We start from the raw sequence: 115,343 nt of genomic DNA on the forward strand, positions 1-115,343 counted from the left end.
GTCATCCTCCAGCAGCTCCGGGTTGTTGGTGCCCACATCCACGCACAGCGGCAGGGTGCGCGCCGGGTTGATGCCGCCGGCGGCGGAGTAGAGCGCCAGCTTGCCGATGCAGATCCCCATGCCGCCGATGCCGAGATCGCCGAGCCCCAGCACCCGTTCACCGTCGGAGATGACGATGACATCCACCTCCTGCTCCACCGCGGCGAAGATGTCGTCGAGATCGTCCCGGTCGTGCCAGGAGAGGTAGAGACCGTGGCTGCGCAGGTAGAGATCGCTGTGCCGCTGGCAGGCCTCACCCACCACAGGGGTGTAGATGATGGGCAGCAGCTCCGGCAGGTGGTGGCGCACCAGATCGTAGAACAGCACCGGGTTGTCCTCCTGCAGCTGGCGCAGCAGCAGGTGCTGATCGAAGGGGCTCTGCATGGCCGAGACCAGGCGGTAGATGCGGCGGCGCTGCTGGGAGAGTGACTCCTCCTTGTGGGGCATACGCCCCATCAGGCCTTGTCGCTTGCGTTCGGCATAGGGCAAGCTGGTGCCCATCATGATGTCGTTCATTGTCGATTCCTTTTATGCCAGCAGCGAGATGAGCAGGGTGGCCAGGATCAACATCACGGCCCCCCCGAGACGGGAAGAGATCTGGGCAAACGGCATCAGCTTCATGCGCTGGGCCGCCGACAGCACGGCCACGTCGCCGGTGCCTCCCATGTTGGCCATGCACAGGCCGCCGGTGATGGCCGCCTCTATGGGATAGAAGCCAATCATCCGCCCCACGATGGCCGCCCCCAGGGCCCCGCCGACGACGGTGACCAGCACCATGATGAAGTAGTTGACCGAGAAGGCACCGATAAGCTCGGGGATGCTGGTGTAGGCGACGCCTATGCCCACCAGCAGGGAGGGGGTGAGGTTGCTCACCACGAATTGGTACCAGTCGGCAGCCGCCTGCTCGTAGCGGCGCGGCAGCACGCCGCTCACCTTGATGATGGCCACCGCCAGTATCATCAGGGCGAAGGGGTGCATGGGGATGAAGTTGCCGAGCAGGGAGCCCAGCACGAACATGCTGGAGCTGATGAAGAGCCCGAGGCCGAGGCTCTCCAGGGTCGGAGCCTGGACCTTCTCGTCGGCCACGCTCTCGCCGCTCTCCTTGATCATCAGCTTGCCGTTGCCGGTCAGGGAGGGGTAACGACGGCCGAGGCGGGCCAGCATGGTGCCCACCAGGATGGCCAGGGTGTTGGCGATCACCACCGCCGGCACCATGCGTGACAGCAGATCGGCGCTGGACATCTGCAGCGGGCCAGAGAGGATCTCCACCAGCGGCACGGCGCCGGCACCCATGCCGCCACCCATGATGGGCAGGCCGATGAGCAACACCGCGTTCTTGAAGCCGTAGCCCAGCAGGGAGCCAACCAGGCCGACGCTGAGCAGCGCCAGGGCCACGCCCCCCAGGATCACCGGCAGGTAACGCATGGCGGCGTTTTTCAGCAGGGCGCCGCTCATGCCGAACACAGATCCGGTCACCAGGCTGGCGATGAAGAAGTTGAGGAAGCCCCCCTCCTTCATGAAGCCGATGATCACCTGACCCGCCTCGATTGGCAGGACCCGGTACTCAAACAGCGCGGCGCCGCCGAAGATGGCGAGTATGGTGCCGCCCCCCAGGTATTCGCGGATGGGGGTGATGCGCTCGCCGAGCTCGGTCAGCAGGGTGCCGAGCACGAACATCAGCGCCAGGGCGCCGACCATGCCGAGCGGCAGGGAGCCGTTCCAGCCGGAGAAGAGGACGCAGGTGGCCAGCCCGAGGAAGATCATCATGGGCATGCCGGCGATCTGCTGGTCGCTCCAGGCGACCTTGGCTTGTGCTTGGGGGGTAGAGAGGTTTTTCATTGTTATGCTCCAGCGTGTGGTGTGGCGCTACTCTAGTGATCCCCCCCGGCGCTGTCGGTTAGCAGGCTTGCAAAGCCATATAAAAACATTGAAACCTTAAGCACCATTCAGCACCGGACGCCGGCCCCGCCAAATGCCCTCGCCACCGCCTCTTTTTTTGTGCCTCTCGCCGCCGCAACCTTAATGTGAGCTGAATCACGCTTTACTTAGCCTGCTAAATAAATATAATGCTTAGCAGGCTAAGTATATGAGGTGTCTGCCATGAAAAAGGATCTGGAGATGTTGCGCGAGTTGTCCCTCGCCGAGCAACTGGGGCGGCTGCACCGCTTGTGGCGCACCGTGGCCGACATCGAGCTGGCCCCACTTGGGCTCACCCATCCGCGCTGGACAGCGCTGTGGAAGCTGAGCCGCCTCGGCGGCCACCTCAGCCAGAAGACCCTGGCCGAGGCGCTGGAGATAGAGCTGCCCTCCCTGATGCGCACCCTGGGTCAGCTGGAAGAGCAGGCCCTGATCGAGCGCCACTGCTGCAGCCAGGACAAGCGCGCCCGCATCGTCACCCTGACCCCGGCGGGCAAGGCGCTGCTCGATCAGATCGAGGATCGCATCATGGGGATACGCCATGAGCTGCTCAGCGGCATCAGCCAGCAGGAGCTGGCGCAGTTTGAAGAGATAGTGCACCGCATTTCCGCCAATGCCCTCGGTAAGATTGGCGCCCCGCAGGAAGAGAGAGAATAAGATGACCCCGGATCAACAATTCAAACGCTGGATCAAGTGGTCCATCCTGTGCTTCATCCTGGTGTTCGGCTACTTCCTGCTGGCTGACATCAAGATGCCGCTCACCCCGCAGGCCATGGCCACCCGGGTCGTCACCAGGATGGCGCCCCAGGTCAGCGGCAAGGTGGTCGAAGTCGCGGTGGCGAACAACCAGCACGTCAAACAGGGAGATCTGCTGTTCGTGCTGGATCCCGCACCGTTCGAACTCGCGGTCGAGCAGGCCCGGCTCGCCCTGGCTCAGGCCGAGCAACAGAATCGCCAGCTGGATGCGACCCTGAACGCCACCGCCGCCGACTACAGCTCGCTACAGACCCAGACCGCCCAGAAACAGCGGGAGGCCGAGCGCATCGATGCCCTCTATCGTCGCCACATGGTGTCCGAGCAGCAGAAAGATGACGCGGACAGCGCCGCCCGCACCGCCCGGGCCAACCTGCTGGCCAGCCAGGCCCGCATGGAGCAGGCCAGGGTCAATCGTGGCCTGGCCGGTGACGACAACCTGCTGCTGCGCCAGGCGCGCAACCGCCTCGCCCAGGCCGAGCTCAACCTCACCTACAGCCAGGTCCATGCGAGCCAGGATGGCATCATCACCAACCTGCAGCTCAAGCCGGGCAGCGTGGCCAGCGCGGGGGCTCCCCTGCTGGCCCTGGTCTCGGAGCAGGTGGACGTGATCGCCGATTTTCGCGAGAAGAGCCTGCGCCATGTCAGCCCCGGCAGCCAGGCCCTGATCGCCTTCGACGGCGAGCCCGGTCGCCTCTATGCCGCCCGGGTCTCCAGCCTGGATGCCGGGGTCAGCGCCGGCCAGTTCGATGCCAACGGCCTCTTGGCCAACCCCATCGAATCGGATCGCTGGGTGCGGGATGCCCAGCGCCTGCGCCTGCATCTGGCCCTCGAGCAGCTGCCCGCCCATCTGCCGGCCGGGGCTCGCGCCACCGTCCAGCTGCTGCCGGACAACGCCCTCACCGCCCTGCTGGCACGCGGCCAGATCCGCCTGCTCAGCCTGCTGCACTACATCTACTGAGATGACGGCCATGAACCTGTGGCACAGGCCCCTCACCGCCAACGAGCTGCGCCAGTGCCTGCGCATCGCCTTTGGCTGCACCCTGGGTTTCGTGCTCTGCAAGATCTTCGGCTGGAGCAACGGGGTCTTCTTCACCGTCACCCCGGTGCTGCTGCTGGGGATGATACCGGTGATGAACGGTCACGCCGCCCGCCAGCTTATCGCGTCCGCCGCCATGTGCGGGCTGGAGGTCGGCCTGCTCGGCGGCCTGTTCGGCGGCCATCCCGGCCTGATGACCCCCATCGTCTTCCTGCTGTTCCTCTACCGTTTCGCCGCCATGTCCCGCGGCAGCCTGTTCCTGTTTGGCGCCAACGGCGTGCTGAGCCTCAGCATCATGCTGCACTTTGCCAGCTACCCCCAGACCGATCTGAACGATCTGATCTTCAGCAACCTGTGGGCCAGCGTCCTGTCGGTGCTCATCGCCTACCTGATGACGGCCCTGATCCCGGATGTGGAGGAGCGGCCCAAACCCGCCGCCTCTCCCAAGGCCCCGCACCGGATGCGGCACGAGGCGCTGCTCGGTGCCAGCATCGCCACCCTGTCATTTCTGGTATTCCAGCTGTTCGATCTGCGCGACTCCATGTCCGCCCAGGCGACCACCCTGCTGGTCCTGTTCCCCATGCACTGGGACGGTGCCCTCAGCTATGCCCGCAAGCGCGCCATGGGCACCCTGCTCGGGGTGAGTTTCGGCATCCTCGGTCAGCTGGTGCTGTACGACTGGTCCGGTTTGCTGCTGCTGGTCGCCCCCCTGCTCTGGCTCGGCGCCATGCTGTTCAGCCATGCCCATGTGAAGGAGGCCAGCGGCTCCGGGGTCGGCTTCGGCGCCCTCACCACCCTCGGCATCCTGTTTGGCCAGTACCTGACCCCGGGCAACGATCTGGTGTTCAGCGCCCTGTACCGGGTGAGCAGCATCCTGTTTGCCATCGTCGTCACCCTGCTGGCCTGCTACCTCATTCACCGCCTGCTCAACCGCTTCGAGGCGACCCGCTTCGGCTATTGACCCCTTTTCTGCAGCCAAAGGATGGCTCCCTTTCGCCCCGCTATGCCTACCGGGGCGTTTTTTTGCGTCCTGTGCGCTGGCCGGGCATAGCGGCAACGGCTTGTGATATAGCCCGAGGAAGAGAGACTGCACTCCGTCTGCGAGGTGCCGGACGGGATGTCGAGGCCAAATGTGGACTCCATTGAATGGTATTTCTGCGGCACCGGCGATATATGACGAACCTGGCCCGAACCGTGCTACTGTGGCGCCTCACTCACCGGCCGATTGCGCTCTGCACCTGATGACAGGCTTGTCATGCAAAAGAGTCGCCAGCCAGGGCAGCCCTTGCCCACCTCTCACCCTCAACCCGACGTCGCCGGACCCGCTGTATTGACCCGATGCCATAAGGCGCATCCCTCCCTGCCGCAGCCTGTTCTCACTGTTGTTATCTGCTATCCACTCTTTTTTACTGCGACAGCGGCCATCCCGACGGGAACCAGCTTCAAGCCATCCGCCTGAGGCACTTTCTGTTTGGCGCAGCCCTGCCGCCAACACAGGACACCTGCCATGATTGCCTACCTCATTCTGGTTCATCGCTATCCCGGCCAGTTCAAGCGCCTGTTCAAGGCGATTTACCACGACAGCAACCACTACCTGATCCACGTGGACAAGCGCTCGGGTCCCGAGTTGCAACAGGAGATCGCCGACTTCCTTGCCGATTACCCCAACGCCGCCATGCTACCCAGCAAGAATGCACTCTGGGGCGGCTACAGCCTGGTGGATGCGGAGCTGCGCGGCATAGCGGCGCTGCTGGAGCAGAACAAGGAGTGGGAGTTCTTCATCAATCTGAGCGCCCAGGACTTCCCGCTGCGCTCCCAGCACGACATTCACGACTTCCTGCGCGATCACAAGGGCAAGGATTTTCTCAAGGTCGCGGATCAGCGCCAGCACCGACCGGACACCCTGCACCGCATCGATCACTATGTGACCGAGACCGCCCGGGAATTGGTGTGCGAGCCGGTGAAGACTCGCCCCTACCTGGAGGGGGTGACCCCCTACATTGGCAATCAGTGGATGATCCTGAGCCGGGCCTTCTGCGAGTTCGTCAGCCACAGCCCCGAGGTCGATCGCTTCAAGGCCTTCTACCGCCACACCCTGATCGCCGACGAGGGCTTCTTCCAGACGGTGATCATGAACACCAGCTATCAGGGCCAGATAGTCAACGATGACAAGCGAGCCATCGACTGGATCCCCATGGGCGACATCAAGCTGCGCCCGCGCGACTACACGGTGCATGACGCCGATGCCCTGCAGCAAAGCGATCACCTGTTCGCCCGCAAGTTTGATGAGACCATCGACAGCGACATCCTGGATATTCTGGAGCGCGCCATGATGTGTCCCCTCGCCACACCGGATATCCGCCAGCCAGTGCCGGCCTGACTATCCATCCGGACACATACCGACGCGGTCAGCACTCTTCGAGATTGCGACGCTGGCTCAAGCTGTTAGGCTCAAGTCCATATGACACCAAGGGGAGCTACAACATGAAACAGATCAACCTATTCCTGCTGAGCCTGGGTGCCCTGACCCTGCTCGGCGGCTGCGAGCGCGGTGCCGGCGGCCTGGGGGTGACTGGCGGCGATCCGGTCAGCTATCTGTGTGAACAGAACCAGAAGGTGCAGGTGCGCTACTTCTCGCTCTCGGACGAGAGCCTGAATTTCATCAAGCTGTCCCTGCCCAACGGCAAGGACTACACCCTGCCCCAGGCGGTCTCCGCCTCCGGTGCCCGCTATACAGATGATCATGAGGTGGTCTGGTGGAACAAGGGGAAGGAGGGCTTCGTGGAGATGCGCGACAAGGATGGCGAGTGGCAGAGCCTCTACAACGACTGTAAACAACAATAAAGTGACCCCGGCCTGGCCGGGGTCTGTTTTATCACCCAGAGATCAGTTGATCTCGATTTCGAAGCGGTTGATCACCTGTACCGGGTGAGCATCCGGATTGCCCTCTGCCGGGCTGTAGCGGATCCGGGACAGGGTCGCCAGCGCACTCTGCTCCAGTTCACCGGGTGGCTCTGCCGCCACCACTTCCGGCTTGGTCGGCATGCCATTGGAGTCGATCAGATAGCGCACCTCCACATAGCCCTTGACCGGCTTGGCAGGCCGCCGTACCGGTTCATCATCACCGAAGAATGAACGCTGGTTCTCCTGGATCCAGTAATGGGACAACTGCTCGAGCGGGATCACTATAGGTGCGCGATCGAGTGCCGCCTCAGGTCGGGATGAGCACCCCTGCGACAACGCCAACACCAGTCCTGACCAGACTGCGACTTTCCATTTCATGCAAGACTCCTTGTTCTCTCTGCTGGGCTCAGAGGCCGTCATGAACCACCCCTGTCGGTCAGTCGCCCATCCTAACGAAAAAGTATCCGTTTGAACACCTACAACCAGACCAATCCCGAGTGGTTGACTCCGTTATCACCCAGCTTGCTCATCCGTGAGCCGTGGTGTCAGGCACGCTTGTCGCTGACCACCAGCCAGAGTGCGTGCACCATGCCGGGCAGGCCGCCGAGCAGGGTCAACACTATGTTGAGAAAGAAATGCAGGCTGAAACCCACCTGGATAAAGGCACAGACCGGGGGCAGGAAGATGGCCAGCAGGATCTTGAGCAGATTGTTCATCTCATGGTTCCTCATGAAAGATGTCGCGTGATTCGGATGGGCTAACCATAAACAGCCTTGCCTGCAACTGCAAACCCGACGGGGATCCTTTCCCTCGTTTCTTCCCTGGCGTTGAGCCAGGGTTCAGCTGGCTGCGGTCAGCGTCACGCAGGGGATCCGTTCTTCCATACTCTCCCGCCAGGCGTTGAGATCGTGGATCTGCTGGTTGCTGCTGCCACGCCAGAGCAGGCCGGGATCCGCCAACTCCCGCACGAACTTGCCGTCGACCAGCACATCCAGCAGGGCCACCAGCTCACGCTGGGCTGCCGACAGCTCGCCGAGCAGATAGCCGGTCCAGCACCAGATGTCCTTGCCCGGGCACTCGGCCCGCACCCGCCTTACCAGCGCCAGTACCTGCGGTACGTTGGCCGGATGCAGCGGATCGCCGCCGGAGAGCGACAGGCCACGGCGCTTGATGCGGCTGTCGTTGAGATCATTGATGATGCGATCGCTCATGGCCTGGTCGAACGGCTTGCCCCCATCGAGCCGCCAGGTGGCCTGGTTGTAGCAACCGGGGCACTGGTGCTCGCAGCCCGCCACGAACAGGGTGGCGCGGGTGCCGGGGCCGTTGATCACATCGACCGGGTAGTACTGGTGGTAATGCATCCTCTCTCCTCGGCCCCTGCACGGGCGCCAGATCCGCCAATAAAAATGGCTCCCTCATCAGGAGCCATCTCGTCGCTCAGCCGTTCGTCTTACATGTGCTTGACGCGGCGCTTGACCTCTTCCTGCTTGCCCGCGTTGAAGGGGCGCGCATCCGGGCTGCCGAGGTAGCCGCACACCCGGCGGGTCACCGACACCTTGGCGGGATCGTGGTTGCCGCAGCGCGGGCAGGTGAAGCCCTTGGAGGTACACTCGAACTCGCCGGTGAAGCCGCAGTCGTAGCACTCGTCGATGGGGGTGTTGGTGCCGTAATAGGGCACTCTGTCATAGCTGTAGTCCCAGACGTTCTCCAGCGCCTCCAGGTTGTGCTGGATATTGGGGTACTCGCCGTAGCAGATGAAGCCGCCGCTGGCGATGGGCGGATAGGCCGCCTCGAAGTCCAGCTTGTCGTAGGGGTTGACCTGCTTCTCCACGTCGAGGTGGAAGCTGTTGGTGTAGTAACCCTTGTCGGTCACCCCGGCCACCACGCCAAACTCCTTGGCGTCGATGCGGCAGAAGCGGGTGCAGAGGTTCTCGCTCGGGGTGGAGTAGAGGCTGAAGCCGTAGCCGGTCTCCTCTTTCCACTCGTCGGTCGCCGCCTTGAGCCGCGCTATGATGGCGATGGCCTTCTCCCGCAGTACCTCGCTGTCAAACAGATGGGTATCGGTGCCGAACAGGGCGTTGATGGTCTCGTGCACCCCTATGTAGCCCAGGGAGATGGAGGCGCGGCCATTTTTAAAGATCTCGCTGACGTTGTCGTCGGCCTTGAGCCGCACGCCGCAGGCGCCCTCCATGTAGAGGATGGGGGCGACCCGCGCCTTGACGCCATCGAGTCGCTCGATGCGATACATCAGCGCCTGCTTGGCGACCCGCAGCGCCGCATCCAGCTTGTCCCAAAAGTCCGCCTCATCGCGAGACTTCAGGGCGATGCGCGGCAGGTTGAGGCTCACCACCCCTATGTTGTTGCGCCCCTCGTGGACAAGCTCGCCATTCTCCTCGTAGGCGCCGAGGAAGGAGCGGCAGCCCATGGGGGTCTTGAAGGAGCCGGTCACCTTGACCACCTGATCATGGTTGAGGATGTCCGGGTACATGCGCTTGGAGGCGCACTCCAGCGCCAGCCGCTTGATGTCGTAGTTGGGATCCCCCGGCTTGTGGTTGAGGCCATCCTTGATGGCGAACACCAGCTTCGGAAACACCGCCGTCTTCCTGTTCTTGCCAAGGCCAGCGATGCGGTTGCCGAGGATGGCGCGCTGGATGAGGCGGGATTCCCAGCTGTCGCCGAGGCCGAAGCCGAAGGTGACGAAGGGGGTCTGGCCGTTGGCGGTGTGCAGGGTGTTGACCTCGTACTCCAGCGACTGGAAGGCGTCGTGACACTCCTTCTCGGTGCGAGCCATGGCGTAGGCGTCCACATCGCTGATGCCCCACTCCTCGGCCACCTCCCGGTGTTTCTGCCAGCTGATGGTCACATAGGGCGCCAGCACCTCGTCGATGCGGTTGATGGTGGTACCGCCATAGATGTGGCTCGCCACCTGAGCGATGATCTGGGCGGTCACGGCGGTGGCGGTGCTGATGGACTTGGGGGTGTCGATCTCAGCGTTGCCCATCTTGAAGCCGTGGGTCAGCATGCCCTGCAGGTCAATCAGCATGCAGTTGAACATGGGGAAGAAGGGGGAGTAGTCGAGATCGTGGAAGTGCAGATCGCCGCGCTCATGGGCCTGCACCACCTCGCGGGGCAGCATGTGGCTGGTGGCGTAGTGCTTGGCGACGATGCCGGCCAGCAGATCCCGCTGGGTCGGTATCACCTTGGAATCCTTGTTGGCGTTCTCGTTGAGCAGGGCCGCGTTGGTCTGCTCCACCAGGCCGCGGATCTCCTGGGCCAGACGACCGCGCGCCTCGCGGGCCAGATCCCTGTCGTGGCGATACTCGATGTAGGCACGGGCGATCGCCTTGTCGTCGGAGGCCATCAGATGGTTCTCGACCCGGTTCTGGATCTCGTGAATGTCGACCTCGCCCCGCCCTTCCAGCTCCAGGCTGACGGCGCTGGCAACCCGCTCGCCCAGCGCCGGATTGGCCTGGCTGACCGCGGCCGCCGCTCGGCTCACCGCCTCGGCAATCAGCTTGGCATCGAATGGTGCGCGACATCCATCACGTTTGATCACAACCGGTTTCATGCGTTTTCCCCGTTTTAAAGGCCAGGCTATCGCCTTCGGCTTACCTTGTTTGGTACCCTTCCCCGCGCCTCGTCCTGGGCGCAAATAAATGCAGCCGAGGCTTGACAAGCCAGGGCTGACGATGAGAAGAGAACAGCTTGTACACAGCTTAACAACACAACATATAGGTGTTTTTAATGAATGCGTCCCTATATGTGGTGTCTATTAGGCACCAAAGCGCGGCCTCATTTCTTGATCCACATCAGGTTTTGAGAGGAGTGGGGCAGTTCACAACCAGCACCAAAGGAGCCTCATTAAAGCCACCCCAGACGGGGGGCGGGCTGGCGTCCGATCACCCCCCTATGGGGATGGCGTAGCCATCCGACAACAATTGACGAAGGCATACCAGTGGCAAAGCGCACATACTGGGTGCAGTGTCCTGCCAACGGGAAATGAACGTGACCAAGGTGTTGCTACTGCTAGCCCTTCTCCCTCTCCCCCTCCGGGCCGCCGAGATATTGGTGATCAGCAGCTATCACCCCGCCAACCTGTGGGATCAGAGCTACAACACCAGCCTGCAGGAGCACCTCAAGGGCGCCCATCACCTCAGTCACTTCTATCTGGACAGCAAACGCCAACCCCGCCAGGAGGTGGAGCAGAGCACCGCCAGGGCGATGAGTGCCTACCGGCAACTCAAGCCGGATCTGGTGGTGCTCGGCGACGACAATGCCATCAACGCCCTCGCCCGGCCGATCGCGGCCCAGGGCACCCCTGTGGTGTTCCTCGGCATGAACGAGAATCCCCGCCACAAGGGGCTGGTCGGCCACCCCCAGATCACCGGGGTGCTGGAACGCCCCCTGCTCAAGCGCAACATCAGCGAGATGAGCCAGCTGATGGGGGGCCTGGGCAAGGCGCTGGTGCTGTTCGATGCGAGCGAGGTATCGCGCACCGCCATCGAGGATGAGTTCACGACCCCAAACGAGCAGCGGGTCGGCCAGACCAGGGTCAACAGCCAGCAGATCGACGACTACCGGCGCTGGCAGGAGGTGGTGCTCGCCAGCCGGCAGAACGGCTATGAGGCGCTCTTCATCGGCCTCTACCACACCCTGACCGATGAGCGGGGAGTCCATGTGAGCGAGAAACAGGTGCTGACATGGACCAGCCAGCATAGCCCGGTGCCGCTGTTCTCCTTCTGGGAGTTCTCGGTCGGCAAGGGCGGGGCCATCGGCGGCCTGGTACTCAACGGCCATGCCCAGGGCGAGAAGGCCGCCGAGCTGGTCAACGCCATCCTGGCGGGCACCACCCCCGAGTCCCTCTCCCCGCGGGCGGCCCTGCGCGGTGAATACGTGTTCAGCCGGGAGGAGCTGGCGCGCTGGCAACTCAGGGTGCCACCCAAGTGGCAGGAGAAGGCCCAATGGCTGGAGTGAGCCCAGAAACGACAAACCCGGCCTGATGGCCGGGTTTGTCGTTCGGTGATTCACCTCGACTCAAGGCTGGATCGCCGCCTGCAACTCCTCTTCGGTCCAGACGGTGATGCCGAGCTCCTGCGCCTTGGCGAGCTTGGAGCCTGCGGCTTCGCCGGCCACCAGCACGTCGGTCTTGGCGGAGACCGAGCCCGCCACCTTGGCCCCCAGCGCCTGCAAGGCCGCCTTGGCATCGTTGCGTGACAGGGTGGTCAGGGTGCCGGTCAGCACGAAGGTCTTGCCGGCGAAGGGCTGCTCGGCGGCGGCCTTCTTCTCGATAGCCGGCCAGTGGATACCGGCCGCCAGCAGGGCCTCCAGCACCTCGATGTTGTGGGGCTGGCGCAGGAAGTAGTAGACATGCTTGGCCACTATGTCGCCCACGTCGGCCACCTCGAGCAACTGCTCCACCGAGGCGGCGCGCAGGGCATCCAGGGTGAGGAAGTGGTTGGCGAGGTTGAGGGCGGTCGCCTCCCCCACCTCGCGGATGCCGAGGGCAAACAGGAAGCGCGGCAGTGTGGTGCTGCGCGCCGCATCGATGGCCGCCACCAGGTTGAGCGCGGATTTCGGCCCCATCCGCTCCAGCCCGGCGAGCTGGATGGCGGTCAGGCTGAACAGATCGGCCGGGGTCTTCACCAGCCCCTTGTCCACCAGCTGCTCCACTATCTTGTCCCCCAGGCCATCCACGTCCATGGCACGACGGGCGGCGAAGTGCTTGATCGCCTCCTTGCGCTGCGCCTCGCAGAACAGGCCGCCGGAGCAGCGGGTCACCACCTCCCCCTCCAGCCGCTCCACCGCCGAGCCACAGACAGGGCACTGGGTGGGGAACAGGATGGCGCGGGCATCCGCAGGGCGCTGGGCCGCCACCACCGCCACTATCTGCGGGATCACGTCCCCCGCCCGGCGCACGATCACGGTGTCGCCGATCATGACGCCGAGGCGTTCAATCTCGTCGGCATTGTGCAGGGTGGCGTTGGAGACGGTGACGCCGCCGACAAACACGGGTTTGAGCTTGGCGACCGGGGTCACGGCACCGGTGCGGCCGACCTGGAACTCGACGTTCTCCAGCAGGGTCATCTCCTCCTCTGCCGGGAACTTGTGCGCTGTGGCCCAGCGTGGGGCGCGCGCCACGAAGCCGAGCTCCTCCTGCAGGGGGATGGCGTCGACCTTGTAGACCACGCCGTCGATCTCGTAGGGCAGCTCGCCACGGCGAGCCAGGATGTCGTCATGGAACGCCTGACAGCCGGCGGCACCCTCCTTGAGCTTCACCTCGGCGCTCATGGGCAGGCCCCACTCCTTGAGCTGGCACAGCCGCCCGAAGTGGGAATCCCCCAGCAGCTCGCCGCCCACCCCGACCCCGTAGGCATAGAAGCTCAGGGGGCGGCTGGCGGTGATGCGGGAATCGAGCTGGCGCAGGCTGCCTGCCGCGGCGTTGCGCGGGTTGACGAACACCTTCTCGCCGGCGGCCAGCGCCTTCTCGTTCATCGCCGCGAAACCGGCCTTGGGCATGAATACCTCGCCGCGCACCTCCAGCCGGGCGGGCCAGCCCGTGCCCCGCAGGGTGAGCGGGATGGCCTTGATGGTGCGCACGTTGTCGGTGATCTCCTCACCGGTGGCGCCATCGCCCCGGGTCGCCGCCTGCACCAGCTGGCCCTCCACGTAGAGCAGGCTGACCGCCAGGCCATCCAGCTTGGGCTCGCAGCAAAACTGAAAGATCACCTCGCGCTTGAGCCTATCCCTCATGCGCTGCTCGAAGGCCTGCAGCTCCTCGCTGCTGAACACGTTGTCCAGACTCAGCATGGGGATCTCGTGGCGCACCTGCCGGAAGGCAGACAACGGCTGGCCGCCGACCCGCACGCTGGGTGAGGCCGGGGTTTTCAACTCGGGATGCTCGGCCTCCAGCGCAATCAATTCGCGCATCAGCCGATCGTATTCGGCGTCCGGCACGGTGGGATTGTCCAGCACATAGTACTGATGACCATATTCGATCAGCAGCTCACACAGTTGACGGTGGCGGGAGAGGATTTCGCTCATGGAGAAGTCTCGGACTGTGGTTGGAATAGTAAGTTAATCGCACAAACAAAAATGCGGCACCCAGGTACCGCATTTTTGATGTCATTGACCCGCAGGCGCCTTAGTCGCGACTGGCCTCGTAGGCCGCCAGCTCGTGACGGTAACGGGCGATGTCGTCGTCGCTCAGGGGGCTGCGCGAGGCGTCGGTCAGCATGGCGTCGAGGTCGCTGGCCAGTTGATCCGCCGCCTGCAGCATGTGCTCGAAGGCGAAGGCCGCGTTGCTGCGCAGGGGCAACTGCATGAACAGGGAGACACCCGGGGTGCTGAACTGCTCCATGCGGTAGGGGTTGAAGGTGCCCGGCTTGACCATGTTGATCATGGAGAACAGCACTTCACCCTTGCCACCCAGATCCTCGTGACGGTGGAAGATATCCATCTCGCCAAACTTGAAGCCCAGCGTCAGCAGGGAAGAGAGCAGCGTCGCCCCCTGCAGATCGTGACCGGGGCGGGCCATCAGGTTGATGACATAGACATCCTGCCAGATCTTCTCGACCGGCGGCAGCTCCTGCACAGGGTCGGCCATGAGGGGCTCGTCGTCATAGACCGGCTCTTCGTAGGCTGGCTCAGGCGCAACATAACGGGGTTTGTGTTCGGGGGCTGGCTCGCGGGCACCGAAGGTCGGCGCAGTGGCGTAGGCCGGCTCCACCAGCGGCTCTTCGTCCAGCGGCTGCAGCATGGGCTCGCGCTGGGGACGGGAGCGGTGCACCGGGGTACGACGGATTACCTGAGCAGGCTTGCGCACCGGGGCGGCAGGGGCTTCCTCCATGGTCTCGGCGAGCGGCTCTTCATACTCGTCCTCGTCATCTTCATAGACGGGCGCGGGGGCCACCGGGCGAGCGACAGGCTTGCGCACGGGCGGTGGCAGCTCGTCATCCTCGTCTTCGTCATCGAAGGCGGGGACGGCAGCACGGCGGCTCGCTTCAGGCTGGCGCGCCTCATCGTTGTGCAGCTTGGGCTCGGCACGACGCCCGCCACTGACCACACGCACCTGGCCGATGCCATCGCTGTCGAACGTATCATTGTCACGTTCCCGTGACTTGGAATCCATCCGGCCCAGAGGTTTCTCTTTGATCGGTGCCTGACGGTTTTTTCTGTTGCTCCACAACCCGTGAATGAGCAATGCCGCAATGGCAATACCGCCCAGGGCAACCAAGATGTAACGCAATTCCTGCATTAGCTGCTTCTCTTTCTAGTTTTGCTCAGCCAAAGCGACGGCTTCACCGATATCGACCGACACAATGCGAGAAACCCCGGGCTCTTGCATAGTGACGCCTATCAGTTGCTCAGCCATCTCCATGGAGACCTTATTATGACTGATGTAAACGAACTGTACTGTGCTCGACATCTCTTTGACAAGAGAACAGAAGCGACCGACGTTCACTTCATCGAGCGGCGCATCCACCTCATCCAGCAAACAAAAGGGTGCTGGGTTGAGTCTGAAGATGGCAAAAACCAACGCAAGGGCGGTTAGCGCCTTCTCCCCCCCGGAAAGCAGGGCAATGGTAGCATTCTTCTTGCCCGGAGGTCTTGCCATGATGCTCACTCCGGCCTCCAAAAGATCATCCGAGGTCAACTCAAGCCAGGCACTGCCCCCCCCGAACACCTTCGGAAACAGGGATTTTAAATCTTCGTTGACCTTATCGAAAGTGTCACGGAAGCGTATTTGTGTTTCTTTATCAATTCTTTTAATGGCTTGGCTCAGGGTTTCCAGCGCTTGCTCCAGATCCTGGCACTGGTTTTCCAGGTAGGTTGAGCGGGTTTTCGCCGCCTCATACTCCTCCAGCGCCGCCAGGTTGATGGCCCCCAGCGCCTCCACCTGGGTCTCCAGGGTCTGGATCTCCTGGCGCAGCTTGCCGCGATCGGCGGCGATCAGCACCGCCTGATCGAGATCCACCAGCCGCACCCCCAGCTCCTCGAACTGCTCATGCAGCCCCTGGCGCCGGGTCAGGTTGCGCTCCCGCTCCAATCTGAGCTGGGCGAGCTTCTCCTGCAGGGTCACCAACTGTTTGTGATCGGCGCTGCGCGCCTGCTCCAGCTCGGTCAGCTGTCGCTCCAGCTCCGCCAGGCGCTGATGACAGGCCAGCTGCTGCGCCTCGAGGTTGCGCTGCTCGGTCAGCAGGGGCGACAGATCCTGACCCGGCGTGTCCCCCGGCGCCTTGAGTTCCGCCAGCTCCAGTCCGAGCCGTGCCAGCTCCTGCTCACGCAGGGCGATGAGCTGGCTCAGGTTTTGCTGCTCCAGCTGCCAGCGCTGACAGTGGGCCTGCTGCTGCTCGCGGCGCGCGCGCGCCTCCTCCAGCGCCCGCTCGGCCTGGCTGACCCGCTCCTGGGCAAGCAGCAGGGCCTCTGCCAAGGGCTCGCCCTGCTCCTGCAACTCCATCAGCCGCGCCTCATCCAGCTCGAGCTGCTGTATGGCCCTCTCCAGCCGCTGCGCCTCATCGGCCTGCTCCCTGTCCAGCCGCAGCAGCTCTTCACCGAGCAGGCCGAGCCGCTGCAACCGCTCCTGACGCTGACCCTGTTGCAGGCTCCAGGCTTCCCGCAGTTGCTGCCACTGCAGCTCCCGCTCGCGCAGGGTGCGCTTAGCCAGCTCGAAGGCAGCATGCAGCTGGGCCCGCTTCGCATCGGCCGCACCCAGCTGGGCATCCAGCTGGACCAACGCCTGCTGGCTCGCCGCCAGCTCGGTGTGTAACCGCTCACGTTCACCGAGCAGGGCCAGGGTACCGAGCGCCCCCCCCTGGCCGAGATCGGCCCAGTTCGGACCGAACCAGTCCCCCGCCGGGGTCAGCAACGACTCACCTGCCGCGAGCCCGGCCTGACGGGCCAGGACCGCCTCCCGGCTCTCCACCAGCCAGATGGCGTTGAGGAAGGCGGGGATATGCTCCCCTCCCAGCTGGGCCGCCAGGGTGCCGGGCACCGCGGGATGGGCCGGGCCTATCCAGAGTCCACTTTGTTCGAGATTGCACTCATCCGCCGGCTGGGCTGTGAGCCAGCGACCGAGCACCTTGTCCAGTGCCTGGGCCCATTCGGGCGCCACCTGCAGCCGATCGGCCAGGGTAGCCCCCTGCATCTGCTCCCCCAAAATTTGGTCAAGCGTGGTGAGGCGGGCCTCCAGTTCGCGCACCAGGCCACCCTGCTGGCCCCGTTGCGCCTTGAGTGCCTCGTGGCCGGCCACCGCGGCCTGCCACTGTTCATCCAGCTCGGCGTGCCGCGCCCGGGCGAGCTCCAGCTCGGCCGCCAGGGCATCCAGCCTGGGCTGCAGATCGTCACTCTCCCCTCCTAGCGGTCCGGCCTGTTCGTCTTCCAGCTTGAGCCGCGCCAGCCGGGTCTTGGCCTGCAGCTCCTGCAGGCCATTGACCTGGGCCCGAGTCTGATTGAGCCTGCCCTGTGCCTGGCCGAGCTGCTGCTGCCACTCTTGCTGGCGCAGCCGGGCCTGCTCCAGCTGCTCGCTGGCAGTCAGGCGCTGCGTCTGCTGGTCGGTGAGCAACTGCTCACACTGCTCCAGCCGCGCCGACTCCAGCTCCCCCCTGAGCGTGCCGTCGGTCAGTTGCTCCTGCTGACTCGCCAGCTGCGTCTTGATGCCGTCTATCCGCTCGCCGAGGGCCTGGCGCCTGACCTGCCAGTCACGGCCGAGTTCGGTCTGGTGAAGCTGCTGCTGCTCGAGGCGGGCGATGGCCTGCCCACCGAGGAAGATCTGTTGTTGTCGGTTGGCCTGCTCGGCCTGGGCCTCCTGGCGGGCCACCGACAGGCTGACGTGACGCCCCTCGTCCTGGGTTCGCTTGGCGTCCAGCGCCGCCAGCGCCTGCTCGGCCTGGCTCAGTTCGGCCTTGGCCTCGCCGAGGCGGGTCTCCAGCGCCCACAGCTCGGAGCCGATGAGTTCGGCCCGGGCGGCGCGCGAACGGCCCTTGAGTTGCTTGTAGCGTTCGGCGGTCTCGGCCTGGGCCTTGAGGTGATCGAGGCGGGAACCCAGCTCGCCGCGAATGTCGCCGAGCCGCTCCAGGTTCTCCTGGGTGTGGCGGATGCGTTGCTCCGTCTCCCGGCGCCGCTCCTTGTAGCGGGAGACCCCTGCCGCCTCCTCCATGAACAGCTTGAGATCCGCCGGACGCGACTCCACCAGCCGGCTGACGGTGCCCTGCTCTATGATGGCGTAACTGCGGGGGCCGAGGCCGGTGCCGAGGAAGAGATCCGTCACATCCTTGCGGCGACACCTCTGGCCATTGATCTGGTAGTGATTGGTGCCGTCACGCAGCACCTCCCGGCGCACCGAGATCTCGCTGAAGCGGCCGAATTCGCCGGGCACCCGATTGTGGGGGTTGTCGAACACCAGCTCCACCGAGGCGCGGCCATGGGGGCTGCGGTTGAGGGAGCCGTTGAAGATGACGTCCGTCATGTTCTCGCCGCGCAGATGGCGGGCCGAGCTCTCCCCCAGCACCCAGCGCACCGCGTCGATCACGTTGGACTTGCCGCAGCCGTTGGGCCCGACCACGGCCGTCATGTCGGCCGACAGTTCGATGCGGGTCGGCTCGACAAACGACTTGAAACCGGCGAGTTTGATCAATTTCAGACGCATGAGGGCCTATCTGGGTAACGAAATAACGAAAAGGCGGGCGGTTTCCATCAATATCCGGCGCTCAGCTGAACTGCGACGGAAAAGGAATGGTCAGCGACTTTACCAAATCAAGGGCTTGTTTGTAATATGCTGGCAGTTTCCCGTTAACAGATGGAGCTCAGATGAGCCAATCCCCCCTGGTCAAAGATTCAGTCAGCGGTGCAGACTACTTCCTGCGCGGCTTTTCGCTCATCCGCCAACCCGGCATCCGCACCTACGTGCTGATCCCCCTGCTGGTCAACGTGGTGCTGTTTGCCGGCGCCTTCTATGCCCTGCTACTGCAGCTCGATGGCCTGTTCGGCTGGCTGCATCAGCAGATCCCGGCCTGGCTCGGCTGGCTCGACTACCTGCTGTGGCCCATCGCCCTGGTCACCATACTGGTGGTGTTCTCCTTCATCTTCAGCTCGGTGACCAACTGGATCGCCGCTCCCTTCAACGGCCTGCTGGCGGAGAAGGTGGAGCAGATCCTGACCGGTGAGGCGGTGAGCGACACCGGCATGCTGGATGTGGTCAAGGATGTGCCGCGCACCTTCGGCCGCGAGTGGACCAAGCTGAAGTACTACCTGCCCAAGGCCATCGGCTGCCTCATCCTGTTCCTCATCCCCGTGGTGGGGCAGACCCTGGCGCCCGTGCTCTGGTTCCTGTTCAGCGCCTGGATGATGGCGATCCAGTACGTGGATTATCCGTTCGACAACCACAAGATCGACTTCATCACCATGCGCGATGCCCTCAAGCAGCGCCGCGGCAAGTGCCTGAGCTTCGGCGCCCTGGTCACCCTCTTCTCCGCCATTCCGGTGGTCAACCTGTTCGTGATGCCGGTCGCCATCTGCGGCGCCACCGCCATGTGGGTGGATCAATACCGCAACGAACAGCTCCGCCGCTAAGCAGCGGTCTGCCATAACTAAAAACGGGGGCATAGGCCCCCTTTTCATTACTTATTCTAATGCAAATGTGAGAGTGCTTGTCGTGCCAGAGCAGGCTTGTTAGGATGCGGGCCTTTCTCGCACCCTGGGATAACTCATGTTACATGCTCTCTTCTTGCTCGGCCTGGTGGCCGAAGGGATGACTGGCGCGCTGGCGGCGGGTCGGCGGCGGATGGATCTGTTTGGTGTGGTGATCATAGCGTCGGCGACGGCCATCGGCGGTGGCACCATCCGGGATGTGCTGCTGGGGCACTATCCCCTGCTCTGGGTGGAGCATCCCGAATACGTGCTGCTGGTGGCGGGGGCAGCCATGGCGGGGGTCATCTCGGCCCCGCTGATGCGCTATCTCGGCAAGCTGTTCCTGGCGCTCGACGCGCTGGGGCTGGTGGTGTTCTCCATCTTTGGCGCGGCCCGGGCGCTGGAGATGGGCCACGGGGCCGGTATCGCCTGCATCATGGCCGTGGTGACCGGCGTCTTCGGCGGCGTGCTGCGTGATCTCCTGTGCCAGCGCATCCCGCTGGTGTTCAAGCGCGAGCTCTACGCCGCCGTCTCCCTGGTGACGGCCGCCCTCTACTGCTTCGCGCTGGCCCAGGGGCTGCCCAATGACTGGGCCGCCTTCGGGGCGATCGGCATCGGCTTCGTGCTGCGGCTGCTGGCGGTGCGCTTCAAGTGGGGGCTGCCCACCTTCAATTATCAATATGCCACTCACTGAGTGCGCCAGCTTCTGACTGTATTGAGTTTATTATCACCAACAAAAAAGCGCCTTCCGGCGCTTCTTTGTTGGTGACGACGATGCAAGACTGACTCAGTTGATCCCTTCCGAACTGAAGAACGTCGCCTTGTCGGCGATGAAGCGGATCTTGATATTCTTGCCCTCCCCTCCCCAGACGCAGCTGGTAGTCCCCAGCTTGTCGTCACAACTCTCAGCCTTGCCCAGGATGCTGCTCGCCTCCGTATAGCTGATCCCCATCTTCAACTTGTCATAGTTCTCCCGGTTCAGCTTGCTGCACCCGGTCAACAGCAGGGCGATCAGCCCCCCGATCAGAATCTGCTTCATTTATTTCTCCTCTGGATAGTGTCCAGAGCCTAGCAGCTCAGGGGCCCCCTGTGCCAACCCTGCGCCGCGGCACACCAACCCGGAATCCCCTGTTGGCGAGCAGCGAACGGCAGAGCCGAACCGCCGGTTACCAGCTGCGTACCGGGCCTGTGTCGAGGTGCACGAAGTTGTCAGACGGGTAGTAACCCACACCGCCGACCTTGAGATTCAGGGCCGCCTTGCGCAGGTGTGCCAGCTGCACGCCGGGGATGCGCACATCCACCGCCTGACCCAGGGTGTGGTAGCTGTGTTTGGCGACGCCACGGCTGCGCTGCCGCTTCTGGCGATTGGTGGCCGGTGAGCGGTAGCCCGAGATGAGCTGGATCTCGCCCTGGCGACCCAGTCTGTGCTGCAACAGAAACAGCTGATCGAACAGCTTCTTGTCGATGTTGAACACTTCGTTGCGACGGTAGTCGCGGAAAATATGATTGAGTTCGGCCAGGCCATCGCTCAGATAACGGCCGTTCTCCCAATAGCTGGTGCGCACCCGCTCGCCGGTATTGAGGTTGAAGAAGCTGAGTTCACGGCCCGAGGTACTGCGGCTCGCCATGGCCGGGAACGACAGCAGGCTGGCCCCCATCAGGCAACCGGCGCCCAGCAGCAGACGGCGTCGGCTTATCTCTTGTTCCAGCATCCGTTGTCCGTCCATCGCATCGTTAAGTGAAACTGGTGAATGAATGTGGTACCGAGGCCTGAAACTACCCGCCGAGAAAAGCCCTGTCAAACCGCAAACGCCCATAGAAAAGCCCGGCATGAGCCGGGCTTTTCACTCTGTGGCAGGGATCACAACAAGCGACTCTGGAAGCTCACTCGATCGAATCCGTAGATGTCGTTGCGCAGTTGCTGGCGACCCTCTTCGTCGATCCAGCTGCTCCAGTAGACGGTGAACACCGGGATCGGCGTGGTCAGGGGCAGCCACTTGGTCTGGCTCTCTTTCAAGATGTTGGCGACCTTGTCCGGCTGATAACGGGAGTCCGCCAGCAGCAGCTCGGCGAGATCGTCCGCATGTTCGACCCGGATGCAGCCGGAGCTGAAGGCGCGCGCCCCCTGCTCGAACAGCGCCTTGCCCGGCGTCGAGTGCAGATAGATGGCATCGTTGTTGGGCAGATAGAACTTGTAGCGCCCCAGGGCGTTGTGATCGCCGGGCTTTTGCCGCAACCGGTAAGGGAAGCCAGACGCCAGCGCCTGATGCCAGCCATCTTCGCTGAACTGCACCGGGTTGCCCTCGCCGTCGATCACCTCGAACTGCTCCCGATTGAGGTAGGCCGGATCCCGTCCCAGCTTGGGCAGAATGTCCTTGCTCAGGATGGAGCGCGGCACGTGCCAAGCGGGGTTGAGCACGATGGAGCGGATCTCGCTGGCGAGGATGGGGGTGGCCCGCTGCTCCTTGCCGACGATGACGCGACTGGTGAAGACCTCGCTACCGGACTCCACCACGCTCAGGCGGTAATCCGGGATGTTGACCAGCACATAGCGGCCGGCGAGATGATCCACCAGATCCCGGCGCCACAGGTTGCGCAGCAGCAGGCTGGCACGCACCTCTGGGCCGGTGTTGAGCCAGGAGCGGGTCTGGCGACCTATGATGCCGTCGGCGGTCAGGCCGTGGCGACGCTGGAACTGCTTGATGGCCTGTTCGGTGTCCGCATCATAGGTGGCGTCCTGATGGGTGGGGGCGCCATCCCCCAGCTCGTTGAGGATGGAGCGGATCTGTCCGAGCTCGGTCGAGCTCTCCCCGGCACGCAGGGTCGGCATGTCCAGATTGGGCCAGTGCTTGGCCATGGGCATCGCCAGCAGCTTGCCCACCTCCTCGCGCACGGCCTCATATTCGGCGACCTGGGGCCTGAGTTGCTTGACCTGATCCAGCAGGTTGTCGCCAACCGGTTCGTGGGCCAGCGGCTTGGTCAGATCGAGCTTGAGGGTCTGCATCTGCTCGCGGGCGACCAGATCCATGGCACGCCAGGCCTGCTGGAAACGAGCCAGCTTGCCAAAGGCCTCGTCGTAGAGGGCGCCGCGCCGATCGGCAGGGGCCTTCTGCAACTGCTGCCAGAGTCGGTAGAAGTCCGGGTGCAGCTGGGCGAGCACCGCCTCCTGCAGCTGACGCTCCAGCTCCAGGCGCGCCTGCTGGGCCGTGCTGTTCTGATACCAGTCGTGCTGGATGCTGGGACTGGCCACCACCATCTGTTCCGTGCTGGCCTGGGCCATGCCCGCCGGCCAGCAGCCCAACCAGATAAGGTTTGCCAATGCCCACCAATACTTCTTACCCATGCTTACCTCAAATCGGTTCACTTCGGCCTGTCAGGCGCCACGGTCAGGTGCCCATGATGCGTGAATGCCAGCGACTTTGCTAGCGGGCGGGCGCGTAACGACGCCAGATAAGCGCGTGCTCATCACTCTTGCCAACCGCCTCGATCGCCTGGTTGAAGCGCTGCACAAAGTCGCTCGGCAGGGTCTTCTTGCTCAACATGAAATAGGTTGGCGTCTCATAGACCCGCATGACATGAGGGACTATGCCTTCCGCCAGCCCCTCTCTCTTCAGACCCCAGGGAGTGGCAAGAATATCCCCGAGAAAGCCATCGACCCGCCCCAGCAACAGCTTGCGATAGTTTTGCGCATCGTTGACCTCGCTCACCTGCCCTCGATGGCGCTGCAGCAGCCCGGCAATCTCGGCGCCGTAGTAATAGTCCTTGGTCACCCCCAGCTTGTATCCCCTGGCCAGCCAGCTGGCCAGGTCCTGCTCGGCATAGCTGTCGGACTTGCGCACCCAGAGCGCGCTGCGGCCCGGGTTGTAGGCAGTGGAGAACCAGGCGTAACGCGCCCTGTCATCGTAGAAATAGGCTTCCATGGCGATGTCCAGCCGGCCCTGTGCCAAGTCCTGCAGCACCCGTTTCCAGGGGCGCTCGACATAGACCAGGCGACACCCCAACCGGGTCGCCACCGCGTTGAGATAATCGACCGAGAAGCCGTGCAGGCGCCGATGCTCACCGTCCTGCTGGTAATAGTGATAGGGTGGCCAGTTGTCGAACCCGACGCGCAAGGGCGTGGCACAACCCGAGCGGGCCCACGCCAGCTGGGCAGGCAACAGGCAGAGCAGGCAGAGAAAGAGCAGCCTCATGGATCATCCTTGACGATGGGACGCGCCATCTTAGATCTGCGCAGGACAAATGGCGACAGATCCTGCCACAGCAATGAGCAATATCAGTCATTTGCCTGATGAGGCCCCCTTTTGACGTGGGGGCGACCATGAGCCAGATGCGGGGGCACAGGCCCCGATGGCGAGGATAAAGGGAGGCCGTCGGCGACATTTGGAGCGTGGGGGAAAAGGGGTTAATATCTGAGCGAATATATTTTTGTGATCCACTATGCTTTTTTTGCAATTGGATTAGCATATGCGCGAAATCAGCCTACCCATCCGTCAGGCATCGAGTGAGTGATATGACCTATAAAAAGTTCGGTTTTCTGGCTGCCATCATGGCATTGAGTGGTTTTTACCTCTACACCCTCTACCTGGCCGCTCACCCCAACGTGAGCCTGGCTTACAAGCTCTATTACCTGGAAGGCAAGACCCGCTTCTGGGAGCACAACTCCAGCATGACCTACCAGCCGGGTAACGAACTCAACCTCACCAAGCCGAGCCGCTTCCTCTCCAGCGAAGGCTGGGCCAAGAAGCCGAACGCCGAAGGCACCGAACTCAGCGGCCAGGGTGGCCTCTATTTCGTGCTGCCCAAGCACCAGGCACAACCCGGGCAGGTGACCATCCAGGCCAGGATCAACAGCCCGGAGGCGGGCACCCTGCTCAAGGTCGCACTGGGTCACGACATCACCACCACAGTCAAGCTGGCCAAGGCGGGCATCAACGAGATCCGGCTCAACCTGCCCGGCGAATCGCTGACCGCCGATCCCAAGCACCCCAACTTCCTGGCCCTGTCCGCACCGACACCACTCAACGTCCAGTCGGTACGTCTGACCGTCGCCCAGTGAATCTAAAAATATAAAATATTGTTTTATAACATCATTTTCCAATAAGGAAGTTCCCATGTCGCATGCCGATTTTCGACTCTCTCTGGTCGTTCCCGTTTATAACGAGGAAGAGAGCATAGACGCCTTCATCAGCGCGATAGACAACGAGCTGGCCCCGCTCAAGGATCAGCTTGAGATAGTGTTCGTCAACGACGGCAGCCGCGACCGCACCCGTGAGGTGGTCGAGCAGGCCATCGCCCGCGACCCCCGCGTCACCCTGGTCAACCTGGCCCGCAACTTCGGCAAAGAGGCCGCCATGACCGCCGGCCTGCATCAGGCCAAGGGCGATGCCATAGTGCCGATGGACGTGGATCTGCAGGATCCCCCCGCCCTCATCCTGGAATTCGTCAAGCTGTGGCAGACCGGCGACTACGACACCGTCTTCGGCATCCGGGTCGATCGCAGCGCAGACACCCCGATGAAACGCCTCACCGCCGGCGGTTTCTACCGTTTCTTCAACGCCCTCTCCACCAGCACCAAGCTGCCGGAGAACGCCGGTGACTTCCGCCTGATCGATCGCAAGGTGGTCGAGGCGCTCAAGCAACTGCCCGAGCGCAACCGCTTCATGAAGGGGCTCTTTGCCTGGGCCGGTTTCCGCGCCGTCGGCGTCCCCTACGAGCGTCCCGCCCGCCACGCCGGTGAGACCAAGTTCAACTACTGGAAGCTGTGGAACTTCGCCCTCGACGGCCTGCTCAGCTTCTCCAGCTGGCCGCTGCGGGTGTGGAGCTACGTCGGGGTCGGCGTCTCCCTGATCGCCTTCCTCTACATCCTCAAGATCATCACCCAGGTGCTGTTCTTTGGCATCGATGTGCCCGGTTACGCCTCGCTGATGTCGGTGATGCTGTTCCTCGGCGGCATCCAGCTGCTCTCCCTCGGCATCATCGGCGAGTACATCGGCCGCATGTTCGTCGAGGTGAAGCAGCGCCCTGTCTACCTCATCGAAGGTGTGTACGGCCAGTATGCCAAGCAGGATGAAGCACAACCACAGGACGGCGCGGCCACCGGCAGCAAGAAGAGCGCCGGCAAGAAGGCGGCCACAGTGAAGGCCGCTGACGACCAGCAGGAGCAAGCGCCTCAATGATCTCCCGCGAGGAATTCTGGCGTCTGGTTCGTTTCGGTTTCGTCGGCGGGGGGGCTACCCTCGTCGATCTTGGCACCTCGATCGCGCTGTTTCGCACCTGGCCCACCATCTCGGAGCACCTGGTCACCACGCTCGCATTTGCGGTGGCCTTCTGGTTCTCTTTCTTCGGCCATCGCTACATCACCTTCCAGAAACAGGGGGCGGCCGGCAAGTTCCTGCTGGTGGCACTCTTCTCGCTGGTGGTGCGTAACCTGCTGCTCTCCGGCCTGCTGCTGGCGGGCCTCTCCGGCCTGCTCCCCGTGGTAATCGCCACCCTGGCGGTCACAGTTCTCACCTACCTCCTCTCCAGGATCTGGGTATTTGCCTGATGAATGACATGACAATTCCGACCCCCGACACCGCGGGCCCCTACCGCCCCTCCCTGCGGATCAGCAACCGCGACTGGCTGATGATCATCGCCGCCTTCGTGCTGAGCCGGGCCGCCCTCTACGGCATGGGTTACTTCGGCGTCCAGCTCTACGGCACGGCCCCAATAGGCCCGCTGCAGGCTTACTGCCAGTTCGACTGCGTCTGGTTCCAGCGCATCATAGAGAACGGCTATGACCTCTATCCGCGCTGGCTCAGCAAGGGCAACGCGGCGAACTGGGCCTTCATGCCGCTCTACCCCATGCTCGCCGGCGGCCTCGCCAGCCTGCTCAACATCGAGAGCCTGATCGGCCTGATGCTGGTGGCCAACATCGCCTTCTTCATCAGCCTGCCGCTGATGCTGCTGGTGCTGCGCCAGCTCAAGCTCGGTGACGAGACCGCCCGCTTCGGGGTCTGGCTGCTGGCCTTCTCCCCCTTCTCCGCCTACTTCGTCTCCGGCTATACCGAGCCCATGTTCATGGCGCTGATGCTGGGCATGTTCCTGTTTGCCTACCGCGAGCAGTGGCTGATGGTGGCCTTCCTCGGCGTCCTCATCTCCGGCACCCGCAACCTGGGGGTGATGATGGTGTTCCCGGTGTTGATCCTGGCGCTGCAGGCCTATGGCTGGCGCGAGTTCTTCCGCTTCACCGAGCGAGCCTTCAAGGTGGTGTTCACCCTCTGGCTCATTCCGTTCGGCCTGTTCGCCTACATGGTCTATCTCTACCACCTCACCGGGGACGCGCTCGCCTTCAAGCACATCCAGGTGGCCTGGGGCCGCTACATGGACAGTCCCCTCGACTGGTGGCTCAGTGGCTTCGAGCTGGGCGGCCGCAAGGCCTACCTCTCCATCATGGTGATCTTCGGCTGGTGCCTGAACGGCTATCTGTTCAGCCAGAAGCGCTGGGCCGAAGCGACCCTGATGTTCATCTGCTGCACCATACCGCTGATGACCGGGCTCAATGCCATGCCGCGCTACATGTTCGGCCTCTACCCGACCCTGCTGGCCATCGTACTGCTGACCCATCGCTGGCCGGCCATCCGCCCGGCGGTGCTCTGCGTCAGCGGCATGGTCGCCTCCTTCATCGCGGTGGCCTTCGTCAACTTCAAGTTCTTTACCGTCTGACGCGGGCTCGCCCGCTGGCGAGCAGCCCCACCTGAACATGCCGGTCGACTGACCGGCATTTTTTTGGCCCCCGTCCGGGGGCCTGCACGGCAGCCATCACACTTTGCTCTGCTTGAAAACGTAACCATTTGAACTGACCTCACAAATCGGGATTTTACCGATCCAGACCCGCCACCTTGCCCCCTAGAATGAGCTCCTCAACGGAATCCGCTCACCCAGCTCAAGGAATGGCTTATGCGTCCCTCTCTTCGCCTCGATCGCAGCCTCTCGCCCCTGTGGCTCGCCGTGCTGGCCACGCCACTGTTCGCCAGCCAGGCGCTGGCCGCACCGGCGCTGCACCTCTATGTGGATGGCGAGCCGGTGGCCGAGACGCTGGCACTGGACGAGGGCACCGTCAGCCTGACTCACACCTTAAGCAAGGGCAGTCACCAGATCCGCATCAGCGACGCGAACAACAGCTGCGGCACCAGCTTCGGCCCGAGCGAGAACCAGCCACTCCCCTTCGGCACCGCCCAACCCATGGACAAGTGCGCCAAGGATCAAAGCTTTAGCCTGCGGGTGATGCTGGCGGGGGACTACGAGTTCACCTTCAACCCGGCGACCCCCAGCCTCAAGGTGCTGCGGGCGACCAAGAAGAGCGAGTTCAAGCGCCAGCCCCCCGAGGAGCCCTGCATCGCCTGGGATGGCGGCCCTGTCACCGTGTCGCTCAAGGGCGTCTGGCCGGATGGCACCCGGCTGCGGGATGCCTACTCAAAACAGGAGGCTGTGGTCAAGGGCGGCAAGCTGACGCTAACGCCATCGAAAGAGAGCGGCGGCTTGCTGCTGCTCGAGCCCATAGCGGCGCCCAAGCCCGAGCCCTTCAGCTGGGATCAGGCCAGCGTCTACTTCCTGCTGACCGACCGCTTCCACAACGGCGATCCCGCCAACGATCACAGCTTCGGTCGCCAGAAAGACGGTCAGGACGAGGTCGCCACCTGGCACGGCGGCGACTTCAAGGGCTTGACCGAGAAGCTCGATTACATCAAGTCCCTCGGCATGAACGCCATCTGGATCACCCCCATGGTGGAGCAGGTGCACGGCTTCATCGGCGGCGGCGAACAGGGCAACTTTCCCTTCTACGCCTACCACGGCTACTGGGCGCTGGATTTCACCAAGATAGACCCCAACTACGGCGACGAGGAGAGCCTGAAGACCCTGGTGGACGAGGCCCACAAGCGCGGCATGCGCATCATCCTCGATGTGGTGATGAACCACGCCGGCTACGCCACCCTGGCGGATCTGCAGGATCTGGGGCTCGACAGCCTGACCCAGAACACGGGGAAATTGCCGGCCCGCTGGAACGAGTGGCGCCCGAGCGGTGGCCTCGACTGGCATGGCTACAACCAGTTCATCGATTACCAGTCCCCGAACTGGAACCAGTGGTGGGGGCCTGACTGGGTGCGCGCCGGCCTGCCAGGTTACCCGCAACCCGGCACCGACGATGTGACCGGCTCGGTGGCGGGGCTGCCGGACTTCCTGACCGAATCGACCAAGTCGGTGGGGTTGCCCCCCCTGCTCGCGGCGAAGAAGGACAGCCTGGCCAGGGCGCTGCCCGATGCCACGGTCAGCGATTACCTGATCGCCTGGCACACCGACTGGGTGCGGCGTTTTGGCATCGACGGCTTCAGGGCCGACACCGTCAAGCACCTGGAGCCGGCAGTGTGGGCCAGGCTCAAGCAGGCGGGCACGGCGGCGCTCAAGGAGTGGAAGGCCGCCAACCCGGCCAAGGCCCTCGACAACCTGCCGTTCTACATGGTGGGCGAGGTGTGGGATCACGGGGTGGCCAAGGACTTCTGGTACCGACACGGTTTCGACTCCCTGATCAACTTCGACTACCAGCGCGAGTTCGCCCTGCCCCAGGCCCAGTGCATGGCGGCGGCCGAGCCGACCTATGCCGGCTACGCCAGCCGCATCAATCAGGATCCGGAGTTCAACGTGCTGAGTTACATCAGCTCCCACGATACCAAGCTGTTCTTCGGCGACTATAGGGACGTGCCGCTGCAGCGCCGGGTGGCCAACAGCTTTATGCTGCTGCCGGGCGGCATCCAGCTCTACTACGGCGACGAGTCCGGCCGCGATCTCGCCAAGGATGGTGGCGTCTTTGACCAGAGCGTGCGCTCTGACATGAACTGGCAGGAGCTGGGGAGCGGCGACAAGGCCGAGCTGGTCAAGCACTGGCAGCACCTCGGCCAGTTCCGCGCCGCCCACCCGGCGGTGGCGGCGGGCAGCCACCAGAAGCTGTCCGATGCACCCTACAGCTTCGTGCGAGAAAAAGGCGCCGACAAGGTGGTGGTGGTGTTTGCCGGCCGGCAGCCATAACCCGGCCCGCACCAGACAAACGAGAGGGGAGCCAGTGGCTCCCCTCTCTCATTGCGCAGGCCCCTTCACCTCATGCCAGCTGCCGGGCGATGGCCGGCCACTGCAGCCTCGCCTTGACCAGGGTCTCCTGCCACAGGGGCCAGGCCAGCAAGGCTTGCTGATAGGCCCCCGCCTGGCCGGGCAGCTGGATGCCATAGCTCGCCAGCCGGTAGGCCATCACCGCGTAGAAGGCGTCGATGATCCCCGCCTCCTCGAAATAGAAGGTGCCCCTCGCCTGGGACCAGAGCGTCTGCAACCTGGCCAGCTCGCCTATGGTCTCCACCGGCGGCTCGCACTGGGTCGGCGCCCCCAGGAAGAAGGGCAGGCGGCTGCGGATCTGGCCAAAGCCCGAGTGCAGCTCGGCGCACAGGCTGCGGGCCAGGGCGCGCTCGGCCCTATCCTGCGGGTAGAGCCGCCGTTCCGGGCACAGTTCATGCAGGTATTCGGCGATGGCCAGCGAATCGTGTATCCGCAGTTCGCCATCATCCAGCCAGGGCACCAACCCGGTCGGCGAGACCCGCTTCAACCGCTGCAGCGCCTTGGCATCCTCCAGATCGAACACCTGCTCCTGCCACTCCAGCCCGCTCATGGTGAGCACCAGCGCCGCCCGCATCGCCCAGGTGGAGCCCGTGCCCACCGTCAGTACCAAGGATCCCATTTATTGCCTCCGGCTTGGGTTGTTGATGCCATGGATCGGCCCCGTTGGCACGACATCCCATGGTCGCCTCACATTTGCACCGCTGCGGGTTTGACCCCCCACAGGAGCAGTGCTAGTTTGATTTTTCAAAACAATCAGTTAGCAATAATGTGAGCAATGGACAGCCAATTTACCATCGTCATCGCAGATGACCACCCCCTGTTTCGGGGCGCCCTCTATCAGGCGGTGCACATGGCCATCGACGAGGCCCGACTGCTGGAGGCCGACTCCATCGACAGCCTGACTCAGCTGCTGGGAGAACACCCCGAGGTGGATCTGCTGCTGCTCGATCTCAAGATGCCGGGAGCAAATGGATTCGAAGGGCTCGCCTACCTGCGTGGCCAATACCCGGATCTGCCGATCGTCGTGGTGTCCGCCTCGGAGGATCCCGCCATCATCCAGCAGGTGCTGCGCCTCGGTGCCCTCGGCTTCATCCCCAAGTCCGTCCCCATGAAGGAGCTGGTCAGCGCCCTCAATACGGTGATCGGGGGCGATAACTGGGTGCCGGAGGGGATCTCCCTGCGGCCCGAGTCCGAGGATGGCCCCGACTTCGCCAGCAAGCTGGCCAGCCTCACCCCCCAGCAGTACAAGGTGCTGATCATGCTGCGCGACGGCAGCCTCAACAAGCAGATCGCCTGGGAGCTCAAGGTCTCCGAGGCCACCATCAAGGCCCACATCACCGCCATCTTCCGCAAGCTCGGTGTCAAGAACCGCACCCAGGCGGTCATCGCCCTGCAGCAGATGGGCATCAAGGACGACTGAGCCCGGGCGGTCTAGCGCCTTCCGCCGGTTTGTGACTCGACAAATAGTACGATCGTACTTTATGCTGCAGGCAACAGTGAGGAGCCGCCGATGAGCAAGGGCCGTTTGACCCGCGACAACATTTTGCAGACCGCCTTCGAGCAGGCGAGCCAGCAAGGGCTGGAGAGCCTGACCATCGGCTCCCTCGCCAGCCTGTGCGAGATGTCCAAGAGTGGCCTGTTCGCCCATTTTCAGTCCCGCGACAACCTGCAGATCGCCGTGCTGGGCTATTCCGCTGAGGTGTTTAGGGAGCGGGTGATCCAGCCGGTGCGCCGGCAGCAACATCAGACCCAGCAGCAGAAACTGACCGCCCTGCTCCACGCCTGGCTCGCCTGGAACCAGAGTTTTGCCGGCCGCTGCATGTTCCTCGACGCCTGGACCTCGGCCCAGGAGGGGGAGGTGCAGCAGGCGGCCCGCCAGCTGGTGCGCTTCTGGCTCGACTACCTGGCTCGCCAGGTGGTGCAGGGCCAGGCCCAGGGCGAGTGGCGCAGGGATCTGGATCCCTGGCGCGCCGTCTACCGGCTCTATGGCCTCTATCTCGGGGATCAGGTGTTCAATGCGCTGGATTTGTGTCAGGATCCGGCCCGCCACTTCTGGCCCGAGGTGGAGAGTCTGCTGCTGAGCTGGCGCTGATTTTCAGTTTTCCTTTTAAAAACCGATAAAAAAGCACGACCGTTCGCACATAAAAACGACAGGATGACCATGAGCAGCAAGATCTATTTCAACACCCGCCGTTTCAGCCCGAGCAAGTTGTTGCTGGGGCTCGGCACCCGATTGCACCACGTGCTGGCCCCCGCCCACGCCAGGCGCACCGCCAGCAAGCTGTTGCTGACCCCGCAACGACCCAGCCGTGAAACCGACGCTCCGGCCGGGCTGGTGCAGCAGGCGGTGCACACCCGCGAAGGGGCGCTGATGAGCTATCGACTCGGCCAGGGGCCCGTCTGGCTGCTGATGCACGGCTGGTCCGGCAGCGCCAGCCAGTTCTACCCGCTGATGGCCCATATAGCCGCCCAGGGCTTCACGGCGCTGGCCTACGATCACCCGGCCCACGGCCAGAGCGACGGCCACACCGGTCACCTGCCCAGGTTCGTGCGCGCCTTCGACGAGCTGCTCGAGCGCTGCGGCCCCATCGAGGGGGTCATCACCCACAGCATGGGCGGCGCCGTCACCCTCGCCAGCCAGCATCCCGCCCTCGACAGGCTGCCGCTGCTGCTGATCTCCCCCGTGCTCGACTACGTGCCCCAGCTCTATGGCATGGTGGCGCGCTCCGGCTACTCCATCCGGCTGTTCGATGCGGTGGTGAAAGAGATAGAGCAGGAATACCAGCATCCCCTCAGCACGGTGGATCCCCTCGGCCGGCTCGCCAGTCGCGCCGGCCATGCCCTCATCGTCCACGACGAGGAGGACAGGTTCGCCCCCCATAAGGACTCGCTGCGCGCGGCGCAGGATGGCCGCACCCGGCTGGTGAGCACCCGTGGCCTCGGCCATGGCCGCATCCTCTCCAGCCCCCCGGTATTCGCCGCCTTCGATCGATTGACCCAGCCCCAGGGCGCCGCCTGATACCACTTGGAACTGGCCGCCTCAAAAAATGATGAGGCGGCCATTTTTATATTTGATACAGCGGCTTATAGTTGAATTGCTCGGTGGTAAAACGCGCAGATGGCAACAACAAGGCGCAACATCATGCTCAGACCCGCCCATGGTGGCTGCTTGCCGGCAACAACATAAGGGGTAGCGTCATGGCCAGACCCAATACAGCGCTTCTGTTGACCGGTGGCGGTGCCCGCGCCGCCTATCAGGTCGGTGTCCTCAAGGCCGTGGCCGAGCTCTACCCCCGCAACCTCGGCATCCCGTTTCCCATCCTGTGCGGCACCTCGGCCGGGGCGCTGAACGTCACGGCGCTGGCCTGCTACGCCTCCTGCTTCCATCTTGGGGTGCGCAAGCTGGAGTGGATCTGGCGCCGCTTCGAGACCCACCACATCTTCGACTTCCACCCCTGCCAGCTGCTGTGGCGCACCCTGTATCAGGGCTCGGCCGGCCTCATCAGCCCGAGCAGCAACCGCGCCTTTCACCTGTTCGACAATGCGCCGCTGCGCCGCCTGCTGGAGCAGGTCATCGACTATCACCGCATCGATGACAACATCCTCTACGGCAGCCTGGAGGCCATCGCCATCACCGCCTCTGACTATGATGGCGGCCTCTCCACCACCTTCTTCCAGGGGCGGGCCGAGCATCAGCCCTGGGAGCGGGCCAGACGGCGCGGCCTGCGCACCCTGCTCACCTCGGATCACCTGCTGGCCTCCTCGGCGCTGCCCTTCGTCTTCCCGGCTACCCGCATCGGCGACAGCTTCTACGGGGATGGCTCCATCCACCAGCTGAGTCCATTGAGCCCCGCCATCCACCTGGGGGCGGAGCGGATCCTGCTGGTGACCCTGGACTCGCCACACCCGGCGGCGATAGCGCCGCATCAGGGCCATCTGACCAGCTCCAACATCGCCGGCCATCTGCTCAACACCGTCTTCTCCGACACCCTCAATTCGGATCTGGAGCGGCTGGGACGCATCAACCAGACCCTGGCACTCATTCCGGAGCGGGAGCGCAATCGACTGAAGCTGCGCCAGGTGGAGACCTGCGTGGTAAGGCCGAGCCAGGATCTGGATCTCATCGCCCTCGACTACCTGCCCAGGCTGCCGACCCATGTGCGCCGCCTGCTGCGGGTGATGGGGGTCACCGGCAGCGAGAGCAGCAGCCTGGCCAGCTTCCTGATGTTCGATCCGGGTTACTGCCAGCAGCTGATAAAGCTCGGCTATCAGGATGCGCTGGGGGAACGCCAGCGCATCGAGGCCTTCCTGGGCATAGAGGAGCGGATCCGCGAGGAGGCGTGAGGGGAACAACTCGCCTAGTGCCCCTCCAGCAGGCGCTGCTCGGCCCGCTCCATCGCCACCGCATTGCCAAACAGCACCAGCCGATCGCCGGCGGCCAGCCGCAGCTCGGGTCTCGGTTCCAGGCTCTGCTCGCCGCGGTGGATCGCCTTGATCCGCACCTCGCCGAGGGCCAACTCCCGCACCCGACGCCCCACCGCCCAGGCCTGATCGTGCAGCAGCACGGGGTGCAGCCGCTCCAGCAGCTGATCCGTCTCCAGGTTGTTGGCGCTCTGATCCCCCCAGTAGAAGCCGTGCAGGAAGCGGTACTGGCTGCTGCGCTCGTGCTCCATGCGCCGGATCACCCGGCCGATGGGGATGTCGCAGTTGACCAGCAGGTGGGACACCAGCATCAGGGCCCCCTCCTGGGATTCGGGGATCACCTCGAAGGCCCCGGCCTGCTTGTAATGTTCGAGAAAGCTGTCGTCCCGGGTGCGCACCAGCACCTTGACCCCGCTCGCCAGCTCCCGGATGAGGGTCAGCATGGCATCGATCCGCTTGCGATCATCGAAGGTGATGATCACCAGCCGCGCCCGGGTGAGGCCGGCGGCCAGCAGGATATCCCGGCGGCTGGCGTCACCGAATGCCACCTGCTCCCCCGCCAGCTTGGCCTCGTTCACCCGCTCCGGATCCAGATCCAGCGCGAGGAAGGGCAGTTCCTCGAGCTTGAGAAAGCGGGCACAGGTCTGCCCGGTGCGGCCGAAGCCGGCGATGATGACGTGCTGATGCTTGCTCAGTCCCGACTGAGCCACCTCGGAGCGGGAGAGCAGCGCCGCATCGGTGAGGGAGTGGGCCAGCCCCTGCGCCTTCTGCACCAGCCAGGGGGTCAGGGCGATGGAAGTGACCCCGATGCCGATGAGCAGGGAGACCTGCTGCTGGCTGAGCAAGCCATGGTGGCTCGCCAGCGCCAGCAGCACGAAGCCGAACTCCCCCACCTGGCTCAGCATGATGCCGGCCGCCATGGCATCGCGCTTGCGCTCCCCCATCAACCGGCCCGCCAACAGCACCAGCAACGACTTGAACAGGATCAGCCCCAGCACGCTGGCGAGCACCAGCCACCAGACCCGCGCCACCAGCTGCCACTCCATGGCCATGCCGATGGTGATGAAGAAGAGCCCCATCAGCACGTCCCGAAACGGCTTGATGTCGACCTCGAGCTGATGGCGATAGTGGGACTCCCCCAGCATCATGCCGGCCAGGAAGGCACCGAGCGCCATGGAGAGCCCCATCCACTGGGTCAGCGACGCCGCCAGCAAGGCCACCAGCAGGGCGCTGAGCACGAACAGCTCGTCGGAGCGCGCCCGTGCCACCTCGTGAAACAGGGTGGGCAGCAGCCATTTTCCCACCGCGAGCAGGGCGATCAGGGCGAATAACCCCTTGAGGGAGGCCCAGGCGATCTCCGCCAGCAGGGCGCTGCCCTGCACCTCGGGCCTGGCGAGTATGGGGATCATCACCAGCAGCGGCACCACCGCCAGGTCCTGGAACAGCAAGATGCTCACCCCGAGCTGGGCGCGGCGGGTGTGCAATTGTTTTAGCTCCCCCAGCTGCTTGATCACCACGGCGGTGGAGGAGAGCGCCAGGGTGCCCGAGACCACCAGCGCCTGGGGCAGGGTCAGCCCCCACCACCACCCTAGCCAGAAGAACAGCGAGGTGGTGAGCAGCACCTGCAGGCCGCCGACCCCCAGCACCAGCTTGCGCATGGAGAGCAGGCGCGGCAGTGAGAACTCGAGCCCGAGGGAGAACATCAGGAAGACGATGCCGAGCTCCCCTATGGTCTGCATGATCGCCTGCCCGGTGACGATGGCGGCGCCATGGGGGCCGAGCAGCATGCCGACGAACAGGTAAGCGAGGATCACCGGCTGGCCGAGGCGCCGGAAGATCGCCACCAGCAGGACGGCGGCGAGCAGCAGGATCAATACGTCTGCATACAATGGCTTCTCCCATTCATCTCCCGGCGCGGCGGCCGCTAGGCCAACCCCTTCACCGGCGTTGAGGAAACGCCTCAGGCTCCCGGCGTCCATTTCACCCGCGCTTGCCTCTGGCGGTTCTACACTGGGCCCAAGCCCGTCGGTTCTGCACTGGGCCACCCATCCACGACGGGGCCGACGAGGCGTTAGCCACACCGCCGGCACCCCGCCAACCACCTCTTTTTTCCTCCCTTTTTGTTTCGTTAAGCCTAGCCAGCGCCCTTGTTCACTATCGAACATATTTAGGGCACAAGTATTGCAGGGAAGGGTCAGGCAAGGACAAGCAAGCTGGATGGTTAGGGGCTGTCGCGTGGAAAACACATCATCATTGAATGGCTTCGGGCATGGCATCGAGCAGTGGGTGCAGCAGATGGAGCGGCTCAGGCCGCTGGCCGGCCAGGAGCGCCAGCAGTTGCTCGAACGGCTGCTGGCACAACGGGATCTTGACGCCCTGCTGGCAATCTTTGCCGAGCGGGTGGCAAAGGTTGTCCGTATCCATAGCCTCCATCTCGACTGCGGCCAGCCCCATAGCCTCATCTGCCGGCCGCCCCAGACCCATCAGGTGCTGCATAGCTATCGATTCGAGTTGCGCGGCCAGCATGATCAGCGCCTCGGTCTGCTGCAATACGAGCTGGAGCAGCCCCTGAGCGACGATCAGCAGCGGCTGCTGCGCCAGTATCATCAGCTGCTTTGCCTGCCACTGCCGCTCTATCTGCGGCTGGATGGGCTGGAGCGGCAGGTACGGCTCGATCACCTGACCGGGCTCGGCAACCGCTCCTACTTCGATGAGGCCATAGGTCGTGCGGTGGAGCAGCACTGCCGGGAATCCCACGGCCTGGTGCTGGTGTTGCTGGATCTGGACAGGTTCAAGCAGGTCAACGACACCTGGGGTCACCCGGTGGGGGATCTGGTGCTGAGCCGCTTCGCGCAACTGCTCAACGGCTGCATCCGCGGCACGGATCAGGCCTTTCGCCTCGGTGGTGACGAGTTCGCGCTCTTGCTGCAACCCGCCGACCCCGAGGCCTGGCGCCCGGTCTGGCTACGCCTGCAACACGTGATGCACAGCCACGAGGAGCTCAGCGCCTTCGCGGTCAGCTGCAGCCTGGGTGCCGCCAGCTGGCAGGCCGGAGTGGATGTGCAGAGCCTGTATGAGGCGGCGGATGCCCACCTCTACGCCCGCAAACGGGCCGGAGTCACCGACCCATCGGAGTAACGGGTAAGGCTCACCCCTTGGCCGGATTCCGTATCTGCAGTGCCAGCCGATGCCCTCATCCATACGCCCGCAAGCGGGCCGCAGTCACCGGCCCATCGGAGTGATGGGCAGGGTTCAAATCTCGACTGGCTCAGGTTTCTGCCAATGCCAGCCGATGCCGCCCGCCGGCACCTGAAAGCCATCACAGACGAAGAGGCCGGCAACCGCCGCCACCTGCTCGCCGTAATAGAGGATGGGGATGCGGCCCCGCTGCCAGGAAGGGACTCCATACTCCTGCAGCAGCTTCTTCAGCCGCCGGCTGCCCACCCGCCCCACCGGTTTGAGCATGCTGCCCGCCGCCACCTGAAAACGCACCGACAGCGGCTCGTCCGCCCGGGGCAAGCGTAGCCCCTCCCCCTCGGGTTGCAGGCACAGGCTGAGCCGGCCCAGCCCGTCCGGCAGCTCAACCGACTCTCCCACCCGGATGGGCAACTCCTCGTGCCGGGGCAGCAGATTGGGCTGCACCAGATACAGCCGTCCCTGAAAGCGGCGGCACTCCAGATCCTTCAAGCCCAACTGCGGATTAGCATCCTCCCGCGCCAGCGCCACCTCCTGCCAGAGCAGGCCAAGCAGCTCCCGCGAAGGCATCTCCCCGCCCTGGCGGCGGATCCAGTGGCGCAGCAGGTTGTTGCGCCGGGCCGGCGACAGGGCCTGCAACGGAGCTATATGCAAGGCATCCCCCTCCCCGGCTCTATGCCAATCCTCTTCCGCCAGCTCGGTGATCAAGGCCTCCTGTTCGGCGCAGATCGCCATGCTGCGCGCTGCCGTCTGGGCCATGGCGGGCCAGCGCGCCTTGAGCTGCGGGATCAGCGTCTGGCGCAGGAAGTTGCGATCATAGCTCTCGTCCAGATTGCTCTCATCCTCCACCCAGCCATGGGGCAGGCTCGCCGCCGCCTCCGCCAGCTCGGCCCGGCTGACCTCGAGCAGCGGCCGCAGCAGGCGGCCACCGGCGAAGGGCTGGCTCGGCACTGTGCCCGCCAGCCCCCGCAAGCCGGCACCGCGCTTGAGCGCCAGCAGCAGGGTCTCCAGCTGATCGTCCTGGTGATGGGCGCTGAGCAGCCACTCTCCCTGCCCGAGGTGGGCGGCCAGGCACAGATAGCGCGCCTCACGGGCCTGGGCCTCCAGACTCTCACCGTTGCCACGCGCCAGCTGCACCCGCTCGACCAGGAGCGGCACCGCCAGCTGCCGGCACAGGCCTTCGCAGTGTGCCACCCAGGCGTCGGCATGGGGGCTCAGGCCGTGATGCACGTGCAGGGCGCGCAGCCCGAGCCGGTGTTCGCGGGCAAATTGCACCGCCAGCACCAGCAAGACGGTGGAATCGAGCCCGCCACTGAAGGCCACCAGCAGGCCTTTGGAACCTTCCGGCGCTGGCAGAGTCTGACAAAAACAAGAATAAATACGAGAAATCATAGGCTTCCCCAAAACGGCTGGGAGGATCTTAGCAGAGTCAGGCTTATCAAGCTGTAACCGGACTGCTAGAGTGAGATCCCTCCCGAGCTGGGCTGGGAAGCTGAATAACCCGAATTGGAATCAAGCGAATGAACAATAAGAAAAGCATACTGGCCGGCCTCATCGGGTTGGCGTTGTTAGCCGGTTGTAGTCAGGCGCCGGACACAGCAAGCAAGCACTCCGGCCTCGCGCTGGCCAACATGGACACCCGGGTCAAGCCCGGTGATGACTTCTTCCGCTACGTGAACGGCCACTGGCTCGCGACGGCCAAGATCCCGGACGACAGGCCGGCCGACGGCGCCTTCTACCTGCTGCGGGACAAGTCCCTCGCCGATGTGCGGGTGCTGGTGGAAGGGCTGGACGGCAAGGCGGCCGCGGCGGGAACGCCGGCCCAGCAGATCCACGATCTCTATCGCAGCTACCTGGATCAGGCCACGCGAGACGCCAAGGGCACGGCCCCGCTGCTGCCCCAGCTCAGCGAGATAGACCGGATCAGCGACCAGAGCACCCTGGCCAAGTCCTTCGCCCAGGCCGGCCGCATCGGCGGCAATGCCCCCTTCGGCTTCTGGATCGATGCCGACGCCAAGGCGCCGGACAGCTATGCGGTCTACCTCTATCAGTCCGGGCTCGGCCTGCCGGACCGGGATTACTACCTCAAGAGCGATGCGGCCAGCCAGGCGCTGAGACAGAAGTACGAGCAGCACATCGCCGGCATGTTGAGCCGCTTCGGCGAGACGGATGCGGGACCCAAGGCGAAACGCATCCTGGCCCTGGAGACCCGGATCGCCCAGATCCAGTGGGACAACGTGGCCCTGCGGGATCGGGAGAAGAACTACAACAAGGGCTCCCTCGGCGAGCTCAAGCGCCTAGCCCCGAGCATTGACTGGGACGCCTATCTCGGCCAGGCCGGCCTCGCCGGCCAGAGCAGCCTGGTGATCGGCCAGCCCAGCTATCTGTCGGCCCTCAACGGCCTGATGCAGCAGACCCCGATCGGCGACTGGCAAGCCTACCTCAAGTGGCACCTCATCACCGATTACGCCCCCTATCTCGACGGCCAGACCGACCGCCAGAACTTCGCCTTCTTCGGCACCACCCTGAGCGGTACCCCCAAGCAGCGTGCCCCCTGGGAGCGTGCGCTCGGGGTGCTTGACGATCTGCTGGGTGAGGCGGTCGGCCAGCTCTATGTGGAGCGCTACTTCCCGCCCCAGGCCAAGGCCCGCATGGAGCTGCTGGTGGAGAACCTGCGCACCGCCTACGGCCAGAGCATCGAGGGGCTGGACTGGATGTCGCCGACCACCAAGACCCAGGCCCTGGCCAAACTCGCCAAGTTCAGGCCCAAGATCGGCTACCCGGACAAGTGGAAGGATTACAGCGCCATCGAGATCCGCCAGGACGATCTGGTGGGCAACCTGCAGCGGGCCCGCGCCTTCGAATACGCCGACAACCTGGCCCGCCTCGGCAAGCCGGTGGACAGGGACGAGTGGCACATGTCACCGCAGACGGTGAACGCCTACTACAACCCGAGCAACAACGAGATAGTATTCCCGGCCGCCATACTGCAGCCCCCCTTCTTCGACATGACAGCGGATGACGCGGTCAACTACGGTGCCATCGGCGGCGTGATCGGCCACGAGATGGGCCACGGCTTCGACGATCAGGGTGCCAAGTCCGACGGCGACGGCGTGATGCGCGACTGGTGGACCCCAAGCGATCTCAAGGAGTTCCGCTTCCGCACCAGCCGGCTGGTGGCCCAGTACAACCGCTTCGAGCCCATCAAGGGCCAGTACGTCAACGGCCAGTTCACCCTGGGGGAGAACATCGGCGATCTCGGCGGCCTCACCATAGCCCACAAGGCCTACCTGCTGTCGCTCAAGGGCGAAGAAGCGCCTGTGCTGGACGGTTTCACCGGCGAGCAGCGCTTCTTCCTCGGCTGGGCCCAGGTGTGGAAGGGCATGTACAGACCCGAGCTGATGCAGATGCTGCTCTCCTCGGATCCCCACTCCCCGCCCGAGTATCGGGTCAACGGGGTGGTGCCGAACATCCCCGCCTTCTACGAGGCGTTCAACATCCAGCCGGGCGACAAGCTCTATCTGGACCCTGCCAAACGGGTCAAGATATGGTAATAGAGAGGGCAGAGAAATCCTCCCTGTCTGGACCCGGCCAAGCGCACCGGATAGGGTAGTAAAAGAGAAGGCGCCGGACCAACACGGAGTCCGGCGCCGAACACAGACATGACGGCAGGGGCAAGCCCCTGCCATCCCAGCAGCAACAAGGGTCACATCCATGAAAGCCTTATTGATTACTCTCGGACTGCTCACTCTGCCACTGACCAGCCAGGCGGCAGAGGGCTTCTTCAAGCAGCTGACGCTCCCCACCGGTCAGGTGCTCACCGTCGCCGAGGGACGCGGTGAACCTGCCTCCATCGGCAGCTATGACGTGCGCCTCTACTCCGGCGCCAACCCCCAGTTCCCCCTCGATCAGTTCATCGATGGCAAGGTGCAGGCGCGGGACGGCGGCATCAAGGAGCTGAAGCTGCAGGATCTCAACGGTGACAAGCAGCCGGAGCTCATCGTCATAGTGGAGAGCGCCGGCAGCGGCGGCTACCTCAGCGCCGATGCGTTCACCATCAACCCGCAGGCCGGGCTCGACAGCTTCAACCACGTCAGCGAGCTGGCCCCCGGCGACGACGTGATCCAGGCGCTCAAGACTCCCCGCGACTGACTGGCTCGCTTACATCCACCACCTTTGTAACACAGCCCCGCATCGCGGGGCTGTTGCGTTATCGCAGGCTGAGGCCGCTCTCATTCCCCTTCCCCCGTGCCTCTCCCCCCACCTGTCTTGACACCTCATGGCCCCGATAGACGACCCTTTTCTTCTGTGCCTATAATCGCCGCACGGTGCCATCACGAAAATAAGGAGGTAAAAAATGGTTATCCAAGCGTGTCCGATGTTCTCGGCCCGCCTGTTCGGCACATTCGAGTGCTCTTGCCTGCATACCATCGCGCTGCGATAGCGGGTTCGAGCAAAGCCGACTCCCTTCTTGACCGAGACCTTTCTCGACCGTTGTCGCCAGCGCTCCTGATGACAGGGATTTTCGATCCCGCATTTTAGAGAGCAAGAGCATGACAACTTTGATGAGCACCCACTCCCTGCAGATGAACGCGGGAGAGCTTCCCCTGTTCGACAGCATCGATCTCAGCATCCACAGCGGTGACCGCATCGGCCTCATCGGCGCCAACGGTAGCGGCAAGAGCACCCTGCTCAGCCTGCTGGCCGGCCAGGTCGAGCCCCATGACGGGCGCATCCACAGAGCCGCCCCCTGTCGCTGCGAGTTCGTGACGCAGCACCTTCCCAGCCGTTTGCACGGACTCAGCACCCGCGCCGCGCTCGGCGATGCCGTGGCGGACGATCCCGCCCTCGGCTGGCAGCTGGACAAGATGCTCGAGGATCTGCAGCTGGCGCCGCACGCCACCCAGGTCGTCACCAGCCTGAGCGGCGGCCAGCACAGCCGATTGCAACTGGGCCGGGCCCTGCTGCGCCAACCCAATCTGCTGCTGCTCGACGAGCCAAGCAACCACCTGGATCTTCCCTCCCTGCTCTGGCTTGAGCAGTTCCTGCAGGGCTGGCGCGGGGCCTTGGTGCTGGTCTCCCACGATGGCCGCCTGCTCGACCGGGTCACCCAGGACACCCTGATCCTGCGGGACAGACGCCTCTATCGCTTCGCCCTGCCCTGCAGCCAGGCCAGGGCGGCGCTGGTACAGGAGGATGAGAGCGCCCGCCAGCGCCGGGCCGATGAGCAGAAGGAGATCGACCGCCTGAGTGCCAGCAGCAAGCGGCTCGCCATCTGGGGACGGGAGCATGACAACGCCAAGCTGGTGCGCCAGGCCAAGTCCATGGATAAGCGGATCGTCAGGCTGCGGGAGGAGCAGAGCCTGGTCGGCGCCGGCGCCCCCTGGCGGCTCGAGCTGCACGGGCTGGGGCTGCCCGCCGACGCCCTGCTGCGGCTGGAGGCGCTCGACGTGCGCCCGGCTCCCGCCTTGCCGCCCCTGCTGCGGGCCGAGGGACTCTGGCTGCGCTCCGGCGACAGGGTCGCCCTGCTCGGTGCCAACGGGGTGGGCAAGTCCTCCCTGCTGCGCCAGTGTTGGCGTGAGCTGTGCGAGCAGCGCCAGGGTGAGGGCTGGTACCGTCACCCCGCGGCCAGCATCGCCTACTACGATCAGTCCCTGCAGCAACTCGACGGCCAGGCCACCCTGACCGATGCGCTCTATGCCCTGGCCCCGCTGCCGGCGATAAGCCTGCGCCAGGCCCTGATCCGCGCGGGCTTCCCCTACGCCCGTCACGGCCAGCGGGTGCATGCCTTAAGCGGCGGCGAGCGGGCCAGGCTGCTGTTTCTCGCCCTGTCGCTGGCGAGCCATCACCTGCTCTGGCTCGATGAGCCCAGCAACCATCTGGATCTGGAGGGCAAGGAGGAGCTGGCCGAGGCGCTGGCGCAGTTTGCCGGCGGGGTGCTGTTGATCTCCCACGACCGGGATCTGATCGAGCGCAGCTGCAACCGCTTCTGGGTGATCAGGGAGGGCAGGATCCTGGAGGCCTACGGCGCCGAGCAAGCCTATGCCGAGCTGCGCGGCGACAGCCTGCCCCCCGGCAGCATCGCCCCCCATGAGGCGCCGACGGAGGAGACTACCCGGGCGGAGAGCGACGAGGCGCTGCTGGCACGCTGGTACGAGCTGGATGGCCTGCTGGCCGCCGATCTCGCCCGCAAGCCCAGGCATCAGACCCCGCGGCTGCAGCAGGGCTGGCGCGACGAGTTGCAACGGCTCGCCGAGCGGCTCGGCCTCGATGACGACTGACGGTTAACGTCGAGCACTATGAAAAAGCCCTGCATTGGCGGGGCTTTTTTTATCCGTGACACGGTGTTACTCGATGGTCGAGAGGCGGCTGGCATGGCCCCGACGACGATGGCGCCGCCACAGGGAGAAGAGGCCATAGCCCGCGCTCAGCAGCAGGGCGTAGAGCACCTCGGAGGCGAGCGCCACCAGCACCGCCAGGCAGAGCAGCACGCTCAGGCCCGCCAGCCCCTTGCCCACCCCGCCGAGCAGGCGCCAGCCCGCCGCCATGCAGAGCAGGTAGACCAGCACGAAGTTGCCGTTGGCATAGCGAATGAGCGCATCGAGCGGCAGCCGCCACCAGAGGATCAGGGTGATGGAGAGCAGGCAGATGGCGAGCACCCAGCACAGGGCCGCCAGCGGGGCACCGCGGGCGCTGAGCCGGGAGAGGGAGACCGGCAGCTTGCCTTCCCGCGCCATGCTCCAGATCAGGCGGGCAAAACCCTGCAGATAGATGTTGATGCTGGCAAAGCAGGAGAGGTAGCCGAGCACCGCCACCAGCCACTTGGCGGTCGGCCCGAACAGCAGCGAGAGCAGGGCCGGGATGGCGGTGGCATTGGTCGCCTCATCGCCATAGAGCCCATATTTGAGCACCACCAGCGAGTGGACCCAGTAGATCAGCCCCGCCAGCAGCACGCCGCCGAGCAGAGCCAGCGGGTAGTCCCGCTCCGGCCGCTTGAACTCCTCCCCCATGTGGGCGAAGGCCTCCAGCCCGACGAAACACCAGAACATCACCGCCAGCGCCGTGCCCATGGCGGGCCACTCGGCTGCCGTCGGCAGCGGCTGGGCCGCGTCGCGCCAGCTGAGATCTCCCTTGATCCAGATGAGCAGGGTCAGCCCCAGGATCGCCAGCGCGATGAGCAGTTGCAGGTTGCCGGAGGAGCGGGCGCCGCGCAGGCCGAGCAGGAAGACCCCGAGCAGGGTCAACAGCTGGATGGCCCACAGGGTCAGCTCGCCCACATCGAACAGGGCGTGCCAGAAGCCGGCGGCTATGGTGAGCGCGGCGGGCAGCCCCACCGGCAGCACCGCCAGAAACAGGAAGGCGGAGAAACGCTCGGCGCCGTTGCCAAACGCCAGCCCGATCAGATGGGGTGCCCCGCCTGCGTGGGGATAACGGCGGCCGAGGCGGGCGAAGGTGAAGGCGATGGGCAGCACCAGCACGATGAGCAACAGCCAGGCCCAGAGCGAGGCGCCCCCCGCCAGCGACGCCGCGGTCGCCGGTACCACGAAGATCCCGGTGCCGAGCAGGGAGGTGGCGAGCAGCCCCATCCCCTGCCAGAGCCCGAGCTCTTTCTTCAACGCAGACATATCCTTTTGTCCTGACTGGAAAAACACCCCGCCATGTTAGGCCGCAGCCCCTTGCTTGTTAAGGGCTATCCGTTGCTCAAACAAAAAAAGCCGCCTCTGTCGAGGCGACTTCTTCTTTCAACAGCGTAACCGGAGTTATCAGGCAATCAGCTTGTAGATGATACCGGACATGGCGATCAGGCCAATCAGGGTCACGAAGCCGTTGCTGATGTTGCCAGCGTATTTGCGCATGGCCGGAACCTTGGTGATGGCGTACATCGGCATCAGGAACAGCAGCATGGCGATGATGGGGCCGCCCAGGTCTTCGATCATGCCGAGGATGCTCGGGTTGATGGTGGCGATGGCCCAGGTGGTCAGGATCATGAAGACCGCAGTCACCTTGTTCAGCTGCTTGATGTCAACGTTCTTGCCCTTCTCGCGCAGCGCCTTGGCCATCAGGCCGTTCATGCCTTCTTGCGCACCCAGGTAGTGACCCAGGAAGGATTTGCTGATGGCAACCATGGCGATCAACGGAGCCACAGTGGCGATAACCGGGTTGTCGAAGTGGTTGGCCAGGTAGGACAGGATGGAGATGTTCTGTTCTTTGGCAGCAGCCAGGTCAGCCGGGGAGAGGCTCAGTACGCAGCTGAATACGAAGAACATGACGGTCATCACCATCATGACGTGAGCACCCAGCAGTATGTTGCTGCACTTCTTCTCGGCACCTTCACCGTAACGACCCTTGTTGTCCACCGCGAAGGAGGAGATGATCGGGGAGTGGTTGAAGGAGAACACCATGACCGGGATAGCCAGCCACAGGGTCTTGAGGAAGTCACCGTTGAAGGCGTCAGCCAGCGCTGGCGCTTCGGTGATGATGGTACCGTTCCAGTGCGGGATCAGGTAGAACGCCAGGCCCATCAGGGTGATCACGAACGGGAATACCAGCACGCTCATCGCCTTGACGATGAACTGGCCGCCGAGGCGAACGATCGCCATCAGACCGAGGATCAGCGCCAGCGACAAGATGGCACGGGGAGGTGCAGTCATACCCAGCTGGTGAACAATCACGCTCTCAACGGTGTTGGTGATGGCGACCGAATACATCAGTACGATCGGGTAGATGGCAAAGAAGTAGAGCAGGGTGATGAATTTGCCTGCAGTCTTGCCGAAGTGCTCTTCTACGACTTCGGTGATGTCGCCATCACGGGTGGAGCCGGACAGCACGAAGCGGGCCAGACCGCGGTGAGCGAAGAAGGTCAGCGGCAGAGCCAGGATCAGCATGGCAACCAGCGGCCAGAGGCCACCTACACCGGCGTTGATCGGCAGGAAGAGCACACCGGCACCGATAGCGGTACCGTACAGACCCAGCATCCAGACCAGGTCGGCCTTATTGATGCCACGGGAAGCCTGACTGGCTAAACGACCATCAACTGCAATATTCATGTCGGACATAAGTTGTTCCTGTCATCAAGGAAAGTGAAATCTTGTTGTCTATTGGCCACCTGGCCCGGTTCCGTTTCCCTGGAACGCCTGCTGTTCGTCCTTGTCACTACCCCCTCACGCCCCGGCAATCAGGCTACCGCTCCTTGTGATAACCGAATTGCAACAAACGACGGCATGAGATCCTGAACCTGGTTGAGGCACTCGCCTGCATTAACAATTCAGCAACAAGCACCTCATCCGATGAGCTGACTCTAATTAAATGCCCCTATTAATCACAGCGTTTTTTTGAATTAATCAACCAAAGTTTGACTGTGGTCGACTTTCGGTCGTTCGAGATCACATTACAGACGCCGATTTGTTAGCTTTTTTTAACAAATCAAATTTGTTTCAATAGATTCCAATACTTACCGCGACCAACAAATGCGTAACATGTCTGGTTCCGAACGCAGATTGTGTGTGTCAGCCCCTTGGCGTACCCTTGTTTTTCGCCCTCAGCCTGTCGAATCAAGATGACCATCACCCGCACCGATCTCGCCGAACTGGCGGTGTTTGCCGCCGTCGCCCGCCACCAGAGCTTCAGCAAGGCCGCCCTTGAACTCGGGGTCTCGGCCTCCGCCCTGAGCCATAGCCTGAAGGGATTGGAGAGTCGGCTCGGGGTCAGGCTGCTCAATCGCAGCACCAGAGCTGTGGTGCCGACCGACGCCGGTCAGCGGCTGCTGCAACAGCTGGTGCCGACTCTGACCCAGCTGGAGGGGGCCCTCGACGAGTTGACCCGTCACAGTGATGAGCCAGTCGGCAGGTTGAAGATCTGTGCGCCGCGCGGGGCCATCGATGAGGTGCTGGCCCCGGTGCTGATCGACTATCTGGTGCGCTATCCGCGGGTGCAGGTGGAGGTGGTGGAGCAGGAGTTGATGCCGCGCCTCATCGAGGACGGCTATGATGCCGCCATCTTCTATGGGGATCTGCTGCCCAAGGAGATGATCGCCATCCCGCTCGGGCCGCTGCAGCGCTATCTGGTGGTGGGATCACCGGCCTATCTGGCCAGGCGCGGCACGCCCCAGCACCCGGCCGAGCTGGTCCAACATGACTGCATCGGCTATCGCCTCACCCCCCATCACCACTACCGCTGGGCCTTTGCCGCCGACGGCAAGCTGCTGGAGATCGAGGTGAGCGGGCCGCTGACCACCAGCACCCCGGCCCTCTACCTGGGGGCCGCCGAGGCGGGGCTGGGGCTGGCCTACTGCCTAGAGGAGGAGGTTCGCCAGCAGCTGGCGAGCGGCAGCCTGGTGAGCGTGCTGACCTCATGGAGCCCGACCTTTGCCGGTTTCTGTCTCTTCTACCCCAGCCGCCATCAGCTGGGACACGGCCTGCGCGCCCTGATCGACATGCTCAAGGCGCACCACCAGCCGCCGCAATTACTGAGCGGAATTCATCAACTCATCAAATAAACACCGGATTATCAATCAAAACGTAAAAATCTACACTGGTGCTTCGATCCCAACACAGCAAGAAGCATCGCCATGTCCGCTTATTTCACCCGACGCCAACGGGCCATGACCCGTCGCTTCTGGGGCTATGCCCTCCCCTCCATCCTCGCCATGCTGGTGTCCGGCGCCTATTACCTGGTCGACGGCATCTTCGTCGGTCACTACGTGGGGGCCGCCGGCCTCGCCGGCATCAACCTGGTCTACCCAGTCATCATGGTGCTGATCGGTCTCGCCGCCATGATCGCCATGGGGGCGGCGACCGCCATCTCCTTCCAGCAGGGGGCGAAGAACCTCCACCAGGCCCGCCAGGCCCTGGTCAACGCGCTCTGGCTGCTGGTGCTGCTGGGCACCACGGCGCCGCTGCTGCTGTACCATTGGCACATCGACATCCTGCTGGGGCTGGGGATCGAGCAAGGCACCGAGACCTGGCAGCAGGCCAGCGACTACCTCCTGTGGATCGGCGGCGGCACCCTGCTGCTGGCCAGCAACCTGGCGGTGCCCTACCTGCTGCGCAACGACGGCCGGCCCAGACTGGCCATGATCCTGGTCAGTGCCGGCGCCGTGCTCAACATCCTGCTCAACTATGTGATGGTCGGCCGGCTGGGACTGGGGCTGGTGGGCACGGCCCAGGCCACCCTCATCTCAGAGGGCATCGTCAGCCTGCTGGGCCTCGGCTATTTCTTTAGCTCCCATGCCAGGCTGCGCCTCTCGTGGCGCCAGCTCGCGCCCGATCTGCCGGCCATGCCCGGCCTGCTGTTCACCGGGCTGCCGAGCCTGATCGCCCAGTTCAACCTGGGGCTGCTGCTGCTGCTGCACAACAGCCAGCTGATGGTCCATGGCTCGGTCAAGGATCTGGCCGGCTTCACCGTGGCCGGTTACACCGAGGCGGTGTTCATCGTGATATTGCAAGGCCTGGCGTTCGGCATCCAGCCGCTCATCAGCCAGGCGGCAGGGGCCAGGCGCCACCGGGATCTGAAGTTCCTGATGGAGATGGGGCTCAAGATCACGCTGATCTACGGCATGCTGGTCTGGCTGTTGATCCAGCTGCTGCCACGCCAGGTGGCCATGCTCTACACCGGCGATCAGGATGAGGAGCTGCTCTCCGCTGCCGTCAGCAGCCTGACTCTCAACCTCGGCGCCATCCCGCTGGAGGGGATCATCATGTTCGGCATAGTGCTGCTGCAATCCATGGCGCGCACCCGCCAGGCGCTGATCATCTCGGCGGCCAAGACCCTGCTGCTGCTGCCGCTGATCTTCTTGCTGCCGCTGCAGTGGGGCCGCGATGGGGTGCTGATGGCCCAGCCCACCACGGTGCTGCTGCTGACCCTGCCGCTGTGCTGGCTGCTGTGGCGGGAGTGGCGCCGCCTCGCCCTGGCCTGCGCCCCCCGTCCGCTGCGCCGCACCCAGCCGCTCGGCCCCCGCCAGGAGGCACAACTGACACGCCGCGCCGGCTAGCCCTGGCCGCAAGAACGGCAGGCTAGAGCCGGATGGCGCGGGTGTGGACCTCGGGCTCGGCCATCGCCTGCTGCGCCGTCACCAGCTGCAACTCATAGGCCCCCGCCAGCCAGGTGTGGGCCATGACCGCATCCACGCTGGCGTTGGTGCGCTCGAACGCCTGCACGGGATCCTGTCCGGCCAGCAGATTGGCCAGCATGATGGCGCTGAGCAGATCCCCCACCCCGATGGGATGGCGCTTGAACGGATAGAGGGGCCGGGAGATATGAAAGGCCCCGGCGTCGCACACCAGCAGCATCTCGAACCTGTCCAGGGCAAACCCGGCCCGCCCCAGATGCTTGACCATCACCAGCTTGACCCCCTGCTCGCGCAACTGCTGGCAGGCCGCCAGCGCCTCGGGCAGATTCTGGATCTCGCGGTCGGTCAGCTGCTCCAGCTCCAGCAGATTGGGGGCCAGCATGTCGGCGCAGGCCAGCGCCCGCGTCTTGAAGAAATCGGCGACACCGGGGGCCACTATGCACCCCTTGTCGGGGTGACCCATGACGGGGTCACAAAAATAGAGGGCCTCTGGATTGAGCGCCTTGAGATGGGCCACCGCGGCCAGGATCTCCTCCCCCTGCTCGGCAGAACCGAGGTAGCCGCTCAGCAACGCATCGCACTGCCCCAGCACGCCTATGTCGGCGAGGCCCGTCATCAGCTGGCGGATGTGGCCATCCGGCATCCCCATCCCCTGCCAGCCCGCGCTGTACTGGGTGTGGTTGGAGAACTGCACGGTATTGACCGGCCAGACTTCCAGCCCCATGCGGCGCATGGGAAACACGGCGGCACCATTGCCGGCACAGCCGAACACCACGTGGGATTGAATGGAGAGAACTCGTTTCATGATGGCGACTCACACAAAAAGGGTTAAACCCCGCAGGGAAAAACGGGCCTCACGGCCCGTTGTTGTCACTCTCGATTAACGCAGCACCTTGACGGTGTAGCTGCCATCGGCCTGGCGATAGAGGCCGTGGATGTCGGTCTCGAAGCCAGGGTAATGGGCCCCGATCTCACACAGCATCTCGAGGAACTCCAGCACCGGCAGGGAATCCGCGGTCACCATCTCCCCCGGCAGCACCAGCGGCACTCCCGGCGGGTAGGGCAAAATCATGTTGGCGCTGATGCGATCCACCATGTCACGCAGCGGCACCTCTTCCAGGTTGCCGGCCAGCTCCTGCTGCCAGGCGACGTGCGGGGTCATCTTCATCTCCGGCAGCACGTCGAACGCCTTGAACATCAGCTCCGGCAGACGGTACTTGCTGGTCAGGGCGTGGATGCTCTGGGCCAGCTCCTGGATGCGCATGCCTTCGTAGAAGCTCGGGTCTTCACGGTAGAGGCTCGGCAAGATGCTCTTGATGGTCAGGTTCAGGTCATAGCCGCGCTTGAACTCGGTCAGGGCGCGCAACAGCTGCATCGCCTTGGACTGATCGATGCCGATGGAGAACAGGAACAGCAGGTTGTAGGGGCCGGTCTTCTCCACCACTATGCCGCGCTCGTCGAGGAACTTGGAGACCAGAGAGGCGGGCAGGCCACGCGCCATCAGCTCGCCCTGACGGTTCATCCCCGGGGTCAGCAGGGTGACCTTGATGGGATCCAGATACATGTGGTCATCGTCGATGCCGTTGAAGCCGTGCCAGTCATCCTTGGGATCCAGCTTCCAGCACTCGAGGGTGTCGATGTCGTCCGGCTGCCAGACGTCGAAGAACCAGCCTTCACTCTGCTCCCGCAACCGCTTGATCTCTTTACGGAAGGAGACGGCGCGATCGATGGAGTCCTTGATCAGCCGCTTGCCGGTGTTGCCCCGCATCATGGCGGCGGAGATCTCGGTGGACGCCACTATGCCGTACTGGGGCGAGGTGGAGGTGTGCATCATGAAGGCTTCGTTGAAGGTCTCCTCCTCCACGTCGCCCTTGATGTGGATCATCGAGGCCTGGGAGAAGGCCGCCAGCAGCTTGTGGGTGGACTGGGTCTCGTAGAACACCTTGCCCGGCATGGCCTCGCCGCTCATGCCGCACTTGCCCTCATAGATGGGGCTGAAGTTGGTGTAGGGCACCCAGGCGCTGTCGAAGTGGATGTAGGGGGTATCCAGACTCTCCTTGATAAAGCCGGTGTTGTAGAGCAGACCGTCATAGGTGGAGTTGGTGATCACCGCGTAGCGCGGCGCCTGGGCGCCCGGGGTGGCGGCCACCTTGGCGGCGATGGTCTCGCGGCTGAACTCGCTCTGGGGAATGCCACCCAGGATGCCGTAGGCGTTGCGGGTCGGCCGGAAGTAGATCGGGGTCACGTCGTTCATCATCATCAGATGAGTCAGGGACTTGTGACAGTTGCGATCCACCAGCACAGTGCTACCCGCCGGGGCGGAGAACATGCCGACTATCTTGTTGGCGGTGGAGGTGCCGTTGGTGACTATGTAGGAGCGATCGGCGTTGAAGGTGCGGGCTATGTACTCCTCGGCCTCCTTGTGCGGACCCGAGTGATCCAGCAGGGAGCCCAGCTCCGGCATGGAGATGGAGACATCCGCCTTGAACGCGTTGGGGCCGTAGAAGTCATAGAAGATGCTGCCGGCCGGGCTCATCTGGAAGGCGGTGCCGCCCATGTGACCCGGGGTGCAGAAGGTGTATTTGCCCTCTTCCACGTACTTGAACAGCGCCTTGGTGAAGGGCGGCAGTATGGCGTCCTGATACTCCTGGGTGGCCTGGCCAATCTTGAGGGCGATGTCGTCGGCCATGCCGAGACGGTACTCGAAGAAGTGCACGTTCAGGCGCAGATCGGTCAGATGAATGTCCAGGGTGGACTGGTCGTTGGCGAAGGCGAAGATCGGCAGCTTCTCGTTGCGATCGTGGATCTCCTTGCACAGACCGAGGGAGTACTTGTCCCAGTCGAAGATGGCGCCGCAGACGCGGGGGTTCTTCTCGATCAGTTTGAGCAGATCGGCCACGTCGACCGGATAGACCACCTGAAAGCCTTTGCGCTCGAGGGAGGCCTGCAGCTGACGGATGGGCTCTTCCTTGAAGAACACGCCCAGGTGGTTGAGGATGGCAATGATATTCATCTTGATGCTCCACACGTGAAGAGGCGCTCTCCATCAGGGATGGTGAGTGAAGAGCGCAGGAAAAAGGGAAACGGAGTTAGTGGCTGGGCTGCTCGTTGAGCAAGGCGTCGTGCTGACGCAACCCCTGTTTCTTGGCGTAGAACATCAGGATGATGAGCGACACCACGAAGGTAGCGGTGAGGTTGGACCCCTTGGCGCCCATCAGGGCCACCAGGCAGAACACGCTGGCGACGCCGGAGAACAGCATGGCGCCTATGCTGCGGGAGGTCATGCCCTCGAAGCGGATGAGGTTAATGCTGGAGTAGAAGTAGGGCAGCATGGTCAGCAGCACCGCATCCGTGGTCAGCACGTTGAACAGGTCGGCGGCGTGGGCGGACTGGGAGGTGAAAGCGGTCAGCACCACCATCAGGGCCGTCATCTTGAGGGAGCCGAGGATCAGCCCCTTCTTGGCGACGCCGTTCTTGTCCAGTTCGCCGTAGATCTTCGGGAAGTTGCCGTCGTGGGCGGCACGCTTGCCCGCCTCCCCCACCAGCATCATCCAGGAGCCGAGCGAGGTGAAGCAGGCCAGGGCGGTGAAGGCGGAGACGAAGGGGGCAGACCAGTCGCCGAAGATGGCGGAAGAGGCCATGGCGAAGGGGGCGCCGGAGGCGGCCACCTCACCGGCCGGGAACATGCCGCCGATCACCTGGGTGGAGAGTATGTAGATGACGCCGGCGATGCCGGTGCCCAGCATGGTGGCGAGCGGCACTGTGCGCTTGGGATCCTTGACCATGCCGGAGGAGACGGCGGCCGACTCCACCCCGACGAAGGACCAGAGGCAGATCAGCACGGCGCTGATGACGGCGTGCAGGTCGCTGCCGCCTGTGGTGTTCCAGTTCTGGCTGTAGAGGGTGGTATCGAAATGCGCCCAGCCCATCAGGGCGGTGCCCACCACCGGCAGCAGGATCAGCACCAGCCCCAGGGTACAGAGTCGGCTCACCCAGCTGCCGCCAAGCAGGTTGACGAAGGTGAAGATCCAGACCGCCGCTATGGTGGCCACGGCCGCCGGGATGGGGTTGTTGAGGATGGGGAAGAACACCGACAGATAAGAGACGCCGGTGATGGCGATGGCCAGGTTGCCGATCCAGTTGGCGTGGTAGTAGAGCACCCCGGTCTGGAAGCCGAACACCGGGGAGATTTCGCCGGCATAGGCGATGGGGCCCCCTTCTTGCGGGTTCTTGGTGGCGAGGCGGGCGAACACGAATGCCAGGCCCATAGCGCCCACCAGGCAGATAGCCCAGCTGAATACCGAGATGGAACCGACAGTGGCCAGGGCCGAAGGCAGCAGCGCGATGCCGCTCCCCATCATGTTGCCGGCCACCACACCTGTACAGGCGATGAGGCCGATCTTCTTGCTCGTATCGAGGGACATAGGATCTCCGGGTCTATAAAAGGTCGGGTCGTCAAACACTACTGGCGGAAGCTCCCGCCAGAGAATGGGCACAGACTAGACCGCCGGCCCGCGGAAAACATAAGGGCCCCCTCAGGGATAAAAACATGAGCACACTTTTTTAAAGCCGCTCAGAACAACTCATATAAACCCATCAAATACAGACAGTTAAACCACTCATCATGAGCCACCTTGATAAAATCCTGATGTGCCGCCGCCGCCTTGATGAAGTTGATGACCCCTGCCGGCCCACCTTGATATTTTTCGGTGTGCCCCCGACGGGATGAGTGGGCGCCGTTCAGCCCCATCGGCTTGCGGGTCTGGTGCCAGGCTGCCCTTGGTCAGCCGCCGCCGGCGCAATCCTGGGCCCCCCTACCCCATGGCGGGCAGGCGTCAGGGCTCGCCAGCACCATGAAAATCAGCAAGGGCCGGGGCGCCAGCGACTGTGGCCAAAGGTGCATAAGGAGAGGGAGAGAGGGGGATGGGGGGATAAGAGATTGGGGCGCGACGCCCCTTCGGCTGGGCGAGCGGCGGATCCCGCCTCCCGGCCACGGAGAAGCAACAGGCCACCCCGGGGTGGCCTGTTGCTGTAGAAAAAATGGGATCAGGGGGGAGAGATATGGCTTAGAACAGCTTCACCTTGCTGTTGCCAAAGGTGTTGTAGAGAACGGGCGTCAGGGTTTCCATGTTGCTGTAGAAGCCCAGCTGCTGGCAGAGCAGGTAGGTCTGCTCGGTCGCCTCCATCAGGAATGCCTGGCTATAGGCGTCTCCCGCCGCGTCGGGATGCCCGTCCAGCTCGGCCAGCTTGCCTAGCAGAATGTAGTAGAGCACGGTGCGGCCCCGGCTGGCGGCCAGCGCCAGCAGCCGGTTTGCCTCTCGCTGCTGGCCGCTCAGGACGGCCTGCAGGCTCAGCGCCTCCCACACCCGCGCCGGCATCATGCCACCACTCTGTACCACGCTGGCCAGGTGGGCGCCTATCCCCTGCAGCCGTTCGCTCTCCGAGTGGCCCGTCAGGGTGGCCAACGCCTCCCCTGCCAGGTAACGCTCCGCCAGCAGCAGGGGCTGATCGGGCTGGGTCACGAGGGAGCCGTCGAGCAGCGCTATGCCGCGCTTGAGCGCCACCGCATCCTGGCTGTTGGTGTAATAGTGCGCCTCCATCATCGCCATCAGCGAGGCATCGTCGGCGGGCCAGCCCATGCCGGGTGATGCCTCGGGTCGCTCGAGGGCGCGCAGCAGATCCTGGCTGCTCTCCTGCAGCACCGCATGCACGTTGTGACGGCTGAGCTGGTACTGGTGGCTGCACAGCACCCGGTTGGTGTTGAGGTTGCGATACTCCAGATCCATGTAGGTGCCACCCGGGTGATGGGAGACGCGCACGCTCAGCTCCTTGCCGGGCAGAATGCCGCTCGTGCGGCTATGGGTATCGTATTGCACCCGCAGCGGGGTGGCCGCCGCGACCTCCCCCATCAGGGTGCGGGTGATGCCATCGGCAAGGCGCACGCTCTCGCTCTCGCCATCCATGCCGGAGTGGAAACGAAACACCAGCAGATTGGGATCCAGCAAGCTGTGGATCTGGGGGCTGGCGTGCTGGTAGCCGAGCAGGCTGACGATGGAGACCAGCACCACGACCACGAAGATGTCGAAGCTGACCATCTTCCAGCGACTGTGGCCGGTATGGGTCGAGATGGCCCGGGTCAGGGGCCCAGCCGGGAAAGGGGCCAGGCTCTGGCCCTGCACCACCTCGCCATCGGCCAGGGGCTCGTCCGGCTCATCGCGGGGTGACGGCTTGGGCATGGCCCCGGGGGAGGACTCCGGCATGGCCAGGGAGACGACCCGTAGCGGCCGCACCGGCGCCACCAGCTTGTAGCCGCGCTTGGGCACTGTGACTATGTAATCCGCCGCATCGTTGCGACCATCCTTGAGGATCTTGCGCAGCTCGAAGATGGATTGGGTGACCACCTGATCGGTCACCTCGGCGCCATCCCACACCTCGTTGATCAGGGAGTCACGGCCAAATACGGTGCCGGCATTGCTCGCCAGGAACCGCAGCAAGTTGACCAGCCTGGGCTCAAGGTAGACCTCGCGATCGGGACGACACAGCATGTTGTCGTTGACGCTCAGGGTCCAGTCATGGATCTCAAAAACCGATTCGCTCATGATTCGCTCACTGCAGGGTGGACGGCGTCAGGGCCAGGGCAGGCGGCACTCCGCCGCCGGCAGGCTAAAGGCACCTGTGGGCCTGTCTGCGCTCGTCTCGTTGGTGTCTGGGGGCAATCCTTGCAGGGATTCCGATCCGGCAGATCGGAATCGGTCACTCTAAGTAAAATGGGAGATGGATCCCACTTTTTTTGATCGCTAATGGCCGCCGAGTTGATCAGACAGGGGGTTTTCGGCAGGCGCCGGGCCGGGGAAAAGGAATCTGGGCGATCTTCATACAGGACACAAATAACAAGACCCCTGCACATGGCAGGGGTCTTTGGGAGTCACTCGGAAAGGCTTTGGCTTAGCAGTAGCCGTATCCCAGCAGACGCTGGTAGCGCTGCTCCAGCAACTGGTCGCTGTCGAGCGGGCGCAAGGCCGCCAGGTCTTGTTTAATACGGGCCTTGAGGCGCTCGGCCATCAGCTCCACGTTGCGGTGGGCGCCGCCGAGGGGCTCTTCGACTATGTTGTCGATGAGCTTGAGCTCCTTCAGGCGCTGGGCCGTGATGCCCATGGCATCGGCGGCGACCGGCGCCTTGTCGGCGCTCTTCCACAGGATGGAGGCGCAACCTTCCGGCGAGATGACGGAGTAGGTGGAGTACTGCAGCATGTTGACCCGATCGCCGACGCCGATGGCCAGTGCGCCGCCGGAGCCGCCTTCACCGATCACGGTGCAGACCACAGGCACGGTCAGGCCGGCCATGACTTTCAGGTTGCGGGCGATGGCCTCGGACTGGCCACGCTCCTCGGCACCCACGCCGGGGTAGGCACCCGGGGTGTCGATGAAGGTGATGATCGGCATCTTGAAGCGCTCGGCCATCTCCATCAGACGCAGGGCCTTGCGGTACCCTTCCGGGCGCGGCATGCCGAAGTTGCGTCGGATCTTCTCCTTGGTCTCGCGACCCTTCTGCTGACCAATCACCATCACCGGCTCGCCGTCGAGACGGGCGATGCCACCGACGATGGCCTTGTCATCGGCGTAGGCGCGATCGCCGGCCAGCTCGTCGAAGTCGGTGAAGATCTGCTCGATGTAGTCGAGGGTGTAAGGGCGCTGGGGATGACGCGCCATCTGGGATACCTGCCAGGCCCCCAGATCGCCGAAGATCTTCTTGGTCAGCTCTTCGTTTTTCTTCTCCAGCCGACGGATATCTTCGCTCAGGTCCACGGCACTGTTGTGCTCACTCACATGGCGAAGTTCATCGATCTGAGCCTGCAATTCGGCGATCGGCTGTTCAAAATCCAGAAAAAGACTCATAGGGACTATAGATCCTCTAATCAAAAACCAATTCAACCCGCTCTCGTCCAAGCAGGACTCGCAAGTCATCTATCAGTTGATCGGTGGGCGTCACCCGCCACTCGGTACCGAGCGTCAATCGCACCCGGGAGCCGGGGCGACGATAGTTTACCTGAACCGGACAGACTCCGGCACGGGCGGGCTCCAAAATCTCGCACAAACGCGGGAAAAAGCGCTCATCAATGCGTTGTTCATCGAGGGAAATGCGGATCGCCCTGGCGAAACGCTCCCTCGCATCGTTAATATCCAGCAATTCGCGGGCCGACATTTTAAGGCCACCGGAGAAGTCATCAAAGCTGACCTGTCCAGAAACCACTAAAATACGGTCTTTTTGCATCAATTCTTCGTATTTTTCCAGCGCTTCACTGAACAGGGTCACATCCAGACGGCCGGATCTGTCGTCCAGGGTGAAGATCCCCATCTTGTTGCCACGCTTGGTCACCATGCTGCGGGCGGCGATCACCAGCCCCGCCGCCGTGGTGATGGTGTCGCGGGAGGTGGGGTGCAGATCGCACAACCGCCCCGACGTATAACGACGCAGCTCGCTGCTGTACTGGTTGATGGGATGGCCGGTCAGATATAGACCGAGCGTCTCCCGCTCCCCTTCCAGCCAGACCTTGTCGGGCCAGTGCGGCACGTTGGCGAACGCCTTCTTGACGTCGTCGATCTCCTCGGTGAGCACCCCGAACATGTCGACCTGGCCCACCGCCTGCGCCTTGGCGTGCTGCTCGGCGGCGCGCATCGCCTCCTCCAGCGTGGCCATCAGCGCCGCCCGGTGCGGACCCAGTCGGTCCATGGCGCCGGAGAAGATCAGCTTCTCCATCACCCGCTTGTTGATCTTCTTGATGTCGACCCGGTTGCAGAAGTCGAACAGATCGCGGAAGGGACCCTCACTGTCTCGCGCCGCCAAGATGGCGTCGATGGGGCCCTCGCCGACCCCCTTCACCGCGCCTATGCCGTAGACGATATGGCCGTCCTCATTGACGCTGAACCGGTAGCGACCGGTGTTCACGTCCGGCGGTATCACGGTGAGCCCCATCCGCTGGCACTCGTCCACCAGCGTCACTATCTTGTCGGTGTTGTCCATGTCGGCGGTCATCACCGCCGCCATGAACTCGGCCGGGAAGTGGGTCTTGAGCCACAGCGTCTGGTAGGAAACCAGCGCATAGGCGGCGGAGTGCGACTTGTTGAAGCCGTAGCCCGCAAACTTCTCCACCAGATCGAAGATCTTGATCGCCAGCTCGCCGTCGACCCCGTTCTTGACCGCCCCTTCCTCGAAGCCGGAACGCTGCTTGGCCATCTCGGCAGGGTTTTTCTTGCCCATGGCCCGGCGCAGCATGTCAGCCCCACCCAGCGTATAGCCCGCCAGCACCTGGGCTATCTGCATCACCTGCTCCTGATAGAGGATGATGCCGTAGGTGGGTTCGAGTATGGGTTTGAGGCTCTCGTGCTGCCACTTCTCGTCCGGGTAGGAGATGGCTTCCTTACCGTGCTTGCGCTCGATGAAGTTGTCCACCATGCCGGACTGCAGCGGACCAGGGCGGAACAGCGCCACCAGGGCGATCATGTCTTCGAAGCAGTCGGGCTGCAGCCGCTTGATGAGATCCTTCATGCCGCGGGATTCCAGCTGGAACACCGCCGTGGTCTCGAAGCGCTGCAGCAGCGCGAACGACTTCTTGTCATCGATGGGGATGGCGGCGATGTCGATCGGCGGCTTGCCCTCCTTGGCGAGGCGCGGGTTGATCATGCCGAGCGCCCAGTCGATGATGGTCAGGGTGCGCAGCCCCAGGAAGTCGAACTTCACCAGGCCCGCGTACTCCACGTCGTTCTTGTCGAACTGGGTGACCGGGTGATGGCCGGAGTCATCGCAATAGAGCGGCGCGAAGTCGGTGATCTTGGTGGGGGCTATCACCACACCACCTGCGTGTTTGCCGGCGTTGCGCACCACCCCTTCCAGCCGGCGCGCCATGTCGATGAGATCCTTGACCTCCTCGTCCTGCTCGTACAGCTCAGGCAGCTTGGGCTCGACCTCGAACGCCTTGGCCAGCGTCATGCCCGGATCCGGTGGGATCAGCTTGGAGATGCGATCCACGAAGCCATAGGCGTGGCCCAGCACCCGGCCCACGTCCCGCACCACCGCCTTGGCCGCCATGCTGCCGAAGGTGATGATCTGGGAGACCGCCTCCCGGCCATACATCTCCGAGACGTGCTCGATCACCTCGTCCCGCCGGTCCATGCAGAAGTCGACGTCGAAGTCGGGCATGGAGACCCGCTCCGGGTTCAGGAATCGTTCGAACAGCAGATCAAATTCGAGGGGATCCAGATCGGTGATCTTGAGCGCATAGGCCACCAGCGACCCGGCCCCCGAGCCCCGGCCCGGGCCGACGGGGATGCCGTTGTCCTTGGACCACTGGATAAACTCCATCACGATGAGGAAGTAACCAGGGAAGCCCATCTGGTTGATCACCTTGAGCTCGATCTCCAGCCGCTCGTCGTACTCGACGCGCTTGGCGGCGCGCACCTCGGGATCCGGGAACAGGAAGGCCAGTCGGTCCTCCAGCCCCTCCCTGGACTTCATCACCAGGAAGTCTTCGGTGCTCATGTCACCGGTCGGGAAGTTCGGCAGGAAGTATTCACCGAGGCGAACCGTCACGTTGCAGCGCTTGGCGATCTCCACCGTGTTCTCCAGCGCCTCGGGGATGTCGGCGAACAGCTCGCACATCTCCTCCTGGCTGCGCAGGTATTGCTGCGGGCTGTAGCGGCGCGGGCGACGCTTGTCCATCAGGGTGTAGCCATCGTGGATGGCGACCCGGATCTCGTGGGCGTCGAAGTCCTCGGCGGAGAGGAACACCACCTCGTTGGTGGCCACCACCGGCAGCTCGAACTCGGTGGCGATGGCCACCGCCATGTGCAGGTAGACCTCTTCATCGGGTCGGCCGGTGCGCAGCAGCTCGAGGTAATAGGCGTCGGGGAAGTGGCGCTGGTAGAAGGCGAGGCTCTGCTCCACCATCTGCCGGTTGCCCTTGAGCATGAACTTGCCGAGATCCCCCTCCCGCCCGCCGGACAGCACTATCACGCCCTTGGCGTGTTCCGCGAGCCAGCTCTTGTCGATGACGGGGCGACCCTGCACATGACCGCGCTGATAGCCACGGGAGATGAGCAGGGTGATGTTCTGGTAACCGTCGTTGTCCATGGCGAGCAGGGTGAGGCGGAACTGCTCGTCGCCGAGCTCCTCGCTCTGCACCCAGAAATCCGCCCCGACGATGGGCTTGATGCCCTTGCCATGGGCCGAGCCATAGAAGCGCACCAGGCCGCACATGTTCATCTGGTCGGTCAGCGCCAGCGCCGGCATATCGTTGGCCGCCGCCGCCGAGGCGATGGGGCCTATCTTCTGCAGGCCATCGACCATGGAGAAGTCGGAGTGGACCCGCAGGTGGATGAAACGAGGTTCGGCCATGGTTATTCGATCCCCAGCGCCCGGCGCACCGGTTTGAAGCTCTTGCGATACTCGGGCAAGGGGCCGCGCTCGGCCAGGATGGCGAGGTGCTCCGCGGTCGGATAGCCCTTGTGGCGGGCGAAGCCGTAAGCGGGATGACGGCCGTCCAGCTCGGTCATCTCGGCGTCACGGGTCACCTTGGCGAGGATGGAGGCGGCGCTGATGGCGGCCACCAGGCTGTCGCCCTTGACCACGGCACGCGCCTCCATGGGCAGCGCCGGGCAGCGATTGCCATCGATGAAGACCAGCTCGGGCGTCATGGCCAGGCCCGCCACCGCGCGCTGCATCGCCAGCATGGTGGCGTGCAGTATGTTCAGCTCATCGATCTCATCCGGACTGGCCCGACCGATGGACCAGGCCAGCGCCTTGGCCTTGATCTCGTCAAACAGGGCGAGGCGCTTCTTCTCGGAGAGCTTCTTGGAGTCGGCCAGCCCCTGGATGGGGTTGGCCGGATCCAGGATCACGGCGGCGGTGACCACGTCACCCACCAGCGGGCCGCGGCCCACCTCGTCAACCCCTGCTACCAGCTTGTCTTGCGGAATCTCGATCGTCATATCAATGCCTTGAATCAAAACAGGCCCCGCAGGGCCAGTGTCAGCACAGCATCGCCCGGGGGCGCGCTATCTGCCGAGCAGTTCGGCGACCGCCTCGGCGGCCTGCACATCGGCGTTGCAGCGAATTTTCTTGTGCAGCCGGGTGAAGGTGGCGATGAGTTCGCTGTTGTCGTGTTCCAGCAACTTGCTGACCTCGTCCACCAGATTGCACGGGGTGCACTCATGCTGGAGGAGCTCGGGCACCAGCATCTGGTCCGCCAGCAGGTTGGGCAGGGAGACATAGTCCGTCTTCACCAGCCACTGGGCCAGCCAATAGCTGAAAGGCTTGAGCTTGTAGCCCACCACCATGGGTTTCTTCACCAGCATGGCTTCCAGCGCGGCGGTACCGGAGGCGAGCATCACCACGTCGGCGGCGATCATGGCCTCACGGCCCTGCCCTTCCAGCAGCACCATGTCGAGATCCGACGCCACCTCGGCCTTGATGGCCATGAACTGCTCACGCAGTTTCTGGTTGACCAGCGGCACTATGAAGCCGAGATCAGGGCAGTGCACCGTCAGGTGCTTGCACGCCTCGAGAAACACCGGTGACATGAAGCCGACCTCGGCACTGCGGCTGCCCGGCAGCACCGCCAGCCAGCGCCGGCTCGGGTCGATGCCGAGCGCCTGGCGCACGGCGGCCTGATCCGGCACCAGCGGAATGGCATCGGCCATGGTGTGCCCCACGAAACGGCAGGGGGCATCAAAACGGTCGTAGAAGGCTTTCTCGAACGGCAGGAAGGCGAGCACCAGATCGGTGGCGGCCTTGATCTTGTGAATGCGGCTCTGACGCCAGGCCCAGACGGAGGGGCTGACGTAGTGAACCGTCTTGATACCGGTGCGGCGTAGCTTCAGCTCCACCCCGATATTGAAATCCGGTGCATCCACCCCGATGAAGATATCAGGGGGATTGGCAATAAAATGGCGCAACAGCTCGCGGCGCACCTGCAGGATGCGGGGCAGACGACCCAGCACCTCGGTGATGCCCATGACGGAAAGCTCTTCCATCTCGAACAGCGCCTTGACACCGAGCGCCTGCATGCGCGGTCCGGCGATGCCTTCGAAGCGGGCATCGGGATAGCGGACCAGCAGCTCCCGCACCAGACCGGCAGCCAGGATGTCGCCGGAGGTCTCTCCGGCGACGATGCCGATGCGGATCGGGTCAGGCACGGATGATCCCGCGCTCGTTGTCTTTGAGGAAGTCGACATAGAGCTGGACGGCCGGTTCGGCTTGAGCCATCTCGATCAGCACGGGCAGCACCTCCTCGATGGTCTTGCCGGAGCGGAAGATCTCCTTGTAGGCGCGCTTGACGGCGGAGATGGCCTCAGGGCTATAGCCACGGCGACGCAGGCCTTCGGAGTTGACCCCGAACGGCTTGGCGTAGTTGCCGGCCGCCATCACATAGGGCGGTACGTCCTTGTTCAGGGCGGCGCAGCCACCGACGAAGGCGTGGGAGCCGACCCGACCAAACTGGTGAATGGCAGAGAGGCCGCCGAAGATCACGAAATCGCCGATCACCACGTGGCCCGCCAGAGTCGCGTTATTGGCGAAGATGCAGTTGTCACCGATGATGCAGTCGTGGGCCACGTGCACGTTGACCATGAACAGGTTGCCGCTGCCCACCTTGGTCAGGGCCTGATCCTGGGTGGTGCCGCGGTGCACTGTGCAGTTCTCGCGAAAGACGTTGTTGTCACCGATCTCGAGGAAGGTGCGCTCACCGGCGTACTTCTTGTCCTGGCAATCCTCACCGATGGAGGAGTGCTGGAAGATCTTGTTGCCACGGCCGATCCTGGTCGGGCCCTTGATCAGCACATGGGAACCGACCCAGGTGTTGTCACCGATTTCCACCTCGGCTCCAATGACGGAGAAGGGGCCGATTTCCACCCCTTTGCCGATCACCGCAGACTCATGGACGATGGCAGTATCGTGAATGATGGCAGTCTGGTCGATCACGGTTACACCTCGCGCTTTGCACACATCAGTTCGGCGGTACAGACCACTTCACCATCAACGGTAGCAACACCGGTGAACTTGGCAATGCCGCGGCGCTCTTTTAAGAACACCACGTCGAGCACCAGCTGATCGCCAGGGCCAACCGGGCGCTTGAAACGAGCGTTATCGATTGAAGCAAAATAATAGAGTTCGTTGGGGGACGGCTTGCCCACCATGGTAAAGGCCAGGATGCCGGTCGCTTGGGCCATGGCCTCCAGGATCAGCACGCCAGGGAACACCGGCTTGGCCGGGAAGTGGCCTTGAAAGATCGGCTCGTTGAACGAGACGTTCTTGATGGCACGCAAAGTCTTGCGCTCATCGCTGATCTCGTAGCTCTCGACCTTGTCCACCATCAGGAACGGATAACGGTGGGGCAGCAGATCCATGATTTCCTGGATGCCCAGGCTCTTCTTTTCAGTAGTCAAAACAGTACCCTATACCAATCGTGATTATTCTTGACCCAGCTTTTTCTCAAGTCGGTTCAACCGCTTGTGCATCTCTTCGATACGCATCACCCGGGCGGCGGTTTTGCGCCACTCTTTATTGGATTGCAGGGGGATGCCGGAAGAGTAGATACCGGGCTCGGTAATGGGTCGCATCACCATGGCCATACCTGTGATGGTGGCCTGGTCGCAGATCTCCATGTGCCCGTTAAAGACGGAGGCGCCGCCAATGATACAATATTTGCCGACCTTGAGACTACCGGCCATCGTGGTCGCACCCGCGATGGCTGTGCCATAACCGATCTCGACGTTGTGGGCGATCTGGCACTGGTTGTCGATGATGACGTTATCCGCGATGCGGGTATCTTCCAGCGCACCCCGGTCTATGGTGGTACAGGCTCCGATCTCGACCCGGTTGCCAATGGTCACGCCACCGAGCTGGGGGATCTTGATCCACTCGCCGCGTTCGTTGGCATAACCGAAGCCATCGGCCCCGATCACAGTGCCGGCTTGCACCAGACAGTCTGTGCCCAGGGTCACGTTGTGATAGAGGGTGACGTTGGCCCACAACCGGGAGCGCGCTCCCAGTCGGGTATGCTTGCCAACGAAACAACCCGGGCCAATGCGCACGTCATCCCCCAGCACGACGCCGGATTCGATGACCGCATTGGCGCCGATGGCCACTCTCTCGCCCAGTTGCACGTCCGCCGCGATGACGGCGCTCGGATGGATATCCGTGGCCGGCTGCGGGGTGGTGTCCAGCAGTTGGGCTACCCGGGCAAAACCCACATAGGGGTCTTTGAGCACCAGGGCATTGGTGGGACAAAATGGCAAATCCGCCTCTGTAATGAGCACGGCCGTGGCCTTGCTCTGCTCCAGATAATGCCGGTATTTTTGATTGGACAGGAAGGCAATGTCACCCTCCCCGGCCTTTTCCAGTGTCGCTACCTTGCGGATTTCCTGGGTCCCATCGCCATGGACCTGGGCCCCCAGTTGCTGGGCCAGCTGTGCGAGAGTGAATGCCATCAATTAGTTGCTCTTGCTTACCTGAGAAATAACCTGGGAAGAGATGTCCAGCTTGCTGGCGGCATAAGGCGCGGCATTGCGCTCCAGCACCAGATCATAACCATTGCTCTTGGCGATGGAATCGATGGCAGCCTGGACCTTGGTCAGGATCTTGTTGCGCTCTTCCGCCTGGCGACGGCCGTTGTCTTTCTCAAACGCCTGACGCTTCTGGTTGAACTCCATCTGCAGCTTGGCCAGCTTCTCCTGGTTCTGCTTCTTCTGCTCGTTGCTCATGAAGGCTTCGTCCTTCTTGAACTTCTCGACCAGTGCCTGACCGTCGGATTCCAGCTTCTGCAGCTCGCGCATGCGCGGCTCGAACTCGCCCTTCAGCTTCTTGGCCACGGCTTCACGCTGGGGCAGCTTTTGGAAGACTTCGCCCATGTCAACCACGGCAATCTTGGTCTCAGCCCAGGCGGAGCCCATACCGGCAGCCATCAGTGCAAAACTCAAACCAGCTACTTTCAACGCTTTATTCACACTTACTCCTTGGTCCCTCGGTCGAGGGCTACCTGATTTAACTGATTGTGCAAGCAGTCCTTGGGACCGGCTTGTTACCTGGTGAGGCACGCAAGCTGCGCGTCCCATCATTGAATACCCCCACCGAGGTGGGGGAGCGTCCGCCCTCTTTAGAAGGTACGGCCGATGTTGAAGGAGAATACTTCAGTATCATCCCCTTCGTATTTCTTGAGTGGCTGAGCCAGCACGAATACCAGCGGACCCATGGGAGAGAGCCACTGCAGCGACAGACCGGCCGACACCCGGATATTGCTGGGGTCGGAGTAATCCATCAGGTAGTTACAACCGCTGAAGCAGCGGTTCTGGTACTGGTCATAGTTGAAGGTGGTATCCCACACGCTGCCGGCATCGATGAAGAAGCTGGTCCGCAGCTGGGGCTGATAGCTTTCGGAGGCGAAGGGCGTCGGCACTATCATCTCGAGGGAGGCGACCGCCAGGGCGTTGCCACCCACCGAGCTGTCGGTGCCCTGGATCACGTCGTTACCACCCAGGTTGTAGTAATAGAGCGCCTTCGGACCCACGGTGTTGCTCTTGAAGCCACGCAGGGTATCGAAACCACCGGCATAGTAGTTCTCGAAGAAGGGCAGCACGTGGTCATAGTCACCGTTGCTGCCGTAACCGTTACCGTAGGAGGCGCGGGCCTTGGCCAGCATGACCCATTGGTGGTCCGCATCGAACGGGAAGTAGTGGGCATCTTCGGCATTCAGCTTGAAGTACTGCAGATCCATGCCAGGCAAAGTCACCTTGGCGTTGACCCGCTGACGGTCACCGGCGGTCGGGAACTGGCCCTTGTTGAGGGTAGAGCGGGTCCAGCCGGCGGTGACGTCGACGGTGTTGAACACCATGCGGTTGTCGCCATCCAGGTTGCCGCTGTACACCTTCCAGAACTCATCCACCTGCACATAGGGGTTGGGCTGGGACAGCTTGTTGTTCTCGTAGCCGAGGCTGAAATCGAGGCGGTTGTTCTCGTTGACCGGGAAGCCACTGGAGAGGCGGAAGCCGATGGTGGTGTTCTCGTAGTCAACGATGTTGGCATCGGCCGCGCTGAATTCGTTGTAGTAGAGTCGGCCACCCAGGCTGACACCGTCGACGGTGAAGTAGGGATCGTTGTAGCTGAGATCGATGTTCTTCGAGTAGTCGTTGGTGCTGGCGTTGATACCGATCTTCTTGCCGGTACCCATGAAGTTGTCCTGCTGCAGGCCAGCCTGCAGACTCAGACCCGATTCGGTACCGTAGCCGATGCCCGCGTTGATGGAGCCGGCTGGCTGCTCCTTGACCTTGAAGTCGAGATCGACCTGATCATCGCTGCCCGGCACCCGCTTGGTGTCCACTTCCGCGCTCTCGAAGAAGCCGAGGCGGTTGAGACGGGTCTTGGACTGTTCGACGTTGTCGGAGGAGAGCCAGGTGCCTTCCATCTGGCGCATCTCGCGCCGCAGCACTTCGTCCTGGGTGGTGACGTTGCCGCTGAAGTTGATGTTGCGCACGTAAACTCGGGGGCCCGGCTCGATGTTGACGATCAGCTCCACTTCCTTCGTCTCGTCGTTGACCTGCGGGAAGGTGGTCACCTTGGGATAGGCGTAGCCGTAACGACCGAGGAACTTGGAGAGCACCTCTTCGGTGTGGGTCACCTGGCTGGCGGAGTAGACGCTGCCTGCCTCGATGGGGATGAGCCCCTTCATCTCGCTGCCGCGATCGATGAGGTCGCCCTTGACCTGGATGCCGGAGACCTTGTACTGATCCCCTTCCTTGATGTTCAGGGTGACGTAGACCCCCTTCTTGTCCGGGGTCATGGAGACCTGGGTGGACTCCTGCTGGAAGCGGATGTAGCCACGGTCCATGTAGTAGGAGCGCAGCACTTCGATGTCGCCGGCCAGCTTCTGCTTCTGATAGCGCTGATCGCCGGTGAAGTTCCACCAGGGCACATCATCCTTGAGGGAGAGCTGGGCCAGCAGTTTCTCTTCCGGGAACACCTGGTTGCCGACGATGTTGATCTGCTGGATCTTGGCCGCTTCCCCTTCCACGAAGGTGAACTTGAGATCGACCCGGTTACGGGGCAAGGGGGTGACGATGGCCTTGACCTTGGCGGAGTATTTGCCCACGCCATAGTAGAAGTCTTCCAGCCCCTTCTCGAGGGAGCTCAGCACGGTACGATCCAGCGGATCGCCCACCCGGATGCCGGAGGACTCCAGGCTCTGGGTCAGCTGCTCTTCCTTGATGTCCTTGTTACCGGAGAACTCGATGCTGGAGATGGTCGGGCGCTCCTTCACCACGACTTGCAGCACCTGGCCGTCACGATAGACTTTGACGTCCTCGAAGTTACCCGAGGCATACAGCTTCTTGATGGCGTTGGCCAGGGCCACCGAGTCCACGGAGTCACCGACCCGGACCGGCAGATTCAACAGGGCGGCGCCCAGGGTCACCCGCTGCAGACCCTCGACCTGAATGTCTTGCACCACAAAAGAGGCAGGGGCCGCCTGAGCCAGGAAGCTGGCTCCCAGCAGGCAACTCAACACCAATGCTTTTTTAACAGCCATTTTGTTCTTATGTGTCCTTGTTGATGCTCTAGCCTCAGAGGCGAGCGAAATCATTAAACAGCGCAATGCCCATCAGTAACATCAGAATGGCGGCGCCTATCCTGAACCCAACTTCCTGAATTTTTTCTGGTACCGGCTTGCCGGTGACTGCCTCGATGAGGAAGTAGACCAAGTGGCCTCCATCCAGCACCGGCAGGGGAAACAGGTTGATGATCCCCAGGTTGACGCTGATCAACGCCAGGAAACCGAGGAAATAGACCAACCCGTAATCGGCGCTGCTGCCGGCCCCCTTGGCGATGGAGATGGGGCCGCTCAGATTGTCCAACGAGACGATGCCGCCGATCAGCTTGCCGATCATGTCAAAGGTCAGCGTGATCAGGCTCCAGGTCTTCTGGACCCCATGCCACAGGGCTTGCAAAGGCCCATACTGTAACAGAACTCGATACTCATCCGGTAATGGAACCAGTTGCGGCGACAGGCCGACGAAACCGACCAGCTGGCCCCGTACTTTTTTCACGTCCGGCAGCAGGGTCAGGGTCAACTCATTCCCCCCGCGCTCCACCATCACCTGCAGTGGCTGCTCCGGCGATTGCTGTACCCGCTCGACGAACTGGGTCCATTCGGTGATCTCCTGCTCGCCGACCCGCTTGATGCGATCCCCCACCTGCATGCCGGCTTTCTCACTGGCGCTCTTGGGCACGATGGCCTCGACCACCGGGAGCACCTTGCCACCGAGCGGCACTATCCCCAGGCTGCCGATGGGAGACTCTTTGTCCGGATCGAAGGTCCAGCTCTCCAGCATCAGCGTCTTGTCGATCCCATAGCTGGTGTCCGCCGCCTTCAACTTGAGCTGTACCGACTTGTCCCCCAGATGGCTGATGAGGGCGTAGGTCACGCTCTCCCAGTCCCCGGTGGCCTCATCGCCGACCCCGACGATCTCCATGCCCGGCGTGATGCCAGCCTGGGCCACGATGGAGGCGGGGCGCACCTCGCCGATCACCGGCTTGACACTGGGCACACCTATCATGAACATCAGCCAGAAGGCGAACAGGGCGAACACGAAGTTCGCCATGGGGCCGGCCGCGACGATCGCCATCCGCGCCCAGACGCTCTTGTGATTGAAGGCCTGCGCCTCTTCCCCCGGCTTGAGTTCATCGACCCGACCGTCCAGCATCTTGACGTAGCCACCCAGCGGGATCAGGGCCAGCACGTACTCGGTGCCGTCCTTGCCGACACGGCGCCAGATCGCCTTGCCAAAGCCGATGGAGAAGCGCTCCACCTTGACGCCACAGCGGCGGGCCACCCAGAAGTGGCCAAACTCATGCACCGCCACCAGCAGCCCGAGGGCGACGATGAAGGCACCGATATTCCACAGTACGCCGCCCATCAGCCGATCACCTCGTGCTCATCGCCAACGGGGCGCCCGAGGGCGTTGTCATTCCACAGTACAACACCCATCAGTGGTTGACCCCGAGGTCATACCCGAGGGCGTAGAGAGGGGCCTCTGGCCAGCACAGTCCGTTCATCGAGCAAGCTCCTCTATCAGTTGGTGGGCACGGACACGCGCCGTGCCATCCAGTGCAATCAAATCGTCAAGCGATGTTACGGCAGAACTGCCCAGCGCCGCCATGATGGACTCATTGACTCTGGCAATATCCATAAATCCAATCCGCTCTGCAAGAAAAGCCGCTACGGCCTCTTCATTGGCGGCATTGAGCGAGGTGGTCGCCGCCTGTCCTTGCTGGCAGGCCGCCATGGCCAGCGCCAGACAGGGATAGCGTTCGTAGTCGGGACGGATAAAGCTGAACTCTCCGACACTGAAGAAATCCAAAGGTTCCACCCCAGACTCTACCCTGCCCGGATAGGCCAGGGCGTGGGCGATGGGGGTACACATGTCGGGGTTGCCGAGCTGGGCCAGCACTGAGCCGTCCTTGTACTGCACCATGGAGTGGATGACCGACTGGGGATGGATCACCACCTGGATCTGCTCAGGGAGGGCATTGAACAGCCAGCGCGCCTCTATGTACTCCAGCCCCTTGTTGATCATGGTGGCGGAGTCCACCGAGATCTTGGCCCCCATGGACCAGTTGGGGTGCGCGATCGCCTGGGCCGGCGTGACCTTGTCCAGCGCGTTGATATCGGTATAGCGGAAGGGGCCGCCCGAGCCGGTCAGCAGGATCTTGCTGATGCCCGCCCCCGCCAGATCGCAGAAGCCGGGTTGACGCTGAATGGCCTCTGGCAGGCACTGGAAGATGGCGTTGTGTTCGCTGTCGATGGGCAGCAACTCGGCCCCATGGTGGCGAACCGCCTCCATGAAGAAAGCTCCGGACATCACCAGCGCCTCCTTGTTGGCCAGCAGGATCCGCTTGCCGGCACGCACGGCCGCCATGGTGGGGGCCAGCCCCGCGGCCCCGACGATGGCCGCCATCACGCTGTGGGCATCCGGGTGAGCGGCGACCTCGCACAGGGCCGCCTGACCGGCCAGCACCCGGGTGGCGCTGCCGTGGGTCCTGAGCCGCTCGGCCAGTTCGCGGGCCGCGCCCTCATCCACCATGACGGCGAAACGGGGGGAGAATTCGAGACAATCGCGCAGCATGGCGTCCACGCTGCGGGCAGCCGTCAGCGCCAACACCTGCCAGCGGCCCGGATTCTGCCGCAGTACCCTGAGGGTGCTCTGACCGATGGAGCCGGACGCTCCCAGGATCACCAGTGAGTTGTGCATCAAGACTCCTGAACGAGTAACAGACCGATGGAGCCAGCGGCCCTCGATATCATCAGAGAGTTATGCATCAAAACCCCTGACCGAGTAACAGATAGCTGAGCAGGAAGACCGGCAGGGCCGCCGTCAGGCTGTCGATGCGATCGAGAATGCCACCGTGGCCCGGCAGCAGGGTGCCGGAATCCTTGATGCCCGCCTCCCGTTTGAACATGCTCTCGGTGAGATCGCCGAGCACGGAGGCCAGCACCGCCAGCAGGGAGCACAGCAGTACGACACCCATCTTGGCGGGCACGAGGCCCATGAACCAGGTTACACCAATCGCCAGCAGGCTGGCGGTAAACAGGCCGCCCAGCATGCCCTCAATGGTTTTGCCCGGACTGACGGCCGGTGCCAGCTTGTGTTTACCAAACGCCTTGCCGAAGAAATACGCGCCAGAATCTGCCGCCCAGACCAGGCCCATGACGAACAGCAGGATCCAGGCCCCCATCATGGGGTCGTGATAGAAGTTGTAGCCACGGATGGCCACCAGTGACCAGAAGAAGGGCACCAGGGTGACCAGACCAAACAGGGATTTCAGCCAGACGGACTTTTTCCACAGGCTGGCGCTCTGGGGATAGCGCAGCACCAGCAGCAGGCCCAGCAGCCACCAACTGACCGCCGTCCAGAGCACCCCCATCAACAGAGGATGCAGGTGAGGGATCCAGAGCTGCTCCACCGGCACCCAGAACAGACTGGCCCCGAGCAGCAGACAGAACACCAGCGGCAGCCATTGCTGCGGCTGGGCAGAGACGAAGGCGCTCCACTCGCGGCTAGCCAGCAAGAAGACCAGGGCAGCCAGCAGGGCAAAGAATTTCAACGGCAGGAAAAACAGTGCCCCCAAAACCAGGGGTACTAACAGTAATGCGGTAATAATTCGTTGTTTTAGCAAAAGAAACCTCTCTCTTGGGAGCGGGGTTTAGCCGGTCTGGTGCTCGGCGATCAATTCCCGTATCTGTTCACCCGTGCACCCGAAGCGGCGCTCGCGGGTCACGAAGGAGGCAACCGCCTCGCTGAACTCGGCCTCGTTGAAATCGGGCCACAATACCGGGGTAAAATAAAGCTCGGCATAGGCGAGCTGCCATAGCACAAAATTGCTGATGCGATGATCGCCTCCGGTGCGGATCAGCAGATCCACCGGCGGCAGGTCGGCCATGCAGACCTGCTGCGCCAGCGCAGTCTCATCGACCGCCTCGGCATCCAGCTCACCAGCCGCCACGGCGCGGGCCAGCTTGCGGGCCGCCTGGGCGATGTCCCACTGGCCACCATAGTTGGCGGCGATGTTGAGGGTCAGCCCCTGGTTGTCGGCGGTCAGCGCCTCGGCCTTGGCGATCTTGGCCTGCAGCCGATCGCTGAAACGGGCTGTGTCGCCTATCACCTTGAGCCGAATGCCGTTGCTGTGCAACTTCTTCACCTCGCGGCCCAGCACCGTCAGGAACAGCTCCATCAGGGCATTCACCTCCCCTTCCGGGCGCCGCCAGTTCTCGCTGGAGAACGCAAACAGGGTCAGCGCCTCCAGCTTGGCACGGGCGGCAAAGGTCACGGCCTCGCGCACGGACTTCACGCCCGCCTTGTGGCCAAAGACCCGCATCTTGCCACGGTTCTGAGCCCAGCGACCGTTGCCATCCATGATGATGGCGACGTGACGAGGCAAGGACGAGCTGGCGCTATCGCCTAGCGCTGCCAAAAGCGACATTCATTTCTCCCACAAAGACAAAAGCGCCGTGCAGGGGCACTACACGGCGCTCGTAATATACCTGTCGGAGGCTTAGATTTCCATTAGCTCCTTTTCCTTCGCAGCCAGGGCTTCGTCTATCAGCTTGATGAAGGCGTCGGTGAGCTTCTGGATCTCTTCCTGAGCGCGACGATCGTCGTCTTCGGAGATCTCTTTGTCCTTGAGCAAGGATTTCAGGTCGGCGTTGGCATCGCGACGGATGTTGCGCACGGCAACCCGGGCGCCTTCGGCTTCGGCGCGAACGATCTTGGTCAGATCGCGGCGACGCTCTTCGGTCAGCGGCGGCAACGGCACGCGCAGAGTCTGACCGTTGCTGGACGGGTTCAGGCCCAGATCCGAGGTCAGGATGGCTTTTTCCACCGCCTGGATCATGGAGCGATCGAAGATGGAGATGGACAGGGTGCGGGCATCTTCTGCCACTACGTTAGCCAACTGTTTCAGAGGAGTGGCTGCACCGTAATACTCCACCTGGATACCGTCGAGCAGGCTCGGGTGAGCGCGGCCGGTACGGATCTTGGACATCTGGGTCTTGAGCGATTCTACGCTCTTGGCCATGCGGTCCTTGGCGTCGTTTTTAATCTCGTTGATCACAGTGGTTTTCCTTTTGACGAGCGAACCCTGAGCAGGTCCGCTTCTGACTTATTTACTGACGTAATGGATAAGAGCGCCTTCCGGCTTGCTGCTACCTTATTTGCTGATGTGATGGATCAGTGTGCCTTCCGGCTCACCCATGACAACGCGGCGCAGGGCACCCGGTTTGTTCATGTTGAACACCCGGATCGGCAAGTCGTGATCACGGGCCAGGGTAAAGGCTGCAAGATCCATCACTTTGAGCTCTTTATCAAGCACTTCGTTGTAGCTGAGCTCATGATACAGCACGGCGTCCGGATTCTTAACCGGATCCTCGTTGAATACACCATCGACCTTGGTGGCCTTGAGCACCACGTCGGCTTCGATCTCGATGCCACGCAGGCAGGCTGCGGAGTCGGTGGTAAAGAAGGGGTTGCCGGTACCGGCAGAGAAGATCACCACCTTGCCGGCGCGCAGCTGGCTGATGGCCTCGGCCCAGCTATAGGAGTCGCAGACGCCTTGCAGCGAGATGGCAGACATCAGACGAGCATTCACATAAGCACGATGCAGGGCATCACGCATGGCCAGGCCGTTCATGACGGTCGCCAGCATGCCCATGTGGTCACCCACCACGCGGTTCATGCCCGCCTTGGCAAGACCGGCACCGCGGAACAGGTTGCCGCCGCCGATGACCAGACCGACCTGAACACCCAGCTCAACCAGCTCTTTGATCTCTTGGGCCATCCGTTCCAGCACCGCTGGATCAATGCCAAAACCCTCGGATCCTTGCAGGGCTTCACCACTCAACTTCAGAAGAACACGTCTGTATGCAGGCTTGGGATTGGTACTCATGTCACTGATTCCTGGTCATATAAAGACCGCGACATAAGTCGCGGTCTGGGGAAACGGAAAAACCGGTTCGATTAAGCCTTCTGAGCGGCCGCGATTTGGGCTGCAACTTCAGCCGCGAAATCGGTCTCTTGCTTCTCGATGCCTTCGCCCACTTCGAAACGGGTGAAGGAAACAACGTCAGCGCCTTCTTTCTTCAGCAGCTCGGCAACGGTCATGGAAGGATCTTTCACGAACGGCTGACCAGTCAGGGAAACCTCACCGGTAAACTTCTTCATGCGGCCTTCAACCATCTTCTCGGCGATGTCTTTCGGCTTGCCGGAGTTGATGGCGATGTCGATCTGGATTTCGCGCTCTTTGGCAACGACTTCGGCGGACACGTCTTCCGGCTTGACGAACTGCGGGCTGTTGGCAGCAACGTGCATGGCCAGATCTTTGGCCAGCTCGGCAGTACCACCGATCAGCTTGGTGATAACACCGATACGGGAACCGTGTACGTAGGTGCCCAGGTTGTCACCTTCAACCAGCATCACGCGACGCAGGTTCATGTTCTCACCGATCTTGGCGATCAGGTTGGTGATGGTCAGCTCGATGGACTCACCGTTACCGAAATCGGCGGCCTTCAGGGCGTCAACGTCAGCAATCTTCTGGGTCGCGGCGATGTCGGCGATCTTCTGGCCCATGGCCATGAAGCTGGCATCTTTGGCGACGAAGTCGGTTTCGCTGTTCAGCTCGATCATGGCGGCAATGTTGCCTTCGGTACGGGCAAAGATCACGCCTTCAGCGGCGATACGGCCGGCTTTCTTGGCGGCTTTGGCCTGACCGGATTTGCGCATGTTCTCGATAGCCAGCTCGATGTCACCAGCGGCTTCTTCCAGTGCTTTTTTGCAATCCATCATGCCAGCGGCGGTGCGCTCGCGCAGTTCTTTTACCAGGGCGGCAGTAACGTTAGCCATGTTCAGTATCCTCGGTCTTGATTTGACAAGAAACAGGGGCCACAAGGGCCCCTGCTAACCAATTACATCAGCTTGGTTAATAAGGGCTTTTCAGTCCTTATCAATTACTCAGCTTCAACGAAGCCATCTTGTTCGGCTTGAACAACGATGTCCTGAGCGCGAGCTTCCAGTACGGTGTCAGCAGCAGCATTCAGGTACAGGTTGACGGCACGGATGGCATCGTCGTTACCCGGGATGACGTAATCAACGCCGTCCGGGTTGGAGTTGGTATCAACGATGGAAACGACCGGGATACCCAGGTTGTTGGCTTCTTTGATAGCGATGTGCTCGTGGTCGGCATCGACAACGAACAGAACGTCAGGCAGGCCGCCCATGTTCTTGATACCACCCAGGCTCTTCTCCAGCTTGTCCATTTCGCGAGTACGCATCAGCGCCTCTTTCTTGGTCAGCTTTTCGAAGGTACCGTCTTGGCTCTGGGTTTCCAGATCTTTCAGGCGCTTGATGGACTGACGAACGGTTTTCCAGTTGGTCAGCATGCCGCCCAGCCAGCGGTGGTTAACATAGAACTGGTCGCAACGAATGGCGGCATCTTTTACGGCTTCAGACGCGGCACGCTTGGTACCAACGAACAGTACCTTGCCTTTCTTGGCAGCTACGGAGCTGATGAAGTTCATGGCATCGTCAAACATCGGAACGGTTTTTTCCAAGTTGATGATGTGAACCTTGCTGCGGGCACCGAAGATGTAGGACTTCATTTTCGGGTTCCAGTAACGAGTCTGGTGACCGAAGTGAACGCCGGCTTGCAGCATGTCGCGCATAGAAACTTTAGCCATTTTATACCTCTGTATTGGGGTTAGGCCTCCACACATCCCATGTAACCGACCCCAAAGGGGCACCCCGGTACAGGTGTCGATGTGTGTGTGTTATTGAGTAAGGGTGATGAAATGCGGACGCAAGTTCCCCATTCCGGCGCGCTTTATACCATAACTTTGGTCAGGACACCACCAGCAGCCATGCTAAAAATGGATCCCCAGGAGCGGGAATGCGACCGCTGGCTGACGCTGTGATGACAATCACACTGGAAGTAAACGGAGGTTGGGGATAAAATTTCGCCCTGATTGCAAACGCATCTATTTTTCATTACCTGATTTTAGGTCATCCCAGGATGAGAAGTCAGGCCCCAAGAGAGATCCCATGTCCATCAAAATCAAGACACCGGAAGAGATTGAAAAGATGCGCATTGCCGGCCAGCTGGCTGCCGATGTGCTGGTCATGATCGCCCCCCATGTCAACGCCGGCGTGACCACCGACGAGCTGAACACCCTGTGCCACGACTACATCGTCAACGTGCAGCAGGCGATCCCCGCCCCCCTCAACTACCACGGTTTCCCCAAGTCCATCTGCACCTCGGTGAACGACGTGATCTGTCACGGCATCCCCAACCACAAGAAATTGCGGGAAGGGGACATCATCAACCTGGACATCACCGTCATCAAGGATGGTTACCACGGCGACACCTCCGCCATGTTCATCGTCGGTCAGACTACCCCGCTGCGCCGCCAGCTGTGCAAGGTGGCCCAGGACAGCCTGTACGCCGCCATCAAGCGGGTACGCCCCGGCATGTGCATCACCGAGATCGGTGCCGTGATCCAGCCCATCGTCGAGCAGGCCGGTTTCTCCGTGGTGCGCGACTACTGTGGCCACGGCATCGGCAGCGAGTTCCATGAAGAGCCGCAGATCCTGCACTACCGCAACGGCGGCAAGCTGGAGCTCAAGGCCGGCATGTGCTTCACCATAGAGCCCATGGTCAACAGCAAGAAATACCACTGCCGCGTCAACCCGAAGGATGGCTGGACCGTGACCACCAAGGATGGCGGCGACTCCGCCCAGTGGGAGCACACCCTGCTGGTCACCGATGACGGCTGCGAGGTGCTGACCCTGCGCCCAGACGACACTATCGACCGGTTCTACAAACACGGTTAACATCAAACCCCGGCCCTGCACCGGGGTTTTGTTTTTAGCCGCCCGACCAGAGTGTGAGATGCCATGGATGCCAGCCTGCTTTCCCCCCATCTGTTGCCCGATGATCAGCTCACCCGCGAGAACTGCAAGGAGTACTTGAGCCGCTTCCTTGTCTGGTTGCATGCCCGCTTCGATGCCGGTGACAACATCATCGAACTGGTGGCCACCCGCTCCGAGTACATGGATCAGTTGCTGATCCGGCTGTGGCAGAAATTCGGCTTCGACAAGACGCCGCTCACCCTGATCGCGGTGGGCGGCTATGGCCGCGGCGAGTTGCATCCCCACTCCGACATCGACCTGCTCATCCTCTATGAAGGGGAGGAGCTGGATGAAGTGCTGGGGCTGCGCATCGGCGAGTTCATCACCCTGCTGTGGGATCTCAAGCTGGAGGTGGGGCAATCGGTGCGCAACGTGGCCGAGTGCATCGAGCAGGGCCAGGCCGACATCACGGTCGCCACCAACCTCATCGAGGCGCGCTACATCACCGGTCGTCTGGCCGGGTTCGAGCAGTTGCAAGCCGCGACCCATCCCCTGCACTTCTGGCCGAGTGAGGAGTTCTTTCGCGCCAAACGCGAGGAGCAGAGCCTGCGCCATCAGCAGTTCCTCGGCACCGCCTACAAGCTCGAACCCGATCTCAAGAGCAACCCGGGGGGGCTGCGCGACATCCAGACCCTGGCCTGGGTCGCCCGCCGCCACTTCGGCGCCACCACCCTCTATGAGATGACCAGCCACGGCTTCCTGAACCGGGCCGAGTATCGCGAGCTGCTCGACTGCCAGAACTTTCTGTGGAAGGTGCGCTTCGCGCTGCACATGGCCATCAACAAGGGCGACAACCGCCTGCTGTTCGACCGCCAGCGCACCGTGGCCCAGATGCTGGGCTTCGAGGGCGAAGGCAACGGCCCGGTCGAGCAGATGATGAAGCGCTTCTACCAGACGGTACGGCGGGTCGCCGAGCTCAACGAGATGCTGCTGCAGCTGTTTGACGAGGCCATTCTCGGCAACACCGCCATGGATGTCCGCCGCCTCTGCCCCGAGTTCCAGCTGCGGGGCCGGCTCATCGATGCGGTGGATCCCGAGCTGTTTGGCCGCGATCCCGCCGCCATACTGCGGCTCTTCTACCAGATTGCCCAGCATCCCGACATCGCCGGCATTCACTCCGCCACCCTGCGCCAGCTGCGCGAGGCGCGGCGCACCCTCATCTGCTGGTTGCAGGACCTGCCCGAGTGTCGCCGCCTGTTCATGGCGCTGCTGCGCCACCCCAATGGCATAGGTCAAGCGCTCACCCTGATGCACAAGTACGGGATCCTCGCGGCCTATCTGCCCCAATGGAACCTCATCGTCGGCCAGATGCAGTTCGACATGTTCCACGCCTACACGGTGGATGAGCACACCCACCGGCTGCTCAAGAACATCCATCGCTTCGCCAATCCGGCCAGCCGTCAGACCCACCCGCTCTGCCACGAGGTGTTCACCCAGCTGCGCAAGCCAGAGCTGCTCAGCATCGCCGCCCTGTTCCACGACATCGCCAAGGGCCGCCGTGGGGATCACTCCGAGCTCGGCGCCGTCGATGCGCTGGAGTTTTGCCAGCTGCACGGCCTGGATCGCTACGAGAGCCGCCTGGTGGCCTGGCTGGTGCGCCACCATCTGCTGATGTCGGTCACCGCCCAGCGGCGCGACATCTACGATCCTGAGGTGGTGGCCGATTTTGCCCAGAAGGTGCGCGACGAGCTGCACCTCGACTTGCTCTACTGCCTGACCGTGGCCGATATCTGCGCCACCAACGATACCCTCTGGAACGACTGGAAGGGCACCCTGCTGCGCGAGCTCTACTTCGCCACCCAGAAGGCCCTGCGCCAGGGGCTGGAGAACCCGCCCGACATGCGGCTCAAGATCCGCGAGAACCAGCGTCAGGCGAAGCAGATCCTGGCACAACGTGAGGTGCCGGAGGAGGCGATCAACGCCTTGTGGAGCGACTTCAAGGCCGACTACTTCCTGCGCCACAACCCGGAGCAGATCGCCTGGCACTGCCGCAAGATCATCGCTCATGGCGACAATCCCGCCCCGCTGGTGATCATCGGCAAGCACCCCACCCGGGGCGGCAGCGAGGTGTTCATCTATTGCCGCGACACCCCGAATCTGTTCGCCACCGTGGCCTCGGCGCTGGATCAGAAGAACCTCAACATCCACGACGCCCAGATCATGAATTCGCGCAGCGATTACGTGCTGGATACCTTCATAGTGCTGGAGCCGACCGGCGATCCCATCAGCCCGAACCGCACCGCCACCATCAGGAAGGCGCTGGAGAAGGCGCTGCAGGAGCCGGGCAAGCTGGTGCTGCGCAACAAGCCACTGTCGCGCCGCCACCGCCAGTTCAGTGTGCCGACCCGGGTGGTGTTCTTGCCCCGCTCCCCACTCCATAAAGGGGAGACCCGCCACACCCTGCTGGAGCTGACGGCGCTGGATACCCCGGGGCTGTTGGCCCGCATCGGCGCCGTGTTCCAGCAGTGCGGCCTCTCCCTGCATGCGGCCAAGATCACCACCATAGGCGAGCGGGTGGAGGATTTCTTCAGCCTCACTACGCTCGAGGGGGAACCTCTGAACCAGGCCGAGCAGCAGGCGCTGGAGGAGCGCTTGGTCAATCAGCTCAATCCGCAGGAAGAGGGCGCGGATCAATCTGGAGGCGGCTCCACTGGACACCGCTTTTCATGCTAATTTATCAATCAGAACAAGCGCTTGAGCAACCAACGCACAATAAGTCGCCATTCTCCCGAAGAAATCGGCCCGGGCCCTTAAAAACAATTGGAAAAGTGTGATACAACAAACGGAATTATTTAAAGGAAACCTGTCATGACCGAGTTGCAACAGATCATCGAAGCGGCCTTCGAACGCCGTGATTCCATCACTCCCGGCTCCGTCGATGCCGCCACCAAGACCGCCATCCTGCAAGTCATCGAACTGCTGGATTCCGGCAAGGCCCGTGTCGCCGAGAAGATTGCCGGCGAGTGGGTGGTACACCAGTGGTTGAAGAAGGCGGTACTGCTCTACTTCCGCATCAATGACAACGGCATCATCAAGGGTGACGACGCCCAGTATTACGACAAGGTTCCCCTCAAGTTTTCCGACTATACCGCCGAGCAGTTCAAGGCTGCCGGGGTACGCGTGGTGCCGCCGGCGACCGCCCGCAAAGGCTCCTTCATCGCCCCCAATACCGTGCTGATGCCCTCCTACGTCAACATCGGCGCCTTCGTCGATGAAGGCACCATGGTCGACACTTGGGCCACCGTCGGCTCCTGCGCCCAGATCGGCAAGAACGTGCACCTGTCCGGCGGCGTCGGCATCGGTGGCGTACTGGAGCCGCTGCAGGCCAACCCGACCATCATCGAAGACAACTGCTTCATCGGTGCCCGCTCCGAGGTAGTTGAGGGTGTGATCGTGGAGGAAGGCTCCGTCATCTCCATGGGCGTCTTCATCGGCCAGTCCACCCGCATCTATGATCGCGAAACCGGCGAGATCCACTACGGCCGCGTGCCGGCTGGCTCGGTGGTCGTCTCCGGCTCCCTGCCTTCCAAGTGCGGCAAGTACAGCCTGTACGCCGCCGTGATCGTCAAGAAGGTGGATGCCAAGACCCGTGCCAAGGTCGGCATCAACGCCCTGTTGCGCTCCATCGACGAGTAAGATGTCGCCGTGCAAAAAAAAGGGCGCCTTATGGCGCCTTTTTTAATTGTGCTGTGCATCATGAATATAGATACCATCAGGATGCCTGGCATCAACACCCTGCTGCTAGCCATCGATGACTATCCCACCGGCAAACCCCACAGAAAGAGCCCTTTAGGGCCCATTTTGATTTTGGCGCCCCTGTCACAGGCAAGCCACGGTGACTCGGTTAAGATAGATGGGTCAGGATCGTTTCAAATCGAGGAAGCCCGATGTACGAGAATCTAAAGAGCCTGGGGATCCAGGAACCCACCTCAGTGGACAGCTACACCCTGCGCCAGGAGGCCAATCACGACATCCTCAAGATCTACTTCAAGAAGCAGAAGGGCGAGTTCTTCGCCAAGAGTGTCAAGTTCAAGTATCCGCGTCAGCGCAAGACCATATTGATCGATTCGGGCACCCATGAGTACAAGGATGTCACCGAGATCAACGCCAACCTCAAGTACGTGGTGGATGAGCTGGACAACCTGACTCAGGGGGTGCACGTCCAGGCTGACCCTGACATCAAGCAGAAGATATTGCGCGACCTGCGCCACCTGGAAAAAGTGGTGCAGAACAAGATAAGCGAGATAGAGCGGGATCTGGAGAAGCTGTAACCCAGACCCGGCAACGGCAAAGGGCGCCCCTCAGGCGCCCTTTTTCTTTGTGCTAAGCGTTGGCGGTGCTCATATCCACCCATGGTATACAGCCATCCTGGCAGCCCCTACCCTGTCGATGTCACCGGCTGAGGGGCTCACACACCACCAGCCTCCGATACGCCGCCGAGCGCCCAGCAAAAAGGGAGGCTTGCGCCTCCCTTTTTCAGACTCTGAGTTTCAGGCAACTGTATTAGTTGCTCTTCATCCAGATGTCCATCTCGGTTTTCAGGTTGTCGGACTTGGTACCGAAGATGGCCTGAACACCAGAACCAGCCACGACCACACCGGCAGCGCCCAGTTTCTTCAGACCAGCCTGGTCAACCTTGGACACATCCTTCACACCGACACGCAGACGGGTGATACAGGCATCCAGAGAGGCGATGTTGTCTTTACCACCGAAGGCACCGACCAGGGCGGCAGACATCTCGTCTTTGCTCTGGGCGACGGTTTCTTCAGCCGCTTCGTCTTCACGACCCGGAGTCTTCAGGTTCATGGCACGGATCACCACGGTGAAGACCACGTAGTAGAGGACGGCGTAGACCAGACCCAGGCCCACCAGCAACAGCATGTTATCGGCACGGGGTGACTGCACCACGAAGTCGATGAAGCCGTTGGAGAAGGTGTGACCGTGTACGATCCCCAGGGAGTTGGTCAGCACATAGGCCAGACCAGCCAGCAGGGCGTGAATCGCATACAGTACCGGGGCAACGAACAGGAAGGAGAACTCGATAGGCTCGGTGATACCGGTCAGGAAGGAGGTCAGGGCGGCAGAGGCCATGATACCAACGATCTTGGCGCGGTTTTCCGGCTTGGCACAATGCGCAATGGCAAAGGCAGCAGCAGGCAGACCGAACATCTTGAACAGATAGCCACCGGCCAGCTGACCGAAGCCGTTACCGGCGGCGCGGGTAGCATCGTTGGCGGTCAGGAAGCAGGTCATGATGCCGTGTACGGTTTCACCGGCACCGTTGACACAGGTACCAGCCTGATAGAAGAAGGGGACGTTCCAGATGTGGTGCAGACCGAACGGGATCAGGGAGCGTTCAACCACGCCGTAGATACCGAAGGCCAGTACCGGGTTCTGGTTGGCAGCCCAGTCGGAGAAGGCGGCGATAGCGCCACCCACTGGCGGCCAGATCACGGACAGGATCACACCCAGACCGATGGAAACGAAGCCAGTGATGATGGGCACGGCGCGTTTGCCGGCGAAGAAGCCCAGATACTCTGGCAGCTGGATCTTGTAGAAGCGGTTGAACGCCCAGGCGGCGACACCACCGGCGAGGATACCGCCGAGTACACCGGTATCGATCTTCTCCACACCCATCACAGGTGCCATCACGCTCAAGGTAGCGGTCATGATGCCGTAGCCTACGATGGCAGACAGACCGGATACACCGTCGTTATTGGTAAAGCCAAGTGCCACGCCCACGGCGAACAGCAGGGCCATCTGACCGAATACGGAACCACCGGCTTGCTCCATCAACTGGGAGACAATTTCCGGCAACCAGCTGAAGTGGGCAGCACCCACCCCCAGCAGAATACCTGCAACGGGCAAGACCGATACTGGCAGCATCAGCGCCTTACCGACCTTTTGCAGATTAGAGAAAGCATTTTTTAACATGTGTGCGCTCCTGAATGGATTTTTTTCCGTCAGCGACTCAGTGCAATTTATAGATGACAGCGTTCGTCATCCGCGCTTGTACTGAATACGACTCGGGTTTACTTATTTTGACCAACAGAATATAACCCAGCGCCGCGGGAAATGCCTCCGTCGCGCCGAAGGGAATAATAAATTTGGAGGAGAGATCACAAGATAAATAAAGGGGATTTACTGGGTACAATCGGAATATTACTTTGCACACTCATATTATTACAGCGAGATGAAAAGTGCTGTTTCATATTGTATTTTTATACGTCTTAACAATTCTTAAAGAAACATACTGTAACTCAATGTAACTTATTGCTGTTTTCTATTATCTAGTCTACCGATTAAAGAGGCCTCCAACAAGGGAGGCCTCAAATAAATATTAGCCGATTTAAACGCGGCTATTTAATTCTTCTGTGAGCGTTTGACCGCATCAATAAAGACCGACTTGGCCTTGGTCGAGCCAGCACGTTCTGCCTCGTTCACCAACTGCATCGCCTTGTCGATGTCACCGGCCTTGACCGCCTTCTCGATCTGGCTGTTATAGAAGGCTTCAGTCTCTGCCATCATGGATGCCGTTGCCACGCTGGCGCCCGTCGCCGCCACAGGAGTAACTACCAGTTTGTTCGGCGTGGCTTCTACGGCAGGGGTTGGAGGGGCGATCGGTGCATCATAGCTTGGCTTGTAATAGTTGCTGTTAGTCTGCTTACCACTCAAATCTTCTACCGAGAGTCGTACCACTCCCCATGGGGAATGAGGGACCACAGGATCCTTGGCACCATAGTCCACCACCGACAAGGACTTGGCCATCAGCTTGGTCTGACTCATGACCGTTGTGGCCTCTCCCAGCTTGGATTCGTCGGTGTAAATCAGCATGTAACTTTCGTTATTGGGATTGCCGACCTGGGATCTATCCACGGTAAACACCGCCTCCATCCGATCCCCACTCATAAATCTGGCCGGTTCATACTTGAAGGTCTCGGGTCCCAGCTTACGGGTCACCTTGAAGCGCGAGTCCAGCATCAGTGCTACGGGGTTGAACAACGTGTGATCGACGATCCCCTCCACCGTGATCCGCAGATCGCCACTGTTTACCGGCAAACGATAGGCTGCAAAATAGCTTCTGCCTTCTTCAAACCGGTAAACCGGGGAAGAGGCATCGATAGGAACCACTTGTCCCGAACCTACGGGTAGCTCTTTATAGGGCAATGAGGACAGATCACGGCAGCATACGGAAGCATTCGACAAGGCTGAAACTGCGGCGTCCCGGTTGCTGACCACAGACTTATATTGTTGCGTCGGCGCGACCTGGGCTTCGAAGGAAGAGCAACCGCCTAACACGATTCCACCGATCACGGTCAAGAAAAAAAGATTCTGTTTCATAGTGATGCAAGTCCATTTAGAAAAAAATGCCCCCGACAAGCGGGGGCACAGTGTATCAAGTAAGACTCAGATTACCACCAAGCTTCTGCCTGAACACCCACGGTCCAGGTGTCATCCTGCCTAACACCATTACTGTCAGCACGGAAGGCTCCATCCTGTTGCAGGTAGCTGGCGAACACGCGAAGCTCCGGACGGGACCACCAGCCAGGACCGGCAGACCAAGCCTGCGCCAAGGTGTATTTGGAACCATCAGTGCTGGTCTCAGAGCCTCCCTTCAAGGTCTGCTGATCCTTGAAGTAGCCCGCTTCCAGGTAGGTCTTCATGTAGTCGTTCCACTTATAAGCAGGACGAATAACCACCGAGAAGGTATCACGATCATCGTACTCTCTCATTACCCCCTTCTCGATCTGAGCGAAGTCACTGGACTTGCCATAGACCAACTGGTGACCCAGTTCGACCTTCTCACCGAGTGAAATCACCCCGTGGTTGATCAGACGGATACCATCACCGCTACCTGAGTTTGCTGTCAGGCCGCTGCCTGAGCCGCTACCGTAGTTGGAGGCTTGGCCGGCCAAACCGTCGATAAAGTACTGGACTACGGTCTTGTTGAAACCACCCATCACGGCCCAAGTCAACTCTCCAGTGAGCATGTGACCATCGTCGATATTCGGGTACTGTGCGTCCTGTTGATCGGTCGGGTTGGCATTGGCGAAGTCATAGCCCAGCTCAAGGGAAGCATCTTTCCACAGGGGGATGCCCGCGTAACGAATGTCAAAAACATTGGTGTCGAGAGTGCTACTGTCACCATCGATAGTATCGTAAGAATCCCACGGATCGTTGCGGACAACGGCCACAGAGAGTTTACCTGGGCCCGCCTGGATGTTTTCTACACCGGCACCAGCACCGGAGACGTCCCAGTAGTAGAAGTCGGACAGGTGGATATCATGACGTTGGTAGTAACGCTTACCGGCCCAGAGGGTTTCGCCACCACCAAACAGGTTCTTGGCCTGCACGTTGAACTGACGCAGAGCAAAATCGGCGTCATTTTCTTCACCTTCCCAGTCACGCTTCTGGCCTGAGGTCATAGCAAACATGGAATCTACATAGAAGGTTTTATTATCCTTGCTGAAGACTTCCTGACCCAGTTGAACTTCACCGTAGGTTTCATTCTCGTTGCCCAGACGACCGACACGCTGCTTGTTCAGAGTCTGCATTTCACCGTTGTCGGAAACACCAACACCTGAACGGAAGTAGCCGTGGAAATCAACGGCGAAGGCGGCTTGGGAAGCCAGGGCAGCGGTTACTGCTGCTGCAATCGGGAGCCACTTTGCTTTCATTTTCATTTTTCCTTATTCCCGCTGGGAGTGTGATCCTGATATTCAAGTTCTTATCACCAGAAATCATTTCGGTGATAACCGGGGTCGATTATAAGTAGCGAATTTCGCGACAAACATGAGCTGATTCACAAAACGGCGACAAATCGCGCACCACACCCCTGACGAGTGAGTGAGGGATGGAAAACTGACAATAACAACAACCAATGCATCACTAGACCCAACAAATAAGCAATAAATCACCAATGAAATCGCTTTCAACTATTAATTTGCGATGAGGAATAAGATGAAAACCCTCAATTCCATGACGAAAACATGACTGAAATCGCTTTCAATGCGGAACTTTTAATTTTGTAACTTGTCGCAGTTCTGATGAATAACGGCTTTTTTAGCGGAGTGCGGGTACAGAAAATAACCTGACAAAGTACAGGATATATTTAAGAGAAAGCTTGGCTGCCCCCCAAAATAACTATCCCCCAGCGGCAAGCCGATGGGGGATAAAATAAGAATATTGGGCCAAGAGGATTACAGTTTATTTTCCCAGGTTTTCAACCAGGCCATGGCTGCAACTTCAGGCTCATCTTCCACAGTCGCGTCTATCTCCAGACGCGGTACCAGGGCCTCGGCGGCCAGATCCTGCAACAACCCATCCAACTGGCGACCGGCCCCGCAGAAGTGTTCGTAACTGCTGTCCCCCATGGCGATGAGGGCATAACGCCACCCTTTCATGTAGGGCGCCCGATCGGCCAGGGCGCTGGCAAAGGGCAGCAGGTTGGGGGGAATGTCGCCCTGCCCGGTGGTAGCACTGATCAGCAGCAAGAAGCGGGACGCGTCTATGTCCTCCAGCTCGGCTTCGTCGAAGATCCGGCAGACATGGCCCTCGGCTTGCAGATGATCGCTCAGGGTCTCGGCCACCAGCATGGCCGAGCCATAGACGGTGCCGACCAGGATATCTATCTCGGCCATCAGCGGCTCCTCTGGCGAAGAAGAGGGCCTGGATCTCGCAGGATGTTCTGGGTCTTGGCCCCCGGCAGGCGCGGGGCACGCGGGGTGGCTAGCGGGGTATCTCTCTGAACCATAACCTGTTCCTCTGACTGACGTGGCCTATAGCATGCCACAGCCCGGTCAGAGGCAACAGACCGTGGGGATGGCTAGACCGCGTAGTCGCTCTCGCTGGCAGGCCAGCCCAGCCTGGCAAACAGACCCAGCACCTCTGGTCCGAGCGGAGCCTGGATCCGCATCGGCACCTTGAGCACCGGGTGCTCGAAGCTCAACTTGTGGGCGACCAGCAGCAGCCGCTCACAGCCATAATGCTCGCGGAAGAAGCGATTATGACGACCATCACCGTGGGTGGTATCACCGACGATGGGGTGGAACAGGTGATCCAGGTGGCGACGCAGCTGATGCTTGCGGCCCGTCTTGGGGAAGAGCCGGACCAGGCTGTAACGGCTGGTGGGATGCTTCTTGGAGACCGCATGGGGCAACTCGACCCGGTGCAGGCTGCGAAACGTGGTCACCGCCTCCTGGGCGGGACGATCGGGGTTGCTCATGGCATCGGCGATCTTGTCCAGCTGCTCTTTGAGCGGATGGTCAATCAGCCCCTGCTCGGGCGCCCAGCCCCGCACCAGCGCCAGGTACTCCTTGTGCACCTTGCGGGCGGCAAACGCCTCGGTCAGGGTGCGCGCCACCGCCGAGTCCAGTGCAAACAGCAGCACCCCCGAGGTGGGGCGATCGAGCCGGTGCACGGGGTAGACGTGGCGACCGCCGATGAGATCCCGGGTCATCTGCATGGCGAAACGGGTCTCGGCCTTGTCGAGCCAGCTGCGGTGCACCAGCAGGCCGGACGGCTTGTTGACCGCCACCAGCCAGTCATCCTGATAGAGCAGGGTCAGTTTCATTGCTCCACCGCCTTGCCACCTGACAGCAGGTCGTAACAACTTCCGATGAGACGCAGAGGCCCCATGACCCCAGCCAGCGCTTCCTTCTGATAGAGCCGAGTCAGCTTCATTATTGCTCTACCACCTTGCCACTCAGCAGCAGATCGAAGCGGCCGATCAGCCGCAGCAGATCGGCGACCTCGGCCAGCTCTTCCTTGTAGACTTCGCTCGCCATGGGATAGAGGGAGACGCTGGTTGGCAGCGGCGCCTGCAACATCACCAGCTGCTCCATGCGCGGGATCAACACGAACTGCAGCCATTGATCGAAGCTCAGGGTATCGACGCAGAATGGTAGCTCGCTCGCCAGCGCCTCGGCCCCCGGATGCTCGGCTTGCCAGCGATCGAGGCGTTGCAACTCGGCGGTGAGTTCACCCAGCAGGTTGGCTACCAGCAAATATTGATTCATCTCGCTCTCTTCCTCATCACCACATTAACGGCCCACCCACTGCATGACAGAGGGAGATGGCCGAGCTCATCAAAAAGGGGCGCTACTATACACCGCCCCCCCGGCGGCTGCCATGTTGCCATCACGGCCGCGCCCTCGCACGCCACCACTGGCTATCTGATGCAGCCTCCTTATAATCGCCGGCATCCTCTTTAAGCCGGACCATCACATGTCTGACATCAATACCCTGACCGAATTCCTGACCCAGGCCGATACCGAGTTCCAGCTGTTCGACATGGGCCGCCAGGTGCGCCCGCTGGCGCGCGATCTCTTCGTGCGCATCGAACAGCAGCAGGAGCCCTACCCCTGGCCGCTGCAGCAGCACGCCTGGCTCGGCGTGCACTTCTTCCAGCCGGCCGAATCCAGACACTACCTCTGGTTCCTCAAGTTCGCGCTCGATGAGCGCGGTCTGCTCATCGGCAGCGGCCCCAAGCACTTCATGGATCAGGTGATCGAGACGCTGGGTTACAAGCTGACCGGCGAGCTGGATGAGGATAAGGCCCAGCGACTGGCCGACAATCCCTACACCTTCCGCCCGGCCGAGGCCAAGATGGCCAGCCTGCACGCCAAGCTGGCCCGCCAGCTGGAGCAGGCCCCTTCCGCCTACTACGACGCTCTCTGTCACTATCTGGCGGCACCGGGTGAAGAGGGCTGGCAGAGCCTGGGGCTGCAAGGCTTCGCCGATCTGGCCGAGCGGCTGCAGGACGAGCGCAATCTGGCGCTGGTGTGCAAGGCGCTGCCGCGACTGCCCCAGGCCCCGCTCTATGCCCTGTGCCAGAGCCTGGAGAACGCCCCGCTGCCGCCAGCGCTGCAAGGCGCGCTGCTCGAGCGCATCGGCAAGGAGCAGGAGTGCGCGGCCCCCAATGCCGAGACCCTGGCCTATCTGTGCCGGGCGCTGGCCTCCTGCCCCGGCAACAAGCTGCGCAGCAACAAGCTGCTGACCCTGCTGCAAACCCAGCCGAGCCCGGCCCTGCTGCTCGCCATCGCCGGCCGCCTCTGGCCCGATCTGCAGTCCCCCGCGCTGCTCAGCCTGTTTCTGGAGCAGCTGGCGCTGCAACCGGCCCAGTTCTTCAATCAGCTGTTTGCCGAGCTGGTGACCCTGCCGGCCCTGCGCAATGATATGCTGGCGAGATTGCGTGACCCCGAGCGCAGCGATGCCCTCGGCCAGGCCATAGGCCGGTTGTTCGCCTCGGCATAGCCATATTCGGCGCGACGGCCCTGGCCCCCATCGTTCAGGGCGGGCCAGGGCCCTCATTCATACCTCACAGAAGGAACCCGCTGATGGGAGAAATGCTTGGAATCTTGCTGCTGATTTTCGTCGGTGGGGCCTTCTGGCAACAGCGCCGCCAGGCGGAACTGGCCTGGCAATACATGCGGCGTTACTGCCAGCATCACGATCTGCAACTGCTGTCGCTGGCCCGCACCCACCGCGCCCTGGGGCACAAGCCTCTGCGCCTGCTGACCTATTACCAGTTCGAGTTCTCCAGCGATGGGGAGAGCCATTACCAGGGCCAACTCTGCATGCAGGGCCTGCACGTCGCCGGGATCGAGCTGCCCCCTCATCGCCTGCCTTCGTAGCGGCGGTTGGGGGCAATGGTGACGAGGCTGGCTATAATTCTCGACAATCGCCCTCAAGGAGATACGAGATGGAATTGCTGACCCACGACATGTCCGCCCTGTTTGCCCAATTGGGCCTGGCCAATGACGAAATAAGCCTGCACCGCTTCATCCGCGAACACCACCTGGACAACCAGACCCTGCTGCCCGAGGCCACTTTCTGGAATCCTTCCCAGGCGGTGTTTCTGCGCGACGCGCTCTGGAATGACTCCGACTGGTCGGAAGCCATCGACCAGCTGGACGTGATGCTGCGCCAGGCAAACTGAGCGGGCCAGCGTCGGCCCGCTTGCCTGACGGGCGGGGTTTGAGCTCTGTGCCCCAATCACCTCTCAATCGCCCTGGCTTCCCCCCGCCCCAACAAACTGAGCCGGCGCCCTTCGCTCTGCTTTCCTGAAGGGCAGGCTTTGATTAAGATCTGTGCCTCCATCCGCAAGCAGCAAGACGGCCGCCAGTCAGGTCGCAGTGAGAAGCCCAGATGTCAGCCCAAGAGATCATCAAGATCGCCAACGAACTGAGTGCCAGGGGGATCACCCCCTCGACCGCCATGGTCAAGGCCCGCCTCAGTCACCCCGTGCCCATGGCCGAGCTGCTCAAGGTGTTGAGCCAATGGAAGCAGCAACCCCAGCCGGCCGAGCCGATTGCGGCCACGCCCCCGGTGGTCGCAGCGCCCCCGGCTGAGGTGGTCAGCCTGCAACAGCTGAGCGAGCAACTCGATCGGCTCGAGCAGAAGGTCGATCGCCTGACCGCCCTGCTGCTCAAGCAGCCGGACTGAGCGCCGCCATGTACATCCTCGAACTCAGCTTTGTATGCTACCGCGACACCTCCCTCGGCGAGGCCGAGCAGGCCATAGTCAACTACCTGGACATGCTGCGCTATCAGGGTCAGATCCTGGGGCGGGAGTTTCCCACCAGCATGCAGGATGGTTGCTTCGTCAGCCGGGTCGTCTGCCCCGAGCAAGACAGCCTGCACCCGGATAATCAGAGCGAGCAGGTCGCGCTGGCCGAACAGGGCCTGCACCAGGCCGGTCTGCTGGCCCCCAAGCTGCATCTGCAAGGGATGGATCTGCTCTCCGACAGCACGGATCCCTGCGGCCAGGGCCATCTGCTCGCCTCAAAGACGCATCAGCAAGGCATGGATCTGCTCTCCGACAGCACGGATCCCTGCGGCCAGGGCCATCTGCTCGCCTCAAAGACGCATCTGCAAGGGATGGATCTGCTGTCCGACAGCACGGACCCCTGTGGCCATGGCGATGAGCGACCTAGCTGGATGCTGCTCTACACCAGCTTCCTGCACAGCTGCTCGCCGCTGCGCTGCGGCGATCATTTCGCCCCCATCCCGCTCTACCGCCTGCCCGCCATCGCCAACGGCGACCACAAGCAGATCATCAAGTGGCAGGAGGACTGGGAGGCCTGCGATCAGCTGCAGATGAACGGCTCCATCGCCGAACACGCGGCGCTGCACGAGATAGGCGAGGTGGGCAGCCGCCTGCAGCGCCGGGGCAGCGATCTCGCCAAACGGCTGGAGGGCTCGAGCGGGATCCCGACCTACTACTACCTCTATCGGGTCGGCGGCCTGAGCAAGGCCGCGGAACAGGCACGCCCCTGCCCCGGCTGTGGCGGTGACTGGGCACTCGAGGCGCCGCTGCACGAGATCTTCGACTTCAGGTGCGATGCCTGCCGGCTGGTCTCCAACCTCTCCTGGGACTTCAAGGATTAAGGAGGTCTGCGCCGCACCAAACGCCGCACATAGAGAAGGGCCTTGCCAGCTGGCAAGGCCCTTCTCATTCACGCCGGCTCAGGGCTTGGGGCCGAGCACTGCCCGCCCTCAGACCCACTTCAGTACGGCAGGGTCTCCAGCCGGGTGAGGAACGCCGGCAACGAGGGGGCCAGCGACAGGCGGCGGCCGGAGTCGAGCCATTCCAGCCAGACCTGGCCGCTCTCGTTATCCAGCGAGATCAGCGTCATCTCGTTGCGGGTGGTGGCGATGAACAGCGACGGCGAGCGTTTCAGCTTGCGCAGCATCAGCAGGTGACCGATGAGGTTCTCCCTGAGCAAGTCCAGATCAGCCTCGTTCCAGGGCAGGATCAACTCGATGCGCAGCCCCTTGTAGGAGCAGGGGATGGGGCGGCTGAACCAGTGGCCGAACAGGGCGAGGGCGGCGGGATGCAGCACCAGCTCCAGCGCCTCGCTCATGGCGGTGAAATCCGCCGGTGTGTCGCGTTGCACCGGGCGCCAGGCCACCCTCCCCTCCTTGGGTTCATCCAGCTCACAGGGCGAGCGCCATTGCGGCTCCCACTCGCACAGGGGCAGGCCCCGCCTCGCCTCGCCATCGCGCTGCCAGCGTAAAAAAAACTGCTCCAGGGCAGACAAGACTTGATCCGACATCGATATTCCCCACAATAGCGGCCAAGGATAGCCGCAATAAAATGACCGCAAAAGCCGGTCATTGCACCATCAAACCGTTGAGCAAACAAGCATGAGCAAACAAGAGAGATACGCGGGCGCCAGCGCGCTGCAGGGCCTGAGCCTGGGTCAGCAGTCGGCCTACATCAGCCAGTACGCCCCTGAGCTGTTGCAACCCGTGCCACGCAGCCTGAACCGCGACGATCTGGGCCTGGGCGAGACCCTGCCCTTCCAGGGTTGCGACGTCTGGACCCTGTACGAGCTCTCCTGGCTCAATGCCAAAGGCAAGCCCATGGTGGCGCTCGGCGAGGTGGCCGTGCCCGCCACCAGCCCGAACCTCATCGAATCCAAGTCGTTCAAGCTCTACCTCAACTCCTTCAACCAGACCCGCTGCGACTCGCTGGCGGCGGTGCAGGCCCTGCTGGTCAAGGATCTGAGCGCCTGCGCCGGCAGCGAGGTGAGCGTCACCCTGTTCCCGCTCGATCAGGCGCCCCATCAGATAGCGGCGCTGCCGGGGGAGTGCATCGACGAGCAGGACATCGAGATCGACGACTACGAGTTCGACCAGACCCTGCTGCAGGGCGCGGCGGGCACTGACATCGTCGAAGAGACGCTGCACAGCCATCTGCTCAAGTCCAACTGTCTGGTCACACGCCAGCCGGACTGGGGATCCCTGGTGATCCACTACCGCGGCCCGCGCCTCGATCGGGAAAAACTCTTGCGCTATCTCATCTCGTTCCGCCAGCACAACGAGTTCCACGAGCAGTGCATCGAGCGCATCTTCATCGATCTCAAGCACTTCTGCGGCCCGAGCCAGCTGACCGTCTATGCCCGTTATACCCGCCGCGGCGGGCTGGACATCAACCCCTTCCGCAGCGACTGGGAGCGGGTGCCCGCCAACCTGCGCCTCATCCGCCAGTAACCGCGGGACGCGGCTGACGGGCGGGGCCCGGCGGCCCGTCGCGCAAGCCATCAGTAAACTCTGGACGCACAGGGGGGGCTTGGATAACATGCCTGCACCCCTGTGCTGCTCTCAATCCAATGAATCAACTGTTTTTTCTGGCAATGATGATGTCCTCCCTGTCGGCTCCGGATCTGGATCTGGCCAAGGAGCAGTTGTCTATCGATCTGCAACAGGCCCAGACCCTGGTGCTGACCGATCCCGCCAGATGTGTCCAGATTGCCTCCTCCTTCCTCGAACGCACAGCCAATAATCCCAAGCAAATCATCAGTAACCGCCAGGAATACGGCTATCGGGAGCCGATGCTGAGCTATGGCACGGCCACCCAGGCCACCGGGGCCCATCTGCTCAAGGGCGAGTGCCTGCAGCAACTGGGGCAGTTCAGGCTGGCCCAGGAATCCCTCGATCAGGCCATCGCCATGGCCGAGAAGGAGCAGCAGTTCGAGCTGCAGGCCCACGGTCTCTACCTCAAGGTCCGCAGCCGGAACCAGCAGGAGAGATCCCATGGCGCCGGCGCCATCCTGCTCGATGAGCTGGACAAGTTGCTGGCCAACCCCGGCCTCAAGGAGAGCCAGCTGCAGGTCTATAGCCGGCTGCTGCACGTCAACGCCAGCATAGAGGGGCAGCAGTTCGATCTGGCCAAGCGCCAGCTGAGCGAGGCCCACCAATGGGCGGAGCAGGCCAAGAATCCCCTGGCCATGGCCTGGGTCAGTGCCGTGGGGGGGGATCTCTACCACGCACTCGGACAACCCCAGCTGGCCCTCGGCGACTACATCGATGCCCAGCAGCAGGCCAAAAACCTGCAGGATCCGCTGTTCCTCGGCCTGCTGTCGAACCAGGTCGTCAACCTCTATCAGGAGGAGCAGGAGCCGCAGAAGGCGCTGCAATATGCCAATGAGGCCGCCAACTACTTCCACGCGCTCGGCAACCCTTCCCTGCTGAGCGATGCGCTGATCGTGCTCGCCCGCCTCAACCGCGATCAGGGCGAGATGAACATGGCGTTGGTCTATTTCTTCAACGCGCTGGACCTGCTCGACGAGAACAACAGCCGCACCCGCATCGCCCACCTCAAGTTCGAGATCGGCAAGACCTATCTGCAGACCGGCAACCTGACCCTGGCCCGCAACTACCTCAACGCGGCGCGCCAGTCCCACGAGATGGGAGATGACAAGGAGTCGCTGATCGACACCCTGCTGCTGCTCGGGGAGCTGCACCTCAAGCAGAAGGAGGCGGGGATCGCCATACTGCAGCTGGAAAACGCCCTGACCCTGGCCAACCGGCTCGGGGACATCCGCCGCCAGTTCGAGATCTTTCGCCTGCTCTCCATCGCCTACGAGCAGAAGGGCTACCTCAAGCAGGCCCTCGACAGCTACAAGAATTATCACCAGCGCAGCGAGTTGGTGCGCCAGCAGCAGCTCGATCTGGAGCAGGAAGCGGTCCGTGACAACTATGCCCAGGTGGAGCGCGTACAGCAGGTCAAGGAGCTGGAGCAGCGCCTCGACGTCAGCCAGCATCAGCAGGAGCGCTATCTCTGGTCCAGCGTCAGCACCGGCCTGCTGCTGGCCCTGTTCATCTACCTGTTCTTCACGCTCTGGCTCAAGCTGCGGGTCGCCCGCCTCAATGCCAGGCAGCTGGGAGAGGCCCTGCTGATCGAGCCGCGCAGCGGCCTGGCCAACTGGCAACGGCTGATGAGCCGCTGGCCGCGGGAGATGGCCAAGCGCCAGCAGAAATCCGAGCGCTGGTATCTGAGCGAGCAGCCCACCAGCGAGTTTGACGACAAGCTGCACTACCTGCTGTTTCGGGTGCCCTTCCTGGTCAACAGCCTGGAGCGGCACGGTTATCAGGTCAGCCGCGAAATAGAGCAGGCCTTCGGCCACTACATCAACCGGCTGACCCCGCAGGATGGCCGCATCTACGATCTGCGCGAGGGCCATCTGCTGTATGTGGTGCCGCAGCGCCACGTGGCCCAGCTGCATCAGCTGGCACAGGAGCTGCTCGATACCCTGGCCGCCTTCCCCTGTGACTACCCGCTGGATCGCCACATCAGCCTCGGCATCGTCAGCCACCCCTTCCTGCCGAAGGCGGCGACCGCGCTCGACCACCACGGCCTGTTCGACCTCTGCTATCTGGCGCTGTCAGGGGCCATGCAGCTCAGTGAAAAACACCGCCAAAGCGTCTGGTTGGAGCTGGCCGCCATCGATTGCCAACAGGCCGCGTTTTTTAATGGCGATGTGTGGCAATGCTGCTTGATGGCAATTGACAAGGGACTGGTAAAAGTAAATTCTTCTCATGAAAAGCAATGGGTTAATTGGCTTCAGCTTTCACGGACGAAAGTGCCGGACAACCCATGACATTAGGTACTCAACGGGGTCTTTCATTGGCTTACTGTTGCTGGACGATACAAAAACGATAATGAACAGGGCGACCTGAATAATGAATGACATCGCTGCCGTAACAGGACAACTGGCAAGACTCAGGGAATCCCTCCAGCAAAAACAGCAGGAGCTCGATGGCATGGCCACGTTCTCCGATGCCGAGCGCACCCGCAGCATCCAGTTCATCGGCAAGCTGATGCAGGCCTGCCGCGGTCACGATCGTGAACTGGACAACCGGCTCGCCAAGCTCAAGCAGAAACTCGATGGCAATCCCCCGCTCTCGTCGCTGGATGGGGATCTGGCCGCCATCGAGAAGCTGCTGCAGCAACACGGCAGCGCGCTGGAGGAGTCCATCAGCCTGACCCAGGCCACCATAGAACTGGGCAGCAAGCAGCTCAAGTCCATCAAGGGCTTCCCGGAAGAGACCCGCCGCTCGCTCAAGGAGTTCCTGACGAGCCCCGAAGGCTATGGCATCGGCGATCACCAGAAGAAGGTGGTCCGTCTGCTGGAGTTCTACCAGCAGGCCATCAAGATCCAGCTGCTGCCGACCCAGCCGCTGCTCACCCCGACGCAGGGGGCGGCCACCGATCTGGCGGCGCCCGGTCCCATGGATCCCTTCGATGTGAAGGCCCACGCCCAGATTGCCGACGAGTTGCAGCGGCTCATCACCGAGCTCGACTTCGCCGGTGCCGTGGGCGAGAGCCTGGCGGACATCCGCCGCCAGCTGCTGGGGGGCATCACGCCGCCGCTGCTGGCCGAGATCTGCCTGCAGATCATCGAGCTCATCATCGAGGGCACCCGGGAGGAGCGTAAGTCCTCCCAGGCCTTCCTCAGCACCCTCAACGAGAGCCTGTCGGCGGTCCATTTCAGCTTCACCGAATCCCTCGACGAGGGTCGGGCGCTGCAAAATGCCACCCTGCTCAGCGGCCAGGCGCTCGATCGGGAGCTGGAGGCCATCGATCACACCCTGGCCAGGCACAACTCCCCCATGGAGCTCAAGGGCGCCATCGCTGGCCACCTGGACACCATTCGCCACCTGCAGCAGGACAGGGAAACCATGGCCAGCCGTGAGCGCCATCTGCTCACCCACCTGTCCAACATGGAAGCCAAGCTGCGGCTGATGAAGGAGGAGACCGCCGAGTACAAGAAGCGGCTCACCATCCAGAAGCACAAGCTGTTCCTCGACAGCCTGACCCAGGTCCACAATCGGGCGGCGCTCGACGAGCGGCTCGAACTGGAATACAAGCGCTGGCTGCGTTACAGCACCCCGCTGTGCCTGGCCATCATCGACATCGACCACTTCAAGAACATCAACGACAACTACGGCCACATGGCCGGTGACAAGGCGCTGAAGGTGGTCGCCAAGGCCCTGCAGAGCGCCTTGCGTGATACCGATTTCATCGCTCGCTTCGGCGGAGAGGAGTTCGTGGTGCTGCTGCCGAACATCAACCCGGACAAGTACCAGAAACCGCTGGAAAACCTGCGTCAGACCATCAAGAGCATCCCGTTCCGGTTTAGGGACGCCAGGGTCGAGATCACCATCTCCATCGGCGCCACCCTATTTCGCGAAGGGGATCACACCACTGATGCGTTCGAGCGGGCCGACAAGGCGCTCTACAGCTCCAAAAATCTGGGGCGGGATCAGGTCAATCTGGCCTGAACCCGGCCTGACCGCTGGCTAAAAAACCGGCAAACGCACTCCAGCCCTATTCCCCTGCCCCACCGCTTGCCTCTACTATCGAAATCGAGGGATGTCACGGCATCCCGTTTTCTCCCCAGGGAAAGCACAACGATAACAAGACGAGTGAAGGGGAACTTATGATTACGCACATCAATCCTGTCGGCAGCATGGACTTGCTGTCCCAACTCGAGGTGGATCGCCTCAAGCAGACCGCCTCCAGCGATATCTATCAACTGTTTCGCAACTGCTCGCTGGCGGTGCTCAACTCCGGCAGCCACACCGACAGCTCCAAAGAGATACTGGAGCGCTTCAAGTCTTTCGACATTCATGTGATCCGGCGCGAGCGCGGGGTCAAACTCGAGCTGTTCAATGCACCCGAGCACGCCTTCGTCGATGGCGAGATCATCCGCGGCATCCAGGAGCATCTGTTCTCCGTGCTGCGGGACATCCTCTACGTCTCGGCCCAGCTGGAGTCGAACCGCCAGGTCAATCTGACCAACGCCACCCACCTCTCCAACCTGGTGTTCGCCATACTGCGCAACGCCAAGGCGATCCTGCCGGGGGCGGATCCCAACCTGGTAGTGTGCTGGGGCGGCCACTCCATCAACGAGATCGAGTACCAGTACACCCGCTCGGTGGGCAGTGAGCTGGGGCTGAGGGAGCTGAACATCTGCACCGGTTGCGGCCCGGGCGCCATGGAGGGTCCCATGAAGGGGGCCGCCGTCGGCCACGCCAAGCAGCGGGTACGCAACGGCCGCTATGTCGGCCTCACCGAGCCGTCCATCATCGCCGCCGAGCCGCCCAACCCCATCGTCAACGAGCTGGTGATCCTGCCGGACATCGAGAAGCGGCTGGAGGCCTTCGTACGCCTGGGCCACGGCATCATCATCTTCCCCGGTGGGGTCGGTACCGCCGAGGAGCTGCTCTACCTGCTCGGCATCATGATGCACCCGGCCAACGAGCGCCAACCCATCCCCATCATACTGACTGGTCCCAAGGAGAGTGCCGACTACTTCCGCGCCATCGACGACTTCGTCAAGGCGACCCTGGGGGAACCGGCCACCCGCCTCTACCGGATCATCATCGGCGATGCGCCCGAGGTGGCTCGCGTCATGAAGGAGGCCATGCCCAAGATCCGCGAATACCGCAAGTCTGTCGGGGATGCCTACTCCTTCAACTGGTCCTTGCGGATCGAGCCGGAGTTCCAGCTGCCATTCGAGCCGGATCACGCCAGCATGGCCAGCCTGGATCTGCACCGCAACCAGCCACCCCAGCTGCTGGCTGCCAACCTGCGCCGCGCCTTCTCCGGCATAGTCGCCGGCAACGTGAAGGAAGGGGGCATCCGCGCCATCGAGAAGAAGGGCCCCTTCAAGCTGCACGGTGACAAGGAGCTGATGCACCTGATGGACCGGCTGCTGGAGAGTTTCGTCAGACAGCAACGGATGAAGCTGCCCGGCAGCCAATACATCCCCTGCTACGAGATAGTAAAGTAAGCGGCGAGCTGACGGCACTGCGCCGATCATGACAGTAGGGGCACCCGGGTGCCCCTCTCTCCCCCAGCACATGAAGGGCTACCATGACGCCCGTCCCTTGTTACAATGGGCCGTCCCGACTTCCAAGAGCGCCCCATGTCAAACCTCAGGCCACACCTGCTCATCATCGATGCCCTCAACCTCATCCGTCGTCTGCATGCGGTCCAGGCCCAGCAGGCGCTGACCCCGGCCCAGGCCTTGCTCGCCACCCGCGCCAATCTCATCAACACCTGCAAGAAGCTGCTGGCCAGCAGCGAGCCGACCCACGTCATAGCGGTGTTTGACGGCGAGGTGCACAGCTGGCGCAAGGAGATCTATCCGGCCTACAAGGAGGGGCGCACCCCCATGCCAGCCGAGCTGCGCGACGGGCTGGCCGACCTGCAGGATGCCTTCTGGGAGTGCGGCGTGGATGCCCTGCTCTCCCAGACCGACGAGGCGGACGATCTTATCGCCACCTTAGCCAGCGGGATTGCCCAGCACGGAGCCAGGGCCACCATCATCTCCACCGACAAGGGGTTCTGCCAGCTCATCTGCCCGCAGATCCAGATCCGGGACCATTTCAACAAGCGCTGGCTGGATGCGGCCTTCGTGCAGCAGCAATATGGCGTCACCCCCGACCAGCTGGTGGACTTCTGGGCCCTGACCGGCATCGGCGGCTCCAACATCAAGGGGGTGCCGGGCATAGGCCCCAAGACCGCCACCGCGTTATTGCTGCAACATGGCAACCTGGCCGCCCTGCTCAGCGCCTGCCAGCAGGAAGAGGCCGGCAAGCCCCTGCTCAAGTTGCGCCAGCATCAGGATGAGGCGCTGCTGGCCCAGCGGCTGGTGCGCCTGCAGCGGGATATTCCGCTCGGCTTCAACCTGCGGGAGATACGCTACCCACCGCAAGCCGGTGAATGAGGCAGGCCGTCAGCACGCTGCATCCGATGGTGCGGCTCCTGTTGACATAAGTGGGATGAATGTAAAGAAACATGGAGGATGTGGTGCAAAAATGGTATAAAACAGCCGAATCCTCCCCCTCTGTTCCCTAGAAGTGGATACCTCTCATGTCAAAAAGAAAAATTACCGTCATTCCGGGCGACGGCATAGGCCCCAGCATCATCGAATCCGCCATCCAGATCCTGACTCACGCCGGTTGTGACTTTGACTACGACTACGCCGATGCCGGCCTGGTCGCACTGGAGAAGCACGGCGAGCTGCTGCCCCAGGCCACGCTGGATCTGATCGAGAAGAACAAGGTCAGCCTGAAGGGCCCGCTCACCACTCCGGTCGGCGGTGGTTTTACCTCCATCAACGTCTCCCTGCGCAAGAAGTTCAACCTCTACGCCAACGTGCGCCCTGTCATCTCCTTCAAGGGCACCCGCAGCCGTTACGACAACATCGACATCATCACTGTGCGTGAGAACACCGAGGGCATGTACTCGGGTGCGGGCCAGAAGCGCAGCGATGACAACCAGAGCGCCGAGGCGATGAGCATCATCACCCGTGACGGCGCCGAGCGCATCGTCACCTTCGCCTTCGAGCTGGCCCGCCAGGAAGGCCGCAAGAAGGTCACCATCATCCACAAGGCCAACATCCTCAAGTCCACCTCAGGCCTGTTCCTGGAAGTGGCACGCGAGGTCGCCGCCCGTTATCCGGATATCCAGAACGAGGAGATGATCGTCGACGCCGCCTGCATGAACCTGGTGATGTACCCGGAGCGGTTCGATGTGATGGTCACCACCAACCTGTTCGGCGACATCCTCTCGGATCTCTGTGCCGGTCTGGTCGGCGGACTGGGCATGGCCCCTGGTGCCAACATCGGCGAGGGTGCCGCCATCTTCGAAGCGGTACACGGCTCGGCGCCGGATATCGCCGGCAAGAACATCGCCAACCCGACCTCGGTGATCCTTGCCTCCATCCAGATGCTGGAATATCTCGGCATGCAGGACAAGGCCGAGCGCATCCGCGAGGCGGTGCGTTCGACCATAGAGTCAGGTGATCGGGTGACGCGGGATCTGGGGGGCAGCGCCTCCACCAGCGAATTTACCCAGGCCATCATCGACCGTCTGTAAATACGCCTAACCATATGATTTTAAAAGGGAGCCTCGGCTCCCTTTGTTTTATACCGGATCCCCCTACCTCCCTCGTCAGATGAATACTATGTTCATATGAGGGATAAGGAGATCCACTATGCGTGCTACGTTCATCTTGCTGATCTTCAGCAGCAGTGCCATGGCATTAGACAGACCCATCGACAACGCCTGGTTGACGCCACCGCCCCAGAGCGCTCAACCGGCCGCGCAAGTCTGGCAGTCCACTATCGATACCAACGACCTGCTCAAGGCTCCCAAACAGCTCTCGTTTGGCGTGGACATCATGACCGACAGCAATGGCGCCCAGCAGATCACCCCCTACCAGAAACTGAACCTGACGGCCGAGAAGAGCGTGAGTCTCTCCTTCGAAAAGCACAAACCCAGGATCAAGTTCAACGCCGGCGGCATCAACACGGCGGTCAAGCTGAGGGGGGATGGGGTCAAGATGCAGTTCAACCCGACCGACAAGACCATACCGCTGCAGGTAGAGCTCAAGATCACGGATGACGAGTCCATGATGCGCTTCGACTACCGTTTCTAAGAGAACCGCATAACAAAAAACCGGACGGGTATACCCGTCCGGTTCTGTTTTGCCGTCACGATGACTGCGAGAGTGCTATCCCGAGGTCAGACCTTGGGCTCCAGCTTGGAGACCCAGTACTTGTTGTAGACGTGCACCGTGATCTCTTCCCGATCGTGATAGAGCTGCTTGGCCTGGATCACGAACGCATTGTCGATCTCCTTGAGCAGGCCACGCAACACCTCTATGTTGTGCACCGCCTCGGCATAGCGCTTCTTCATCGGCAGCTTGAGGTTGAACATGGCCTCCTGGCAGTCGTTCTCGCGGAACCAGTCGGCGATCATGTGGGTCACCCGTGCCGGCTTCTCCACCATGTCGCACACCAGCCAGTAGATGTTCTTCTTGCTGGGACGCCAGACGAAGCCGTCATCGCGCAGGTGTTTGACCTGACCTGTGTCCATCAGGGACGGGGCCATGGTGCCGTTATCCACCGCGGTCACCATCATGCCGCGACGCACCAGCTGATAAGTCCAGCCACCCGGGCAGGCGCCCAGATCGACGGCCTTCATGCCGGAGGTGAGGCGCAGATCCCACTCTTCCTTGGGCACGAACACATAGAAGGCCTCTTCCAGCTTGAGGCTGGAGCGGCTCGGTGCATCCGGCGGGCAGCGCAGACGCGGAATGCCCATGTGGAATTCGGAGTTGTTGAACGAGTAGGAGTAACCAATCAGCAGGTGATCGTTGGCCATGAAGAAGGCGTGGAACACCGGACGGTGCGGCGTCTCCTTCTTGGTCAGCAACTCGTTGCTGCGCAGCGCCTGGCGCAGCGGCACTGTGAACTTGCGGCAGAAGGCCGACAACTCTTTCGCTTCGTTGGTGTCGGCGGTCTCGACCCGCAGATCGCCACAGATGGTGTAGCCGCTGGCCGCCTCTATGATGGGCGAGATCCGATCGGACAGATCCAGATCCTTCAGCTCATGGGTCACCACCAGCATCTGGCGGATGAAGATAAGCTCCTTGAACGGCAGCTTGCGGGCCAGCAGATCGGCCTGCTCCTCGTCATACAACTCGAAAATCACATAGCCGCTGTCGTCCTTGACCCGGGCGAAACCGTAACACTGCATGCTACTGGCACGTTCGGTGATCTCTGCCGCCGCCTCTTTCTCAAAACCGGGGCGGCAATAAAGCAGCAGATTATTCATTCTTTCCTCCAAGACGACAGCCAGCCCATATCAGAGCCGTCCATCCCAACATAAAACAGAGGCCACCGGCCGGGGTGATGAGCCCCAGCCCCTTGCTGCCAAGCAGCACCATGGCATAAATACTGCCGGAGAATCCCAGGATCCCCAGCACAAAGGCGGTGCCAGCGAAGGTGATCACCTTGCTGCGCACACCGCACCAACCCAGGATCAACAGGGCCAGTGCGTGAAAAAACTGATACTGCACGGCGGTGTTGAACGCCGCCAGACGGCCGGCATCGATGCCGGTCGCCGCCAGTCCGTGGGCGCCATAGGCCCCCAGCATGGTAGCCGTCAGGCCGAACAGGCCGGCCAGCACCAGCCAATGTCGATGGATTTGCATCCCACTCTCCTTGCTCTTCAAGGCGCTCAGCGCGTTGCCGAGGTCGCGTCGATAAAGCGCCTCATCTGATCCGCCGCCTGTTGCAGGTTCTCCTGCTCGCTCACCCCGCTGGCTTTTCTCGGCTTGAAGCCATGATCACCATCGGTCAGCCAGTGGACCGATACGGCGGGTGAGAAGGGGAAATCGGCCAGTTCGGCACGGCTGCCGAAGGTGTCGCGCTCCCCCTGCAACAACAGGGTCGGCGTCTTGATCTGCTTGAGCACCTCGCCCCGCCAGCTGTCGGGCTTGGCCGGGGGGTGGAAAGGATACCCGAGAATGAGCAATCCTGCAGCATTCATCTCGTCGCCTTCGTTGTCATAAAGAGCGGCCGCCATCCGTCCCCCCATGGACTTGCCCGCCAGAAACAGCCGGGGATGGGCAAACTGGTGCACCATCTCGCGCCAGTGGGCGAGCAACACCGGCTGCCTGTCTGGCGGCCTGCGCTTGCCATCCAGGGCCCGCTTGCTCATGTAGGGGAAGTTGAAGCGGACTACCTCGATGTCCGGTCCCGCCAGCAAGGCAGAGAGCCGGGCGAGGAAGTCGTGCTCCATGCCGGCACCGGCACCGTGGGCCAGCAGAATGCGAATGGGGGCGTCAGTCGCCCCTTCCCTCATCACCTCAGGCATCGGCGAGACGCGCCCGGCGGCGGGCCTCCTCCTGCTCCACCAGCTCCAGCATCCAGTCGCGGAAGGCCACTATCTTGCCCTGATCCGACTGCTGCTCCTGGCACACCAGATAGAAGGCGTTCTTGCTGACCAGTACCTGCTCGAACGGGCAGATGAGACGACCCGCCTCGATCTCGGGCTGGGCTAGCACGCTGTGGCCGAGCGCCACCCCCTGGCCGTGGATCGCCGCCTGGATCACCATGGTGGAGTGGCTGAAGATGGGCCCCTGGTTGACGTTGGGCGCATCGATGTCGAGCTGGCGGAACCAGGCCTTCCAGTCGCGACGGGAGGTGTCGTGCAGCAGGGTGTGCCGGACCAGATCCTCCGGGGTGCGCAGCGGCTTGGGGCCGGTCAGCAGCAGCGGCGAGCAGACCGGGATCAGGTATTCGGTGTGCAGCTTGTCACAGCGCAGTCCCGGCCAGTTGCCGCGACCATAGTAGATGGCCACGTCCACGTCATCGGTGAGCGAGCCTTCGTCCATGTCCACCGCCTTGATCCGCACGTCTATGTCCGGATGGCGTTCGCTGAACTTCACCAGCCTGGGCACCAACCACTGGATGGCAAAGCTCGGCTGCAGGCTGACGGTGAGCGCGCCCTTGGCGCTGCGGGCCAGCAGCTTGTCGGTCGCCTCGGAGATGGAGGCGAAGATGTCCTTGATGTCGAGGAAGTAACTCTGCCCCTCCTCGGTCAACAGCAGGGAGCGGTTCTTGCGGCGAAACAGCTTGATGCCGAGGTACTCTTCCAGCGCCTTGATCTGGTGGCTGATGGCGGCCTGCGTCACGAACAGCTCTTCCGCTGCCCGGGTAAAGCTTAAGTGACGGGCGGCGGCTTCAAACGCTTTCAGTGCATTGAGCGGGGGTAAACGACGAGACATGAGATGACCGACGATGAGTTTTTCTAATGGTGCGCATTATAAATTGTCGGTTGCGGGCCGACCAGTGAATAAACATAATTCGCCACGCAATCCGTTGCCATATGGCTCACACCTTCTCTTCCATGTTGGTTTACATGTGGTTTTTGTGAGTGGGCCGGCAAAGATTGTGGTGTTGTGTTTCTTCCTCTGCGGGAAGAAGGGCTTAAATCGGACCGATTTAACCCAGTCTGTCATCTGAATGTGTTTGGCGCCTCCGGTTGGATGGCGCCTTTTTTCTTATCCCTATACCTTGAACTGCCCCACCAGCTGCTGCTGTTTGTCCGCCAGTTGCGACAACTCGCGTCCGTTGTCGGCCGAGGTGGCCGCCTCGGCCCTGATGGTGTGGCTCACGTCGCGGATGTTGCTGACGTTGCGGTTGATCTCTTCCGCCACCCCGCTCTGCTCCTGCGCCGCACGGGCAATCTGCTCGTTCATCTGGTGGATGGTGCCGACCGCCTGGATGATCTGCTCCAGCACGCTGACCGACAGCTCCACCTTGCCGAGTGTCACATCCGCCTGGCTGTGGCCCGTCATGATCGCCTTGACCACCGCCTCGGTGCCCGACTGCAGCTGGCTGATCAGGGTCTGGATCTCGACGATGGCATTCTGGGTGCGGCCGGCCAGGTTGCGCACCTCGTCGGCCACCACCGCGAAGCCGCGCCCCTGCTCGCCGGCCCGGGCGGCCTCGATGGCGGCATTGAGCGCCAGCAGGTTGGTCTGCTCGGCGATCCCCTGAATGACGATGAGGATGTCGTTGATGTTGTCGCTGTTGGCCGCCAGCCGCTCCACCACCGGCTTGGCGTCGCTGATCACCGTCATCAGCCTGGACATGGCCTGCTGGGTGTCGGCCACCACGGACTTGCCCTCCTGCGCCGCCGTGTCGGCCTGATTGGCCGCATCCACCGCCGAGTTGGCATTGCCCGCCACCTGCAAGGCGGTGGCGCTGAGCTCCTCGAACGCGGTGGCGACCAGATCCACCTCCTGATACTGGGCCTGCATGCCGGCACTGGTGCGCTCGGCCCCCTGCGCCGCCTGAGTCGCGCTGGCCCGGGTGCCGGCGACCGTATCGATCACCTGGCTGATGGTGGATTGCAGCTTGTCGAGGAAGTTGTTGAACCACCTGGCCAGCTCGCCGATCTCGTCATCGCGCTGCAGATCGATGCGCTGGGTCAGATCCCCCTCGCCGCTGGCGATGTCCTTGAGACGGGCCACCACGGTGCGAATGGGGGCGACTATCCGCCGCGCCATCAGCCAGATGCAGAGCAGGGCGAGCAGCGAGATCACGCCCCCGATCAGCAGCTGTGCGACCACGCTGCGTTGGGCCTGACCTTCGAGTTCCCTCTGCAGCTGCAGGGCAGAGGAGAGTACCACGGCACGGGGCAGCTCGATGTAGATGCCCCACTTGCGATCGGTGCCACGCATCCTGACCGGCACGAAGGTCTGCAACAAGGCGCCATCCGGGCTCCAGCGGGTGACCACCTCGCCCTGGCCGAGCCAGCCCTTCAGATCCGTCGCCAGCCCCTGATCCTGCTGGCCAAGGAGGTTGCCGAGCCTGACCTCGAATCCCTCCACCCCGGCCACTCGGCCCTCGTGGCTGAGCAGCAGCACCTTGCCCTGCCCCTCATAGAGGGTCTTGTCCATCTCCTCCACCAGGCTCTGCAGCCTGGTCAAGGAGATATCCACCCCGACCATGCCGAGCAGGGTCCCCTGCTCCAGCAGGGGCGCCGTCACCGAGGTCATCAGCACCTCCTGGGTGCCGACCTCGTCGAGATAAGGCTCGAGCAGGCAGAGGGCCCGCGAGCGGATGCTGCAGCTGTACCAGCCATTTTCCACCCCGCCGTTGGCGGTCGGCTTGTCGTCGGCCAGCACGGCCTCATCCATGACCTCCAGCGTCACCTTGCCATCGACCCTGGCCCAGTAACTGGAGAAACGCCCCTTGTCATTGGCCCCCAGCGCTGTCGAGCCCTGGTAGTTGGCGTCCTCGCCATCGAGCTGATTGGGCTCGAAGACCCCATAGACCCCGAGCAGGTTGGCGGACGATTCTGCCGCATCCTGCAGCTGCTGGTTCACCGCGCCGCGCAGCGCCTCCGAGTGGACGAAGTTGTCGGCCGCGTTCTTGCGCTGGAACAGTATGCCCTCGGCCAGCAGGGTGGCCCGGAAATAGGCTTCATCGAGATAGCTGGTCACCCTGGCCGCCTGGGTAGCACCCATGGCCTGCATCCAGTTCTCCGCCGCATGTTGCGCCTCCAGGGTGGTGGAAGTGAGTACCTGCTCCTGCATGCGAGCGGCATTGAAGAGGGAGGACGCCACCAGTGCCGCGGCACTGGCCAGTAAACAACAGCCGGCGATCAGGGTGATCCGGCCCTGAACAGAAAGAGAACTCATGCCACATTTCCTGACTTCTAAAGGTGTAAGTACTGTATCGGTTTAGGAAACTAAAACTTAACCATATCAACTCAGATCCAGGCTGAGTTGGTTGATTTCCCCGGCACCGGGCAGACCCACCACCAGGCCGAGCAGGCGAATGGGTTTTCCTTGAGCCCGTTGCAGCCCCTCGTGCAGCAGGTCGTGGAACAGGGCGGCCTGATAACCCCCGCGGCGGTAGACGGTGGTCTGCTGAAAGTCGGCAAACTTGAGCTTGATCCCCTGCCCCATCAGCGCCTCGGCGGGGCAGGCCCGGGCGAAGCGCAGCTCCAGCTCGGGGATGAGCTGGCTCAACACCTGCCAGCAGGCCGCCTCGTCCAGCACATCGCTGGCGAGGGTGGTCTCCACCCCTATGCTCTTGCGCACCCGCTGGGCCTGCACCGGCTGATCGTCCTGACCCCAGATCCGCCCCGTCAGCATCTCTCCCAGCTTGCCGAAGCGGGCGCAGAGCTCCTCGGCAGAGAGGGCCCTGGCGTCCTCGCAGGAGTAGAGCCCCTGGGACTCCAGCCGATCCGCGGTTTTGCGCCCTATGCCGGGCAGCTTGCCGAGGGGCAGCTGGCGCACGAACTCGTCCACCTCCTGCGGCCTTATCACGAACAGGCCGTCCGGCTTGCGCTGCTCGGAGGCGAGCTTGGCCAGAAACTTGTTCGGCGCGACCCCGGCCGAGGCGGTCAGCCCCAGCTCGCTGACGATGGCGGCGCGGATCTCGGCCGCCATCAGGGTGGCGCTGCCGCCGCAGTTGGGGCTGTCGGTGACGTCGAGGTAGGCCTCGTCCAGAGAGAGCGGCTCCACCAGCTCGGTGTAGCGCAGGAAGATGGCGCGCAGCTGGCGGGAGACCTCCTTGTAGAGCGCCATCCGGCCAGGGATGAGGACCAGTGGCGGGCAGAGCTTCATGGCCAGGCCGCTCGGCATGGCGGAGCGCACCCCGAAGCGGCGCGCCACATAGTTGCAGGTCGAGATGACGCCGCGCCGATCGGCGGAGCCGCCGATGGCCAGCGGCACCTCGCGCAGGGCCGGGTTGTCCCGCATCTCCACCGCGGCGAAGAAGCAGTCCATGTCGATGTGAATGATCTTGCGCATACCACTGTATAAATAGACAGGCAATATTCCCATGCTACCCCAGCACTGTCATTTCTGCCAGCACGCGAGCGGAGGAGAGAGAATAGACTCTTAAGGCACCGTTCAATCTGAGACTCAAGGAGGAGAGAGATGAGAAAATTCTGGCTGGGACTCTGCCTGCTGCCGCTGCTGGGCATGGCCAAGGATCAACCGACCGCGGAGTGCAGCTGGCTGTTCGAGCGCATCGAGCTGCTGGAGAAGGCCATCAAACAGGGGGACGAGCTCGGCACCCGGGAGGAGCTGGCGCGCTGGCAGGCGGAGTTCAACAAGAAGCGCTGTCGCCAGTACGACTACTGAGCGCCATAAAAAAGCGAGCCGACCATGGGTCGGCTCGCTGGCATTCGAGAGCGGTTGTGACAAAACACGCGAGTCAGATGATCCGGTTATCGACCAGCATCTTGCGACGGGCCTCTTCCTTGGCCATCTTCTTCTTGCGGTTATCGCAGGGCTCCGGGCAATCACACTCCTTTTCGATCCCTATAGTGCCGAGCCCTCCACAGGAACCGGAAATGGTCTTCTTCTGGAAGATGTAGCCGATGGCCATGGCCACCACTACCGCCAGAAACACCCCGAAGGTAATCAGAAAAATCTGCATGTTGTTACCCCTTACTTCTTAACCAGATAGGGCTTGAAGGCATCCGAATAGGCCTCTTCGAAGCCGTCGTCCGTCTTGGTGATGATGAAGATCGCCAGCCCCCGCTCCTTGGCATAGGCCAGGCTCTTCTGCGGCCCCATCACCATGAACACGGTCGCCAACCCGTCTGCGGTCATGCAGGAGGGGTGGATCACCGTCACCGAGACCATGCGATGTTGGATGGGCTTGCCCGTCACCGGATCTATGGTGTGGGAGAAGCGCTTGCCATCCATCTCGTAGTAGTTGCGATACTCACCCGAGGTGGCTACGCCGTTGTCCCCCGGCAGGATCACCTCCTGCACCGAGCCGGCATTGGCGGTCGGCTTCTCGATGGCGACGCGCCAGGGGTGTCCCTTGCCGTTGACGCCATTGATGCGCAGCTCACCGCCGATCTCCACCAGGTAGTTGCGCGACCCCAGGGATTCCAGATACTCGGCGACCTTGTCCACCCCGAAGCCCTTGGCGATGGCGGAGAGATCCACGTAGAGATCCGGAATGTCCTTCTGCAGGGTATCGGCATCGGCGGAGGTGATCACGTGCAGATTGCCCAGCCCCGTCTTCTGGCGGGTCTGGCTGATCAGCTCGTCGGACGGCACCTTGGTCGGCCGCTTGTCCGGGCCAAAGCCCCACAGATTGACCAGGGGACCCACGGTCACATCCAGTGCGCCGCGGCTCTCGCGGCCAATGTGAATGGCCTCGGTCACCACCCGCGCTGTGTCGCGGGACACCACCAGCGGGGTCGAGCCCTTGTGCTGGTTGAAGCGCGACAGCTCGGAATCCGGTCTGTAGGTCGACATCTGATCGTTGACCCGCTCCAGCAGGACATCGACTTCGGCCTGCAGCTTGGCCGCATCTGTGACGCTGCCATCCGCCACCTTGATGGAATAATAGGTACCCATGGTGCTGCCGGTGATGTGGATCTCCGGCTTGGATTGGACCGTTTCCTGACCGCACCCCGTCAAGAAAAAGGCTAGCCCGAAGGCTAGCCAGGTCTTTACAACACTGTGCATGGATTAACCACCAAAGTCATCCAAAAGGATGTTTTCGTCTTCAACACCGAGGTTTTTCAGCATGTTGATGACGGCAGCGTTCATGACGGGAGGCCCGCACATGTAGAACTCGCAATCTTCCGGCGCCTCGTGGTTCTTGAGATAGTTCTCGAACAGCACGTTGTGGATGAAGCCGGTGTAGCCATCCCAGTTGTCTTCCGGTTGCGGATCCGACAGGGCGACGTGCCACTGGAAGTTGTCGTTCTCGGCGGCCAGCATGTCGAAATCTTCGACATAGAACATCTCGCGCTTGGAACGGGCACCGTACCAGAAGCTCATCTTGCGCTTGGTCTTCAGGCGACGCAGCTGATCGAAGATGTGGGAGCGCATCGGCGCCATGCCCGCACCACCGCCGACGAACACCATCTCGGCGTCGGTGTCCTTGGCGAAGAACTCACCGAACGGACCCGAGATGGTCACCTTGTCACCAGCTTTCAAGCTGAAGATATAGGAGGACATCTGGCCGGGAGGCGCGGTCCAGTTGCTGGGCGGCGGGGTCGCGATCCGCACGTTCAGCATGATGATGCCGAACTCTTCCGGATAGTTGGCCATGGAATAAGCACGGATGATCGGCTCATTGACCTTGGACTCCAGCTCGAAGATCTTGAAGCGATCCCAGTCCCCGCGATACTCCTCGGGAATATCGAAGTTCTTGTACTGCACGTGGTGGGCAGGGGCTTCGATCTGGATATAACCACCGGCGCGGAACGGCACGCTCTCGCCGTCCGGGATCTGCAGCTTGAGCTCCTTGATGAAGGTGGCCTTGTTATCGTTGGAGATAACGGTGCAATCCCACTTCTTCACCCCGAAGATCTCTTCCGGCAGCTCGATGTCCATGTCGGAGCGGACGGTGACCTGACAGGCCAGACGCTCGCCATGACGGGCTTCGCCCTTGCTGATGTGATCCAGCTCGGTCGGCAGAATATCGCCGCCGCCGGCTTTCACCCGCACCTTGCACTGACCACAGGAGCCACCGCCGCCACAGGCGGAGGAGACGAAGATACCGCTGCCGGCCAACACGCCGAGCAGCTTGCCACCCGCCGGGCTGGTGACAGCCTTGGCCGGGTCGCCGTTGATGCTGATTGTCACGTCACCGGCGGTCACCAGCTTGGACTTGGCGAACAGAATGACTGCCACCAGGGCCAGCAGGATCACGGTGAACATGACCACACCCAGAATAATTTCCATCTATATTTCCTTTCCGATTACAGGGAAATACCAGAGAAGGACATGAAGCCCAGCGCCATCAGACCCGCGGTGATGAAGGTGATGCCGAGGCCACGCAGGCCTTCCGGAACATCGGAGTACTTCATCTTCTCGCGGATCCCCGCCATCGCCACGATGGCCAGCATCCAACCGGCACCCGAGCCCACGCCATAGACCACAGACTCCACGAAGTTGTAGTCACGCTGCACCATGAAGGAGACGCCACCGAAGATGGCGCAGTTCACGGTGATGAGCGGCAGGAAGATACCCAGGGCGTTGTAGAGCGCGGGGAAATACTTGTCCAGCGCCATCTCCAGGATCTGCACCAGCGCCGCGATCACCCCGATGAAGGTGATGAAGCTCAGGAAGCTCAGATCCAGGCCGGATACCAGGGCGCCATCTTTCAGGACGTAGTTGTAGATCAGGTTGTTGGCCGGCACGGCCACGGTCTGCACCACAATGACGGCGATACCCAGACCCATGGCCGTCTTGACCTTCTTGGACACCGCCAGGAAGGTACACATCCCCAGGAAGAAGGAGAGCGCCAGGTTTTCGATGAAGATCGAACGAATCAACAGACTCAGATAGTGTTCCATACCTTAATCCTTTGCCTCCACCTGCTTGGGATCCTTGGTGCGAACGCCCCAGATGATCAGACCAATGATGAAGAATGCACTCGGCGGCAGCAGCAGCAGGCCGTTAGGCACATACCAGCCACCATTGTTCACCAGCGGCAGCAGCTCGATACCGAACCAGGTGCCGGAGCCCAGGATTTCACGCACTGTGGCCACGGCCAGCAGCACGGCGCCGTAACCCAGACCGTTGCCGATACCGTCCAGGAAGGAGGGCAGCGGGGCGCTCTTCATGGCATAGGCTTCGGCACGACCCATCACGATGCAGTTGGTGATGATCAGGCCCACGAATACCGACAGTTGCTTGGAGATGTCATAGGCATAGGCCTTGAGCACCTGGTCAACCACGATAACCAGCGAGGCAATCACCGCCATCTGGGCGATGATCCGCACGCTGTTCGGGATCTGATTGCGGATCAGGGAGATGAACAGGTTGGAGAAGGCGGTGACCGCGGTAACGGCCAGCGTCATCACGAACGCCGTCTTCATCTGGCTGGTAACGGCCAGCGCGGAACAGACACCCAGCACCTGCAAGGCGATGGGGTTGTTGCCGAGCACAGGCGTCAACAGCAATTTTTTCATTTCGCTCTTGTCAGCCATTGTTGATTTCTCCTGCACGAACCTTGGCCAGGAAAGGACCAAAGCCCTTGGGTCCCATCCAGAAGTCAAACGTGTGCTGTACGCCATTGCCGGTCAGGGTCGCGCCGGACAGGCCATCGATGTCATGCTCGGAACCAGCCGGCGCATGCCCCTTGATCACTCGCAGTGCGGGCTGACCGTCTTGATCGAACAGCTTCTTGCCGACGAACAGTTCACGCCAGGCCGGATTCTCGATCTCGCCGCCCAGACCCGGTGTTTCGCCGTGATCATAGTAGGTGATGCCCTTGATGGTTTGACCATCGGCCGCGACCGCCACGAAGGCGTACATGGTGGACCACAGACCCTGGCCGTAGACCGGCAGTATGATGTTGTCGACCTTGCCTTCTGCGTCCTTCGCGAAGAACACCGGCACCAGCTTGGAGATCTGACGCAGGCCAGCCTTGTCGTCGGCCGGGGCCAGACGGATGTTCTTGGCCGGATCCTTCGCCGCCAGCTTGGTGTCGAAGTTGTCGGCATCGCCGTCAACGAACTCACCGGTGGTCAGGTCGACCAGGCGCGCTTCAATCTTGTTGCCATACAGCTGGGCCAGATCACGCTTGGCCACGGAGCTGACATCGACACCGGCAACGGACAGGATGTTGCTTTGCTTGTCCAGCGCCCTGTTTTCCAGCTGAGCCGGGCGCAGCCCCACGGCGGCCACGGAGACCACGATGGAACACACCAGACACAGACCGGTCACCACGGTGAGGGTACCGATGGTTGAGTCTTTATTAAACGCCACGTGCGATCCTCCGCTTGATGTTCGCCTGCGCCACGAAATGGTCAAACAAGGGGGCAAACAGGTTAGCAAACAGAATGGCCAACATCATGCCTTCCGGGAACGCGGGGTTCACTACCCGGATCAGCACTACCATGACGCCGATGAGGGCGCCGTACCACCACTTGCCCTTGTTGGTAAAGGCGGCGGAGACCGGATCGGTCGCCATGAAGGCCATACCAAAGGCGAAGCCGCCCAGCACCAGATGCCAGTGCCACGGCATGTTGAACATGGGGTTGGTATCGGAACCGATGACGTTGAACAGCAGGGAGGTGGCCACCATACCGATCATCACACCGGCGATGATGCGCCAGGAGGCGATCCGCATGTAGACGATCATGGCCGCACCGATGAGGATCATCAGGGTGGAGACTTCACCGATGGAACCCGGCAGGTTCCCCAGGAAGGCATCCATCCAGCTGATGGCTTCGCCGGTGGCACCGTTGATCAGCGCCATCTGGCCGCCCTGGGCCCACTGGCTCAGCGCGGTCGCGCCTGAATAGCCGTCAACGGCCACCCAGACGGCATCGCCGGAGATCTGACCGGGGTAGGCGAAGAACAGGAACGCACGACCCGCCAGGGCCGGGTTCAGGAAGTTCTTGCCGGTACCACCGAACACTTCCTTGGCCAGCACCACACCGAAGGTGATGCCGAGCGCGGCTTGCCACAGGGGCAGCTCGGGCGGCACTATCAGGGCGAACAGGATGGAGGTCACGAAGAAGCCTTCGTTGATCTCGTGCTTGCGCACCATGGCGAACAGCACTTCCCAGAAGCCACCGACCAGGAACACGGTCAGGTAGATGGGCAGGAAGTGGGCCGCACCGATCAGCATCTTGCTGCCGATGCCGGCCACGGCCGGATCCAGCGAGGCACCCAGCAGGGTCGCGATGGTGTATTGCCAGGTATCGGCACCGGCCGCGCTGCCCAGATGGGCGATGGCGGCGATGGACTGATTACCGACGTTGAACATGCCCCAGAACATGGCCGGGAACACGGCCAGCCACACCATGATCATCATGCGTTTCAGATCGATCGCATCACGGACGTGGGCAGCATTGCGGGTCACGGACCCGGGGGTATAAAACAGGGTATACGCCGCCTCGAACAGGGCATAGTACTTGGAGTACTTGCCGCCCGGCTCGAAGTGATGTTCCAAATTTTCAAGAAGTTGCTTGAAACTCATCGCTTAACCTTCCAGTTCTATCTTGGCCAGGCACTCACGCAAGATCGGGCCGTACTCTGTCTTGCCGGGGCAGACGAAGGTACAGAGCGCCAGATCTTCCTCATCCAGCTCCAGGCAGCCGAGCGACTGTGCGCTGTCGGTGTCGCCGGAGACCAGATCCCGCAGCAGCAGGGTCGGCAGGATGTCGAGCGGCATCACGCGCTCATAGTTGCCGATAGGCACCATGGAGCGATCACTACCGTTGGTGGTGGTAGTGAAGTTGATGAGTTTGCCCTTCATCAGATGAGAGAGGGTGGTACGGGTGATGGAGAACTTGTCGGCGCTGGGATTGACCCAACCCAGGAACTCTTTCTCACGGCCTTCGCCCAGCACGCTCACCTGATTGTGGTAACGACCCAGGTAGTCATGGACCCCTTCGGCCTTGGCACCACTCAGGATGGAACCGGAGATGACACGGTTTTCATCCGCGCGCAGCTCGTTGTTGGTCAGCTGGCTGATGCAGGCGCCCATGCGGGTGCGCAGCAGGCGTGGCTTGACCACGTTCGGACCGGCCAGGGCGATCACCTTGTCGGTGAAGATCTGACCCGTGGTGAACAGCTTGCCGTAGGCGATCACATCCTGATAGTTGATGTGCCACTGCACCTTCTTGCTGCCGACCGGATCCAGAAAGTGGATATGGGTGCCAGGCAGACCGGCGGGATGCGGGCCAACAAACACGGCTTCCTTGACTTGCGCCAGGTTGGAGTGCGGCAGACTGCCTTCACCCTTGCAGACGTGGACGCTGCCATCGGTCAGGCGGCTCAGCACGCTCAGGCCATCGAGGAAGGCCTGGGCCTGTTCCTTGATGATGAGCTCGGCATTGGCAGCCAGCGGGTTGGAGTCCATCGCGGTGACGAAGATGGCACGCGGGGCAGAGCCCACTGCCGGCACCTTGCTGAATGGACGGGTACGCAATGCGGTCCACTGGCCTGATGCGACCAGGATCTCCTGCACCTTGCTGCGCTCGAGCTGTGCAAGCTCGGCAGACGCAAAGTGTTCAAAGGTCACCTGCTCGTCAGAGCCATCGATGTCGATGACGACAGATTGCAGAACACGCTTGGCACCACGGTTGATCTCAGAAACCACACCGGTGGCAGGGGCCGTGAATTTAACGCCGGGATTCTTCTTATCTTCGAAGAGCTCCTGACCTTTAATGACGCGATCACCTACTTTGACGAACATAGTAGGACGCATCCCCACGAACTCTTCGCCGAGTGTAGCAACACGGGTGATGGCCGGGCCATCGTAGATTACTTGCTCCGGAGCACCCAGCACGGGGATGTCCAGTCCTCTTTTAATTGTAATCATACTCACTTGCACTACCGTTAAGGGAAGACAGGTTGGTTAGCGCCGAGAAATACATCACGACGAGTTGTTGAATGAGCCCGTCAATATCGCGGCAAATTGTCGATAAAACAAACAAATCAGCAACATACAGGTTCATTCAAAAGCGACTGAGTTTACCACCTTAGACAAGTCAGTCGCCACGCCAAATGGGGAAAATCCCCGCGCTATCACAAAATTAACCTCTAATGAATAATTCCCTGCCGCCCCTGCAACCCGTGGTTTTAAAGGATTTTTTGTTTTACTACCCAGTTAGGGGTAATTTTACGTGTCCCAAAGG

The 115,343-nt window shown here is 62.2% G+C and carries 100 protein-coding genes (1 of these 100 cut by a window edge); 40 read left to right on the top strand and 60 right to left on the bottom strand.

Annotation, left to right across the window (positions count from 1 at the left end; all coding sequences use genetic code 11):
• Positions 1-555, bottom strand: partial view of an NAD-dependent malic enzyme gene (locus EL255_RS15710; protein ID WP_042654010.1) — the beginning only. 996 nt of this gene lie to the left of the window's left edge; only the first 555 of its 1,551 coding nucleotides appear in the window; its start codon is at positions 553-555; the stop codon falls past the left edge of the window.
• Between the two features lie 12 nt (positions 556-567).
• Positions 568-1,878, bottom strand: a complete 1,311-nt coding sequence (locus EL255_RS15715; RefSeq protein ID WP_042654011.1) for a 2-hydroxycarboxylate transporter family protein — start codon at positions 1,876-1,878, stop codon at positions 568-570.
• Between the two features lie 261 nt (positions 1,879-2,139).
• On the opposite strand from EL255_RS15715, the gene slyA reads away from it, so the two are divergent.
• The 5 genes from slyA to EL255_RS15740 all read left to right on the top strand — a co-directional run bounded on the left by slyA (position 2,140) and on the right by EL255_RS15740 (position 6,592).
• Complete coding sequence (slyA, locus tag EL255_RS15720; RefSeq protein ID WP_042654012.1) at positions 2,140-2,613, top strand: transcriptional regulator SlyA; 474 nt, start codon at positions 2,140-2,142, stop codon at positions 2,611-2,613.
• A gap of 1 nt (position 2,614) precedes the next feature.
• Entirely contained in the window at positions 2,615-3,670 is a 1,056-nt protein-coding gene (locus tag EL255_RS15725; protein ID WP_042654013.1) for an HlyD family secretion protein, read from the top strand.
• A gap of 10 nt (positions 3,671-3,680) precedes the next feature.
• Positions 3,681-4,709 (top strand): DUF2955 domain-containing protein, encoded by a 1,029-nt coding sequence (locus EL255_RS15730; protein ID WP_042654312.1) that lies wholly within the window; start codon positions 3,681-3,683, stop codon positions 4,707-4,709.
• Positions 4,710-5,255: 546 nt separating this feature from the next.
• Positions 5,256-6,128, top strand: coding sequence for a beta-1,6-N-acetylglucosaminyltransferase (locus EL255_RS15735; protein ID WP_052445697.1), 873 nt, complete (start codon positions 5,256-5,258; stop codon positions 6,126-6,128).
• A gap of 104 nt (positions 6,129-6,232) precedes the next feature.
• A complete protein-coding gene (locus EL255_RS15740) occupies positions 6,233-6,592 on the top strand; it encodes an MliC family protein (protein ID WP_042654015.1) in 360 nt (119 codons plus the stop codon).
• A 42-nt stretch (positions 6,593-6,634) separates the two neighbouring features.
• Here EL255_RS15740 and EL255_RS15745 read toward each other — a convergent pair whose 3' ends face one another.
• From EL255_RS15745 to nrdD, 4 genes are all read right to left on the bottom strand, one after another.
• Positions 6,635-7,030, bottom strand: a complete 396-nt coding sequence (locus EL255_RS15745) for an energy transducer TonB (RefSeq protein WP_042654016.1) — start codon at positions 7,028-7,030, stop codon at positions 6,635-6,637.
• Positions 7,031-7,197: 167 nt separating this feature from the next.
• The gene (locus EL255_RS15750; RefSeq protein WP_042654017.1) at positions 7,198-7,368 is read right to left on the bottom strand and encodes a YqaE/Pmp3 family membrane protein; all 171 of its coding nucleotides are present in this window, start codon (positions 7,366-7,368) and stop codon (positions 7,198-7,200) included.
• 123 nt (positions 7,369-7,491) lie between these two features.
• Positions 7,492-8,013 carry an anaerobic ribonucleoside-triphosphate reductase-activating protein gene (gene nrdG, locus EL255_RS15755; protein ID WP_042654018.1) on the bottom strand — a complete coding sequence of 174 codons (522 nt, stop codon included), beginning with the start codon at positions 8,011-8,013 and terminating at the stop codon, positions 7,492-7,494.
• A gap of 89 nt (positions 8,014-8,102) precedes the next feature.
• A complete protein-coding gene (gene nrdD / locus EL255_RS15760) occupies positions 8,103-10,220 on the bottom strand; it encodes an anaerobic ribonucleoside-triphosphate reductase (RefSeq protein WP_042654019.1) in 2,118 nt (705 codons plus the stop codon).
• Between the two features lie 431 nt (positions 10,221-10,651).
• Between nrdD and EL255_RS15765 the strand changes: the two genes are divergently transcribed.
• Positions 10,652-11,626, top strand: coding sequence for an ABC transporter substrate-binding protein (locus EL255_RS15765; RefSeq protein WP_042654020.1), 975 nt, complete (start codon positions 10,652-10,654; stop codon positions 11,624-11,626).
• A 60-nt stretch (positions 11,627-11,686) separates the two neighbouring features.
• Here the strand turns inward: EL255_RS15765 and ligA are convergent, their stop codons facing one another.
• The 3 genes from ligA to EL255_RS15780 form a co-directional block, all read right to left on the bottom strand.
• A complete protein-coding gene (ligA, locus tag EL255_RS15770) occupies positions 11,687-13,693 on the bottom strand; it encodes an NAD-dependent DNA ligase LigA (RefSeq protein WP_042654021.1) in 2,007 nt (668 codons plus the stop codon).
• Between the two features lie 100 nt (positions 13,694-13,793).
• The gene (gene zipA, locus EL255_RS15775; RefSeq protein WP_042654022.1) at positions 13,794-14,906 is read right to left on the bottom strand and encodes a cell division protein ZipA; all 1,113 of its coding nucleotides are present in this window, start codon (positions 14,904-14,906) and stop codon (positions 13,794-13,796) included.
• A 15-nt stretch (positions 14,907-14,921) separates the two neighbouring features.
• The gene (locus EL255_RS15780; protein WP_042654023.1) at positions 14,922-18,296 is read right to left on the bottom strand and encodes an AAA family ATPase; all 3,375 of its coding nucleotides are present in this window, start codon (positions 18,294-18,296) and stop codon (positions 14,922-14,924) included.
• A gap of 161 nt (positions 18,297-18,457) precedes the next feature.
• On the opposite strand from EL255_RS15780, the gene cysZ reads away from it, so the two are divergent.
• Together cysZ and EL255_RS15790 are read left to right on the top strand one after the other, a co-directional pair.
• Complete coding sequence (gene cysZ, locus EL255_RS15785) at positions 18,458-19,219, top strand: sulfate transporter CysZ (protein WP_042654024.1); 762 nt, start codon at positions 18,458-18,460, stop codon at positions 19,217-19,219.
• Between the two features lie 136 nt (positions 19,220-19,355).
• On the top strand, positions 19,356-19,970 hold the full coding sequence (locus EL255_RS15790; RefSeq protein WP_042654025.1) for a trimeric intracellular cation channel family protein: 615 nt from the start codon (positions 19,356-19,358) through the stop codon (positions 19,968-19,970).
• A gap of 93 nt (positions 19,971-20,063) precedes the next feature.
• On the opposite strand, the gene EL255_RS15795 is transcribed toward EL255_RS15790, so the two are convergent.
• The 4 genes from EL255_RS15795 to EL255_RS15810 all read right to left on the bottom strand — a co-directional run bounded on the left by EL255_RS15795 (position 20,064) and on the right by EL255_RS15810 (position 23,466).
• Positions 20,064-20,315, bottom strand: a complete 252-nt coding sequence (locus EL255_RS15795) for a hypothetical protein (RefSeq protein WP_042654026.1) — start codon at positions 20,313-20,315, stop codon at positions 20,064-20,066.
• A gap of 127 nt (positions 20,316-20,442) precedes the next feature.
• Entirely contained in the window at positions 20,443-20,988 is a 546-nt protein-coding gene (locus tag EL255_RS15800) for a peptidoglycan L,D-endopeptidase MepK (RefSeq protein ID WP_042654027.1), read from the bottom strand.
• A 149-nt stretch (positions 20,989-21,137) separates the two neighbouring features.
• On the bottom strand, positions 21,138-22,619 hold the full coding sequence (locus tag EL255_RS15805) for a L,D-transpeptidase family protein (RefSeq protein WP_042654028.1): 1,482 nt from the start codon (positions 22,617-22,619) through the stop codon (positions 21,138-21,140).
• Positions 22,620-22,698: 79 nt separating this feature from the next.
• Positions 22,699-23,466, bottom strand: a complete 768-nt coding sequence (locus tag EL255_RS15810; RefSeq protein WP_042654029.1) for a substrate-binding periplasmic protein — start codon at positions 23,464-23,466, stop codon at positions 22,699-22,701.
• A gap of 320 nt (positions 23,467-23,786) precedes the next feature.
• Here EL255_RS15810 and EL255_RS15815 point away from each other — a divergent pair, with 320 nt between their 5' ends.
• The 5 genes from EL255_RS15815 to EL255_RS15835 all read left to right on the top strand — a co-directional run bounded on the left by EL255_RS15815 (position 23,787) and on the right by EL255_RS15835 (position 29,338).
• Complete coding sequence (locus EL255_RS15815; protein WP_042654030.1) at positions 23,787-24,332, top strand: hypothetical protein; 546 nt, start codon at positions 23,787-23,789, stop codon at positions 24,330-24,332.
• Between the two features lie 55 nt (positions 24,333-24,387).
• Complete coding sequence (locus EL255_RS15820) at positions 24,388-25,452, top strand: glycosyltransferase family 2 protein (RefSeq protein WP_042654031.1); 1,065 nt, start codon at positions 24,388-24,390, stop codon at positions 25,450-25,452.
• Positions 25,449-25,820: a GtrA family protein gene (locus EL255_RS15825; protein WP_042654032.1), complete on the top strand. Its 372-nt coding sequence runs from the start codon at positions 25,449-25,451 to the stop codon at positions 25,818-25,820. The genes EL255_RS15820 and EL255_RS15825 overlap by 4 nt, the downstream gene beginning before the upstream one ends.
• Positions 25,820-26,980, top strand: a complete 1,161-nt coding sequence (locus tag EL255_RS15830) for a membrane protein (protein ID WP_042654033.1) — start codon at positions 25,820-25,822, stop codon at positions 26,978-26,980. The genes EL255_RS15825 and EL255_RS15830 overlap by 1 nt, the downstream gene beginning before the upstream one ends.
• 234 nt (positions 26,981-27,214) lie before the next feature.
• Positions 27,215-29,338 (top strand): alpha-amylase, encoded by a 2,124-nt coding sequence (locus tag EL255_RS15835; protein WP_042654034.1) that lies wholly within the window; start codon positions 27,215-27,217, stop codon positions 29,336-29,338.
• A gap of 70 nt (positions 29,339-29,408) precedes the next feature.
• Here the strand turns inward: EL255_RS15835 and EL255_RS15840 are convergent, their stop codons facing one another.
• Entirely contained in the window at positions 29,409-30,035 is a 627-nt protein-coding gene (locus EL255_RS15840; protein WP_042654035.1) for a glutathione S-transferase, read from the bottom strand.
• Positions 30,036-30,191: 156 nt separating this feature from the next.
• On the opposite strand from EL255_RS15840, the gene EL255_RS15845 reads away from it, so the two are divergent.
• The 4 genes from EL255_RS15845 (at position 30,192) to EL255_RS15860 (ending at position 33,760) form a co-directional block, all read left to right on the top strand.
• Positions 30,192-30,836: a response regulator transcription factor gene (locus EL255_RS15845; protein WP_042654036.1), complete on the top strand. Its 645-nt coding sequence runs from the start codon at positions 30,192-30,194 to the stop codon at positions 30,834-30,836.
• 90 nt (positions 30,837-30,926) lie between these two features.
• On the top strand, positions 30,927-31,508 hold the full coding sequence (locus tag EL255_RS15850; RefSeq protein ID WP_042654037.1) for a TetR/AcrR family transcriptional regulator: 582 nt from the start codon (positions 30,927-30,929) through the stop codon (positions 31,506-31,508).
• A gap of 69 nt (positions 31,509-31,577) precedes the next feature.
• The gene (locus EL255_RS15855; protein WP_042654038.1) at positions 31,578-32,435 is read left to right on the top strand and encodes an alpha/beta hydrolase; all 858 of its coding nucleotides are present in this window, start codon (positions 31,578-31,580) and stop codon (positions 32,433-32,435) included.
• Between the two features lie 179 nt (positions 32,436-32,614).
• Positions 32,615-33,760 (top strand): patatin-like phospholipase family protein, encoded by a 1,146-nt coding sequence (locus tag EL255_RS15860; RefSeq protein ID WP_042654039.1) that lies wholly within the window; start codon positions 32,615-32,617, stop codon positions 33,758-33,760.
• 14 nt (positions 33,761-33,774) lie between these two features.
• On the opposite strand, the gene EL255_RS15865 is transcribed toward EL255_RS15860, so the two are convergent.
• Entirely contained in the window at positions 33,775-35,727 is a 1,953-nt protein-coding gene (locus EL255_RS15865) for a cation:proton antiporter domain-containing protein (RefSeq protein WP_042654040.1), read from the bottom strand.
• 328 nt (positions 35,728-36,055) lie between these two features.
• On the opposite strand from EL255_RS15865, the gene EL255_RS15870 reads away from it, so the two are divergent.
• Positions 36,056-36,976: a GGDEF domain-containing protein gene (locus tag EL255_RS15870; RefSeq protein ID WP_042654041.1), complete on the top strand. Its 921-nt coding sequence runs from the start codon at positions 36,056-36,058 to the stop codon at positions 36,974-36,976.
• 114 nt (positions 36,977-37,090) lie between these two features.
• Here the strand turns inward: EL255_RS15870 and tilS are convergent, their stop codons facing one another.
• Complete coding sequence (gene tilS / locus EL255_RS15875) at positions 37,091-38,425, bottom strand: tRNA lysidine(34) synthetase TilS (protein WP_042654042.1); 1,335 nt, start codon at positions 38,423-38,425, stop codon at positions 37,091-37,093.
• Between the two features lie 128 nt (positions 38,426-38,553).
• Between tilS and EL255_RS15880 the strand changes: the two genes are divergently transcribed.
• The 3 genes from EL255_RS15880 (at position 38,554) to EL255_RS15890 (ending at position 43,314) form a co-directional block, all read left to right on the top strand.
• The gene (locus EL255_RS15880) at positions 38,554-40,587 is read left to right on the top strand and encodes a M13 family metallopeptidase (protein ID WP_042654043.1); all 2,034 of its coding nucleotides are present in this window, start codon (positions 38,554-38,556) and stop codon (positions 40,585-40,587) included.
• Positions 40,588-40,747: 160 nt separating this feature from the next.
• On the top strand, positions 40,748-41,185 hold the full coding sequence (locus EL255_RS15885; RefSeq protein ID WP_042654044.1) for a PliI family lysozyme inhibitor of I-type lysozyme: 438 nt from the start codon (positions 40,748-40,750) through the stop codon (positions 41,183-41,185).
• A gap of 401 nt (positions 41,186-41,586) precedes the next feature.
• Complete coding sequence (locus EL255_RS15890) at positions 41,587-43,314, top strand: ATP-binding cassette domain-containing protein (protein ID WP_042654045.1); 1,728 nt, start codon at positions 41,587-41,589, stop codon at positions 43,312-43,314.
• Positions 43,315-43,380: 66 nt separating this feature from the next.
• Here the strand turns inward: EL255_RS15890 and yjeH are convergent, their stop codons facing one another.
• Both yjeH and EL255_RS15900 read right to left on the bottom strand, forming a co-directional pair.
• Complete coding sequence (yjeH, locus tag EL255_RS15895) at positions 43,381-44,658, bottom strand: L-methionine/branched-chain amino acid transporter (RefSeq protein ID WP_042654046.1); 1,278 nt, start codon at positions 44,656-44,658, stop codon at positions 43,381-43,383.
• 138 nt (positions 44,659-44,796) lie between these two features.
• On the bottom strand, positions 44,797-46,089 hold the full coding sequence (locus tag EL255_RS15900; protein WP_042654047.1) for an HAAAP family serine/threonine permease: 1,293 nt from the start codon (positions 46,087-46,089) through the stop codon (positions 44,797-44,799).
• 500 nt (positions 46,090-46,589) lie between these two features.
• On the opposite strand from EL255_RS15900, the gene EL255_RS15905 reads away from it, so the two are divergent.
• Complete coding sequence (locus tag EL255_RS15905) at positions 46,590-47,528, top strand: LysR family transcriptional regulator (protein ID WP_042654048.1); 939 nt, start codon at positions 46,590-46,592, stop codon at positions 47,526-47,528.
• A 72-nt stretch (positions 47,529-47,600) separates the two neighbouring features.
• Positions 47,601-49,022, top strand: coding sequence for an MATE family efflux transporter (locus EL255_RS15910; protein WP_042654049.1), 1,422 nt, complete (start codon positions 47,601-47,603; stop codon positions 49,020-49,022).
• Between the two features lie 22 nt (positions 49,023-49,044).
• Here EL255_RS15910 and pdxY read toward each other — a convergent pair whose 3' ends face one another.
• From pdxY to rpsB, 21 genes are all read right to left on the bottom strand, one after another.
• The gene (gene pdxY, locus EL255_RS15915) at positions 49,045-49,905 is read right to left on the bottom strand and encodes a pyridoxal kinase PdxY (protein WP_042654050.1); all 861 of its coding nucleotides are present in this window, start codon (positions 49,903-49,905) and stop codon (positions 49,045-49,047) included.
• Positions 49,906-49,980: 75 nt separating this feature from the next.
• On the bottom strand, positions 49,981-52,113 hold the full coding sequence (locus tag EL255_RS15920) for a lysine decarboxylase CadA (RefSeq protein WP_042654313.1): 2,133 nt from the start codon (positions 52,111-52,113) through the stop codon (positions 49,981-49,983).
• 76 nt (positions 52,114-52,189) lie between these two features.
• Positions 52,190-53,524: a cadaverine/lysine antiporter gene (gene cadB / locus EL255_RS15925; protein WP_042654051.1), complete on the bottom strand. Its 1,335-nt coding sequence runs from the start codon at positions 53,522-53,524 to the stop codon at positions 52,190-52,192.
• 642 nt (positions 53,525-54,166) lie between these two features.
• Positions 54,167-55,699, bottom strand: coding sequence for a lysine decarboxylation/transport transcriptional activator CadC (cadC, locus tag EL255_RS15930; RefSeq protein ID WP_042654052.1), 1,533 nt, complete (start codon positions 55,697-55,699; stop codon positions 54,167-54,169).
• A 346-nt stretch (positions 55,700-56,045) separates the two neighbouring features.
• Positions 56,046-56,996 (bottom strand): acetyl-CoA carboxylase carboxyl transferase subunit alpha, encoded by a 951-nt coding sequence (gene accA / locus EL255_RS15935; protein WP_042654053.1) that lies wholly within the window; start codon positions 56,994-56,996, stop codon positions 56,046-56,048.
• A 16-nt stretch (positions 56,997-57,012) separates the two neighbouring features.
• Positions 57,013-60,492, bottom strand: coding sequence for a DNA polymerase III subunit alpha (gene dnaE / locus EL255_RS15940; RefSeq protein ID WP_042654054.1), 3,480 nt, complete (start codon positions 60,490-60,492; stop codon positions 57,013-57,015).
• 2 nt (positions 60,493-60,494) lie between these two features.
• Positions 60,495-61,085 (bottom strand): ribonuclease HII, encoded by a 591-nt coding sequence (rnhB, locus tag EL255_RS15945; RefSeq protein ID WP_042654055.1) that lies wholly within the window; start codon positions 61,083-61,085, stop codon positions 60,495-60,497.
• 66 nt (positions 61,086-61,151) lie between these two features.
• Positions 61,152-62,291, bottom strand: a complete 1,140-nt coding sequence (gene lpxB / locus EL255_RS15950; protein ID WP_042654056.1) for a lipid-A-disaccharide synthase — start codon at positions 62,289-62,291, stop codon at positions 61,152-61,154.
• Positions 62,284-63,075: an acyl-ACP--UDP-N-acetylglucosamine O-acyltransferase gene (gene lpxA, locus EL255_RS15955; RefSeq protein ID WP_084228369.1), complete on the bottom strand. Its 792-nt coding sequence runs from the start codon at positions 63,073-63,075 to the stop codon at positions 62,284-62,286. The genes lpxB and lpxA overlap by 8 nt, the downstream gene beginning before the upstream one ends.
• Positions 63,076-63,077: 2 nt before the next feature.
• Positions 63,078-63,539 carry a 3-hydroxyacyl-ACP dehydratase FabZ gene (gene fabZ, locus EL255_RS15960; protein WP_042038166.1) on the bottom strand — a complete coding sequence of 154 codons (462 nt, stop codon included), beginning with the start codon at positions 63,537-63,539 and terminating at the stop codon, positions 63,078-63,080.
• 24 nt (positions 63,540-63,563) lie between these two features.
• Positions 63,564-64,583 carry a UDP-3-O-(3-hydroxymyristoyl)glucosamine N-acyltransferase gene (gene lpxD, locus EL255_RS15965; RefSeq protein WP_042654315.1) on the bottom strand — a complete coding sequence of 340 codons (1,020 nt, stop codon included), beginning with the start codon at positions 64,581-64,583 and terminating at the stop codon, positions 63,564-63,566.
• 3 nt (positions 64,584-64,586) lie between these two features.
• The gene (locus tag EL255_RS15970; RefSeq protein ID WP_042654057.1) at positions 64,587-65,099 is read right to left on the bottom strand and encodes an OmpH/Skp family outer membrane protein; all 513 of its coding nucleotides are present in this window, start codon (positions 65,097-65,099) and stop codon (positions 64,587-64,589) included.
• A 149-nt stretch (positions 65,100-65,248) separates the two neighbouring features.
• The gene (gene bamA / locus EL255_RS15975; RefSeq protein ID WP_042654058.1) at positions 65,249-67,672 is read right to left on the bottom strand and encodes an outer membrane protein assembly factor BamA; all 2,424 of its coding nucleotides are present in this window, start codon (positions 67,670-67,672) and stop codon (positions 65,249-65,251) included.
• A gap of 34 nt (positions 67,673-67,706) precedes the next feature.
• Entirely contained in the window at positions 67,707-69,059 is a 1,353-nt protein-coding gene (rseP, locus tag EL255_RS15980; protein ID WP_042654059.1) for a sigma E protease regulator RseP, read from the bottom strand.
• A gap of 135 nt (positions 69,060-69,194) precedes the next feature.
• A complete protein-coding gene (gene ispC, locus EL255_RS15985; protein WP_042654060.1) occupies positions 69,195-70,394 on the bottom strand; it encodes a 1-deoxy-D-xylulose-5-phosphate reductoisomerase in 1,200 nt (399 codons plus the stop codon).
• A 67-nt stretch (positions 70,395-70,461) separates the two neighbouring features.
• Positions 70,462-71,319 (bottom strand): phosphatidate cytidylyltransferase, encoded by an 858-nt coding sequence (locus EL255_RS15990; protein ID WP_042654061.1) that lies wholly within the window; start codon positions 71,317-71,319, stop codon positions 70,462-70,464.
• Positions 71,320-71,346: 27 nt separating this feature from the next.
• Complete coding sequence (gene uppS, locus EL255_RS15995) at positions 71,347-72,123, bottom strand: polyprenyl diphosphate synthase (protein ID WP_042654062.1); 777 nt, start codon at positions 72,121-72,123, stop codon at positions 71,347-71,349.
• Between the two features lie 72 nt (positions 72,124-72,195).
• On the bottom strand, positions 72,196-72,753 hold the full coding sequence (gene frr, locus EL255_RS16000; protein ID WP_042654063.1) for a ribosome recycling factor: 558 nt from the start codon (positions 72,751-72,753) through the stop codon (positions 72,196-72,198).
• A 96-nt stretch (positions 72,754-72,849) separates the two neighbouring features.
• Positions 72,850-73,584: a UMP kinase gene (pyrH, locus tag EL255_RS16005; protein WP_042654064.1), complete on the bottom strand. Its 735-nt coding sequence runs from the start codon at positions 73,582-73,584 to the stop codon at positions 72,850-72,852.
• Between the two features lie 71 nt (positions 73,585-73,655).
• On the bottom strand, positions 73,656-74,537 hold the full coding sequence (gene tsf / locus EL255_RS16010) for a translation elongation factor Ts (RefSeq protein WP_042654065.1): 882 nt from the start codon (positions 74,535-74,537) through the stop codon (positions 73,656-73,658).
• 104 nt (positions 74,538-74,641) lie between these two features.
• Positions 74,642-75,370 (bottom strand): 30S ribosomal protein S2, encoded by a 729-nt coding sequence (rpsB, locus tag EL255_RS16015; protein WP_042654066.1) that lies wholly within the window; start codon positions 75,368-75,370, stop codon positions 74,642-74,644.
• A gap of 361 nt (positions 75,371-75,731) precedes the next feature.
• On the opposite strand from rpsB, the gene map reads away from it, so the two are divergent.
• The 4 genes from map (at position 75,732) to EL255_RS16035 (ending at position 80,869) form a co-directional block, all read left to right on the top strand.
• Positions 75,732-76,520 (top strand): type I methionyl aminopeptidase, encoded by a 789-nt coding sequence (map, locus tag EL255_RS16020; protein ID WP_042654067.1) that lies wholly within the window; start codon positions 75,732-75,734, stop codon positions 76,518-76,520.
• A 63-nt stretch (positions 76,521-76,583) separates the two neighbouring features.
• Positions 76,584-79,271, top strand: a complete 2,688-nt coding sequence (gene glnD, locus EL255_RS16025) for a bifunctional uridylyltransferase/uridylyl-removing protein GlnD (RefSeq protein ID WP_042654068.1) — start codon at positions 76,584-76,586, stop codon at positions 79,269-79,271.
• A 135-nt stretch (positions 79,272-79,406) separates the two neighbouring features.
• Positions 79,407-80,234: a 2,3,4,5-tetrahydropyridine-2,6-dicarboxylate N-succinyltransferase gene (gene dapD / locus EL255_RS16030; protein WP_042654069.1), complete on the top strand. Its 828-nt coding sequence runs from the start codon at positions 79,407-79,409 to the stop codon at positions 80,232-80,234.
• Between the two features lie 251 nt (positions 80,235-80,485).
• Positions 80,486-80,869, top strand: a complete 384-nt coding sequence (locus EL255_RS16035) for a DUF3461 family protein (RefSeq protein WP_042654070.1) — start codon at positions 80,486-80,488, stop codon at positions 80,867-80,869.
• A gap of 232 nt (positions 80,870-81,101) precedes the next feature.
• Here EL255_RS16035 and ptsG read toward each other — a convergent pair whose 3' ends face one another.
• From ptsG to EL255_RS16065, 6 genes are all read right to left on the bottom strand, one after another.
• Positions 81,102-82,532, bottom strand: coding sequence for a PTS glucose transporter subunit IIBC (ptsG, locus tag EL255_RS16040; protein WP_042654071.1), 1,431 nt, complete (start codon positions 82,530-82,532; stop codon positions 81,102-81,104).
• 429 nt (positions 82,533-82,961) lie between these two features.
• Entirely contained in the window at positions 82,962-83,939 is a 978-nt protein-coding gene (locus tag EL255_RS16045) for a MalM family protein (protein WP_084228370.1), read from the bottom strand.
• A 71-nt stretch (positions 83,940-84,010) separates the two neighbouring features.
• The gene (locus EL255_RS16050) at positions 84,011-85,276 is read right to left on the bottom strand and encodes a maltoporin (protein WP_042654072.1); all 1,266 of its coding nucleotides are present in this window, start codon (positions 85,274-85,276) and stop codon (positions 84,011-84,013) included.
• Between the two features lie 522 nt (positions 85,277-85,798).
• Positions 85,799-86,239: a flavodoxin gene (locus EL255_RS16055; RefSeq protein ID WP_042654073.1), complete on the bottom strand. Its 441-nt coding sequence runs from the start codon at positions 86,237-86,239 to the stop codon at positions 85,799-85,801.
• Positions 86,240-86,424: 185 nt separating this feature from the next.
• Positions 86,425-87,171 carry a tRNA pseudouridine(65) synthase TruC gene (gene truC / locus EL255_RS16060; RefSeq protein WP_042654074.1) on the bottom strand — a complete coding sequence of 249 codons (747 nt, stop codon included), beginning with the start codon at positions 87,169-87,171 and terminating at the stop codon, positions 86,425-86,427.
• A gap of 109 nt (positions 87,172-87,280) precedes the next feature.
• Complete coding sequence (locus tag EL255_RS16065) at positions 87,281-87,616, bottom strand: YqcC family protein (RefSeq protein WP_042654075.1); 336 nt, start codon at positions 87,614-87,616, stop codon at positions 87,281-87,283.
• 208 nt (positions 87,617-87,824) lie between these two features.
• Between EL255_RS16065 and EL255_RS16070 the strand changes: the two genes are divergently transcribed.
• From EL255_RS16070 to EL255_RS16090, 5 genes are all read left to right on the top strand, one after another.
• A complete protein-coding gene (locus tag EL255_RS16070; protein WP_042654076.1) occupies positions 87,825-88,853 on the top strand; it encodes a DUF3549 family protein in 1,029 nt (342 codons plus the stop codon).
• An 83-nt stretch (positions 88,854-88,936) separates the two neighbouring features.
• Positions 88,937-89,233 (top strand): DUF3301 domain-containing protein, encoded by a 297-nt coding sequence (locus EL255_RS16075; RefSeq protein WP_042654077.1) that lies wholly within the window; start codon positions 88,937-88,939, stop codon positions 89,231-89,233.
• A 68-nt stretch (positions 89,234-89,301) separates the two neighbouring features.
• A complete protein-coding gene (locus EL255_RS16080; RefSeq protein ID WP_042654078.1) occupies positions 89,302-89,538 on the top strand; it encodes a DUF2789 domain-containing protein in 237 nt (78 codons plus the stop codon).
• Positions 89,539-89,747: 209 nt separating this feature from the next.
• Entirely contained in the window at positions 89,748-90,044 is a 297-nt protein-coding gene (locus EL255_RS16085) for a hypothetical protein (protein WP_042654079.1), read from the top strand.
• An 8-nt stretch (positions 90,045-90,052) separates the two neighbouring features.
• Positions 90,053-90,988 carry a Zn-ribbon-containing protein gene (locus EL255_RS16090; RefSeq protein WP_042654080.1) on the top strand — a complete coding sequence of 312 codons (936 nt, stop codon included), beginning with the start codon at positions 90,053-90,055 and terminating at the stop codon, positions 90,986-90,988.
• Between the two features lie 119 nt (positions 90,989-91,107).
• Here EL255_RS16090 and syd read toward each other — a convergent pair whose 3' ends face one another.
• Positions 91,108-91,656, bottom strand: coding sequence for a SecY-interacting protein (gene syd, locus EL255_RS16095; protein WP_042654081.1), 549 nt, complete (start codon positions 91,654-91,656; stop codon positions 91,108-91,110).
• Positions 91,657-91,747: 91 nt separating this feature from the next.
• Between syd and queF the strand changes: the two genes are divergently transcribed.
• The 7 genes from queF (at position 91,748) to EL255_RS16130 (ending at position 100,839) form a co-directional block, all read left to right on the top strand.
• Positions 91,748-92,596, top strand: coding sequence for an NADPH-dependent 7-cyano-7-deazaguanine reductase QueF (gene queF / locus EL255_RS16100; protein ID WP_042654082.1), 849 nt, complete (start codon positions 91,748-91,750; stop codon positions 92,594-92,596).
• Between the two features lie 119 nt (positions 92,597-92,715).
• Entirely contained in the window at positions 92,716-94,986 is a 2,271-nt protein-coding gene (locus EL255_RS16105) for a hypothetical protein (protein WP_042654083.1), read from the top strand.
• Positions 94,987-95,068: 82 nt separating this feature from the next.
• Positions 95,069-96,670, top strand: coding sequence for a GGDEF domain-containing protein (locus EL255_RS16110; protein ID WP_042654084.1), 1,602 nt, complete (start codon positions 95,069-95,071; stop codon positions 96,668-96,670).
• 158 nt (positions 96,671-96,828) lie between these two features.
• The gene (gene ppnN / locus EL255_RS16115; RefSeq protein ID WP_042654085.1) at positions 96,829-98,184 is read left to right on the top strand and encodes a nucleotide 5'-monophosphate nucleosidase PpnN; all 1,356 of its coding nucleotides are present in this window, start codon (positions 96,829-96,831) and stop codon (positions 98,182-98,184) included.
• A gap of 135 nt (positions 98,185-98,319) precedes the next feature.
• The gene (xni, locus tag EL255_RS16120) at positions 98,320-99,123 is read left to right on the top strand and encodes a flap endonuclease Xni (protein ID WP_042654317.1); all 804 of its coding nucleotides are present in this window, start codon (positions 98,320-98,322) and stop codon (positions 99,121-99,123) included.
• A gap of 146 nt (positions 99,124-99,269) precedes the next feature.
• Positions 99,270-100,277 carry an isocitrate dehydrogenase gene (locus EL255_RS16125; protein WP_042654086.1) on the top strand — a complete coding sequence of 336 codons (1,008 nt, stop codon included), beginning with the start codon at positions 99,270-99,272 and terminating at the stop codon, positions 100,275-100,277.
• A gap of 118 nt (positions 100,278-100,395) precedes the next feature.
• A complete protein-coding gene (locus tag EL255_RS16130; RefSeq protein WP_042654087.1) occupies positions 100,396-100,839 on the top strand; it encodes a hypothetical protein in 444 nt (147 codons plus the stop codon).
• Between the two features lie 86 nt (positions 100,840-100,925).
• On the opposite strand, the gene rlmM is transcribed toward EL255_RS16130, so the two are convergent.
• The 6 genes from rlmM to dinB form a co-directional block, all read right to left on the bottom strand.
• A complete protein-coding gene (rlmM, locus tag EL255_RS16135; RefSeq protein WP_042654088.1) occupies positions 100,926-102,020 on the bottom strand; it encodes a 23S rRNA (cytidine(2498)-2'-O)-methyltransferase RlmM in 1,095 nt (364 codons plus the stop codon).
• Positions 102,013-102,399: a DUF423 domain-containing protein gene (locus tag EL255_RS16140; RefSeq protein WP_042654089.1), complete on the bottom strand. Its 387-nt coding sequence runs from the start codon at positions 102,397-102,399 to the stop codon at positions 102,013-102,015. Before EL255_RS16140 ends, rlmM begins: the two co-directional genes overlap by 8 nt.
• A 26-nt stretch (positions 102,400-102,425) precedes the next feature.
• Positions 102,426-103,064: an alpha/beta fold hydrolase gene (locus tag EL255_RS16145; protein WP_042654090.1), complete on the bottom strand. Its 639-nt coding sequence runs from the start codon at positions 103,062-103,064 to the stop codon at positions 102,426-102,428.
• Complete coding sequence (locus EL255_RS16150) at positions 103,057-103,977, bottom strand: transcriptional regulator GcvA (protein ID WP_042654091.1); 921 nt, start codon at positions 103,975-103,977, stop codon at positions 103,057-103,059. Before EL255_RS16150 ends, EL255_RS16145 begins: the two co-directional genes overlap by 8 nt.
• A gap of 282 nt (positions 103,978-104,259) precedes the next feature.
• Positions 104,260-106,401: a methyl-accepting chemotaxis protein gene (locus EL255_RS16155; RefSeq protein ID WP_042654092.1), complete on the bottom strand. Its 2,142-nt coding sequence runs from the start codon at positions 106,399-106,401 to the stop codon at positions 104,260-104,262.
• A 66-nt stretch (positions 106,402-106,467) separates the two neighbouring features.
• Entirely contained in the window at positions 106,468-107,520 is a 1,053-nt protein-coding gene (dinB, locus tag EL255_RS16160) for a DNA polymerase IV (RefSeq protein WP_042654093.1), read from the bottom strand.
• Positions 107,521-107,649: 129 nt separating this feature from the next.
• Between dinB and EL255_RS16165 the strand changes: the two genes are divergently transcribed.
• A complete protein-coding gene (locus EL255_RS16165; protein ID WP_042654094.1) occupies positions 107,650-107,856 on the top strand; it encodes a hypothetical protein in 207 nt (68 codons plus the stop codon).
• Between the two features lie 73 nt (positions 107,857-107,929).
• On the opposite strand, the gene nqrM is transcribed toward EL255_RS16165, so the two are convergent.
• From nqrM to EL255_RS16205, 8 genes are read right to left on the bottom strand one after another with little or no spacing between them, the layout of a single operon-like run.
• Positions 107,930-108,154 (bottom strand): (Na+)-NQR maturation NqrM, encoded by a 225-nt coding sequence (gene nqrM, locus EL255_RS16170; RefSeq protein WP_042654095.1) that lies wholly within the window; start codon positions 108,152-108,154, stop codon positions 107,930-107,932.
• An 11-nt stretch (positions 108,155-108,165) separates the two neighbouring features.
• Positions 108,166-109,203, bottom strand: a complete 1,038-nt coding sequence (locus EL255_RS16175; RefSeq protein WP_042654096.1) for an FAD:protein FMN transferase — start codon at positions 109,201-109,203, stop codon at positions 108,166-108,168.
• Positions 109,204-109,206: 3 nt separating this feature from the next.
• Positions 109,207-110,430, bottom strand: coding sequence for an NADH:ubiquinone reductase (Na(+)-transporting) subunit F (gene nqrF, locus EL255_RS16180; RefSeq protein WP_042654097.1), 1,224 nt, complete (start codon positions 110,428-110,430; stop codon positions 109,207-109,209).
• 17 nt (positions 110,431-110,447) lie between these two features.
• On the bottom strand, positions 110,448-111,044 hold the full coding sequence (gene nqrE, locus EL255_RS16185; protein WP_005330713.1) for an NADH:ubiquinone reductase (Na(+)-transporting) subunit E: 597 nt from the start codon (positions 111,042-111,044) through the stop codon (positions 110,448-110,450).
• Between the two features lie 3 nt (positions 111,045-111,047).
• Positions 111,048-111,680 (bottom strand): NADH:ubiquinone reductase (Na(+)-transporting) subunit D, encoded by a 633-nt coding sequence (locus EL255_RS16190; protein ID WP_042654098.1) that lies wholly within the window; start codon positions 111,678-111,680, stop codon positions 111,048-111,050.
• The gene (locus tag EL255_RS16195) at positions 111,673-112,461 is read right to left on the bottom strand and encodes a Na(+)-translocating NADH-quinone reductase subunit C (protein WP_042654099.1); all 789 of its coding nucleotides are present in this window, start codon (positions 112,459-112,461) and stop codon (positions 111,673-111,675) included. Before EL255_RS16195 ends, EL255_RS16190 begins: the two co-directional genes overlap by 8 nt.
• On the bottom strand, positions 112,451-113,680 hold the full coding sequence (locus EL255_RS16200) for an NADH:ubiquinone reductase (Na(+)-transporting) subunit B (RefSeq protein WP_042654100.1): 1,230 nt from the start codon (positions 113,678-113,680) through the stop codon (positions 112,451-112,453). The genes EL255_RS16195 and EL255_RS16200 overlap by 11 nt, the downstream gene beginning before the upstream one ends.
• Positions 113,681-113,683: 3 nt before the next feature.
• Positions 113,684-115,027, bottom strand: a complete 1,344-nt coding sequence (locus tag EL255_RS16205; protein ID WP_042654101.1) for a Na(+)-translocating NADH-quinone reductase subunit A — start codon at positions 115,025-115,027, stop codon at positions 113,684-113,686.
• Positions 115,028-115,343 lie beyond the last annotated feature (316 nt).

Origin of the sequence: Aeromonas encheleia (assembly GCF_900637545.1) — a bacterium.
GTDB classification, from domain to species: Bacteria; Pseudomonadota; Gammaproteobacteria; order Enterobacterales; family Aeromonadaceae; genus Aeromonas; species Aeromonas encheleia.

Excerpts from the sequence above, each read along its gene's own strand:
- EL255_RS16190 (WP_042654098.1), bottom strand. The coding sequence starts at position 111,680 with ATGGCTGACAAGAGCGAAATGAAAAAATTGCTGTTGACGCCTGTGCTC.
- pdxY (WP_042654050.1), bottom strand. The coding sequence starts at position 49,905 with ATGAAACGAGTTCTCTCCATTCAATCCCACGTGGTGTTCGGCTGTGCC.
- syd (WP_042654081.1), bottom strand. The coding sequence starts at position 91,656 with ATGTCGGATCAAGTCTTGTCTGCCCTGGAGCAGTTTTTTTTACGCTGG.
- EL255_RS15905 (WP_042654048.1), top strand. The coding sequence starts at position 46,590 with ATGACCATCACCCGCACCGATCTCGCCGAACTGGCGGTGTTTGCCGCC.
- EL255_RS15835 (WP_042654034.1), top strand. The coding sequence starts at position 27,215 with ATGCGTCCCTCTCTTCGCCTCGATCGCAGCCTCTCGCCCCTGTGGCTC.
- ispC (WP_042654060.1), bottom strand. The coding sequence starts at position 70,394 with ATGCACAACTCACTGGTGATCCTGGGAGCGTCCGGCTCCATCGGTCAG.
- EL255_RS16105 (WP_042654083.1), top strand. The coding sequence starts at position 92,716 with ATGAATCAACTGTTTTTTCTGGCAATGATGATGTCCTCCCTGTCGGCT.
- EL255_RS15870 (WP_042654041.1), top strand. The coding sequence starts at position 36,056 with ATGGTTAGGGGCTGTCGCGTGGAAAACACATCATCATTGAATGGCTTC.
- EL255_RS15820 (WP_042654031.1), top strand. The coding sequence starts at position 24,388 with ATGTCGCATGCCGATTTTCGACTCTCTCTGGTCGTTCCCGTTTATAAC.
- EL255_RS16035 (WP_042654070.1), top strand. The coding sequence starts at position 80,486 with ATGTACGAGAATCTAAAGAGCCTGGGGATCCAGGAACCCACCTCAGTG.
- EL255_RS15845 (WP_042654036.1), top strand. The coding sequence starts at position 30,192 with ATGGACAGCCAATTTACCATCGTCATCGCAGATGACCACCCCCTGTTT.
- EL255_RS15750 (WP_042654017.1), bottom strand. The coding sequence starts at position 7,368 with ATGAACAATCTGCTCAAGATCCTGCTGGCCATCTTCCTGCCCCCGGTC.
- EL255_RS16150 (WP_042654091.1), bottom strand. The coding sequence starts at position 103,977 with ATGTCTCGTCGTTTACCCCCGCTCAATGCACTGAAAGCGTTTGAAGCC.
- bamA (WP_042654058.1), bottom strand. The coding sequence starts at position 67,672 with ATGGCTGTTAAAAAAGCATTGGTGTTGAGTTGCCTGCTGGGAGCCAGC.
- tsf (WP_042654065.1), bottom strand. The coding sequence starts at position 74,537 with ATGGCTAACGTTACTGCCGCCCTGGTAAAAGAACTGCGCGAGCGCACC.
- EL255_RS15790 (WP_042654025.1), top strand. The coding sequence starts at position 19,356 with ATGTTACATGCTCTCTTCTTGCTCGGCCTGGTGGCCGAAGGGATGACT.
- EL255_RS16065 (WP_042654075.1), bottom strand. The coding sequence starts at position 87,616 with ATGAATCAATATTTGCTGGTAGCCAACCTGCTGGGTGAACTCACCGCC.
- xni (WP_042654317.1), top strand. The coding sequence starts at position 98,320 with ATGTCAAACCTCAGGCCACACCTGCTCATCATCGATGCCCTCAACCTC.
- rlmM (WP_042654088.1), bottom strand. The coding sequence starts at position 102,020 with ATGAATAATCTGCTGCTTTATTGCCGCCCCGGTTTTGAGAAAGAGGCG.
- EL255_RS16075 (WP_042654077.1), top strand. The coding sequence starts at position 88,937 with ATGGGAGAAATGCTTGGAATCTTGCTGCTGATTTTCGTCGGTGGGGCC.
- EL255_RS15730 (WP_042654312.1), top strand. The coding sequence starts at position 3,681 with ATGAACCTGTGGCACAGGCCCCTCACCGCCAACGAGCTGCGCCAGTGC.
- yjeH (WP_042654046.1), bottom strand. The coding sequence starts at position 44,658 with ATGTCTGCGTTGAAGAAAGAGCTCGGGCTCTGGCAGGGGATGGGGCTG.
- zipA (WP_042654022.1), bottom strand. The coding sequence starts at position 14,906 with ATGCAGGAATTGCGTTACATCTTGGTTGCCCTGGGCGGTATTGCCATT.
- EL255_RS15890 (WP_042654045.1), top strand. The coding sequence starts at position 41,587 with ATGACAACTTTGATGAGCACCCACTCCCTGCAGATGAACGCGGGAGAG.
- EL255_RS15745 (WP_042654016.1), bottom strand. The coding sequence starts at position 7,030 with ATGAAATGGAAAGTCGCAGTCTGGTCAGGACTGGTGTTGGCGTTGTCG.
- EL255_RS15885 (WP_042654044.1), top strand. The coding sequence starts at position 40,748 with ATGAAAGCCTTATTGATTACTCTCGGACTGCTCACTCTGCCACTGACC.
- EL255_RS16125 (WP_042654086.1), top strand. The coding sequence starts at position 99,270 with ATGTCAAAAAGAAAAATTACCGTCATTCCGGGCGACGGCATAGGCCCC.
- uppS (WP_042654062.1), bottom strand. The coding sequence starts at position 72,123 with ATGTCGCTTTTGGCAGCGCTAGGCGATAGCGCCAGCTCGTCCTTGCCT.
- EL255_RS16085 (WP_042654079.1), top strand. The coding sequence starts at position 89,748 with ATGTCAGCCCAAGAGATCATCAAGATCGCCAACGAACTGAGTGCCAGG.
- EL255_RS16130 (WP_042654087.1), top strand. The coding sequence starts at position 100,396 with ATGCGTGCTACGTTCATCTTGCTGATCTTCAGCAGCAGTGCCATGGCA.
- EL255_RS15880 (WP_042654043.1), top strand. The coding sequence starts at position 38,554 with ATGAACAATAAGAAAAGCATACTGGCCGGCCTCATCGGGTTGGCGTTG.
- EL255_RS15800 (WP_042654027.1), bottom strand. The coding sequence starts at position 20,988 with ATGCTGGAACAAGAGATAAGCCGACGCCGTCTGCTGCTGGGCGCCGGT.
- EL255_RS16080 (WP_042654078.1), top strand. The coding sequence starts at position 89,302 with ATGGAATTGCTGACCCACGACATGTCCGCCCTGTTTGCCCAATTGGGC.
- EL255_RS15735 (WP_052445697.1), top strand. The coding sequence starts at position 5,256 with ATGATTGCCTACCTCATTCTGGTTCATCGCTATCCCGGCCAGTTCAAG.
- EL255_RS16050 (WP_042654072.1), bottom strand. The coding sequence starts at position 85,276 with ATGAAAGCAAAGTGGCTCCCGATTGCAGCAGCAGTAACCGCTGCCCTG.
- EL255_RS15725 (WP_042654013.1), top strand. The coding sequence starts at position 2,615 with ATGACCCCGGATCAACAATTCAAACGCTGGATCAAGTGGTCCATCCTG.
- EL255_RS15855 (WP_042654038.1), top strand. The coding sequence starts at position 31,578 with ATGAGCAGCAAGATCTATTTCAACACCCGCCGTTTCAGCCCGAGCAAG.
- EL255_RS15920 (WP_042654313.1), bottom strand. The coding sequence starts at position 52,113 with ATGAATATCATTGCCATCCTCAACCACCTGGGCGTGTTCTTCAAGGAA.
- EL255_RS15805 (WP_042654028.1), bottom strand. The coding sequence starts at position 22,619 with ATGGGTAAGAAGTATTGGTGGGCATTGGCAAACCTTATCTGGTTGGGC.
- map (WP_042654067.1), top strand. The coding sequence starts at position 75,732 with ATGTCCATCAAAATCAAGACACCGGAAGAGATTGAAAAGATGCGCATT.
- rseP (WP_042654059.1), bottom strand. The coding sequence starts at position 69,059 with ATGGGCGGCGTACTGTGGAATATCGGTGCCTTCATCGTCGCCCTCGGG.
- EL255_RS16200 (WP_042654100.1), bottom strand. The coding sequence starts at position 113,680 with ATGAGTTTCAAGCAACTTCTTGAAAATTTGGAACATCACTTCGAGCCG.
- nrdG (WP_042654018.1), bottom strand. The coding sequence starts at position 8,013 with ATGCATTACCACCAGTACTACCCGGTCGATGTGATCAACGGCCCCGGC.
- EL255_RS15715 (WP_042654011.1), bottom strand. The coding sequence starts at position 1,878 with ATGAAAAACCTCTCTACCCCCCAAGCACAAGCCAAGGTCGCCTGGAGC.
- EL255_RS15815 (WP_042654030.1), top strand. The coding sequence starts at position 23,787 with ATGACCTATAAAAAGTTCGGTTTTCTGGCTGCCATCATGGCATTGAGT.
- slyA (WP_042654012.1), top strand. The coding sequence starts at position 2,140 with ATGAAAAAGGATCTGGAGATGTTGCGCGAGTTGTCCCTCGCCGAGCAA.
- EL255_RS15780 (WP_042654023.1), bottom strand. The coding sequence starts at position 18,296 with ATGCGTCTGAAATTGATCAAACTCGCCGGTTTCAAGTCGTTTGTCGAG.
- dnaE (WP_042654054.1), bottom strand. The coding sequence starts at position 60,492 with ATGGCCGAACCTCGTTTCATCCACCTGCGGGTCCACTCCGACTTCTCC.
- EL255_RS15860 (WP_042654039.1), top strand. The coding sequence starts at position 32,615 with ATGGCCAGACCCAATACAGCGCTTCTGTTGACCGGTGGCGGTGCCCGC.
- pyrH (WP_042654064.1), bottom strand. The coding sequence starts at position 73,584 with ATGAGTACCAATCCCAAGCCTGCATACAGACGTGTTCTTCTGAAGTTG.
- EL255_RS16175 (WP_042654096.1), bottom strand. The coding sequence starts at position 109,203 with ATGCACAGTGTTGTAAAGACCTGGCTAGCCTTCGGGCTAGCCTTTTTC.
- EL255_RS15900 (WP_042654047.1), bottom strand. The coding sequence starts at position 46,089 with ATGTCCGACATGAATATTGCAGTTGATGGTCGTTTAGCCAGTCAGGCT.
- rpsB (WP_042654066.1), bottom strand. The coding sequence starts at position 75,370 with ATGGCTAAAGTTTCTATGCGCGACATGCTGCAAGCCGGCGTTCACTTC.
- EL255_RS16055 (WP_042654073.1), bottom strand. The coding sequence starts at position 86,239 with ATGGCCGAGATAGATATCCTGGTCGGCACCGTCTATGGCTCGGCCATG.
- EL255_RS16155 (WP_042654092.1), bottom strand. The coding sequence starts at position 106,401 with ATGAGTTCTCTTTCTGTTCAGGGCCGGATCACCCTGATCGCCGGCTGT.
- EL255_RS16165 (WP_042654094.1), top strand. The coding sequence starts at position 107,650 with ATGAGAAAATTCTGGCTGGGACTCTGCCTGCTGCCGCTGCTGGGCATG.
- EL255_RS16090 (WP_042654080.1), top strand. The coding sequence starts at position 90,053 with ATGTACATCCTCGAACTCAGCTTTGTATGCTACCGCGACACCTCCCTC.
- nqrM (WP_042654095.1), bottom strand. The coding sequence starts at position 108,154 with ATGCAGATTTTTCTGATTACCTTCGGGGTGTTTCTGGCGGTAGTGGTG.
- ptsG (WP_042654071.1), bottom strand. The coding sequence starts at position 82,532 with ATGTTAAAAAATGCTTTCTCTAATCTGCAAAAGGTCGGTAAGGCGCTG.
- EL255_RS15740 (WP_042654015.1), top strand. The coding sequence starts at position 6,233 with ATGAAACAGATCAACCTATTCCTGCTGAGCCTGGGTGCCCTGACCCTG.
- truC (WP_042654074.1), bottom strand. The coding sequence starts at position 87,171 with ATGAAACTGACCCTGCTCTATCAGGATGACTGGCTGGTGGCGGTCAAC.
- EL255_RS15850 (WP_042654037.1), top strand. The coding sequence starts at position 30,927 with ATGAGCAAGGGCCGTTTGACCCGCGACAACATTTTGCAGACCGCCTTC.
- nqrE (WP_005330713.1), bottom strand. The coding sequence starts at position 111,044 with ATGGAACACTATCTGAGTCTGTTGATTCGTTCGATCTTCATCGAAAAC.
- glnD (WP_042654068.1), top strand. The coding sequence starts at position 76,584 with ATGGATGCCAGCCTGCTTTCCCCCCATCTGTTGCCCGATGATCAGCTC.
- EL255_RS16045 (WP_084228370.1), bottom strand. The coding sequence starts at position 83,939 with ATGAAACAGAATCTTTTTTTCTTGACCGTGATCGGTGGAATCGTGTTA.
- cadC (WP_042654052.1), bottom strand. The coding sequence starts at position 55,699 with ATGAGCGAATCGGTTTTTGAGATCCATGACTGGACCCTGAGCGTCAAC.
- EL255_RS15795 (WP_042654026.1), bottom strand. The coding sequence starts at position 20,315 with ATGAAGCAGATTCTGATCGGGGGGCTGATCGCCCTGCTGTTGACCGGG.
- accA (WP_042654053.1), bottom strand. The coding sequence starts at position 56,996 with ATGAGTCTTTTTCTGGATTTTGAACAGCCGATCGCCGAATTGCAGGCT.
- dinB (WP_042654093.1), bottom strand. The coding sequence starts at position 107,520 with ATGCGCAAGATCATTCACATCGACATGGACTGCTTCTTCGCCGCGGTG.
- EL255_RS16145 (WP_042654090.1), bottom strand. The coding sequence starts at position 103,064 with ATGCCTGAGGTGATGAGGGAAGGGGCGACTGACGCCCCCATTCGCATT.
- rnhB (WP_042654055.1), bottom strand. The coding sequence starts at position 61,085 with ATGACGATCGAGATTCCGCAAGACAAGCTGGTAGCAGGGGTTGACGAG.
- nrdD (WP_042654019.1), bottom strand. The coding sequence starts at position 10,220 with ATGAAACCGGTTGTGATCAAACGTGATGGATGTCGCGCACCATTCGAT.
- ligA (WP_042654021.1), bottom strand. The coding sequence starts at position 13,693 with ATGAGCGAAATCCTCTCCCGCCACCGTCAACTGTGTGAGCTGCTGATC.
- lpxD (WP_042654315.1), bottom strand. The coding sequence starts at position 64,583 with ATGGCATTCACTCTCGCACAGCTGGCCCAGCAACTGGGGGCCCAGGTC.
- dapD (WP_042654069.1), top strand. The coding sequence starts at position 79,407 with ATGACCGAGTTGCAACAGATCATCGAAGCGGCCTTCGAACGCCGTGAT.
- EL255_RS15840 (WP_042654035.1), bottom strand. The coding sequence starts at position 30,035 with ATGGGATCCTTGGTACTGACGGTGGGCACGGGCTCCACCTGGGCGATG.
- EL255_RS16140 (WP_042654089.1), bottom strand. The coding sequence starts at position 102,399 with ATGCAAATCCATCGACATTGGCTGGTGCTGGCCGGCCTGTTCGGCCTG.
- EL255_RS15765 (WP_042654020.1), top strand. The coding sequence starts at position 10,652 with ATGAACGTGACCAAGGTGTTGCTACTGCTAGCCCTTCTCCCTCTCCCC.
- EL255_RS15830 (WP_042654033.1), top strand. The coding sequence starts at position 25,820 with ATGAATGACATGACAATTCCGACCCCCGACACCGCGGGCCCCTACCGC.
- EL255_RS16205 (WP_042654101.1), bottom strand. The coding sequence starts at position 115,027 with ATGATTACAATTAAAAGAGGACTGGACATCCCCGTGCTGGGTGCTCCG.
- tilS (WP_042654042.1), bottom strand. The coding sequence starts at position 38,425 with ATGATTTCTCGTATTTATTCTTGTTTTTGTCAGACTCTGCCAGCGCCG.
- nqrF (WP_042654097.1), bottom strand. The coding sequence starts at position 110,430 with ATGGAAATTATTCTGGGTGTGGTCATGTTCACCGTGATCCTGCTGGCC.
- cysZ (WP_042654024.1), top strand. The coding sequence starts at position 18,458 with ATGAGCCAATCCCCCCTGGTCAAAGATTCAGTCAGCGGTGCAGACTAC.
- EL255_RS15810 (WP_042654029.1), bottom strand. The coding sequence starts at position 23,466 with ATGAGGCTGCTCTTTCTCTGCCTGCTCTGCCTGTTGCCTGCCCAGCTG.
- EL255_RS15825 (WP_042654032.1), top strand. The coding sequence starts at position 25,449 with ATGATCTCCCGCGAGGAATTCTGGCGTCTGGTTCGTTTCGGTTTCGTC.
- EL255_RS16070 (WP_042654076.1), top strand. The coding sequence starts at position 87,825 with ATGTCTGACATCAATACCCTGACCGAATTCCTGACCCAGGCCGATACC.
- queF (WP_042654082.1), top strand. The coding sequence starts at position 91,748 with ATGAGCAAACAAGAGAGATACGCGGGCGCCAGCGCGCTGCAGGGCCTG.
- ppnN (WP_042654085.1), top strand. The coding sequence starts at position 96,829 with ATGATTACGCACATCAATCCTGTCGGCAGCATGGACTTGCTGTCCCAA.
- EL255_RS16110 (WP_042654084.1), top strand. The coding sequence starts at position 95,069 with ATGAATGACATCGCTGCCGTAACAGGACAACTGGCAAGACTCAGGGAA.
- EL255_RS15910 (WP_042654049.1), top strand. The coding sequence starts at position 47,601 with ATGTCCGCTTATTTCACCCGACGCCAACGGGCCATGACCCGTCGCTTC.
- cadB (WP_042654051.1), bottom strand. The coding sequence starts at position 53,524 with ATGTCCCTCGATACGAGCAAGAAGATCGGCCTCATCGCCTGTACAGGT.